Below are 115,343 nucleotides of genomic sequence, written 5' to 3'. Positions count from 1 at the left end.
CCCGGCGAGACGCCGCATGACCCGCTGTGCCAGGAGCAGCGTCTCCTCGGCCACCTCCGCGCGCCCGGCGTCGTCGAGGATCCGTGCCACCAGCGGCACGGCGGCCGCGTCCAGGGCGGTCTCCTGCTCGCGGGCCGTCTCGTCCTCGCGGGGCAGGAGCCGGCCGCGCAACTCGCCCAGCGTGCCGCGCACCTGAATACCCGCATAGGTGGCCGCCGCGGCCAGGACGGAGGTGCCCGGCAGCCCCATGGGGGTGCCTTCGGCCGGACAGCATGCCCGGTCGTCGCAGCAGTAGGACCAGAAGCGCCCGGCCGAGACGCAGAGCGCCTCCACCACCGGGACGTCGAGGGCGCCGCACTCGACGCGCAGCTTCTGCGCCAGCGGCCGCAACCGCTCCATCACCTGCCGGCCGGTCTCTCCCGGTGCCGGTTCCTGGCAGAGGTAGACGACCATCTGCTCGGGGCGGACGCCGCGGCGCTCGCTTCCGGTCACCAGACCGTGGGCCAGCTGCCCGGCCGCGCAGGCCCAGTCGTCCGGGTTCGCCGGGATGCCGAGCCGGGCACGGCCGCCGAAGCGGCCCTTGCCGTCACGGTCGCGCAGGGCGACCAGCACGATGCTGTCCTCGGGGCGGTATCCCAGCAGATACGGCAGGGCGTCGGCGAGTTCGGCCGGGGTGCGGAGCGTGACCTGCGGTTCCTCGCGGGGGCGGTCGTCAGGGACGCGAGCCGTGTCTCCCGGCCGCGCGAGGCCCGGGATGTCACCGTTCTCGGAGGGTCCAGTCGTTTCGCTGTGGTTCGTCATGGCCCGACGATCTCGCGGATCGCGAAGTTCCGCTTTGACCTGTGGATAACTCTGATCAGGGACGCGTCAGCCGGTCGTTCGGCGTTCCCGCCGTCTCCTCCCAAGCACCCGGCTGTCAGTCCCGTCCTGTTGTATGGAAGGCATGGAGCACACGAGCAACGCGGATCTCCGGACAGCCGCCGACACGGTCCTCGCCCGCCTCGTCGGGGACGCGTCCGGCACCGCCCGACTGCGGGACGACCAGTGGCGGGCGATCGAGGCGCTGGTCGCCGAGCGGCGCCGGGCCCTGGTCGTGCAGCGTACGGGGTGGGGCAAGTCCGCGGTCTACTTCGTGGCCACCGCCCTGCTGCGCGAACGCGGCGCCGGACCCACGGTGATCGTCTCCCCCCTGCTCGCGCTGATGCGCAACCAGGTCGAGGCCGCGGCGCGGGCCGGCATCCGCGCCCGGACCATCAACTCCTCCAACACCGAGGAGTGGGACACGGTCCAGGAGGAGATCGCCTCCGGTGACGTCGACGTGCTCCTGGTGAGTCCCGAGCGGCTCAACAACCCGGACTTCCGCGATCAGGTGCTGCCCAAGCTCTCCGCCGCCACCGGGCTGCTGGTGGTGGACGAGGCGCACTGCATCTCCGACTGGGGCCACGACTTCCGCCCGGACTACCGCCGGCTGCGCACCATGCTCACCGACCTCCCGGCCGGCGTGCCGGTCCTCGCCACCACGGCCACGGCCAACGCCCGGGTGACCGCCGACGTGGCGGAGCAGCTCGGTACCGGAGGCACCTCGGACGCGCTGGTGCTGCGCGGGCCGCTGGACCGGGAGAGCCTCAGCCTCGGCGTGCTGCGGCTGTCCGACGCCGCGCACCGGATGGCGTGGCTCGCCGACCACCTCGACCGGCTCCCCGGTTCCGGGATCATCTACACGCTCACCGTGGCGGCCGCCGAGGAGGTCACCGCCTTCCTGCGGCACCGCGGCCACACCGTCTCCTCCTACACCGGCAAGACCGAGAACGCGGACCGGCAGCAGGCCGAGGACGACCTGCTCGCCAACCGGGTCAAGGCTCTGGTCGCCACGTCCGCACTGGGCATGGGTTTCGACAAGCCCGACCTGGGTTTCGTGGTGCACCTGGGCTCGCCCTCGTCGCCCATCGCGTACTACCAGCAGGTCGGACGTGCGGGGCGCGGCGTGGAGCACGCCGAGGTGCTTCTCCTGCCGGGCAAGGAGGACGAGGCGATCTGGGAGTACTTCGCCTCCCTGGCCTTCCCGTCGGAGGAACTCGTGCGGCGCACCCTCGACATCCTCGCGACGGCGGAGCGCCCGCTCTCCCTGCCCGCCCTGGAGCCTCTGGTCGAGCTGCGGCGCTCCCGCCTGGAGACCATGCTCAAGGTCCTCGACGTGGACGGCGCGGTCAAGCGGGTCAAGGGCGGCTGGATCGCGACCGGACAGCCGTGGACGTACGACGCCGAGCGGTACGACTGGGTGGCGCGGCAGCGGAAGGCCGAACAGCAGGCGATGCGCGACTACGCCTCGACGGACGGGTGCCGGATGGAGTTCCTGCAACGCCAGTTGGACGACGAGGGGGCCAAGCCCTGCGGGCACTGTGACAACTGCGCGGGACCGCGCTTCACCGCGGACACCTCCCCCGGCAGTCTCGACGCCGCGCGGGCCGACCTGGGCCGGGCGGGCGTGGAGGTGGAGCCTCGCCGCATGTGGCCGACCGGTCTGCCGGCGATCGGCCTCGACCTGAAGGGCCGCATCCCGGCCGGCGAACTGGCTTCTACCGGGCGGGCGTTGGGGCGGCTGTCCGACATCGGCTGGGGCAACCGGCTGCGGCCGATGCTCTCGGCGCAGGCCCCGGACGGCCCGGTGCCCGACGATGTCGCCCAGGCCGTGGTGACCGTGCTGGCAGACTGGGCCAAGGGCCCCGGCGGCTGGGCCCCGGGCGCCCCCGAGGGCCGTCCCCGTCCCGTGGGGGTGGTGACGATCGCCTCGCGCACCCGCCCCCAGCTGATCCACTCCCTGGGCACGCACATCGCCCAGGTCGGCCGGCTCCCGTTGCTCGGTTCGGTCGAGTACACGGGCGAGGCGCCCACGGCGCCCCGCAGCAACAGCGCGCAGCGGCTCAAGGCGCTGGACGGCGCGCTGACGGTGCCGCCGTCCCTCGCCGCAGCACTCACCGACCTCGACGGACCGGTCCTCCTGGTGGACGACTGCACCGAGACCGGCTGGACCCTGGCCGTGGCGGCCCGGATGCTGCGGCGCTCGGGTGCCCGGGAGGTGTTGCCGCTGGTCCTGGCCGTGCAGGGCTGACCGCCGACCGCGCCGGCGGGGCACGGGCGGAGAGCCGCGCGTCGCCCGGGAATCGCCTTCCGTGCGTCACCCGACCGTGCTTTGGGTAGGGATATAGGACGCACACCACCTGATAACGGTCGCCGGTCTCAATTGCTCGTTGCCGCATCCAAGTTCGACAGGAAGAATTGAACTCCGCTCCCCGCACAGCTACTCCGCGCTCCGGCAGGGTTCCGCTGCGGTGCGCGCTCCTCGAATCCGACCCCGCCCGCAGTGTGGGCGCGTAGCCGAAGGGAGGAACGTGACCTTCGGATTCGCTCCGTCCTCGGCGGCATCCTTGTCCTCGTCCGCCGCAACCGCCACTCGCCTGCTCGAACCGGCGGAATGGGCCGCCGCCGGAATCCCCCTGCTGCGCAATCCGCGGGAGGTCGTCAGCGGGCTCCACGCGCGGCACCGCCCCGAGCCGGCGACCGCGATCGTGGCCGTACTCGATCCCGACGAACGGCTGTGTGCCAGCGCCTCGTTCAACAGTCGCCGCGCCGCGGCCGACGGATGGATGTTCCGCAACGCCCTGCTCGCCCAGTTGCGCCGTGTCATCCCGCACGATCTGCGGCGCCGCACCCCGGTGCGCACCGCCGTGCTGCTCTACTGCCGTGAGGGCGACGCGCGTTGGACGGAGGAGGACGGTGCGTGGATGTGGGGCCTGCGCGACGCGTGCACCTTGCACGGGCTGCGCTGCGGCGCGTACATCACGCTGACCCGGGACGGCTGGCAGGTCCTGGGCGAGGGCCGCGGCGGGCGACGGCCCAACACGGCCTCGCCACCCGAGCCGTTCGCCACGTCGGAGTCACCGCTCCCACAGCCGCGAACCGGCGGCGTCGCCTCGGACGTACTGCGCCGCGCGGCGGCCCGCTGAGTCTCCCCGGCAAGGCAGTCCGGGCATCCCGCCGTGGCATCCGGTGCGTCCCGGCACCGGAGCCCGTGGAGCGGCCGGTCCGACCCGTGCGCCGCACGGAGCGCGTCGGCCACGGGAGCGGGCCCGGAGCCGCCCGAGTCCAGGCGTCCGGGCGCCCGTGGAGCCCTCGTCCCCGCACAGCGGCGCGTGCCGTGCTCAGCCGGAGCGCCCGGGCGAACGGGCCCGGGCCGACGACTCAGACGCCCGCGCCCAGCACGGAGTTGATCCGCTGCGGGTCACCGCAGACGATCAGCAGGGCACCGGCCCGGCTGTGCGCGGCGGACAGCGCGGTGACAGCGGCGGCCTCGGGACCGCCGTTGACCGCCACCACGACGACCGGTCGCGACGCGGCACGGGCCGCCAGGGCGGCGTCCGCGTAGAAGACGTCATCGCCCGCGTCGTGCTGCGCCCAGTAGGCGGACTCGCCGAAGGACAGTTCGTGGGCGGCCCACGGGTGCGGTTCGCCGGTGGTGATCACCAGCACGTCACCAGGGGTGCGACCCGAGTCCAGCAGCAGGTCCACGGCCTCTTCGGCCGCGTCGAGCGCGCCCTCGGGCGAGGCTGGGATCAGCTGGATCTGCGGGGTGGCCGGGGCGGCGGCCGCAGCGGCCGGACCCGACGAGCCGGGTTTGGGCGCGGCCGACGCGGACGCGTCGCGTGACGCGCGCTGCGCCGGCGGAGCCGGCCGCGTGGGACCGGGACGGCCGGGGCGCGGCGGAGCCGCGGGTCGGGGGCCGGGTACGGGGCGAGGGGTCGGCGCGGTGCGGCCGCTGGCCGGAGTGGCGCGGGGACCCTGGGCCTTCTCGTGAATCTGAGGCTCCTCGGGAATGAGAGGCATGGGCTGATATTTATCAAACGTTGGTGCGGCTCGCGTCGGCGGGTGGCGCATGCCTGCGAGCGGAATCGTCAGAAATCGAAGCCGAGCTGACCCTCGATTTCCGGAACGCTTCCGTCCATCCAACTGCGGACCTTCTTGAGGTGCCGCCACTGGGGCAGCGCATCAAGATACGCCCACGACAACCGGTGGTGCGGGGTGGGTCCCCGCTCCGCCAGCGCCGCCTTGTGCACGGGCGACGGATACCCGGCGTTGTCCGCGAAACCGAAGTCTGCATGCTCGATACCCAGTTCGGCCATCATTTTGTCGCGCTGGACCTTGGCGAGCACCGAGGCCGCCGCGACAGCGACGCAGGACTGGTCACCCTTGATCACCGTACGGACCTTCCAGGGCGCCCCGAGGTAGTCGTGCTTGCCGTCGAGGATGACGGCGTCGGGGCGGACCGGCAGGGCCTCCAGGGCGCGCACCGCCGCAAGGCGGAGCGCCGCGGTCATCCCCATGGCGTCGATCTCCTCCGGCGAGGCGTGCCCCAGAGCGTGGGAAGTGACCCACGTCCGCAGTTCCTCGGCGAGTTCGGTACGTCGCTTGATGGTGAGCAGCTTGGAGTCGGTGAGGCCCACCGGGGGCCGCCGCAAGCCGGTGACCGCGGCGCAGACCGTGACCGGCCCGGCCCACGCGCCCCGTCCCACCTCGTCGACACCGGCAATGATCTTCGCCCCGGTCGTGGCGCGGAGGGAGCGCTCGACGGTGTGGGTAGGCGGTTCGTACGGCATGACGCCCTTAGCCTACGCCGCCCCGAACGCGCCGCGACACCCCGGTTCCCCCTTGACGGGCGAGGCCCTCGGCGGCGACGGTCAGCTGCCTTCGGGTCGCAGCAGCGGGACCATCATCTGGTCGATCATTTCCTCGATCTCCTGATCCGTCCATTCGCTTCCACAAATCTTCGAGCGGTACATCATCATGGCCGGGACGGCATCGAAGACGTACGAGTTCGCCGCGTCCCGTCGCACCTCACCCCGCTCGATTCCACGGGTGATGACCTCGCGAAGCATCTCCAGGGTCGGCTCGATCACACCCTTGTAGATCACCGCATGGAAGCGCTCCGCCTGCACGCTGTCGCATTCGTGAATAACCGATCGCAGGGCGAAGCCGGGGCGCGAGAACATCGCGTCCCGCGCCCTGCGGCAGAGCGCCAGAAGGTCGTCGCGGACGCTGCCCAGATCGGGGACGGTGTCGAAGCGCGGCAGCCCCGACCGCAGCGCGTCCGCCACGAGGTCTTCCTTGGAGGGCCAGCGGCGGTACACCGCCGCCTTGCCGGTCTGCGCGCCGGCGGCCACACCCTCCATCGTCAGACCGTTCCATCCGACGGTGCCGAGCTGCTCCAGGGCGGCGTCGAGGATCGCGCGTTCGAGGACCGCACCGCGCCGTCGGGACGGGGTCTGGGCGGAGGCGGCCGCCCAGTGCGAAGCAACCATGTCGAGGGTCTCCAAAGAGCGGGGATAGCGGGTTTTCGGGGACGACGGGCGTGCCGGGCGGCCACGGACGGGGACGGACCGCGCGACACCTCATTAAGTGAACGGTTGCGTTCACTGTCCGGGTGTCACTAACGTTGAAGCAACAGTGAACGCGAGCGTTCACTAAGTCATTCGTGGGGGACACATAGTGACAACCTCTCTGATACCTGACCAGAAGCCGGGAGCCGCCCGCCGGGAGGGGCACCCCGGCATCGCACTCACCGTCATCGCGGCCTGCCAACTCATGGTGGTACTCGACGCGACGATTGTGAACATCGCTCTCCCGCACATTCAAGAAGCGCTCAGCTTCAGCACCACCGACCTCACCTGGGTCGTCAGCGCGTACACGCTCACCTTCGGCGGTCTGCTGCTGCTCGGCGGGCGGGCCGGTGACATCCTCGGCCGGCGCCGGGTCTTCATGACCGGCATCCTGCTCTTCACCTTCGCCTCGCTGCTCGGCGGTTTCGCCCAGGAGCCCTGGCAGCTGCTGGCGGCGCGTGTCCTGCAGGGAGTAGGCGGTGCGATCGCGTCGCCGACCTCGCTGGCCCTGATCACCACCACCTTCCCGGAGGGGCCGGAACGCAACCGGGCCTTCGGCGTGTTCGCGGCCGTCTCGGCGGGCGGTGGCGCCATCGGCCTGCTGGCTGGCGGCATGCTCACCGAGTGGCTCGACTGGCGGTGGGTGCTCTTTGTCAACGTGCCGATCGGCGTGCTGATCGCCGTACTCACCCCGCTCTACATCAGCGAGTCCGAACGGCACTCCGGCCGCTTCGACATCGCCGGGGCGGTGACCTCGACGGCGGGTATGGCGTCCCTCGTCTACGGCTTCATCCGCGCCGCGGACGAGGGCTGGCGGGACAGCCTGACCATCGGTTCCTTCGCGGCCGCCGTGGTCCTGCTGCTGGCCTTCGTGCTCATCGAGCGGCGGGCCAAGGAGCCGATCACGCCGCTGAAGATGTTCGCCGACCGCAACCGCTCGGGCACGTACGTGATCATGCTGAGCCTGGCCGCGGCGATGTTCGGGATGTTCTTCTACATCGTGCTGTTCGTGCAGAACGTCCTGGGTTACACCCCCATCGAGGCCGGCCTGGCCTTCCTGCCCGTCACGGTCGTGATCGCGCTGGGCGCGGGCCTGTCGCAACGGTTCCTGCCGGTCTTCGGCCCCAAGCCGTTCATGATCGTGGGGTCGACGCTCGCCGCGATCGGTCTCGGCTGGCAGGCCCTCATCAGCTCCGACAGCTCCTACGTCGGCGGAGTGCTGGGCCCGATGCTGGTCTTCGGATTCGGCATGGGACTGAACTTCGTGACGCTGACGCTGACCGCGGTCTCCGGGGTCGCACAGCACGAGGCGGGCGCGGCGTCGGGACTGCTCAACGCCATGCAGCAGGTGGGCGGATCGATCGGCCTGGCGATCCTGACGACGGTCTTCGGCACGGCCAGCAAGAACGAGGCGGAGGAGCAGGTGGCGGACTTCATGGCCAACGGCTCGCCGGAGCAGAAGGCCGAGTTCGCCCAGACGCACCAGCTGCCGGCGCCATGGGCCCACGATGTGCTGGCGCAGGGCATCTCGGCGGCCTTCATCCCGGCCGCGGCCATGGCCGTGCTCGCGCTGGCCACGGCGGCGCTGGTGATCCGGGTGCGCAAGAGCGACCTGGAGGCCCTGTCCGGTACGGCCGGGCCGGGGGTCGGCTGACGGAGCGGGGCCGACGGCCGGGCGGGACCCACCGGCGGGTGCCACACCCACTCGCCGGTGCCCGGCCGGCCCGTACCCGACCGGCCCCCGGGCATCCCGACCGTGCCCGGCCGGCCGCTCACGTCCCCGTCCACGCCGCCTCGCCGAGGTGCCCGGCCGGGCGAGCCGGAGCGGCGACGGCAGCGCGCCGAGCAGCGTCCGCAGCTTCCCCATGGCCCCCGCCTCACCCCCGCGCCGTCCCCGCCCTCGTACGAGGCCCCCGCCTCGCACAGCGACTGTCGTGACAACGGGCGGCGGTCACGGAGAGTTCCCGTGGGACACGCAGCGTGCAGCGGCCGGGCGACCCGCGGCGTGCGCCGAGCGGGCGCCCCACGACACACGCCGATCGCACCTCACGCGGCCTGTGCCGATCGCGCCTCAAGCCCTCTGCGCCGATCGCACCTCACACAGCGCCCCTCGGACGGGCGTCACACACCGCGCGCTAGACGGACGCCGTCATCCAGTCCGGCAGAGCCTCGACCCGCGCAGCCCAGTCGGCCGGCGGGGCTCCCCCGGCGCCGGCGGCCACCACCCCGCCCACGATGGCGCACGTGGTGTCCACGTCCCCGCCGACCTGGGCGGTCGTCCAGAAGGCTTCCTCGTAGTCCCCGAGAGCACGGGCCGCCGACCAGAGGGCGAACGGGACGGTGTCGTGCGCGGTGGTACGCCGGCCGCAGCCCAGCACGGCCGCCACCGTCGCGGCGTCGCCGTAGTCGAGCATGTCCCGGGCACGCCGCAGCCCGGCCCCGACCGCGCTCTTGGGCACCAGCGCGATCACACCGTCCAGAAGCGCGTGGGCGGTGGGCGGTCCGCCGGGGTCCGCGGCCAGCGCGGCGGCGGCGGCGACCGCCATCGCACCGACCACCGCTTCACGGTGCTGGTGCGTGGGGTAGGCGGAGATCTCCGCCTGGTGCGTCGCCTGCTCCGGGTCGTCCGCGTACCAGGCCCCCAGCGGCGCGATGCGCATCGCCGCGCCGTTGCCCCAGGAGCCCTGGCCGTTGAAGAGCGCGGCGGCCAGCTCCCGCCAGTCGCCGCCCTCGCGGACCAGCCGCAGCAGCCGGTTGACCGCGGGGCCGTAGCCGCGGTCGAAGTCGTGGTGATGGGCGAAGGAGAGGGCCAGCGCGTCCTGGTCGATGCGGTGGTGGGTGGCCAGGACCGCGACCACGGAACACGCCATTTCCGTGTCGTCCGTCCACTGCCAGGTGCCGGGCGGCAGCGCACGGTCCTTGAGCAGCGGATAGTTCGCCGGCACGAAGAACTGGGATCCCAGCGCGTCCCCCACCGACAGGCCGCGCAGGCTGGACAGGGCCCGGTCCAGGCGCCCCTCGGGAGATGAATGAGCGGTCATCGCCCTGCCACTCTATCCGGTGATCCCGTACGGCTCCGGATCTCGCCAGCGTTCGAAGGGACGGTCGAGGCGGTACTTGCCGTCCTCACCGAGAACGAGCATCCGCATCTCGCCGTTCCCGGGGTTGGACAGCGACTCGAACTCCGCGACCGTCCAGTGGAACCACCTCATGCAGAACAGCCGCATGGCCAGACCGTGGGTGACCAGGAGGACGTTCGGCGGATGGCCGGGGTCCTCGAAGCTGCGGAACAGGCTCTCCAGGAAGCCGCCGACCCGGTCGTACACGTCGGCGCCCGACTCGCCCTGGGCGAAGCGGTAGAAGAAGTGACCGTAGGCGTCCCGGTACGCCTTCTGCAGGCGCACGTCGTCGCGGTCCTGCCAGTTGCCCCAGTCCTGCTCACGCAGCCGCGGCTCCTCCCGGACACGTATCAGCTCGGGGTCCAGGTGGAAGGCGCGCAGGGTCTCGTGCGTCCGGCGGTACGGGGAGACGTACACGCTGACCCGCTCGCGGCCGAAGACCTCGCGCAGCGCCTTCCCGGTCTCCTCCGCCTGCGCCAGGCCCCGCTCGGTGAGCGCGAGGGCGTGGTCGGGCTCGCGCTCGTACACGGTGTCATCGACGTTGCCGGTCGACTCGCCGTGCCGGACTAGAACGATGCGCCGTGGTCGTGCCATGCCAGAACCCTAGATCGGACCGGGCGGAACCAAGCACTCGGACGGGCCCCGTACGGCGTATGTCACACGGTCACCCCCTGACGTCCGGGCGCCGCCCGCCGTCCGGGCGCCGCCTGCCGTCCGGGCGCCCACGGCATCCGTGCCGGGTGCCGGTGCGGGGCCTCAGACGGTCCAGGAAGGCTCCAGTTGCACGATGTCCCCCGTCAGCGCCGCGATGTCGGCCTCGGTCTGCGCCCGCAGGGCGAGCCGCTCGACCCGTTCGGTGCGGTACTTGCCGTGTTCGGCGGCCGACCGCCACATGGACAGCACCAGGTACTCGTTCCCCGGGGCCTCGCCGAACAGCCCCCGGACCATGCCCGGGGAACCGGCCATCGCCGGGTTCCACACCTTCTCCTGCATGAGGACGTAGTGCTCTGCCCGCTCCTCGTGCACCCGGCAGAGCGCCACCCGCAGCAGGTCGGCGTCCGTGAAGCGCGGTTCGAATCCCGTCTTCACGTCGAAGCGGTAGTCGAAGAGTCTGACCTGCGCGTCCTTGAAGGTGCCCGCCTGGGCCGAGGCGAGCCGGTCGTGGGAGCGGGCCATGAAGGAGTCGTAGAAGGCGCGGCTCTCCCAGAAGGCGAACACGTGCGCCACATCGGGCCGGCCACGGCTCCAGCCGCCCCCCTGCCCCCGGAAACCCGGCTCCCCGGGAAGCCCCGCCCACTTTCGCTGCCCCCGCTCGAACCCGCGGCGGTCCACCACGGTGCAGCGAATCCACTTGACCAGCACCGCGCCATGGTAAGGCCAGGAACGTGGCGCCCGTCACCGTACGCGGGAGCGCTTGCCCGCACCGGCGTCGCTGTGCGTGGCAGGATGGACAACCGGCCGTCACCGCTCGGCAGTTGAGGTGGCCGGGCAGGGCGGGGACCTGGGAAGGGGAAGTCAGTGAACGGCCTCAGCAAGGGCAGGCGCAAGGTCGAGGTCGCGCTGCGGTGGGATCCGAGCCCGGCGGGGCAGCCACCCGCCGACCTGGACATCGTGGCCGCGACCTACACCGCGGACGATCCGCACGGCGAACCCGCCTACGTGGTGCACTTCGACAGCCGATCCCCCGACGGCACCATCTATCTCAACCGGGACAGCCGCGACGGCAAGGGCTTCGGCTTCGACGAGGTCATGACGCTGGAGCTGGAACGGCTCGCCGACCGCTACACGCGCGTGGTGGTCGGCGTGGCGATCCAGCAGCACGCCGAGGACCGGACCTTCGCCGACGTGGCCAACCCGGGCCTGCGCATCCGGGAGGAGTACACCGACCTGGCCACGGACGACTTCTCCGGGGTCCGGGGCGCGACCGCGGCGACGGTCGCGGAGTTCGTGCGGGACGAGACGGGGGCGTGGGAGTTCCGCGCCGGGGTGCACGGCTTCGAGGGCGACGCGGCCGCGTTCGCCGCCACGATGGGCGCCGCGCGCCCGCGCTGACGGCACCGGAGCATGAGGAAGGGGCGTCCGCCGTGACGGACGCCCCTCGCTCATGTGGCCCTACGGGTCAGCTGCAGCCGCTCGTCGAGCCGCAGCCCTCGCAGATGTAGCAGGAACCGGCGCGCTGCATCTTCGTGCCGCAGGAGAAGCACAGCGGGGCGTCGGCCTGGATGCCCAGCTGCATCTCCACCAGCTCGGCGCTGGTGTGCGCCTGCTGCGGAGCCGGCTTGGCGGCCTCGACCTCGGCCTTCGGCGTGGCGACGGCCTTCAGCTCCTGGGCGCGCGGCGCCGACTGGGCCAGGCCCTCGACGTCCAGCTCGTCGTCGGACGGCTCGTACGAACCGGTCTCCAGGTGGCGCTGACGCTCCTCGGCGGAGTGGATGCCGAGCGCGGAGCGCGTCTCGAAGGGCAGGAAGTCCAGCGCCAGGCGGCGGAAGATGTAGTCGACGATCGACTGCGCCATCCGCACGTCCGGGTCGTCCGTCATGCCGGCCGGCTCGAAGCGCATGTTGGTGAACTTCGAGACGTACGTCTCCAGCGGCACGCCGTACTGGAGGCCGACGGAGACCGCGATGGAGAAGGCGTCCATCATGCCCGCGAGGGTCGAGCCCTGCTTGGACATCTTCAGGAAGACCTCGCCGAGACCGTCGTCCGGGTAGGAGTTGGCGGTCATGTAGCCCTCGGCGCCGCCGACGGTGAAGGAGGTGGTGATGCCGGGACGGCCCTTCGGGAGGCGCTTGCGGACCGGGCGGTACTCGACGACCTTCTCGACCGTCTCGCGGATGGTCGCCTCGGCCTTCTCCGTGACCTCGGCCTTCTCCTTCTCCTTGGTCTTCGCGGAGAGGGGCTGGCCGACCTTGCAGTTGTCGCGGTAGATGGCGAGCGCCTTGACGCCCATCTTCCACGCCTCGAAGTAGACCTCCTCGACGTCCTCCACGGTCGCCGACTCCGGCAGGTTGACCGTCTTGGAGAGCGCGCCGGAGATCCACGGCTGGATGGCGGCCATCATGCGGACGTGGCCCATCGCGGAGATGGAGCGCTCGCCCATCGCGCAGTCGAACACCTCGTAGTGCTCGTGCTTGAGGCCGGGGGCGTCGATCACGTTGCCGTGCTCGGCGATGTGGGCGACGATCGCCTCGATCTGCTCCTCCTGGTAACCCAGGCGGCGCAGGGCCTGCGGGACGGTGCCGTTGACGATCTGCATCGAGCCGCCGCCGACCAGCTTCTTGAACTTGACCAGGGCGAGGTCGGGCTCGAGGCCGGTGGTGTCGCAGGACATCGCCAGACCGATGGTGCCGGTCGGGGCGATGACGGACGCCTGGGAGTTGCGGAAGCCGTTCTTCTCGCCGAGGCGCAGCACGTCCTGCCAGGCCTCGGTGGCGGCGGCCCAGATCGGCGTGTCCAGGTCGTCCATGCGGACGGCGGTGGCGTTCGCGTCGGAGTGCTGCTTCATGACCCTGAGGTGCGGCTGCGCGTTGCGGGCGTAGCCGTCGTACGGGCCGACGATCGCGGCGAGCTCGGCGGAGCGCTTGTACGACGTGCCGGTCATCAGGGAGGTGATGGCGCCGGCCAGGGCGCGGCCGCCGTCGGAGTCGTAGGCGTGGCCGGTCGCCATCAGCAGGGCGCCGAGGTTGGCGTAGCCGATGCCGAGCTGACGGAAGGCGCGGGTGTTCTCGCCGATCTTCTGCGTCGGGAAGTCCGCGAAGCAGATGGAGATGTCCATCGCGGTGATGACCAGCTCGACGACCTTCGAGAAGCGCTCGACGTCGAAGGACTGGTTGCCCTTGCCGTCGTCCTTCAGGAACTTCATCAGGTTCAGCGAGGCGAGGTTGCAGGACGTGTTGTCCAGGTGCATGTACTCGCTGCAGGGGTTCGAGCCGTTGATCCGGCCGGACTCCGGGCAGGTGTGCCAGTGGTTGATGGTGTCGTCGTACTGGATGCCCGGGTCGGCGCAGGCCCAGGCGGCCTCGGCCATCTTGCGGAAGAGCGCCTTGGCGTCGACCTCCTCGATGACCTCGCCGGTCATGCGGGACGTCAGGCCGAACTTGCCGCCGTCCTGCACGGCCTTCATGAACGTGTCGTTCACGCGGACCGAGTTGTTGGCGTTCTGGTACTGGACGGACGTGATGTCGTCGCCGCCCAGGTCCATGTCGAAGCCCGCGTCGCGCAGGGCGCGGATCTTCTCCTCCTCCTTGACCTTGGTCTCGATGAAGTCCTCGATGTCCGGGTGGTCGACGTCGAGGATGACCATCTTGGCGGCGCGGCGGGTGGCACCACCGGACTTGATGGTGCCGGCGGAGGCGTCGGCGCCGCGCATGAAGGAGACCGGGCCGGAGGCGTTGCCGCCGGAGGAGAGCAGCTCCTTGGAGGAGCGGATGCGGGACAGGTTCAGGCCCGCGCCCGAACCGCCCTTGAAGATCATGCCCTCTTCCTTGTACCAGTCGAGGATCGACTCCATGGAGTCGTCGACGGAGAGGATGAAGCAGGCGGAGACCTGCTGCGGCTGGGGCGTGCCGACGTTGAACCAGACCGGGCTGTTGAAGCTGAAGATCTGGTGCAGGAGGGCGTAGGCCAGCTCGTGCTCGAAGATCTCGGCGTCGGCGGGCGAGGCGAAGTACTTGTAGTCCTCACCGGCCTTCCGGTACGTCTTCACGATGCGGTCGATGAGCTGCTTCAGGCTCACCTCGCGCTGCGGGGTGCCGACGGCGCCCCGGAAGTACTTGCTGGTGACGATGTTGACCGCGTTCACCGACCAGAACTCGGGGAACTCGACGCCACGCTGCTCGAAGTTGACCGAGCCGTCGCGCCAGTTGGTCATGACGACGTCACGACGCTCCCAGGCCACCTCGTCGTAGGGGTGGACGCCGGGAGTGGTGTGGATGCGCTCGACGCGGAGTCCCTTGCTCGCCTTGGTGCCCTTGGCGCGGGAACTCCGTGCCGGACCGCTCGCCGTCTCTGTCATGCCGCCTCCCTGTACGGGCGAAAACGCCCTGAAGTGCCCCGTTTGTTCCCGTGGCACGGTGTTCTGTCTGGTGTTGCGGGAATCGCTCACGCCGCCCGCAACAGGTCTTCTTCTCTCGCCGCCGACCGGCCGGGCCCGGGCGCCGAAGTCCGGGTCCGGCCCGCCGGTCAGTCGGCGGCGCCGGCGGGCTCGGGGACCTGTGCCGCCCCCGTGGACCCGCGGTCGTTCTCCTGGCTCCCCGCGTCGGCCCCGTCGCCGTCCGCGCCCGGGCGCCCCGTCGCCTGCCTCAGTTCCGCGATCGCGGCCTCGAAGTCCTCGAGCGAGTCGAACGCCCGGTAGACGGAGGCGAATCGCAGGTAGGCGACCAGATCGAGTTCCTGCAGCGGGCCGAGGATCGCCAGCCCCACGTCGTGTGTGGTCAGCTCGGCGCTTCCGGTGGCCCGCACCGCCTCCTCGACCCGCTGGCCGAGCTGCGCGAGCGCGTCCTCGGTGACGGGCCGGCCCTGGCATGCCTTGCGCACGCCGTTGATGACCTTGGTGCGGCTGAACGGTTCGGTGACCCCGGACCGCTTCACCACCATGAGCGAGCACGTCTCCACGGTCGTGAAGCGACGGGAGCAGTCGGGACACTGGCGGCGCCTGCGGATCGACGTGCCGTCGTCGGTCGTACGACTGTCGACGACACGGCTGTCGGGGTGCCTGCAGAAGGGGCAGTGCATGTACTCCGAACCCTCCTCACAGCAGACTCAATAGCCACAAAGAGCCCTTCAGGCCCCTCGAAGCAGCCCCCAGCATAGGCGATCGCGGCGGGCCCGAAGACCCGGGGGACCACAACTTATGGGCTGCTGCCGCAATCCAACCACTAGATGTGGGGATTGGCTCATACATACACGCCCTGCACGCGTGTCGCGCCGGTCCGTACAGGTCCCGCGCGCGACACACCCACGCGCGCATGCCCCCGCGGGCATGCCCCCGCGGGCTCGCGCCACACGGGGGCATGCGGAGATACCGTGGGCGCCGCGGGGAGGGGGCGTGGGACTACCGCACAGATGCGAGGGCCCGCCCCGTCGAACGGAAAGTCGGATGGCAGACTGGGGCGACATCCCCGAGGTTGTCACCACGGCGGTGAAGAGTACAGCAATGAGCGCTTTTGTCCGTCGGGCACGGCGGTAGCCATACACCCAGACACGCAATCCAGGCGAGCGATTCGCCTTTTTTCACTCGAACGTGTGTTTGGCGCAACCTTTCGAAAGCTACTACCGTTGGGCAGCAGGGAGACCATCGAGAGGGGCCGACGTGACCACCACCGCCGACAGTGCCACCATCACTGCCCAGGACCGCCCCCAGGGCCGACCTGAGCCGATGCAGGCGATGAGCGACGCCACGAGTCCAGAGGGGCACAAGCGCTCCCTGCCGGGCCGACCTCCCGGCATCCGGGCGGACAGCTCGGGACTGACCGATCGCCAGCGCCGGGTGATCGAAGTCATCCGCGACTCGGTGCAGCGTCGCGGCTACCCGCCGTCGATGCGGGAGATCGGCCAGGCCGTCGGCCTCTCCAGCACCTCCTCCGTCGCGCACCAGCTGATGGCGCTGGAGCGCAAGGGCTTCCTGCGCCGCGACCCGCACCGCCCGCGCGCCTACGAGGTGCGCGGCTCCGACCAGGCCGCCTCGGTGCAGCCCACGGACACCGCCGGCAAGCCCGCCGCGTCGTACGTCCCCCTGGTCGGACGCATCGCCGCCGGTGGCCCGATCCTCGCCGAGGAGTCCGTCGAGGACGTCTTCCCGCTGCCCCGCCAGCTGGTCGGTGACGGCGAGCTGTTCGTCCTCAAGGTCGTCGGTGACTCGATGATCGAGGCCGCCATCTGTGACGGCGACTGGGTCACCGTGCGCCGCCAGCCGGTCGCCGAGAACGGCGACATCGTCGCCGCGATGCTCGACGGCGAGGCCACCGTCAAGCGCTTCAAGCGGGAGGACGGCCACGTGTGGCTGCTCCCGCACAACGCGGCCTACGAGCCCATCCCCGGTGACGACGCGACCATCCTCGGCAAGGTGGTGGCCGTACTGCGCCGCGTCTGAGCGCCGCGGCGAGCGGGTACGCGGCGACAGCCGCCCCACCCGCCATCCCGACCGGGCCCCGGAACCCCTGCGCCGGTTCCGGGGCCCAGCTCTGTGCCGTGCCTCTGCGCCCCCGGAGGGGAGCGCAGAGGCCCCCCGGACAGGCCGCACGACGCAAGGTCCCCGGACAGGCCGCACGACGCACGGCCCGTCCGGTGCGGTTGTCTGCTCAGTCCTCCTGCGACTCCGCCTGCCGGGCCACCGCGTCGATCGCGGCAAGCGACTTGCGGACCTGGTTGCGGTCCGTGGTGAACCAGAAGTCGGGCAGTGACGCCTTCAGATAGCTTCCGTACCTGGCCGTGGCCAGGCGCTGGTCCAGCACGGCGACGACGCCCCGGTCACCCGACGCCCGCACCAGACGACCCGCGCCCTGGGCCATGAGCAGCGCGGCGTGCGTGGCGGCGACCGCCATGAAGCCGTTGCCGCCGGCCTCCTCCACCGCCTTCTGCCGGGCGCTCATCAAAGGGTCGTCCGGACGGGGGAACGGAATCTTGTCCATGACGACGAGCTGACAGCTCGGCCCCGGGACGTCGACGCCCTGCCACAGGGACAGTGTGCCGAAGAGACAGGTCCGCGGGTCGGCGGCGAAGTTCTTGATCAGCTCGCCGAGTGTCTCCTCGCCCTGGAGCAGGATCGGGAACTCCGGGATGCGCGAGCGCAGCTCCTCGGCGGCCAGCTGGGCCGCCCGCATCGAGGAGAACAGCCCCAGGGTGCGACCGCCCGCCGCCTGGATCAGCTCGGTCAGCTCGTCGAGCATGTCGCCGCGGTCACCGTCCCTGGCGGGGCGTGCCAGGTGTTTGGCGACGTAGAGGATGCCCTGCTTGCGGTAGTCGAAGGGCGAGCCGACGTCGACGCCCTTCCACTGGGGCACGTCCTCGCCCTCGGTGCCCTCGGGGGCGAGGCCCAGGGAGGCGCCCACGCCGTTGAAGTCGCCGCCCAGCTTCAGGGTGGCGGAGGTCAGGATCACCGAGCGGTCCGCGAAGAGCTTCTCCCGCAGCAGGCCCGCCACGGACATGGGGGCGACGCGCAGGGAGGCGCCGAAGCGGTCGTGTCGCTCGTACCAGACGACGTCCCACTCGGAGCCGTTGGTGATGCGCTCCGCCACGTCGTGCACGGACTCCACGGAGGCGAGCGCCTGCTTGCGGACGGCGTCCTCGTCCTGCACGGACCTGTCGCGGGTCGCGCCGATCGCCGAGATCACCGTGCGGCAGGCGTCCCGCAAGGCCATCAGCGCGTAGCCGAGGTCCTCCGGGATCTCCTCCAGTCGGCCCGGCAGCGCCAGCTCCATCAGCCGCTCGAAGCCCTCCGCCGCCGTCTGGAGCTGGTCGGCGGCCTTCTCGTTGACCAGCTTCGCGGCCCGTCGGACCGCCCGGTTGACCTGGCCGGGGGTCAGCTCCCCGGTGGCCACCCCGGTGACCCGGGAGACCAGCTCGTGCGCCTCGTCGACGATCAGCACCTCGTGCTGCGGCAGGACCGGGGCGCCCTCGATGGCGTCGATGGCGAGGAGGGCGTGGTTGGTGACGACCACCTCGGCGAGCTTGGCGCGCTCCCGGGCCATCTCGGCGAAGCACTCCGCTCCGTACGCGCACTTCGAGGCGCCCAGGCACTCCCGGGAGGAGACCGACACCTGGGACCAGGCCCGGTCGGAGACGCCGGGCGTCAGGTCGTCGCGGTCGCCGGTCTCGGTCTCGTCCGCCCAGTCGCGCATCCGCAGCAGGTCCTGGCCCAGCCTGCTGGTGGGGGCCGCGGCCTCGAACTGGTCGAAGAGACCCTCCTCCTCGTCCTGCGGCACCCCCTCGTGAAGCCGGTGCAGGCACAGGTAGTTCGACCGGCCCTTGAGCATGGCGAACTCGGGGCGGCGGCGCAGCTGGGGGTGGAGCGCGTCGACCGTGCGGGGCAGGTCGCGCTCGACCAGCTGGCGCTGGAGGGCCAGGGTCGCGGTGGCCACGACGACTCGCTCTCCGTGTGCCAGCGCGGGCACCAGGTACCCCAGCGACTTTCCGGTGCCGGTGCCGGCCTGGACCAGGAGATGGGAACCGCCGTCGATGGCTTCCTCGACGGCTTGGGCCATGGCCACCTGGCCGGGACGCTCCGTGCCGCCGACGGCTGTGACGGCGGCGTGCAGGAGTTCGGGGAGTGAGGGCTTCGTCATAGCGCGACCACCCTACGGCCCGGCACTGACAAACGGGCGGGGCAGGCGGGGGCGAGTGACGGACGGAGCTGTGGAGACGGCGATGGCACGGGTGGGTGACTCCCTGGGCGGGTCGGAGTGTGGGCGGCCGGGCACGACGTCAAGGCGACCCGGACCCACCGGCCCCGGACCCACCGGACCCGGGTCCGCCGGCCCCGGACCCGGAGCATCTGGACCCGGAGCGCCCGGACCGGTCGCGGATCATGAAGGCCGCCCGCTTGGCGGGCAGGTCGACCTCGGCGACCGTCCGGAACCCCGCGCCGAGGAACGCGGCGACGGAGGGCCGGTTGCGGACGTCGGGTTCGGCGACCACCCGCGTGCAGGCGGGCCGCCGGGCGAGGACGAGATCGGCGACGGCCCGGATCAGGACCGTCCCGATGCCCCGGCCGCGGTCGGCCGCGTCGCCGATCAGCAGGTGGAGGCCGGTGTCGTGCGGTCGTACGGGACAGTACCGGGCCAGCGCGTCGAGGTCGGCCCGGTACAGCTCCCAGTAGCTCATCGGCACCCCCTCCAGCAGGCCGACGCACGGGACGCTGCGCCCGTCACCGGCCAGCTGGGCCCATAGGTGGTCCTCGGTCACGCTCCGCGGTCCGCTCAGCTCCCAGAACTCGGCGACGGCGGGGTCGTTCATCCAGCGGACGACCAGCGGCAGGTCCCGCTCGGCGTCGACGGGGACCAGGTGGAACTCGCCCGCCGCGGTGGTCACCGGGCCCCAGTCGGCGACCTGGTCGAGCAGGTCGGCGTCGTTCCGCCGCGTGCGCGTCCGGCCGGGCCCCTCCCCCTGCGGACCGTCCTTTCCGAACCGGGCGACGAACTCCGCGGGCAGGTGCAGGTCGAGGGTGTCGTCGGCGCTCGCGTCGGTGGAAGTCACGGTGTCGCTCCTTCGGGGTCGTCGGCGGGAGGGGGGAAGGAACTGGATCGGCGGGGAAGCGGCCCGCTCAGCAGCGCAGGGGATTGGTGATCGTGACGTAGACGGACTGGGTGTCCACGGGCCCGACGAGTTCGTCCAGACCGTGCAGCCGGGTCAGCAGGTTGGCCTTGCAGCGGAGCACCGGCGAGTCGAGGAGCAGCGCGGGCAGGGGGCCGTGCCGCAGGGCGGGGTCCGCGGCGGCGTCGGCGAGGAACCGGCGGAAGGCGGCGAGCAGCAGCCGCTCGTCGGCGAGCTGCTGGGAGCCGAGGGCGCCGATGACGCCGAACACGTTGTTGATCGCGAGGTAGTAGGCGAAGCGCTCGTCGGTGACCCGGTCGGCGACGAACGTGTCGCTGCGGGCGCCGATGCCGGGCAGCCGGGCGTCCAGTTCCGCGCGCCGTGACTCGCGGAAGTAGTAGCCCTGGTTGTCCCGGTAGCGCGCGCCGGCCGGCCAGCCGTCGGCGTCCAGCAGGAGCAGCGTGTTCTGCTGGTGCGCCTCCAGGGCGATCCCGGCGTGGGCGTCCAGCCACAGCACGGGCCGTACGACGTGCCGGAGGTAGCGCAGGAACCACTCCGCGGCCACCGCAGCGCGGGGGCGCCCGGTCCGCCCGGCGAGCCGGGTGACGATCCCCGCCAGCCGGGAGCGGGGAACCCGCGCGGCGGGCCGGTCGGTGTCCGGCGCGACGAGTCCGGCCACGCAGGTGACGTCGTCCGAGGGCCGGAAGGGGTTGTGCCGGACGACGACGTCGAGCCCCGGAACGGGCCCGCCGTCCGGTGCGTCGACGGCGAGCCAGGCGGGGTCGCGGACGATGTCGAAGTCCGGGTGGGCGGACCGCCACCGGCGGGACAGTCCCCGGCGCAGCAGGCGGTGCACCTCGACGCCGCGATGCAGTTCCTTACGCAGGTTCTCCCGGCGTGAGTTGGTGATGTGCAGGGCCAGGGAGAGCTTCAGCATGGCGGGGGCGCCGGTGCGGTGGACGGTCCGCAGGGAGGAGGTGGGGTGCCAGCGGGCGCCCCGGACACCGAGGTCCCTGATCAGTCCGGCGTCCAGCAGGGCCGCGATCGCCGGCCGGTCCAGTACGGCACGGAACTGCCAGGGGTGCAGGGGCAGGACCGCGTATCCGTCCGGTGGCGCCGGCCCGTCCCCGGCGAGGCGTGCGGTGAGCCGGGGCGCGGTGACCGGCCGGCCGCGCTCGGTCCAGGCCGAGTCGGTCGCGAGGACGGAGGGGGCGACGGCCAGCCAGTGCAGGGGGAAGGAGCCGCGCAGTTCGGGTGAGTACCGCAGCGCCTCCGCGTCGGTGAGGCCCTCCCGACTCTTGGGCGTGGGGTGCAGCGGGTGCCCGAGGACGAGGGCCTGCTCGGCGGTGAGGAAGAGGTCGGTACCGGTGGCACCGGCCTCGCGGGCGGGGGCCGGGGCGCCGTGAGCGCGCACCGGGCGCGCCGGCCGGTCGCGGAGGATCGCGGCGGTGCGCCGGACCGAGTCGGCGACGCGGGCCACGAGGTCGGCCCCGTGGTCCCCTCTGCCGCCGGCCGTCTCCCGTACGAGCAGCGCGGCGACGGTGACGGCGTCGACGGGCGGCGCCGACAACGGCGCGCCGGCCAGGCGCGGCGTGCCGAAGCGGTGCAGGCCCGTCGGCGACCAGTAGCGGACGGGCACGGTCAGGGCGGTGCCGCTGGCCGGCAGGGGTACCGCGAGGACGCCGTCGGCCGGGGCGGGCGCGTCGGTCTCACGGGCCCAGCAGCGCAGCAGGTTCTCCACGGCCGCGGCCTGCGCATCGGCGTACGGATCGGGGTGCGGGACGAACTCGCCGGGCGCGTCGGAGGGTGTGGCGGGAGCGGGTACGGCGACGGGGTCCGGCCCGGCGTGCGCGGTGGCCGCGGGGTCCGGTGAGGGGGTGGTGTGCAACGCGGTTCCTAGGGACGTGCCGATGCCTGGGCTGCGGGCCCGGCTTGTGGGGGGGTGGACCGGCGGGGCCGGGTCGCGGGGTGGGAGGGAGCGGGCCGGTGGAGCCGGGGCCGCGGTGAGGTGCGCGGGAGCGCGGACCGGACGCCTGAGCGGGGCGCGCGGGCCGGGCACCTGGCCAGGCGCGCGGACCGGGCTCCTGGGCCAGGCGCACGGGCCGGACGGCTGGGCCAAGCGCACAGGCCGGACGCGCGGACCGGGCACCTGGGAGTCAGGCGCACGGGCCGGGCCCCCGCGCGGCCGGGACCGTCAGACGCCCACGCCGGACGCGGCCCGCACCGCACCCGGCGGTCCATGGCCGTCCGGACTCCGCTCCACCGCCTGCAGCGCCTCGGCGAGGCGTTCCAGCACCGCCGACATCTGCTCCTCGGTGACCGTCAGCGGCGGCAGCAGGCGTACGACGTTCCCGGACGGGCCCACCCGGTCCACGATCAGACCGCGGCGCAGGCACTCCCGTTGGACGGCGACGGCGGTGGCGGAACGGACGCCCCGCCGGCGGGAGTCGGCCCGGCCGTCCGGCGCGGTCAGCTCGACGCCGATCATCAGTCCGCGCCCCCGGACGTCGACGACGCAGGAGAACTCCTCGGCCAGGCTTCGCAGTCGGGCCAGTGTCCGGCCTCCCAGGGCCGCGGCGTGGTCGGCGAGACGGTGTTCGCGTACGTGGGCGAGGGTGGCCGCGCCCGCGGCCAGGGCCAGTTGATTGCCGCGGAACGCGTGCGCTCCCCCCGGTTCCAGGTCGTCGCGGTAGACCACGGCGGCCAGGGGCAGGCCGCCGCCGATCGCCCCGGAGAGGACCATGACGTCGGGGGTGATCCCGCTGTGCTCGACCGCCCAGAAGGCACCGGTCCGACCGACACCCGTCTCGGTCTCGTCCACGATCAGGGGGACGGACCGCTCGGCGGTGGCGCGGCGCATCTCCCGCATCCGGGCGTCGGGCGCCGGAAGCACCCCGGCCTCGCCCCGGACCGGTTCGAGGACGGTCCCGGCGGGCCGTGCCGCTCCCGGCGCCCGGTCCTCGGTCGAGGGCCCGGACCCGTGGCCGGTGTCCGTGGAGGTGAGCACCCCGGTCCGGCCGGTGACGGCACCGGCCGGCGCGGCGGCGATGGCGAGGGCGGTGGCGACCGGGTCCTTCCCGGCCGGTTCGCAGAAGCGGACCCGGGCACGGCCGGCGAGGCCGGGCGGCAGCGTCCGCGTCAGTTCGGCGACGAAGGCGTCCTCGACGGGGGTGGTGAGGTCCATGACCTGGAGGGGGGCTCCCGCGTCCAGGACCTCACGGATCGCCCGCAGGACGACCGGGTGGTTGTGCCCCAGGGCCAGCGCGCCCGCACCGCAGACGCAGTCGAGGTAACGGCGGCCGTCCGCACCCTCGATGGTCAGTCCCCGGGCGCGGACCGGGACGACCGGCAGGACGCGCGCGCGTGCGTCGGCCGCGGCGTCGCGCACCGCCCCGCGCGCCGGGGCTCCCTCGCGCACGGTCCCCCTGCGCACTGCGCTCTTCGTCACGGCACCGACCTCCCGCTGTCCGGACGCGTCCGACCCGCGGGCGCCCTCGGCACGGTGGGCCGCAACCGGGCAGCGGGCCCCCACCGCTACAACCCGCGACGGCCCGCCCGGTTACGGGTTGCCCGATTCCTCTCCGCAACGGGCGTGCCTGGTCAGGCCGCTTGTATCCGAACCGTTGCCGTACCGTCGGAACTCCCCCACAGCGACCGCATAGTGTGTGGTGCCGTTCCAGTGCAGTTCACACCAGGGGGAGTCATCACCATGCGATCCATACGGCCGTCGTTCACCACGCGCGGGCACCGGCGCGGGCGGCGCAGGACCTCCCCCGTGCCGGTCACCGTGGCCCTCGTCTCCGCGCTCGCGCTCACCGCGACCGCCTGCGAGTCCGGCGACCCCGAGGCGGGCGGCGACGCGTCGGCCTCCGCGTCCGCGGACGCCGGCAACGGCGAGATCCGGATCCCGGACCACATCAAGGACAAGCTCAAGGAACACGGGATCGACGTCGACAAGTGGCGGAACGGCGCCTGGAAGGACTGGAACAAGGACGACTGGCTGCGCGAGGCCCAGGACTTCGTCAACCCGATCATCGAGGACCTGTGGGACCCGGACCGCATGCGGGAGGCCGAGGAACCGGACCAGGAGGTCGACGAGAGCGACATCTCGGGTGACCAGGGCGTCACCGACCCGGAGCCGGCGCCCGTGGACGCGCAGGCCGTGCCGCCCAAGTACCACGACAGCGCCGCGACGGCCGGCAAGCTGCTCTTCGACTCCCCCAAGGGTTCGATGGTCTGCTCGGCGACCGTCGTGAAGGACCCGGCCAACCCCGGCAAGTCCAACCTGGTCTGGACGGCGGGTCACTGCGTGCACGCCGGCAAGAACGGCGGCTGGTACCGCAACATCGCCTTCGTGCCGTCGTACAACGACGCGGGCATGTCGCTCGAGGAGCTGGCGAACGCCTCCAAGGAGGAGATGGCTCCCTACGGTGTCTGGTGGGGCGACTGGGCGCAGACCTCGGACCAGTGGATCGAGCAGGGCGGGTCGACCGGAGGTGACGGCGCCGCTTACGACTTCGCCGTGATCCATGTGACGCCGGAGAAGGGCAGCGGGGGCAAGTCCCTGGAGGAGACGGTCGGCGCGGCGCTCCCGGTCGACTTCAAGGCGCCCGCCGTACCGGAGATCGAGAGCATGAAGGCGATCGGCTATCCCGCCGCGCCGCCGTACGACGGTCAGAAGCTGTACCAGTGCCAGGACAAGCCCGGACGGCTGTCGATCAACGCCTCCGACCCGACGATGTACCGCATCGGCTGCACCATGACCGGTGGTTCGTCCGGCGGCGGCTGGATCGCGAACGGCTCCGACGGTGAGCCCGCGCTGGTGTCCAACACCTCGATCGGCCCGGTGACGGCCGGCTGGCTGGCCGGTCCGCGGCTGGGCGAGGAGGCCAAGGGCGTGTTCGACGCGGTGAGCGGCAAGTTCGCCGGCCGGTGAGCGCGCGCTGAGCCCAGCGCACGACGACATCTGTACGTTCCGTTCCACTTTCACACGTTCCAACGGGGGTCGATCCACCATGCGTTCCGCACCCATGCCCGCCGCACCACGTCGGCGGCGCACCGTCCTCGCCGCCGCCGGCCTGGTCGCCGCCCTGGCGCTGACCGCCACCGCGTGCGGCGGTTCGGAGAAGGACGAGGCCGACGCGAAGCCCGACGGCGGCGCTTCCCGGGCGGCCGACGCCGGTGACACCGGTGACGGCGGGGTCCAGGTCCCGGCCGACCTCGCGGACCGGCTCCAGGAGCACGGCATCGATGTCGACCGGTGGAAGGACGGCGGCTGGAAGGACTGGGACAAGGACAAGTGGCTCAGTGAGGCCAAGGACTTCGTCAATCCGGTGATCGAGGGTCTGTGGAAGCCGGACCGGATGCGGTCCGCGAAGGAGGCCGACAAGACGGTCACCACCAAGGACACCGCCGCCGACCAGGGCGTCAGCGATCCCGAGCCCGAGCCGGTCGAGGCCGTGGCCGAGAAGACGCCGTACCACGACAACGCGGCGCCGGTCGGCAAGGTCTTCTTCGACTCCCCCGAGGGGTCGATGGTCTGCTCCGGCACGGTGATCAAGGACGCGAACCACCCGGGCAAGTCCAACCTGGTGTGGACGGCGGGCCACTGCGTGCACGCGGGCGGCAGCGGCGGCTGGTACCGGAACATCGCGTTCGTGCCGTCGTACAACGACCTCGGCAAGTCCGAGACGGAGCTGGCCGGGGCGACGACCACCGAGATGGCGCCGTACGGCACGTGGTGGGCCGACTGGGCGTCCACCTCGAACCAGTGGATCCAGGGCGGTTCGGAGGAGGGCGGTGACGGCGCCGCGCACGACTACTCCGTGCTGCACGTGAAGCCGGAGCAGGGCGACAAGTCGCTGGAGGAGACGGTCGGCGCCGCGCTGGAGGTGGACTTCTCCGCGCCCTCCGCCACCGAGGTCTCCAGCATGGGCGCCTGGGGTTACCCGGCGGCCCCGCCGTACAACGGGCTGAAGATGTTCAAGTGCGTCGACCGGCCCGGCCGGCTGTCGCTGAGCCCGTCGCTGCCGACCATGTACCGCATCGGCTGCACCATGACCGGCGGTTCGTCGGGCGGCGGCTGGTTCCGGGTGGTGGACGGCGAGACCAAGCTGGTGTCGAACACCTCGATCGGCCCGCTCGACAACACCTGGCTGGCGGGACCGCAGCTGGGTCGGGAGGCCGAGGCGATGTACCAGAACATGAGCCGGACCTACGGCGGTCAGTGACCCCGCGTGTGCCATGACGGAGGGCCCGCCCCCAGCCAGGGGGCGGGCCCTTCGTCGTACGGCTGTGCCGGGCTCTCGGGCTCAGGCTCAGGCGAGCGGTGCCGGGGCGAACGGTGTGAGCTCCGCCGCCAGCTCCTCGTGCACCCGCACCTTGATGAGGGTGCCCTCCGGGGTGTGCTCCTCGGAGATCACCTCGCCCTCGTCGTGGGCACGGGCGACCAGCTTGCCGTGGGTGTACGGCACCAGCGCCTCGATCTCGACCGCCGGGCGGGGCAGCTCGCTGTCGATCAGGGCGAGCAGCTCGTCCATGCCCTGGCCGGTGCGGGCCGAGACCGCGATGGACCGCTTCTCGACGCGCAGCAGCCGCTGGAGGACCAGCGGGTCCGCCATGTCGGCCTTGTTGACCACGACGATCTCGGGCACGTCGGTGGCGCCGACGTCCCTGATCACCTCGCGCACGGCGGCCAGCTGCTCCTCCGGGGCCGGGTGCGAACCGTCCACCACGTGCAGGATCAGGTCGGAGTCGCCGACCTCCTCCATCGTGGAGCGGAACGCCTCGACCAGGTGGTGCGGCAGGTGCCGGACGAAGCCGACGGTGTCCGCCAGCGTGTACAGGCGGCCGCTCGGCGTCTCGGCCCGGCGCACGGTCGGGTCGAGGGTGGCGAACAGCGCGTTCTCCACCAGCACGCCCGCGCCGGTGAGGCGGTTGAGCAGCGAGGACTTGCCGGCGTTGGTGTAGCCCGCGATGGCCACGGACGGCACCTTGTGGCGTCGGCGCTCCTGGCGCTTGAGGTCGCGGCCGGTCTTCATCTCCGCGATCTCCCGGCGCATCTTCGCCATCTTCTCGCGGATCCGGCGCCGGTCCGTCTCGATCTTGGTCTCACCGGGGCCACGGGTGGCGAGGCCGCCGCCCTTGCCGCCGCCCATCTGCCGGGACAGCGACTGACCCCAGCCGCGGAGCCTCGGCAGCATGTACTGCATCTGCGCGAGCGCGACCTGCGCCTTGCCCTCTCGGGACTTGGCGTGCTGGGCGAAGATGTCCAGGATCAGGGCCGTGCGGTCGATGACCTTGACCTTGACGACGTCCTCGAGGTGGATCAGCTGGCCCGGGCTCAGCTCACCGTCGCAGATGACGGTGTCCGCGCCCGTTTCGACGACGACGTCCCGCAGCTCCTGGGCCTTGCCGGAGCCGATGTAGGTGGCCGCGTCGGGCTTGTCACGGCGCTGGACGACGCCGTCGAGCACCAGCGCTCCCGCGGTCTCGGCGAGGGCGGCCAGCTCGGCCAGCGAATTCTCCGCGTCCTGGACGGTGCCCGAGGTCCAGACGCCGACGAGGACGACCCGCTCCAGACGGAGCTGGCGGTACTCGACCTCGGTGACGTCCTCGAGCTCGGTGGACAGGCCCGCCACCCGGCGGAGAGCCGCGCGGTCGGAGCGGTCGAACTGCTCGCCGTCCCACTCCGAGTCGATCTCGTGGCTCCAGGCGACGTCCTCTTCCATCAGGGCATCGGCCCGGAGGCCCTCGGGGTAGGTCCGCTCGAGACGCTTGGTGGCCTGGGAAGGGGATGAAGAGGAGGTCATTGGATCCTTACGTAGCTGGGAAACGAATCGACGAGTCGCGCGGTGGTGCTGCTGCGACACTCTTCACAACGCACGAGCCGCCGGGGAGATTCCCGCGGTCCGTACCGCGCCGTCCGGAAGATGGTCGCACGGCACGGGTCGTCTCGTCACCGGCTTATCGGGCGGCCCGTCACCGGACGGCCGCCCGGCCCGTGCCCGGCTCATGCCCCGCCCGCCCGTGCGGGGGCCGGCGTCGGCTTCCAGTCGGGGTGTCCGGGCATCGGCGGTGTCTTCTCGCCGTAGAGCCAGCCCTGGAAGAAGTCGCCCAGGTCGCGGCCGGCGGTCTCGGAGGCGAGCCGGACGAAGTCGGCGGTCGTCGCCGTGCCGTCCCGGTGACGGGTGACCCAGGCGCGTTCCAGGCGCTCGAAGGCGGGGCGGCCGATCTCCTGGCGCAGGGCGTAGAGCACGAGGGCCGCACCGTCGTAGACGTTGGCGCGGAAGATGCCGGTCTTGCTGCCGGAAGTGGGCGGCTTCGGGGCGGCCGGCGGTCCGCCCTTGGCGCGCCAGCCGTCGGAGGCGCCGTAGGCGGCCTTCATCCGCGCCTCCAGGGGTTTGTCGGCGGTCTCCTGCGCGTACAGGGCCTCGTACCAGGTGGCGTGTCCCTCGTTGAGCCACAGGTCGGACCAGGTGGCCGGGCCGACGCTGTTGCCGAACCACTGGTGGGCCAGCTCGTGCACCATGATCGACTCGACGTACCACTTCGGGTAGCCGGGCTCGGTGAACAGCTCGCGTTCGAAGAGGGAGAGCGTCTGGGTCTCCAGCTCGAAGCCGGTGGTGGCGTCCGCCATGAGCAGCCCGTACGTCTCGAAGGGGTAGCGGCCGACCTTCTCCTCCATCCAGGCGATCTGGCCGGGGGTCTTCGCCAGCCACGGTTCGAGCGCCGCTCGGTGCTCGGTCGGCACCACGTCGCGGACGGGCAGCCCGTGCGGGCCGGTGCGGTGCAGCACCGTGGAGCGGCCGATGGACACCTGCGCCAGCTCGGTGGCCATGGGGTGCGCGGTCCGGTAGGTCCAGGTGGTCGTGCCGCCGGTGCGGTCCACGCCCGCCGGCAGGCCGTTCGCCACGGCGGTGAGCCCGTCCGGGGCGGTGACGCGGAAGGTGAAGCTCGCCTTGTCGGAGGGGTGGTCGTTGCAGGGGAAGACCAGGTGGGCCACGTCGGCCTGGTTGGCCATGGCGAGCCCGTCGGCGGTGCGCACCCAGCCGCCCTCGCGGTCCTCCGGGTACACCGGGTCGCTGGTGTGCCGCACGGTGATCCGCGTCCACTCCCCCTCGTCGAGCGCGTCCTCGGGGGTGATGACGAGGTCCTCGCCGGCGGTGGCGAAGCCGGCGGGCTCGCCGTCGACCTCCACGGAGTCGACCTTCCCGTGGGCGAAGTCCAGGTTGACCCGGTCCAGGTCGGCCGTGGTCCGGGCGTCGATGGTGGTGACGGCCCGCAGCGGCTCGGTGTTGCTGCCGGAGTAGGTGAAGGAGAGGTCGTACGCCGCCACGTCGTACCCGGGGTTGCCCAGGTGCGGGAAGAGGCGGTCGCCGACGCCGAGGGGGGTCGGCGGGGCGCTCGCGGCGACCAGGCAGACGGAGACGGCCGAGGCGAGCAGTGCGGCGGCCCTGAGCCGGCGGCGGCCTCGCGCGCGGGAACGGGGAGCCGGGGGGTGCGGGGTGTGCGGCATGCCCCACGGCTATCAGCGCGGGTGTGGGCCGCGGGGCCGACGCGCGACCGTGACACCCGAACGGGTGCCTCCCCCTCGGGCACGTACGCCTCGGGGGGTGGGCGCCACCGGAGACGGCGCGCGCCTGGCGCCCGGCTCAGACGCCCGTGGTCTGCGGCTGTGCCCTGCTCACGTCGTACACGCCCGGCACGTCGCGCATCGCCCGCATGAGGCCGGGCAGTAGCGCCGCGTCGGGCAGCAGGACCGTGTACGTGTGGCGGACCCGCTGCCGGTCGGGCGGCTCGACGGTCGCGGAGACGATCTCGGCGCCTTCGACGGCCATGGCCTCGGTGAGGTCGGCCAGCAGATGCGGGCGGCCGAACGATTCGGCGAGCAGGGTGACCCGGCACTGGGCGCTCTCGCCCCAGCGCACGCCGACCTCCGGGCGCCCGGCGCTCCGCATGCGGTCCACGGCGGCGCACTCCGCGCGGTGGACGGTCACCACTCCTCCGCGCACGGCGAAGCCGGTGATCTCGTCGGGCGGTACGGGGGTGCAGCAGCCGGCCAGCCGTACGGTCGCCCCCGGCCGGTCGGCGAGGACGTCGGCGGAGGCGGGGCGGGGTGCCGGTCCGTCGGTCGCCGGGCGGGCGGAGGGGGCGTCGGGGGCCGCCGAGCGCCGGGACGCCTCCTCGGCCTCGACGGGCGCCTGCGCGGGGCGGGCCGCGAGCCGACGCTGGATGGCGATCCGCGCGGCCGGCGTACGGGCGTGCTCCAGCCACTCCCGGGAAGGTTCGGAAGCGGGGTCCTGTCCCATCAGGAGCTGCACGGTGTCGCCGTCCCGCAGCACCGTGCTCATGGTCGCCAGGCGCCCGTTGACCCGCGCGCCCATGGCCGCGTGGGCGTCCTCGCCGTACTGGGCGTAGGCGGCGTCCACGCAGGTCGCCCCGTCGGGCAGGCCGAGGGTGCCGCCGTCGGGACGGAAGACGGTGATCTCGCGGTCCTGGGCGAGGTCCTCGCGGAGGGTGGACCAGAAGGTGTCGGGGTCGGGGGCGCCCCGCTGCCAGTCGAGCAGCCGGGAGAGCCAGCCGGGCCGGGTCGGGTCGACGCGCTCGCCGTCGCCGGTGCCCTGGTCCTCCGTGGGCTGGGCGTAGGGATTGCCGAGCGCGACGACTCCGGCCTCGGCGACCTTGTGCATCTGGTGGGTGCGGACGAGGACTTCGACGACCTGGCCGTCCTGCGGGCGGGCGACGGCGGTGTGCAGCGACTGGTAGAGGTTGAACTTGGGTACGGCGATGAAGTCCTTGAACTCCGAGACGACCGGCGTCATGCAGGTGTGCAGTTCGCCCAGGACGGCGTAGCAGTCGGCGTCCTCCTGGACGAGTACCAGGAGGCGGCCGAAGTCGGCGCCGCGCAGGGGGTCGCGTTTGCGGGAGACGCGGTGCAGGGAGACGAAGTGGCGGGGCCGGATGAGGACTTCGGCGTTGATGTCGGCCTCGCGCAGCACCTTGCGCACGTCCTCGGCGACCTCGGCCAGCGGGTCCTCGGCGCGGGCGGCGTTCTCGGCGACCAGCCGCTGGGTGTGCGCGTACTCCTCGGGGTGCAGCACCGCGAAGACCAGGTCCTCCAGCTCGGACTTGAGCGCCTGGACGCCGAGCCGTTCGGCGAGCGGGATGAGGACGTCCCGGGTGACCTTGGCGATGCGCTCCTGTTTCTCGCGGCGCATGACGCCGAGGGTGCGCATGTTGTGCAGCCGGTCGGCGAGTTTGATCGACATCACGCGGACGTCGTTGCCGGTGGCGAGGAGCATCTTGCGGAAGGTCTCGGGCTCGGCGGCGGCGCCGTAGTCGACCTTCTCCAGCTTGGTGACACCGTCGACGAGGTAGCGGACCTCGGCGCCGAACTGCTCGCCGACCTGGTCGAGGGTGACGTCGGTGTCCTCGACGGTGTCGTGGAGGAGGGACGCGGTCAGCGTGGTGGTCTCCGCGCCCAGCTCGGCGAGGATCAGGGTGACGGCGAGGGGGTGGGTGATGTACGGCTCGCCGCTCTTGCGCATCTGGCCGCGGTGCGAGGACTCGGCCAGGACGTAGGCCCGGCGCAGCGGGTCGAGGTCGGCGTCGGGGTGGTGGGCGCGGTGGGCCTCGACGACGTGGCCGATGGCGTCGGGCAGCTGGCGGCCGCGGGCGGTGGAGCCGAGCAGTGCGGCGCGGCCCAGGCGGCGCAGGTCGATCCGGGGGCGGGCCTTCCTGCGGGGCGCGGACGGCGCGCCGGCGCCGGTGGTCGCGGGCGGCACCGGGCCTGGGCTCGCTGGATTCACGGCCTCCGCGTTCATGGGCACCTCCGGCTGCGTGGACCGGCGGACGGGGCATCCCGGGGCGGACACGGCTCAGGGGATGGTGCGGTTCCCCCGTCCGGGCCGGTGCTTGATGCTATCGAGCCCATCACGTACGGCCGACCGCCTCTCGCCGAGCGTGAAACGGATCACCCATTCGAGCGATGGACCGAGGGTTTACGTTTTCGCACTGAGTGTCTTGGTCCGGGCTGTGGTTCAGCTGAGTACCCCTTCCAGCCATTCCGCGTCGAACTCACCCTCGGCGACGATCACCGCGGGACCGGTCATCTCGATCTCGCCGTCGGGGTGCTCGGTGATCACCAGGGTGCCGCCGGGCACGTCGACGGTGTACGTCACCGGGGTGCCCGTGACGGCCGGGTCGACTCCGTCCCGGCGGGCGGTGGCGACGGCCACGGCGCAGGCGCCGGTGCCGCAGGAACGGGTCTCCCCGGAGCCGCGCTCGTGCACGCGCATCGCGACGTGCCGGGGGCCCCGGTCGACGACGAACTCGACGTTCACCCCGTCCGGGTAGGCGGTCGCCGGCCGGAACGGCGGCGCGGTGTACAGGTCGCCGGCGTGGTCGAGGTCGGCGACGAAGGCCACCGCGTGGGGGTTGCCCATGTTCACGTTCCGCGCGGGCCAGCTGCGCTCGCCGACGCTCACCTCGACGTCGCCCTCGGGGAGCAGCGCGCGGCCCATGCCGACGGTGACGTCGCCGTTCTTGGCGAGGTGGACGGTCTTCACGCCGCCGCGCGTGGCGACGGCGAGGTCGCCCTCGACGGCGTGTCCGGCGCGCTGGAGGTAGCGGGCGAAGACGCGTACGCCGTTGCCGCACATCTCGGCGACCGAGCCGTCGCCGTTGCGGTAGTCCATGAACCACTCCGCCTCGGCCGCCATGTGCGCGGCCTCGGGGTGGGCCGCGGACCGCACGACGTGCAGCAGACCGTCGCCGCCGATGCCCGCGCGCCGGTCGCACAGGGCTGCGGCAGCGGCGGGCGGCAGGTCGAGGACGTTCTCCGGGTCCGGGACGATCACGAAGTCGTTCTCGGTGCCGTGGCCCTTGAGGAAGGCGATCCGCGTGCTCATTCCTCGATCGTACGGGGTGGGTGCGGCGGAGCGTCGTGGGGCGGCCGCGTGCGAGCTGGCCGGCCCCGCGTCGGCGGGCTCCGGTGAGCGGCGCCGGACGCGTGCCGGTGGCTGCGGGGACCGTGCCGGTCGTAGCGGGATCGGTGCCGGTCGTACCGGGATGGAGGCCGGTTGTACCGGGATCGGTGCCGGTGGCTCGGGCTTGCGGCGTGGGTCCGCGCCGGTCGTCGCGTGGGCCGGGGGCGGTGGGCCCGTGCGTCTCGGAGTCGGCGGGGGCGGTGGGGCCGACGGGCGCGCGCGGGGTGGCGCCGAGGGGTCGGTGCGCGGTGGTCCCGGTGAGTCCCGTACCCGGGCGCCGGGGCCCGTGACGGACCCGTCCGTCGGGGGCTTCGCGTCAGCCGCGCAGGCGGGCCACGCGCCACACGGCCAGGACGACGACGGCGGCGACCGCCAGGGCGTACACGAGGATCATCCGCCAGTCGGCACGGCGCCCGGAGCCGCGCTGGGGCAGCCCCGGCAGGGTGTAGCCGACCCGGCGGGCGGCCATCATGCCCCAGCCGGCCGCGCAGGAGCAGATCAGCAGTCCCAGCATCGCGATGACGGCGCCGCTGTCGCCGAAGTCGAAGGCGAGCGGGAAGGCGAACATCAGGGAGCCCACCGCGGCCAGGCCCACGATGGGCGCGAGCTGCCAGATGCGCAGCCGTCGCTGCGGGCGCAGCTCGACCTCGACCTCGTCGCCGTACATCTCGGCGGGCTCGGGGCCGTCCGCGCTGACGCCCTCCACGCCGTCCGGCCCCTCGTCGGGGCCGTCGGAGGTCAGGGCGGCTCCGTCCGGGTCCGGGCCGCCGCGGTCGGCGGCACCGTGCTCGGTGCTCGGTGCGGTGTCGCGAGGGCCGGCCTCCATCGCCACGCGCCCTCCCAACTAGGACTCACTCGGTCGATCGAAGCTCGATGATGGCACGCCGTCGAAGGCCCGGATGACGGCCGGGGCTTCCCGATGCCATCACGTGATCAGGCTGTAACCGGTCGTTCGACCAACGACAGCGCGAGCCGCGGAAGTTCCGTGCGATCCGCCACAGCCCCACTCAACCAGTGCACCCGCGGGTCGCGCCTGAACCATGAATCCTGACGGCGCGCGAAGCGTTTGGTGGCACGGACGGTCTCGGTGCGGGCCTCGTCCATCGTGCACTCGCCGGCGAGCGCCGCGAGGACCTGCTGGTAGCCGAGGGCGCGCGACGCCGTACGCCCCCCGCGCAGCCCCCGCGCCTCCAGTGAGCGCACCTCGTCCACCAGACCTTCCTCCCACATCCGGTCCACGCGGCGGGCGATGCGCTCGTCCAGCTCGGGGCGGCCCACGTCCACGCCGATCTGCACCGTGTCGTAGACGGAGTCGTGGCCGGGGAGGTTGGCGGTGAAGGGCCGGCCGGTGATCTCGATCACCTCGAGGGCGCGCACGATGCGGCGCCCGTTGCTGGGCAGGATGGCGCGGCCCGCATCCGGGTCGGCCGCGGCGAGCCGGGCGTGCAGGGCCCCGGAACCGTGCCGGGACAGCTCGTCCTCCAGCCGGGCCCTGACCTCGGGGTCGGTGCCGGGGAACTCCAGGTTGTCGACGGCACCGCGCACATAGAGGCCGGAGCCGCCGACGAGGATCGGCCAGCGCCCCTCGGCGAGCAGCGCGTCGATCCGCTCCCGGGCCAGCCGCTGGTACTCGGCGACGGACGCCGTGACGGTCACGTCCCAGACGTCGAGGAGGTGGTGCGGGACTCCGCCGCGCTCCTCGGGCGTCAGTTTCGCGGTGCCGATGTCCATCCCTCGGTAGAGCTGCATGGAGTCGGCGTTGACGACCTCGCCGCCGAGCCGCTGGGCCAGGAAGACGCCCAGATCGGACTTTCCGGCCGCGGTGGGTCCGACTACGGCGATGACGCGGGGGGCGGGGGGTGCGCTGCTCACGGCACCAGTCTCCCAAACCTCCGAACCGGCCCTCGAACGAGTTACGTGACGACGGCGGGCCGGGGTCGTTGCCCGTTGCGAGGTTCCCGCTCCCCCGGGCCACCGGGGCCATGGCCCGGCCACGCAGACGGACGCACCGGATGCCGCGGGGATTCGCCCGCACGAGTAACGTATGGAGTTGATATGGGCGTTTTTGCACGGCTTCTTCGGAGGTCGAAGACCACCGAGGACGCGTCGGCCGAAGAGACACGCGTCGACACCCCGGAAGCCGGGGGCGCGGCCGAGGAGAGGACGGCGGAGACCGTGGAGGCGGCCGACCCCGGTCCGCGGGACACGGCCGGGTCACCGGAGGCCGACCAGCCGGCCGAGGCCGCCGAGGCGGACGGCGTCGGCATCCCCAAGCAGCAGTCCGCCGGGGAGGCCGTCGACAACGAGGCCGACAAGGGCGCCCGCACCTGACGGCACCGTGAGGGAAGGCGAACCATGGGTCTGCTGGACAACTTGAAGGCCAGGCTGGGACCGGCGAAGGACAAGGTCTCCGACCTCGCGCAGCAGCACGAGGACAAGATCGATCGCGGTCTCGACAAGGTGGCGAGGACCGTCGACGAGAGGACCAAGGGCAAGTACAGCGACCGGATCCACACGGGCACCGGCAAGGCCAAGGACGCCATGGGCCGCCTCGCCCACAAGGACGACGGCACGCAGGGCGGCGGAGCGGCGCCGGGCACCACCCCGGGCGGTCCTCCGCCCGGCGGGCCGCCTCCGGCCTCCTGACGGTCGCACATCGGCCTGCCGTCCGCCCACGCCTCGGCACCGGCCGGTCGCACGCGCGCCGGCGGACGGTCACGAGCCCACGCGGCCGAGGACCGTCCGCCGGCGCGCGGGGGACCGGACGGCCATGGCCATCGCCATGGCTACGGCTACGGCTACGGCTACGGCTACGGCTACGGCTACGGCTACGACCAGGCGGCCGCGATGTATCCCACCCCGTACGGCGCGTCCTCGTACAGCAGTGTGCCGGCGAGGGCCGCGTCACCGGCGGCGCCGGCGAGGACCTGCCACGGGGCCCTGCCGGACGCCTTCAGCTCGCGCGCCAGCGTGACGTCCAGCGCGGCCAGGGCGGCGGAGTCCGCGGCTCCCAGGGCCCGCGCCGCCTCCGCGTCGAAGGGCGCCGCCCGCTCGTCGAGATACCCGGGAGCCTTCAGCGTCCGGCACGCGCTGGCGTCGCCCAGCACCAGGAGCGCGAGCCGTCCGGGCCGGGCGGCGATGTCCCGCCCCACGGCGGCGCAGCGCTCGGCGGGCAGTGCCTCCCCCACCCCGACGCCCTCGACGGGGGCGTCGGCCCATCCGCTCCGCGCCAGCAGCCAGGCGCCCACGGCGAGCGCGTACGGCAGCCCGCGTCCCGTTCCCTCCGTCTCCAGGTCGTGGTCGGCGCCCAGACGGACGTCGAGGTCGACCCCGAAGCCGCGGAACGTGCCCGGCGTGCCCTGCGGGTAGCTCTCGGGCCCGGGTTCGTCCGCGGGCCCGACGACGACCAGCCGGTCGGGCCGCGCGGCGGCGAGCACACCCAGCGCGTCCGTGCACGCGGCGCGCGCGGCGTCCAGCTCGGGTGCGGCGCCCGCGGCGACCTCGGGCACGAGGAGCGGCGGGCAGGGACAGACGGCGGCTGCGACAAGCATGATCGGCAGCGTAACCCCGGACGGGGGTCCGGGGCCGCACGCCCCGGGGTCAGTCGCAGCCGCAGCCGCTCGCCACGGCCGGCTGGGGCTCGGGGACGCCGATCTTGGGCAGGCCCAGCATCACGCCCGCGGGCTTGGCCTGCTCGGCCGCGTTGCGCTTCTCCCAGGCGTCGCCCGCCCGGGTGCGGCGCACGTCGAGCACCGCGCCCTCGGCGAGGAGGTGGTGCGGGGCGGCGTAGGTGACCTCGACCGTCACCACGTCGCCGGGGCGGACCTCCTGGTCGGGCTTGGTGAAGTGGACCAGTCGGTTGTCGGGGGCGCGGCCGGAGAGGCGGTGGGTCGTGCCGTCCTTGCGGCCCTCGCCCTCGGCGACCATCAGCTCCAGGGTGCGGCCGACCTGCTTCTTGTTCTCCTCCCAGGAGATCTCCTCCTGGAGGGCGACGAGACGCTCGTACCGCTCCTGGACGACCGCCTTCGGGATCTGGCCGTCCATCTCGGCGGCCGGGGTGCCGGGACGCTTGGAGTACTGGAAGGTGAACGCCTGGGCGAACCGGGCCTCGCGCACCACGTGCAGCGTCTGCTGGAAGTCCTCCTCGGTCTCGCCGGGGAAGCCCACGATGATGTCGGTGGTGATCGCCGCGTGCGGGATGGCGGCCCGCACCTTCTCGATGATGCCCAGGTAGCGCTCCTGCCGGTAGGAGCGGCGCATCGCCTTCAGGACCGGGTCGGAGCCGGACTGGAGGGGCATGTGCAGCTGCGGCATCACGTTGGGCGTCTCGGCCATGGCGGCGATGACGTCGTCGGTGAAGTCGCGCGGGTGCGGGGAGGTGAAGCGCACGCGCTCCAGGCCGTCGATCTTCCCGCAGGCCCGCAGCAGCTTGCTGAACGCCTCGCGGTCGCCGATGTCGGAGCCGTAGGCGTTGACGTTCTGCCCGAGCAGGGTGATCTCGGAGACGCCCTCCGCGACCAGGGCCTCGACCTCGGCGAGGATGTCTCCGGGACGGCGGTCCTTCTCCTTGCCGCGCAGCGCCGGGACGATGCAGAAGGTGCAGGTGTTGTTGCACCCGACGGAGATGGAGACCCAGGCCGCGTACGCGCTCTCGCGGCGGGTGGGCAGCGTGGACGGGAACGCCTCCAGCGACTCGGCGATCTCGACCTGCGCCTCCTCCTGGACGCGGGCGCGCTCCAGGAGGACCGGCAGCTTGCCGATGTTGTGCGTGCCGAAGACGACGTCCACCCAGGGCGCGCGCTTCACGATGGTGTCGCGGTCCTTCTGCGCCAGGCAGCCGCCGACCGCGATCTGCATGCCGGGCCGGCTCGCCTTCTTCGGGGCGAGGTGCCCGAGATTGCCGTACAGCTTGTTGTCGGCGTTCTCCCGGACGGCGCAGGTGTTGAAGACGACGACGTCCGCCTCGCCGTCGGCACCCTCGGGGGCGCGGACATAACCCGCGTCCTCCAGCAGACCGGACAATCGCTCGGAGTCGTGGACGTTCATCTGGCACCCGTAGGTGCGTACTTCATAGGTGCGTGGGCCGCCCACTGACTGGCTCCGGTCGATGCTGCTCATGGCACTAAGGGTAGGCGGTCGGCGGCACTGGCTCGGGCCCCCTGTGGACAACCCGGATCGGGCCCGGTCAAGGCCGGTCGGGGAGGGTCGGGGACGCTCAGGGCTCGATGAGGCCGGCGCGGATCGCGTACCGGGTGAGCTCCAGGCGGTCCCGGACACCCAGCTTCTGGAGGAGGTTCGCGCGGTGGCGCTCCACGGTCTTGGCGCTGATGAACAGCAGCTCGCCGATCTCCTTGGAGGTGTGGCCCTCCGCCACCAGCTTGAGGATCTCCTCCTCGCGTTCGGTGATGGGCCGGTCGGGCAGACCGCCTCCGCCGTGCAGACGGTCCAGGTAGGAACGGACCAGGGCGCGCTCGGCGCCGGGGTAGATGAACGGCTCGTCCCGCACGGCCGCCCGGCAGGCCTCCACCAGGTCGCGGTCCGCGACCGACTTGAGGACGTAGCCGCAGGCTCCGGCCTTGAGCGCCTCGAAGAAGTACTGCTCGTTGTCGTACATGGTCAGGATGAGGATGCGCAGCTCGGGCAGGCGGCGGGAGAGTTCGCGGGCCGCCTGGAGACCGGTCATGCGGGGCATGGCGACGTCCAGGACGGCCAGGTCGGCCTCGGTGGTCCGCGCCGCCGCGACCGCCTCGGCCCCGTCACCGGCCTCGGCGACGACCGTGAGGTCCGGTTCGCTGTCCAGGATGAGCCGGACTCCCCGGCGTACGAGGGTGTGGTCGTCGGCGAGCAGGACGCGGATCGGTGGCCGTGCGGACGTCAAGGGCGGTCTCCGGGGCGGTCTGTATGTCGGCGTGCGTGTCGGTCCGCGGACGGGTCCGCGGGGTGGTCGGGGAATCGGTTCGCGGAGTGGTCGGGGAACCGGTTCGCGGGGTGGTCGGGGAACCGGTCTGCGGAGCGGTCGGGGAATTGATCCGGGAGGCGGTCCTCTCGTGGGGCGTGGTCCGTCGCGCCGTCGGGCCGCGGGTCGGTCCGGCCGGCCGTGGGTGCCTCGTCCGCCGCGTGGGAGGCCCGGGCGTCGGCGACCGGGGCGTCGGACGCGGAGGTGGGCGGGTCCGCGCTGTGGCTCCTGAGCGGGGCCGGGACGCGCAGCCGGACGTCGGTGCCGCCCGCCGGGGCGGCCTCGAAGTGGATCTCGGCTCCCACCAGCAGGGCGCGCTCCCGCATCCCCCGGATACCGGCGCCCTCGGGGGCGTCGCCGAGACCGGTGCCGTTGTCGCGGACGAGCAGTTCGATGCCGTCGGGCAGCGGGCGGAGGCGGAGTTCCGCGCGGTCGGCGGCGGCGTGGCGGGCGGTGTTGGTCAGGCCCTCCTGGGCGACCCGGTAGATCACGAGTTCCGCTTCCGGGGCGAGCGGGGGCAGGTCGCCGGGGACGTGGGAGTGGACGGTCAGTCCGTGGTGCGTGAACTCGGCGGCGAGCGAGCGCAGGGCGCTGGCGAGACCGAGCTCCTCCAGCACTCCGGGGCGCAGTCGGCGGGCGATGCGCCGGATCTCGTCCAGCCCGGCCCGGGTGGCCTCCTGCGCCAGCGACACCTCTTCGCGCAGCTCCCCGGGGACCCGGTCGGCGACGCGCTTGAGCTGGAGGAGTACGGCGGTGAGGGTCTGGCCGACCTCGTCGTGCAGTTCGCGGGCGATGCGGTGGCGCTCCCGCTCCTGGGCGTGCAGCGCACGGCCGGCTCCGGCGGCGCGCTCCGCCTGGAGACGGTCCAGCATCGTGTTGTACGTGGCGATCAGCTCGGCCGCCTCGGCGGGACCGGCGACCGTCGGACGGGCGCCGGGGACCAGCAGGTCGGCGGTGGTCATCGCGCGGCCCAGTCGCTGCAGCGGGGTCAGTCCGATGCGCAGCACCGCCGCGTTCCCGGCCAGCAGCACCACGAGGCCACCGAGCAGGATCAGGGCCTCGTGCCGCAGCACCGGGGTCGAGACGGTGACCGGCCCGAGCAGCAGCGCGGTGGCGACGACCAGACCCGCGGCGTTGAGCGAGAAGATCCGCCAGAAAAGCGACACGGTCCTCTTCCCGCTCCTCCCGGCCTTCGCGCACGACACCGCCTCGACCAGCCTCGCCGACCGTGTGCGGCTGCGTATATCCGTCACGACACCCATATCGCCACGGTACGTGTGGATGACAGCATGGCGGGGCCGTGAGCACGTCACGCACGTGTGCGAAGAGCGGCAGGAGAAGAAAGACGAATGAGGGGAAAGCTCGTGTCAGCTCCACGCCTGAGGGCGACGCCGCTGCCGGGTATCGGGGTCCAGTACGACCTGGTGACCCGCGAACACCGCCATCTGTCGGTGGTGGCACACCGCGACGGCGCCCGCACGGTGAACGTGTACCGGGCCGACGACCCCGATTCCTGCGCCCACTCGCTGCGGCTGGCCGCGGCGGAGGCGGGTGCGCTGATCGACGCGCTCAAGCCGTCCCACCACAGCGCCAACCTGCTGTACACCACGGATCTGGGGCTGGTCGCCGAGCGGATCGAGGTGGGCGCCACCTCCCGCTGGAACGGACGGCTGCTGGGCGAGACGTGCATGCGGACGGAGACCGGTGCCTCGATCGTCGCCGTGCTGCGCCGGGCCGAGGCGATTCCGTCGCCGGCACCGGACTTCCGGCTGGTGGGTGGTGACACGTTGATCGTCATCGGCACCCGTGAGGGCGTCGACGCCGCCGCGGCGATACTCGGGCAGGAGTGAGCCGGTGCACTCCGCGGTTCTGCTGATCGAGTTCGGTTCCATCATCCTGGGGCTCGGGCTGCTGGGCCGGTTCGCCGGTCGGTACCGCCTCTCCCCCATCCCCCTGTATCTGCTGGCCGGTCTGGCCTTCGGCGAGGGCGGGCTGCTGCCGCTGGGCGCGAGCGAGGAGTTCGTCGCCACCGGCGCCGAGATCGGCGTCATCCTGCTGCTGCTGATGCTCGGCCTCGAGTACACGGCCGGCGACCTGGTCACCAACCTCAAGTCCCACTATCCGGCCGGCCTCGTGGACTGCGCGTTCAACGCGGTGCCGGGCGCGGTGGCCGCGCTGCTGCTGGGCTGGGGTCCGGTGGCCGCCGTGGTCCTGGCGGGCGTGACGTGGATCTCCTCGTCCGGTGTCATCGCCAAGGTGCTCGGCGATCTCGGCCGGGTCGGCAACCGCGAGACCCCGGTGATCCTGAGCGTGCTGGTCCTGGAGGACCTGGCGATGGCGGTGTACCTGCCGATCGTCACGGCTCTGGTGGCCGGTGCCGGTCTGATGACCGGGAGCATCACGCTGGCGGTCGCGCTGGCGGCGGCCGGTCTGGTGCTGTTCGTGGCGGTCCGCTACGGCCGTCTGATCTCGCGGTTCGTGTCGAGCGACGACCCGGAGAAGCTGCTCCTCGTGGTGCTGGGCCTGACGATCCTGGTCGCGGGTGTCGCACAGCAGCTCCAGGTGTCGGCGGCGGTGGGTGCCTTCCTCGTGGGCATCGCGTTGTCCGGGGAGGTCGCGGAGGGCGCGCACACGCTGCTGAGTCCGCTGCGAGACCTGTTCGCCGCGGTCTTCTTCGTCTTCTTCGGGCTGCACACCGACCCGGCGAGCATTCCGCCGGTGCTGCTGCCCGCGCTGGCGCTGGCCCTGCTCACCGCCGTGACGAAGATCGCCACCGGGTACTGGGCGGCGCGGCGCGCGGGCATCTCCGTGAAGGGGCGCTGGCGCACGGGCGGCGCGCTGGTGGCGCGCGGCGAGTTCTCGATCGTCATCGCGGGGCTCGCGGTGTCGGCCGGCATCGAGCCGTCCCTGGGCCCGCTGGCCACGGCCTATGTGCTCATCCTGGTCGTGCTGGGCCCGCTCACCGCCCGCTTCACGGAGCCGCTGGCGATGCGCCTGTTCCGCGGTCGTGGCAACCCCGACCGCCCCGGTGACTCCGCCGGCCTGCCCGGCGGGGCCGACGGGACGCCCCGTCCGGCCGGAGCGGAGGCGTCGGTGGGCGACTGACCCACCGCCCTCGCGCACGCGGTGGCCCCGTGCGCGACGCGACCCGACTGCGCGCGGTGACCCCGGTACCCAGGTGCCGGGGTCACCGCGCTCCACGGCGCCGCCCCTCAGGCGTCCGGTGTCCCCCCGGCCACCGGCGTCCGTGGCGTCCAGCCCTGCCCGCGCAGGACGCCCGCGACGTCGGGTGCCTCGTAGTGGTCGCCCTTGAGGACCTTGCCGTCGGCCCTGCGGCTGACGCGGCCGTCGGGGCCCCGCTTGGTCATGTTGGAGCGGTGGATCTCGGCGATCACCTCGTCGAGGTCGATGCCGTGGACGAGGGCCGTGCCGTAGGCGACGTAGACCACGTCGGCCAGCTCGTGCGCGAGCCGGTCCAGCGGCCCCGTCACGGACACCTCGGCGACCTCGGCGGCCTCCTCCGCGAGCAGCTCGCCTCTGTGCGCGGCCAGCTCGGGCGACACCTCCGTCGGGACGCTGCGGGCGTCCAGTCCAAAGGCGTGATGGAAGGCGCGGACCAGGTCGGCGGGCGAAGAACTCATGCCGCCGACTGTAGCGAGCACCACCGACAACGGGTCCCGGGTGTCCCGACGCCCCGGCCGTGTGACCTCGGCCCTGGTCAGCCGGGGTGCGGGCTGGCAGGATCGCGCACATGTCCTCGCTGTTCTCCCGCATCGGCGGGCGCCGGGCCGTCCGGGGCGCGGTCGCCGGCGCCGTCGCCCTCGGGCTGCTGCTGTGGTGGCTGCTGCCGCTGGGCGAGGAACCGCCGGGCGGGACGGTCACGTTCAGCACGGGCACCCGGGCGGGGGTCTACCAGGAGTACGGCGAGCTGCTCCGCACCGAGCTGCGCAAGGACATGCCGGACCTGAAGGTGCGGCTGATGACGAGCGCGGGGTCCCAGGAGAACGTCGAGCGGGTGGCGTCCGGGGAGGCCGACTTCACCATCGCCGCGGCCGACGCGGTGGAGACGTACAAGCTCGCCGACCGGCCCGGTGCCGAGGCACTGCGCGGTGTCACCCGCCTCTACGACGACTACGTGCAGCTCGTGGTGCCGAGCGACTCGGACATCCAGTCCGTCGCCGACCTGCGGGGCAAGCGGGTGGCCATCGGGCTGCCGAACTCGGGCGTCCGGCTCATCGCGACCCGGCTGCTCCAGGCCGTGGGCATCGATCCGGAGACGGACATCACGCCCCGCGCGGACGGCATCGACACCGGTCCCGGGCGGCTGGGCGAGGAACTGGACGCGTTCTTCTGGTCGGGCGGCGTGCCGACGGACGGGCTACGGCAGATAGCGGAGACCTCGGCCTTCCGGTTCGTGCCCATCCCGGAGGACCTGGTCACCGAGCTGCACGAGTCCGGCGGCGCGACCCGCTACTACCGCACCACCAACATGCCGGAGTCGGCCTACCCGACCGTGCAGAACGGCGCCGTGGTGCCCACCATGGCGGTGTCCAACCTGCTGGTGACCCGCGCGGACATGGACCCGCGGCTCACCGAGTGGCTGACCAGGACGGTCCTGGACAGCCGCGACGGCATCGGGGCGCACGTCCACTCCGCGCAGCTGGTGGATCTGCGCACGGCGATCTACACCGACCCGCTGGAGCTGCACGAGGGCGCCCGGCGCTATTACCGGTCGGTCAAACCGTAGGACTCCGCCGCTTCCCCCGTATGGCCCGACCGTGGCACCGTGACCGTCACCTCCAGGCCGTGGGGGACGTGGTGGGCGAAGGTGATCGAGCCGTCGCCCGCCGCCAGCAGCGCGCGGCAGATGGACAGGCCGAGGCCGGAGCCCTTGATGTTCTGGTGCCGGCCGCTGCGCCAGAAGCGGTCCCCGACCCGTGCGAGTTCGTCGTCGGTCAGCCCGGGACCGCCGTCGGTGACGACGACGGTCGCCGAGTCCCCGGTGGAGGCCACCGCGACCTCTACGGTCTCGTCGGCGGGCGTGAACTTCACCGCGTTGTCGATGACCGCGTCCAGGGCGCTGGAGAGCGCCACCGGGTCCGCCCAGGCCGTGGTCGGCGGGCAGTCCCCCACCAGCCGTACGCCCTTGGCCTCGGCCGTCGGCGCCCAGGCGGCCACCCGCTCGGCGGCCAGCGCGCCGATGTCGGTGACCTTGAGGTCGGCCTCGGCGTGCTCGGCCAGCGCCAGGTCGAGCAGGTCGTCCAGGACCCGGGCGAGGCGCTTGCCCTCGGTCTGGACGGAGGCGATCTCCTCGTTGCCCTCGGGCAGCTCCAGGGCGAGCAGTTCGATGCGCAGCAGCAGTGCCGCGAGGGGGTTGCGCAGCTGGTGCGAGGCGTCGGCGACGAAGGCGCGCTGCTGCTCCAGCACGTCCTCCACGTGGTCCGCCATCTCGTTGAACGACCGGGCGAGCCGCCTCAGCTCCGGCGGCCCGCCGGCCGGCGCGACCCGGGACTTGAGGCGTCCCGTGGCGATGTCGTGCGTCGTGGCGTCCAGGACGCGCACCGGCCTGAGCACCCAGCCGGTCAGCCGCAGCGCGGCGCCCACGGCGAGCAGCATCGCCGCCGTCTCCCCGGCACCGATGATCAGCCAGCCGCGCAGGATGCGCGACGCCATCGAGTCGGTGGGCGACTCGGTGACCACGACCGCGACGACGTCCCCGTCCCGGATGACCGGCGAGGCCACCACCAGGGTGCCGTCCTGCCACGGCCAGACCTGCGGGGGGTCGTGGCTGCGGCGGCTGAGCAGCGCCTCGTCGAACGCCTCGCGCACCTCGCCCGTCTGCGGCAGGAACCAGGTCGTCGGCGCGTTGGCCATCGGGATGTGGTTGCGGTAGTAGACGCCGGCCTTGATGCCGTAGACCTCGTGGTAGCTGGTCAGCTCGGTCTGCAAGGTCGCCAGGCGCTCGTCGGTGGTGGTGGGGCGCGACCCGCCCGGCACCTCCTCGGTGACGAACTGGGCGAGCGCCGCGAAGCGTGCCGTGTCGTCTATCCGGTCGATGACCACCTTCTGCTGCTCCGCGCGGGCGACGCTCACGCCCAGGGGCACGCCCAGCGCGAGCAGTACGGCCGCCATCAGGACGATGAGCAGCGGGAGCAGGCGTGTGCTCACCCGGCCCCGCTACGCGCCGGGGGCGACGAGGCGGTAGCCGACGCCGCGGACGGTCTCGATGAGCGCCGGCATGCGCAGTTTGGAGCGCAGCGAGGCGACGTGCACCTCCAGTGTGCGCCCGGTGCCCTCCCAGCTGGTGCGCCACACCTCGCTGATGATCTGCTCCCGGCGGAACACCACGCCGGGGCGCTGCGCGAGCAGGGCCAGCAGGTCGAACTCCTTGCGGGTCAGCTGGACGGCCGCACCGTCCACGCTGACCTGCCGGGTCGGCAGCTCGATGCGCACGGCTCCCAGGCGCACCACGGTCTCGGTGCTCCCGGTGGGGTCCTCGTGGACGGTGCGCCGGCTGACGGCGTGGATGCGGGCGAGCAGTTCGCCCGTGTCGTACGGCTTGACCACGTAGTCGTCCGCGCCCAGGTTCAGGCCGTGGATGCGGGAGCGGACGTCGGAGCGGGCGGTGACCATGATGACGGGGGTGCCGGTGAGCTTGCGGATCTTGCCGCAGACCTCGTAGCCGTCCTGGTCGGGCAGTCCGAGGTCGAGCAGGACGACGCCGAAGCAGTCGCCGTCGGGGACGAGCGCCTGGAGAGCCTCTTCGCCGTTGCGCGCGTGGGTGACGTCGAAGCCGTGCCGGGCCAGGATCGCGGACAGGGCGGCTGCCACGTGGTTGTCGTCCTCGACGAGCAGCAGTCTCATCCGGGCTCCCTTCGGTTCATCGGCCGTACGCTCGCGGCGGGTATCTCTGTGGTCGGGCGGTCATCGGGGCGGGTGCGGAACCGCGCGCACGCGCGCGGACGTCCTGTGCAGTGACGCCGATGGAGGGGGACGGCGTCAAGAGGGTTCCGGTTGCGGCCGCTCGAAGTTATCCGGCCGATATGCGCCCTGCTCACAAGTGCTACGACTCGTGTCCGATTGCTATCGGATCGTGATGCTCAGATTCCCCTCAGATGTAGAGACGCAGGTCGTTCGGCGTTACTACTGTCCTCCGAAACCGAGGAGGACGGAGCCCGAGAGCGATGACCGAAGTATCGGTGGCCAAGGAAGACAAGGCCTCGACCGGCGAACTGGTCGTCCTGAAGAGTGTCAACAAGCACTTCGGCGCGTTGCACGTGCTCCAGGACATCGACCTGACGATCACCCGCGGCGAGGTCGTCGTGGTCATCGGGCCCTCCGGGTCCGGCAAGTCCACCCTGTGCCGCACCATCAACCGCCTGGAGACCATCGACTCCGGATCGATCGCGATCGACGGCAAGCCGCTGCCCGCCGAGGGCAAGGAGCTCGCCAGGCTGCGGGCCGACGTCGGCATGGTCTTCCAGTCCTTCAACCTCTTCGCGCACAAGACCGTGCTCGAGAACGTCACCCTGGGCCAGATCAAGGTCCGCAAGATCGACGCCAAGAAGGCCGAGGAGAAGGCGCGCGCCCTCCTCGACCGGGTCGGCGTGGGTGCCCAGGCCGACAAGTACCCCGCGCAGCTCTCCGGTGGCCAGCAGCAGCGCGTCGCCATCGCGCGGGCGCTGGCCATGGACCCGAAGGTCATGCTCTTCGACGAGCCCACGTCGGCTCTCGACCCCGAGATGATCAACGAGGTCCTGGAGGTCATGAAGCAGCTCGCCGAGGACGGCATGACCATGATCGTGGTCACGCACGAGATGGGCTTCGCCCGCTCCGCCGCCAACCGGGTGGTCTTCATGGCGGACGGCCGCATCGTCGAAGAGGCCACGCCGGACCAGTTCTTCAGCAATCCGCGCAGTGACCGTGCCAAGGACTTCCTGTCGAAGATCCTGCATCACTGAACCGGTGCGCGGCTCCGACGCCGCGTCGTCCGATCGTCGTTCGATCACAGCCAAAGGATGTTCACCATGAAGCTCCGCAAGGTCACCGCCGCCTCGGCCACCGTGCTCGCCCTCGCCCTGACCGCCACCGCGTGCGGCGGTGACGACAAGGACAGCGGCTCCTCCGACGGTGGTGGCAAGAAGATCACCATCGGCATCAAGTTCGACCAGCCGGGCCTCGGCCAGAAGACCCCGGCCGGCTACGAGGGCTTCGACGTCGACGTCGCCACGTACGTCGCCAAGAAGCTCGGCTACTCCGAGGACCAGATCGAGTGGAAGGAGTCGAAGAGCGCCGACCGCGAGACCATGCTGCAGCGCGGCGACGTCGACTTCATCGCCGCGACGTACTCGATCACGCCGGAGCGCCAGGAGAAGGTCGACTTCGCCGGCCCGTACCTGCTCGCCCACCAGGACGTGCTGATCCGCGCCGACGACGACAAGATCAAGTCGCCGGAGGACCTGAACGACGCGAAGCTCTGCTCGGTCACGGGCTCCACCTCGGCGCAGAACGTCAAGGAGAAGCTGGCCCCCAAGGCGCAGCTGCAGCCGTACCCGACGTACTCGGCCTGCCTGCCCGGCCTGCAGAACGGCGCCATCGACGCGCTCACCACCGACGACTCGATCCTCGCCGGTTACGCCGCCCAGGACCAGTTCAAGGGCAAGTTCAAGCTCGGCGGCTTCAAGCTGACGAACGAGAACTACGGCATCGGCGTCAAGAAGGGCAGCGACCTCAAGGACAAGATCAACAAGGCCCTCGAAGAGATGGTCGCCGACAAGTCCTGGGACAAGGCCGTCAAGGACAACTTCGGCCCGGCCAACTACAAGAACGAGCCGGCGCCGAAGATCGGCGACATCAAGAGCTGAGGCCGAGCCTGACAGGGTGCGCCGCCCTCCGGAAGGGGCGGCGCACCGGGGCGGGCATCCCTACACGCGGAAGCGCGGGAGATCGTGTTCGACTTTCTTCAGGATTACGACCTGCTGGGAGCCTTCTGGACGACAGTGCAGCTCGCTGTGCTCTCGGCCGTCGGCTCCCTGATCTGGGGCACCGTACTGGCCGCCATGCGGGTCGGCCCGGTGCCGTTGATGCGCGGCTTCGGGACCGCGTACGTGAACATCGTGCGGAACATTCCGCTGACGGTGATCATCCTGTTCACGTCGCTGGGCCTCAACCAGACGCTGGGGGTGTCCCTCGGCGCGGACGACGTCGAGACGATCAACTTCCGCCTCGCAGTCCTCGGCCTGATTCTTTACACCTCGTCCTTCGTGTGCGAGGCGCTGCGCTCCGGCATCAACACGGTGCCCGTCGGACAGGCGGAGGCGGCCCGGGCCATCGGGCTCAGCTTCGGTCAGGTGCTGGGGAACGTCGTGCTGCCCCAGGCGTTCCGTTCCTCTGTCGTTCCCCTGGCGAACGTGCTGATCGCGCTGATCAAGAACACGACGGTGGCCGCGGCCATCGGCGTCGCCGAGGCGGCGCTCCTGATGAAGGAGATGATCGAGAACGAGGCACAGCTGCTGTTGATCTCCGCGGTCATCGCCTTCGGTTTCGTGGTTCTGACGCTGCCGACCGGCCTGATTCTCGGCTGGGTGGGCAAGAAGGTGGCGGTGAAGCGATGAGTTCCGTTCTCTACGACGCCCCGGGCCCCCGCGCCAAGCGGCGCAACGTCGTCCTCACGGTCGTCTTCCTCGTGGCCCTCGCGGCCCTGCTGTGGTGGGTGTTCGGCACACTCAAGGACAAGGGCCAACTGGAGTGGGCCCTGTGGAAGCCGTTCTTCTCCGGTTCCGAGGCGTGGTCCACGTACATCTGGCCGGGCCTGGAGAACACCCTGAAGGCGGCCGCCCTCGCGATGATCATCGCGTTGCCCCTCGGCGCCGTGCTCGGCATCGCGCGGCTGTCGGACCACGTATGGGTACGGGTTCCGGCCGCCGTCGTGGTCGAGTTCTTCCGGTCCATCCCCGTGCTGGTCCTGATGATCTTCGGCCTCGCGCTCTTCGCCGAATACACCAACGTCAGCTCGGACGACCGTCCGCTGTACGCGGTGGTCACGGGCCTGGTCCTCTACAACGCCTCCGTGCTCGCGGAGATCGTCCGGGCGGGCATCCTCGCCCTGCCCAAGGGCCAGTCAGAGGCCGCCATGGCGATCGGCCTGCGCAAGGGCCAGCTGATGCGCACCATCCTGCTGCCGCAGGCGGTCACCACGATGCTGCCGGCCATCGTCAGCCAGCTCGTCGTCATCCTGAAGGACACCGCCCTCGGCGGCGCGGTCCTGACCTTCCCGGAACTGCTCGCGTCGGCCAACACGATGAGCGGCTACTACGGCGCCAACGTCATCGCCAGCTTCACCGTCGTCGCGGTCATCTACATCGCCCTCAACTTCCTCCTGACCACCTTCGCGAGCTGGCTGGAGCGTCGACTGCGGCGGGCCAAGAAGTCGACCGGTGCGGTGCTCAAGGCCGACGACGCGGGTGTCGCCGGGTCCAACGCGACCGGCGCCGGGGGCAACGCCTGACACTCGGTCACCTCGCATGACACCAACGGAGGCAGTGGCATGATCGCCACTGCCTCCGTCGCTTGACGCGGGCAGCGCCAGTAGGTTGCATACGTTCTGTGACCGTGCACCCTGCTCCAATGTCCTGTTCACCCACGTCCCCCGGGACACCGCCACGGGCAGGGGGCACCGCACCGTGGACCCGGTGATCGTCGCCGGAGCGGGGCCCGTCGGGCTCACGCTCGCCCTGGCGCTGGCGCGGCAGGAGGTGCCCTGCGTCGTCCTCGACGAAGGGCCGGGCAAGGACGAACCACGCGCCGCGCGCACCGTCGTCCTGCGCGAGGACACCGTCGCCCTCGTCGAGCGGCTGACCGGCGTCCGCCTGGCGGGGCTGGGGTGCCGTTGGGCCGGATGGCGGTCCATGCGGCGCAAGCAGGTGACGCGCGAGGTCGAATTCGATGACGCCGATCCGGCGCCGCTGCACCTCGCCCAGCACGAACTGACCGGCGTCCTGCGCACGGCGCTCGCCCGCGAGTCACTGGTGAAGGTCGCGGTCGACAGCCGTCTGGACGGTATCGAGCAGGAGCGTTCCGGCGTCACCGCCCACACCCGCGGGCCGGGCGGCACCTGGTGGCGCGGCAGTTATCTGGTCGGCTGCGACGGGCCCCGCTCCACCGTGCGCAAGCTCCAGGACATCCGTTTCCCCGGCCGCACTGCGGTGGAACGATACGCCGTCGCCACGCTGCGCACGGAACTCCCGTGGACCGACGAGGCGCTGCTCCACCGGATGCCGCCCTGGCGTACGTCCGGTCCCTCGGCGGGAGAGGTCGTCGGCCGCCCGCTGCCGGACGGTGTGTGGCGCCTGGACTGGCTGCTGCCGCCCGGGAAGGACCTGGTCACTCCGGAACTGCTGGTGAACCGCGTCCGTGAGACCCTCACCGGCTGGGCCGAGGGGGTGACTCCGTCGTACGAACTCCTCGACACCGGCGTCCACACCGTCCACCACCGGCTGGCCCGCCGCTGGCGGGTGGGCCGTGTGTTCCTCGCCGGGGACGCGGCCCATCTCCTGGGCGCGCTGGGCACGCAGGGTCTGGAGGAGGGGCTGCGGGACGCCGACAACCTCGCCTGGAAGCTGGCCCTGGCCTGGCACCACGGGCCGCGCGAGGCGCTGCTCGACAGTTACCAGGAGGAGCGGCGTTCGGTGATCGCCGCACGGCTGCGCGCCGCCGACCAGGTGCTTCCGCTGCTGCGCGGCGGCGGGGGCCTGCGTTCCTACGTCCCCGGCTCGTCGCGCGGCCATGACGCGTTGCTCGCCGACGGTCACCTGGGGCGCGGAGCCCTGGGCGCGCCGGGGGCGTACGCCGACTCGCCGCTCACGCCCGGGCCCCTCGCGGGGGAGACGGCCGTCGGGACGCCGCCGGGATCGCCGGTCTCCGACGTACGGGTCACGGCCGAGGACGGCACGTTCGTGCGGCTGCGGGACCGGCTCGGGCGCGGGTCGCTGCTGGTGGTGCTGATCGCGCCGGGTACGGGGGTGTGGGACCGGAAGCACTGGGTGACCGCCGGGATCATGCCCCGGCTGGCGGCGGCGGTGACGGCGCTGCCGCACCGCGCCGAACTGCTCGTCGCCGAGGCGTACCCGGGTGCCGCCGCCCATACCGTGCTGCTGGTGCGGCCCGACGGCCACCTGGTCTCGGCGTTCAGCGGCGTGCGGCCGGCCGACCTGTACGCGGCGGCTGAGGCGGCCCTCGGCGGGGCGGCGACGGACACGACCGACACACCCAGCGACGAGGACGCGGAGGCGCGAGCGGCGGCCGGATCCCGCTGACCGGCCGTCCGCCGGTCCGCCTCCGCGGCCCCTGGACGACGGCCGCGTCGGTGGCGATCCGTCGCGGCCGGCCCCGCCGTCCGCATGGTGACGGTGAGTTGACCGACCCACACCGCCGTGGTGTACTCCGGAACGTGACCGACACCTTTGCGCGCCTGTGGCGGAGGGTCCATATGGACCTCGTCCGCTATGCGGGCTGCGTGTGTCGTCTGTCCTGCTGACTTCGCATCACTTCCCCCCGCGCGTGCCGCTCGACGTGCCGCCGCGCGCCTTCGCGAACCCTCAGGACGGTATCCGTGTCTGTCTCCTCCTCCCCTGCCTTCTCCTCCCGCGTCTCCGCGTCCTCCTCCGTCTTCGCGGCCTCGTCCCCGGCGACCGCCGCGCCCACGCAGGCCGAACTCCTCGACTTCGCGCGGCGCACGGCCGCCGACACCGAGCTGATCGCCGGGCTCCCGCTCGACCCGCAGGGCCGCACCTGGGTGCGGCTGGCCGGTCCCGGCGGCAGCGAGGCGTGGCTGATCGGCTGGCCGCCCGGTACCGGCACCGGCTGGCACGACCACGCGGAGTCGGTCGGTGCCTTCGTCACCGCGGCGGGCGAGCTCAGGGAGAACGCGCTCGCCGCCCGGCTGCCCACCGACGGATGGAAGACCCTGGAACTCACCGACGACGTGGACCGGGAACGCCTGCTGCCCGCCGGAAGCGGGCGCGCCTTCGGCCGGCACCATGTGCACGAGGTGCTCAACGAGTCGCGCGAGGTGCACGCTGTCTCCGTGCACGCCTACTATCCGCCCCTGCCCCGGATCCGGCGTTACAGCCGCAGCGGCCATGTCCTGCGCCTGGAGCAGGTCGAGCGCCCGGAGGACTGGCAGTGAGCGAGCCGATCGGAATCGACGCGCTGCTGGAGCGGGTGCGCGGCGGCTATCAGCGGATCGGGCCGCGCGACGCCCACGACGCCGCCGAGGCCGGCACGGCCGTGCTGGTCGACATCCGGTACGCCGCCCTGCGGGAACGGGACGGTGTGATCCCCGGCGCCCTGGTGGTCGAGCGCAACGAGCTGGAGTGGCGCCTGGATCCGCAGGGCAGCCACCGTCTGCCCGAGGCCACGGGTCATGACCTGCGTGTCGTGGTCGTCTGCGACGAGGGGTACGCCTCCAGCCTGGCGGCGGAGTCCCTGCACCGTCTCGGGCTGCGCCGGGCCACCGATCTGATCGGCGGGTTCCAGGCGTGGCGGGCGGCGGGGCTGCCGGTCGAGGGCCCGTAGCGCCTCCGGCCGGGCGGGCGCTTCCGCCCGAGCGGGGGGGGGCGACGGGCTCCGGAGTCGGTGACGGGGCAGTACAGCGGGGCGGTGTCGTCACACGCTGATGCGCCTCCCCGTCCCCAGGAGCGGGCGCGCCGCTCAGTACGGCTCGTCGTCCAGGAACTCGGTGTCCTCGCCCTCCTCCTCCAGCGCCTGGCGGACCACGCGCAGGGCCATGCCCTCGGGATAGCCCTTGCGGGCGAGCATCCCGGCGAGACGGCGCAGTCTCTTGTCGCGGTCGAGGCCCCGGGTGGCGCGCAGCTTCCGGGCGACCAGCTCGCGCGCGGTCTCCTCCTCCTGCTCGGAGTCCAGCTGGGAGACCGCCGTGTCGATGACCGTGGCGTCGACGCCCTTGGTCCGCAGCTCCCGGGCGAGGGCACGCCGGGCCAGCCCCCGGCCGTGGTGCCGGGACTCCACCCAGGCGTCCGCGAAGGCGCTGTCGTCGATCAGTCCGACCTCCTCGAACCTGGACAGCACCTCCTCGGCGGCCTCCTCGGGAATCTCGCGCTTGCGCAGCGCGTCGGCGAGCTGCTTGCGGGTGCGCGGGGTCCCGGTGAGCAGGCGCAGGCAGATCGCCCGTGCCTGCTCGACCGGGTCCCGCGGAGGCTCCCCCTTCTCGGCCCTCGACGAGGAAGTGGTACCTCCGTCCTCGGCGGACGGCTCCGCGTGCCCGCGCCGCCGTCGGCCTCGCCCGCCGCCCGGTCCACGGCCCCGTCCGCCCACGCGGCGCGCCTCGCCGTCACCGTGGCGCGCCTCGCCCGCTTCGTGGGCACCGAGGGCGAGCGGGTCCGTCCCGTCCACGGCCACCTCGTACGGACCTGTCTCGTACGGGGCGCCGCTCGCCCCGTACGCGCCGTCGTGCCTCCCGGCGGAGCCGTCCGCGTACGCGTCGTACTCGGCCCAGTCGGTTCGCCGTGTCACGGATCAGCTCTTGGCCGCCGCGGCCTTGGTCTTGGTGGCCTTGGCGGTCGCGGGGGCGGGCACCGCCGGCGCGGGGTCGGACGGGGCGGCGTCGGCTCCCGGCTCGGTGGCCGCGGGCTCCTGGGGACGCACCCCGACGCCCAGCTTCTCCTTGATCTTCTTCTCGATCTCGTTGGCGAGGTCGGGGTTGTCCTTCAGGAAGTTGCGCGCGTTCTCCTTGCCCTGACCGAGCTGGTCGCCCTCGTACGTGTACCAGGCGCCGGCCTTGCGGACGAAGCCGTGCTCGACGCCCATGTCGATCAGGCCGCCCTCGCGGCTGATGCCCTGGCCGTAGAGGATGTCGAACTCGGCCTGCTTGAAGGGCGGCGCGACCTTGTTCTTGACGACCTTGCAGCGGGTGCGGTTGCCGACCGCCTCCGTGCCGTCCTTCAGGGTCTCGATGCGGCGGATGTCGATGCGCACCGAGGCGTAGAACTTCAGCGCCCGGCCACCGGTCGTGGTCTCCGGGGAGCCGAACATGACGCCGATCTTCTCGCGGAGCTGGTTGATGAAGATCGCGGTGGTCTTGGACTGGTTGAGCGCGCTGGTGATTTTCCGGAGGGCCTGGCTCATCAGCCGGGCCTGGAGACCGACGTGGCTGTCGCCCATCTCGCCCTCGATCTCCGCGCGCGGCACGAGGGCGGCGACGGAGTCGATGACGATGAGGTCGAGGGCGCCGGAGCGGACCAGCATGTCCACGATCTCCAGGGCCTGCTCGCCGTTGTCCGGCTGGGACAGGATCAGGTTGTCGATGTCGACGCCGAGCTTCTGCGCGTACTCGGGGTCGAGGGCGTGCTCGGCGTCCACGAACGCGACCTGGCCGCCGGCCTTCTGCGCGTTCGCCACGGCGTGCAGGGTCAGGGTCGTCTTGCCCGAGGACTCGGGGCCGTAGATCTCCACGACCCGGCCGCGCGGGATGCCGCCGACACCGAGGGCCACGTCGAGCGCGGTCGACCCGGTCGAGATGACCTCGATGGGCTCCTTCGACCGCTCGCCCATGCGCATGACCGCGCCCTTGCCGAATTGCCGTTCAATCTGTGCGAGCGCGGCGTCCAGGGCCTTCTCGCGGTCGGTTCCTGCCATGGGTTCCACCCGGTTTGCTTGATTCGATCGCTTCACGTCAAAGACGCTAATGCCTGCCACTGACAATGCGCCCCGATGCGGGTCCGGCCTGTGGATAACTCGGGCACTTCTCCGTACAAACCCAGTCGAATCACCCGTCACGAGCCTCGCCGGAGCCTCCATAAGAATGGATGTTCGATTTTTGTGTCAAGCGCACCACGCGGCACTCCCGAGCGTACGACCACCGGGCCGGCCGCCGGGTGGCTAGAGTGCGGATGCGACGCGACGAGGGGGGGCACCGTGGCCAAGGTCAACGTCAGTCTTGACGCCGAACTGGTGGTGGAGGTGATGGTCCTGGCCGGCATCGGCTCGCCCCAGGACGCGGTCGAGGCGGTGGTGCGGGACTACATCGCCCGCGGCCACCGCACGGAGACGCGCACGGACCACACGGACCGCGGCCTGCGGGAGGTCGACGTCAAGCCGCAGGAGCCGCAGGGCTGATCGTCCGCCCCCTGCTCTCCCCTGCTCTCCGCGCCGCGTCCGGCCACGCCGAGGGCGACCGCTCCCTGCCCGGCCGTCCCGAACCCGGCCGTCCCGAGCCCGGCCGTCCCGAGCCCGGCCGTCCCGTGCCCGGCCGCAGCAGTCTGTCCGGCCGCCTCGTGCCCCGTCGGCTAGGAGCCGTCCCCGCCCGGTCCGGCGCCACCGGGACCGGAGGTCCCCCCGGCCTCCGGTCGCCGGGCCCACAGCCTGCGCAGGCGCGAGGGCCCACCGGTCCCGACCGGCCCGCGCGCGCGGCGTCCATGGACGCGCGGGTCGTCCGTGACGTCGTAGCGCTTGACGTACGCCCCCAGGAACGCCTGGAGGGTCGCGATCGCCGGAATGGCGATCAGCGCGCCGACCGCGCCCAGCAGGGCGGTGCCCGCGATGACCGAGCCGAAGGCGACCGCGGGGTGGATGTCCACGGTCTTGGACGTCAGCTTGGGCTGCAGCACGTAGTTCTCGAACTGCTGGTAGATCACGACGAAGATCAGCACCCACAGCGCGTACCAGGGGTTGACCGTGAAGGCGATCAGCATGGGCAGGGCACCCGCGAGATAGGTGCCGATGGTGGGGATGAACTGCGACACCAGGCCCACCCACACGGCGAGCGCGGGGGCGTAGGGCACCTCCAGGAACTCCAGCAGGATGTAGTGCGCTATGCCGGACACGAGGGCCATCAGACCGCGTGAGTACAGATAGCCGCCGGTCTTGTCCACGGCGATCTCCCACGCGCGCAGCACCTCGGCCTGTCGCGCGGGCGGCAGCACGGAGCAGAGGGCGCGCCGCAGCCGGGGGCCGTCGGCGGCGAAGTAGAAGGAGAAGAGGAAGATCGTCAGCATCTGGAAGAGGCCGCCGAGAACCTGGGCCGACACGTCCAGGACGCCGGTGGCGCTGTTCTGCACGTAGTTGCGCAGCCAGTCGGAGCGGAGCAGGCCCTCCTGGATGTCGACCCGTCTCAGCTCGGTGTGGAAGTGGCTGTTGACCCAGTTGATGACCGAGTCGAGGTAGTCCGGGAAGTCCTCGACCATCTTGACGATCTGGCCCGCGAGCATGGAGCCGAGGAGGGTGACGAACCCTGCGGCGGCGACCAGCACGGCGAGGAACACCAGGAAGGTGGCGAGCCCGCGGCGCAGGCCGCGACCGGCCATCCAGCTCACCGCCGGTTCGATGGCGAGGGCCAGGAAGAACGCGATGAGGATGTTGATCAGCAGGCCGGTGAGCTGGTGGAAGGCCCAGCTGCCCAGCTGGAACACGGCGACGAGCGAGAGGGCGAGCACCATGGCGCGCGGCAGCCAGCGCGGCATGCGCGCGCCACGCCCCGGGGTGTCCCGGGGCGGGGGCGGGGCGGGCGGCGTCGTGCCGGTCGTGGATGCGTGCCGGGTCGCCTGCCCGGTCTCCTCAGTCGGTGCCACGGACCAAGTCTCGCCCACGCCACGGACAGCGGAGTGCCGTTCGGTGGCCCTCGTGCCCGGTCAGCGCTGCTCCTGCGGCACGTTCATGACCGTGCAGACCACCCGCCACACGTCCTTGGCGTCCCAGCCGGCGTCCAGCGCACCGTGCACCGTGCGCCCGCCCAGCTCCGACATCACGTGATCGCGCGCGAAGGTGTCGGCGTAACCCGGACCGAAGTGATCCGTCATCCGCTCCCAGAAGACCGTCAACCGCATGACTCCAGTATCCCGCCCCTGAGAGTGGGCCCCGTGCCGGGACCGCGTACCGGGACCGCTTTCCGTCCTACGGTCTGACCATGGCCGAAAATGGAGCATCCCCACTCCCCACGTCGCCCCTGATCCCCACCCCCGCCGCGCCCACGCCTCCCACGACACCCGCGCCTCCCACGCCCCCCACTGCTCACGCCTCGCGCTCACCGCTCGCGCGCGCGGAGCACTTCGTGTGGCTGACCGCGCGCGTACTGGAGCAGCGCCTGTTCGCGTACCACTTCCGGGACGGCGACGCCGGTCCGGTGGAGACCGCGCTGGACGCCCACCGCAACGAGGACGGCGGGTACGGCCACGCGCTGGAGCCCGATCTGCGCGGCCCGGACAGCCAGCCGCTGCACACCGCGCGCGCCCTGCGCGTCCTGGACGCCGTCGGTCGCTGCGGCGGGCAGCGCGTGGAGCGGATGTGCCGCTACCTGACCTCCGTGTCCACGCGGGACGGCGCCCTGCCCCTGGTCCGTCCCGGCGGGCGCGGGTATCCGGCGGCCCCGTTGCCGCCGGTCGTGGACGACCCGCCCGGTGAACTCCTCGCCACGGCTCCGGTGGTCGGTCTGCTGCACCGCAACGACGTCTGGCACGCCTGGCTGTTCAGGGCGACCGACTTCTGCTGGCAGGCGGCGGAGTCGCTGGAGACCCCGCACCCCGACGAGGTCGAGGCGGCCGTGGCCTTCCTGGACAACGCTCCCGACCGCCCGCGCGCGCGGGCGGCGGCCGACCGGCTGGGCCGTCTGGTGCGCGAGCGGCGGCTCGCGGTACTGGACCCGGACGACCGGGACGCGTATCCGGTCTCCCCCGGCCGCGACCCGGGCGAGCACCGCTTCCCCCACGACTACGCGGGCCATCCGGGCTCCCTCGCGCGCGCGTGGTTCACGGACGACGAGATGGCCCGCTCCCTCGACTTCCTCGCCCGCGAGCAGGAGGAGGACGGTGGCTGGCCCCTGCGCCGGCCCCGCTGGGCCCCCGCCCCCTCCCCCGGCCCCGCCCTGGAGGCCCGCGCCGCCGTGACGATCGAGGCCCTGCGCACCCTTAGGGCGTACGGCCGCCCGATCGGCTGACCGGGGCGGGACCCTCAGCCGCCCAGGGCCCGTACGCCCGCGGTCACCACCACGGCCGCGGCGACGACGAGCAGGAACGGTGCGCGCAGCACCAGCGCCACGGCGGCCGCGCCGACCCCCGCCGCCCGCGCGTCCATCACGAGCGCCTGTCCGTCGGCGAAGGTCTGCTGGGCGGTGAGCGCGGCGAGCAGGGCCACCGGCAGCAGCGCCGCGAGGCGCCGGACCAGGGGCCGCTCCAGCGCGCCCGCGGGCACCAGCAGGCCCAGGAGCTTGACGGCGTAGCAGCCCACCGCCGTCACACCGATCGCCACCCAGACGCTCATCGCTCCTCCTCCGGCGCGGTGGTCCGCCCGTCCCCGCTCTCCCGGCGGCCCCGCGCCCAGAGGACGGCCGGGGCCGCCAGGGCCGCCACCAGCACGGGCACACCGGCGGGGAGCACGGGCAGGAGGCCCAGCCCGAGGAGTACCGCCAGGGCGGCGGTGGCCCGCTCGGTGACGGTCCTCAGCATCGGTGCGAGCAGCGCCAGGAAGACCGCCGGACCGGCGGCGTCCAGTCCCCAGGCAGCCGTGTCCCCGATGGCCTCCGCACCCAGCGCGCCGAGCAGGGTGGTGAGGTTCCACAGCACGTACAGGGTGAGTCCCGTGACGGTGAACCCGATCCGGACACCGCGGCGCGTGGGCTGGGCGAGGGCGACGGCCGTCGTCTCGTCGATGACCCACTGCGCGGCGAAGGGCCGCACCGCGCGCGGCAGGGCCAGCAACTGGGAGAGCCGCAGCCCGTAGAAGGCGTTGCGCACGCCCAGGAAGAAGGCCCCGGCGGCGGCGGTGAGCGGATTGCCGCCGGCCGCGAGCGCCCCCACCAGCGCGAACTGGGAGGCGCCGGTGAACACCAGGAGGCTGAGGGCGCAGGTCTGGGCCAGGGTGAGTCCGCTGCCCGCCGAGGTCACCCCGAAGGCGAACCCGGACAGTCCGACGGCTATGCCCACCCCGAGGGCGTCCCGCACGACCGCGGCGTCGGGCTTGCCCTCGGCGCCGGTGTCCGAGACCACTGTCTGTTCTGTCACGCCTCGGACGGTAGGAGAAGCCGTCGCCGCGCGTCTTGTACGTTCTTGCGCTCGCGCTGGTAGGCCCCCGGCGGCACCCCCACGATCCGCGCGAAGTGCCGGTTCAGGTGCGGCTGGTCGGTGAAGCCCACGGCGACGGCCGCCTCGGCCGGTGTCGTCCCGGCGTCCAGCAGCCGCCGCGCCCGGCGCACCCGGGCGTCCGTCAGCCAGCTGTGGGGCGGCATTCCGTAGGCGTCCCGGAAGGCGCGCAGCAGCGCGAAAGGACTGCCGCCCAGCTCGGCGGCGAGCCGCTCCAGACTCGGCGGGTCGGCCATCCGCTCCTCGAGCACGGCACGTGCCCGTGCCGCGATCCGCGCCCCGGCCGTCCGCACCTCCCGGCGCGGCAGCGGGCCGCCGTTCAGCCGCAGGAGCCGGGTGACGGCCACGCGCAGCAGGGTGTCGGCGGCCAGCGCGTTCCCCTCGTCGGTGGCCCGCAGCACGCGGTGCACCAGCTCGACCGAGTACGGGTCGTCGAGCACCGGCCGGACGAACCCGGGCGTCCCGCGCAGGGTGGTGGTCTCCGCCGCGATGCCCGCCACCAGCTCGGGCGCCGGGTAGACGGCCCCGTACCGCCAGCCCTCCGGCACTCCGGCCCGGCCCGTGTGCGGGGTGTCCGGGTTGACCAGGGCGAGCGAACCCGCGCCGGCGTACTGGTCGCCTCCGCCGTGGTGGAAGACCTCGGCCCCGTCGGCTATGGCGGCGATGACGAAGTGCTCGTGCGTATGGCGTACGAACGTCTTCCGCACGTACCGGGCGCGCAGCAGGTCGACGCCGGGCAGCTCCGGATACCGCCAGTGCCGTGCCCGCTCGCTCGATCCCGCCATGCGCTCCATTCTCCGTCACCGCCTCCGCGCCGCCCGGCCCCTGTCCGCCCGGCTCAGGGCGATTGTCAGTGCCGGGGTGCACGATGGATCCATGGTCAGCTCCGCACATCGGGCCCTGGACGGCTTCTCCCCCGCGACCCGCGGTTGGTTCACGGGGGCCTTCTCCGCGCCCACCGCCGCCCAGGCGGGTGCGTGGCAGGCCATCTCGGAGGGCTCCGACGTGCTGGTGGTCGCCCCCACCGGCTCCGGCAAGACGCTGGCCGCCTTCCTCGCCGCTCTGGACCAGCTGGCCTCGACGCCGCCGCCCGCCGACCCCAAGAAGCGCTGCCGGGTCCTGTACGTGTCTCCGCTCAAGGCCCTGGCCGTCGACGTCGAGCGCAACCTCCGCAGCCCGCTGACCGGCATCCGCCAGGAAGCCGTGCGCCTCGGTCTGCCCGAGCCCGAGGTCAAGGTCGGCATCCGCTCCGGCGACACCCCGGCCGCCGAGCGCCGCGCCCTGTCCACCCGTCCGCCGGACATCCTGATCACCACCCCCGAGTCCCTGTTCCTGATGCTGACGTCGGCCACACGCGAGGCGCTGACCGGCGTGGAGACGGTGATCCTGGACGAGGTGCACGCGGTGGCGGGCACCAAGCGCGGCGCCCATCTCGCGCTCACCCTGGAGCGGCTGGACGAGCTGCTGCCGAAGCCGGCCCGCCGCATCGGGCTGTCGGCGACGGTCCGCCCGGTGGACGAGGTCGCCCGCTTCCTGGCCCCGCGCGGCAGGGTGGAGATCGTCCAGCCGGAGTCGGGCAAGGAGTTCGACCTGTCCGTCGTCGTCCCGGTCGAGGACCTGGGCGAGCTGGGCGGTTCCCCGGTCGCGGACGGCAACGAGGGCGCGGAGCGCCCGTCGATCTGGCCGCACGTCGAGGAGCGCATCGCCGACCTCGTCCAGTCGCACCGCTCCACGATCGTCTTCGCCAATTCCCGGCGCCTGGCGGAGCGCCTGTGCAACAGGCTCAACGAGATCGCGTACGAGCGGGCGACCGGCGAGCCGCTGGACGAGCACCATTCCCCCGCCGAACTCATGGGCGGCTCGGGCGCCGCGCAGGGCGCGCCGCCGGTGATCGCCCGGGCCCACCACGGCTCGGTCTCCAAGGAGCAGCGCGCCCTGGTCGAGGAGGACCTCAAGGCGGGCCGCCTGCCCGCGGTGGTGGCGACCTCCAGCCTGGAGCTGGGCATCGACATGGGCGCCGTCGACCTGGTCGTCCAGGTCGAGTCGCCGCCCTCCGTCGCCTCCGGCCTGCAGCGCGTCGGCCGCGCCGGACACCAGGTCGGCGCCGTCTCCACGGGCGTGGTCTTCCCCAAGTACCGGGGCGACCTGGTGCAGGCGGCGGTGGTCACCGAGCGGATGCGCGTCGGCGCCATCGAGGCCCTGCGGATTCCCGCCAATCCGCTGGACGTCCTGGCGCAGCAGATCGTGGCCATGACCGCCCTGGACACCTGGCAGGTCGACGACCTGCTCGCCACCGTCCGCCGCGCCGCCCCCTTCGCCTCGCTGCCGGAGTCGGCCTTCACGGCCGTCCTCGACATGCTCGCCGGCCGCTATCCGTCCGACGCCTTCGCCGAGCTGCGCCCGCGCGTGGTCTGGGACCGGGTCGCCGGCACGGTCACCGGCCGGCCGGGCGCGCAGCGCCTCGCGGTCACGTCGGGCGGCACGATTCCCGACCGCGGGCTCTTCGGGGTCTTCCTCGCGGGTGCGGACCCGAAGAAGGGCGGCGGCCGGGTCGGCGAGCTGGACGAGGAGATGGTGTACGAGTCCCGGGTGGGGGACGTCTTCACGCTCGGCACCAGCTCGTGGCGGATCGAGGACATCACCCGCGACCGGGTCCTGGTCTCCCCCGCTCCGGGCGTGCCGGGGAGGCTGCCGTTCTGGAAGGGCGACCAGTTGGGCCGCCCCCTGGAGCTGGGCCGCGCGCTGGGCGCATTCCTGCGCGAGGTCGGCTCGCTCGGCAAGGAGGACGCCCGGCTGCGCCTGGTCACCGCCGGGCTGGACGCCTGGGCCGCGGACAATGTGCTGGCGTACCTCGACGAGCAGCGCGAGGCGTGCGGCCATGTGCCCGACGACCGCACCATCGTGGTCGAACGGTTCCGGGACGAGCTGGGCGACTGGCGGGTCGTGGTCCACTCCCCCTTCGGTGCCCAGGTCCACGCCCCCTGGGCGCTCGCCCTCGGTGCCCGGCTGACCGAGCGATACGGCATGGACGCCCAGGTGATGCACGCCGACGACGGCATCGTGCTGCGGCTGCCGGACGCCGATCTCATGGGCCTGGACTTCCTCGACCAGGACCCCGCGAAGCCGGGCCTCGAGTACGACGCCGAGAAGGCACCCGTAGGCGCCGCCGACGTGGTCTTCGACAAGGGGGAGGTCGACCGGGTCGTCACCGACCAGGTGGGCGGCTCCGCCCTGTTCGCGTCCCGGTTCCGCGAGTGCGCCGCCCGTGCGCTGCTGCTGCCGCGCCGCAGCCCCGGCAAGCGCACCCCGCTGTGGCAGCAGCGCCAGCGCGCCGCGCAGCTACTGGAGGTGGCGAGCGAGTACGGATCGTTCCCGATCGTCCTGGAGGCGATCCGCGAATGCCTCCAGGACGTCTTCGACGTGCCCGGCCTGGTCGAGCTGATGGGCGACCTGGAGTCCCGCAAGGTGCGCCTGGTCGAGGTCACCACCCCGGAGCCGTCCCCGTTCGCCCGCTCCCTGCTCTTCGGCTACGTGGCGCAGTTCCTGTACGAGGGCGACTCGCCGCTCGCCGAGCGCCGGGCCGCCGCGCTGTCGCTGGACTCGCGGCTGCTGGCCGAGCTGCTCGGCCAGGCGGAGCTGCGCGAGCTGCTCGACGCCGAGGTGCTCACCGAGCTGGAGCGGGAGCTGCAGTGGCGCACCGAGGACCGCCGGGTGAAGGACCCGGAGGGCGTGGCGGACCTGCTGCGGCTCCTCGGTCCGCTCACGGACGCCGAGCTGGCCGAGCGGGGCGCCGAGCCCCAGTGGGCGCCGGAGCTGGCCGCCGCCCGGCGCGCGATCAGGGTGCGGATCGCCGGCGGCGACCACTGGGCGGCGATCGAGGACGCGGGCCGGCTGCGCGACGCGCTGGGCACGGCGTTGCCCGTCGGGGTGCCCGAGGCGTTCACCGAGCCGGTCAAGGACCCCCTCGGCGACCTCCTGGCCCGCTATGCCCGCACCCACGGCCCGTTCACCTCGGTGACCGCCGCGGCCCGCTTCGGGCTCGGCGTCGCGGTCACCGAGGGCGCCCTGCAACGGCTGGCCGCGGCGGGCCGGGTGGTGCAGGGCGAGTTCCATCCGGCCGGCATCGGCCAGGAGTGGTGCGACGCGACCGTCCTGCGCCGGCTGCGGCGCCGCTCCCTGGCCGCGCTCCGGCACGAGCTGGAGCCGGTGCCGCCCGCCGCGCTCGGGCAGTTCCTCCCTCAGTGGCAGCACATCGGCAAGGGACACGCGTTGCGCGGCGTCGACGGGCTGGTCCGCGCCGTCGAGCAGTTGCAGGGCGCCTCGGTGCCCGCTTCCGCCCTGGAGAAGCTGGTCCTGCCGTCCCGCGTGGCGCACTACAGCCCGGCCATGCTGGACGAGCTGACGGCCGCCGGCGAGGTGGTGTGGGCCGGAGCCGGCTCGCTCCCCGGCAAGGACGGCTGGGTCTCCCTCTACCTCGCGGACGCGGCCCCCCTGCTCCTGCCGCCCGCGCACCCCCTGGAGACGACCGCTCTGCACGAGTCCGTCCTGAACGCCCTCTCGGGCGGGTACGGCCTCTTCTTCCGGCAGATCGCCGACCAGGTCCGTGCGACCACCCACCCGGACGTCACCGATCCGCAGCTGGCCGACGCCCTGTGGGAGCTGGCCTGGTCCGGGCGGCTGACCAACGACACGCTCGCCCCTCTGCGCTCCCTGCTGGGCTCCGGCCGCACCGCCGGCTCGACCGCCCACCGCGCCAAGCGGTCCGTCCCCCGCGGACGCTACGGTTCGCTGACGGCCGCCGCCCGGCCCGCCTCGCGCGGCGGTCCGCCGACCGTCGCCGGCCGGTGGTCGCTGCTCCCGGCCCGCGAGCCCGACACCACGGTGCGCGCCCACGCGCTGGCCCGCACGCTCCTCGATCGGCACGGCGTGGTGACCAGGGGCGCCGTCGCCGCCGAGGGCGTCGAGGGCGGCTTCTCGGCGGTGTACCGCATTCTGGCCGCCTTCGAGGAGAGCGGGCAGGCCCGGCGGGGGTATGTCGTGGAGGGACTCGGAGCGGCGCAGTTCGCCATGGAGGGGGCCGTGGACCGGTTGCGCGCGGTCGCGAACGCCAGGGAGCGCGGCGAGGGTCCGCCCGCGCGGGTGGCTGTCGGCGGCCCCGAGACCCCGGCCGCACCCGACGGCTTCCCCGGCGCGGCCTCCGGCGCTCCCTCGGAGGCCCCTCTCGACGACCCGTTCTCCGACTTCCCGTCCGGCAGCCACGCCTCGCCCGCCCCGCCCGGCGCTCCCGGCTCACCGGCCCCCTGGGACGACGTCTTCGCGGACCCGGACGGGCTGGGCCGGTCACCGTCCCGGGGCGACTACATCTCGCCCCGCGACTACGCCGAACCGGGCGCCGGCGGCCCCCGCGGCGGCGGCGCGCACGGCGCCTCCGGAGGCTTCGGGGGCCCGCGCGGGAGCGCGAACAGCGGCTTCGGCGGGCCACGCGGCGGCACCGGCAGCGGCTTCGGCGGGCCACGCGGTGCGTACGACCCCGGCTTCGCCGGCCACCGCGGCCGTGCTCCCGCCGGTCCACCGGCCGTCGTCCTGGCCGCCGCCGACCCGGCGAACGCGTACGGCGCGGCCCTCCCCTGGCCGGAGCCCCCGGCCGGTGCCACGCACAAACCGGGCCGCAAGGCGGGCTCCCTGGTGGTACTGGTCGAGGGCGAGCCCGCGCTCTACATGGAGCGTGGCGGCAAGACGCTCCTGCTGTGGCCGTCCGATACCGACGCCCTGCCCACCGAGGACCCGCGGCTGCGGGCCGCCGCCCAGGCGCTCGCCGAGTCGGCCCTGGCCGGTTCCCTCGGCACGGTCACGGTGGAGCGGGTCAACGGCGCCGCGGCCCTGACCTCGCCGTTCGGGCCCCTGCTGGAGGACGCGGGTTTCGTGGCCACCCCGCGGGGCCTGCGCATCCGCGCCTGAGCCTGTCACCCTTGACCCATGCCCGAAGGAGACACTGTCTGGCAGGCCGCGCGACGGCTGCACGACGCCCTGGCGGGCCGGGTGCTGACCGTCAGCGACTTCCGCGTCCCCCGGTACGCCACCGTCGACCTCACGGGCCGCGCGGTCCTGGACGTCACCCCGCGCGGCAAGCATCTGCTCGCCCGCGTGGAGGGTGGTCTGACGGTCCACTCGCACCTGCGGATGGACGGCTCCTGGAAGGTGTTCGACGCCGGACGACGCTGGAGCGGCGGCCCGGCGTACCAGATCCGGGCCGTTCTCGGCACCGCGGACCGCACGGCCGTCGGATACCGCCTCCCGGTGCTGGAAGTCCTCCGCACGGCCGACGAGGAGCGCGTCGTCGGCCATCTCGGTCCCGACCTGCTGGGCCCTGACTGGGACCCCGACCAGGCCCTGGCCAACCTGCGCGGCGACCCCGCCCGCCCCCTGGGCGAGGCACTGCTGGACCAGCGCAATCTCGCCGGGGTCGGCAATGTCTACAAGTGCGAACTCTGTTTCCTCCTCGGCGTCACCCCGTGGCTGCCCGTCGGGGATCTGCCCGCCGCGCACGCCGCGAAGGTGCCCGCTCTCGCCCAACGGCTCCTGGAGGCCAACCGCGACCGCCCGGTGCGCCGCACCACGGGCCTGCGCGGCCAGGACCTGTTCGTGTACGGCCGCGCACCCCGGCCCTGTCTGCGCTGCGGCACCTCGATCCGGGTGGCGAACCAGGGCGACGGCTCACGCGACCGCCCCACCTACTGGTGCCCGGTCTGCCAGCACGGCCCCACCCCGGCCGGGCGGGGCCGCGAGTCCGGGCGGGAGCGCGGACGGCGCTGAGTCAGCCGGCGAGCAGACCGTCCATCTGGCCGGCCGCCTCGCGCAGCCCGTCCTCCATGCCCATCTTCATCAGTTGCTCCATCTGGTCCCGGGTGTCGAAGACCGACAGCATCTCCATGCGGGTGCCCCCGTCCCGCTCGGTGAGCGTCACCCTGGTCGCGGTCGTCGGCATGTCGGCGTTCGGAACGCCGTCCTGGTCGGCGAACCCGTCGGTGAACTCCAGGGACGTCGGCGCGTCCACCGTGGCCACCCGCCACCAGCCGCGGTACTTGTCGCCCTCCGGGCCCGTCATGAAGTACGTGACGTCCCCGCCCGGGGTCAGGTCGTGCTGCTCCACCGTCGCCGGGTAGGACGGCGGCCCCCACCAGCGCTCCAGCTGCCTGGGGTCGGCCCACAGCTGCCACACCCGTTCGACGGGGGCGGAGAAGTCGGCGACCAGGGTCAGGGTCAGGTTCTCGAGGTCCTTGTTCAGACTGGTGACGCTCATCGTTCCGGTCCTTCCGTCGGGTTGTGCACACCCGGATCCGCGTCTTCGGCGAGCAGACGGGACATCCGCTCCACCCGGCCGCGCCAGGCCGTCTCGAGTTCGTCCAGGGCCTGACGGGCCCGCTCGACGGCGCCGGGGTCGGTCCGCACCAGCTGCTCCCTTCCTCGGCGCTCCTTGACCACCAGCCCGGCCCGCTCCAGTACCGCCACGTGTTTCTGCACGGCGGCGAAGCTCATCGGATAGGCATCGGCCAGTCGCGACACCGACAGATCGCCTCGCACGCAGCGACGCAGGATGTCACGACGCGTCGTGTCGGCCAGGGCCTGGAACAGGCGGTCCACGCCCTCGTCGGCCCCTGCCGTTTCTCCGGGAATCCCATCTACAACCATTTGGTTGTACGTTATCCCGCTCCCGAGTCCCTGTAAAGCGCTGCTCGACCGACACTCCACGCCGGCTCGAACCCCGCCGGGCCGAGCCCGCCGGTTCAAGGGAGCCCGCCCCGGCCGGTCCGTCCCTCGCCGGGACCCGCGTCCGCACGGGTCGCCCTCGACGCCGCTCGGCCGCCCAGAGCCGTGAACAGGGCCCGCCGCCAGCGCTCCCGCCCCACGGCCCCCGCCGCCTGCCGCCGGGGCACACAGTGCACCGGCAGCACGCTCAGGCCCCAGCCGCCGACCGCGACGGCCCCTTCGAGGACGCCGGCGCCGGGTTCCAGCGCCAGGCGCAGCACGGCCCACCACCACAGCGCGCCCAGCCCCAGCGCGGCCGCCCGGCGCGCCGCCCGCGCCGACACCACGGCCGGGTCAGCCGTTCCCCGCCTGGAACATCCAGTGCTGCTTCTCCAGATCGGCCGTGATCTGGATGAAAATGTCCTGGCTCACCGGGTCGGGGTCGCCGGTCGCCGCGATCCGCTCCCGCATCCGAGTGATCACCGCGCCCAGCGCGTCCACGATCGTCTGTACCGCCGTGGTGTCGTCGACCCACCCCTCCGGCGTCACGTCGATGCCGCTGCCGACGGCCACGGTCGCGGCGCGCCCGTCGGGCGAGACACCCAGCGCCGAGGCACGCTCGGCCACCGTGTCCGAGTGCGCGCGCGCCGTGTCGACGAGTTCGTCGAGCTGGAGGTGGACGGAGCGGAACCGCGGGCCGACCACGTTCCAGTGGATCTGCTTGGCCACCAGGGCCAGGTCCACCAGATCGACGAGGCCGCCCTGCAGCGCCTCGGAGACGGTCTTCAGGTTCGCGTCGGACAACGGGCTCTTCACGACGTACATCCACACCTCCGTCGGTCGGCCCCCGGGCCGCTCCCGCCGCGGCCAGTAGTCCCTCCACGATGACCGCACCGCCGAAGACCGGCAAACCGGGCATACTTCCGTGTCCACCGCCGTTCCGTGTCCGCGCACGCAAAAACCCCGACCGCACCTCCCCGGTCTCCCGGAGAAGCCCCGGCCGGGGCCTCACACGCACACGTTCGCAGCGCTCAGGCGGCGACGACGTCCACCGCTTCGGCGGGCGCCTTGATGGTCACCCGTTCCGGTGGCACACCGGTCACCGACACGGAACCAAGCATCGGGCGAACCGGCGCGGGCACGGTCTCGCTGGGCGTGGCCGCAGCGGACTGGGCCAGCTCGGCGAGCGCGAGCTCGTCGCTCACTTCCCGCATGAGTTCGGACATCCGTACGTCCAGCGCGTCGCAGATGGCGGAGAGCAGTTCGGAAGAGGCCTCCTTCTGCCCCCGCTCCACCTCGGAGAGATAGCCGAGTGAGACTCGGGCGGACGAGGAGACTTCGCGCAGAGTACGGCCCTGGCGTTGGCGCTGCCGACGCAGCACGTCACCCAGCAGGCGACGGAGCAGAATCATCGGTGGCTCCCTCCTCGGACCGCGTAACCGCATCCTTCACGCCCCACCGTACCGCCTCGCGCCGCGGCCGTGCGGGGAGCGATGTCGTGTTCACTCAGGGCTGCAAACATCAAAACCCCCCGTTCCGTTCCGTATCCTGTGCCCGCTCATTCCCGGTCTGTTCGCCCGCAAGCCCCCTCATGAGGAGTGCGAGTACGCTCCGTACACTCTCCATACGAATTTCCGCGCGATCGCCGTTCAACCGCAGCGCCTCCACTTTTCCGCCACGGGCGGAACCGTCGTCCCCCGTGAACGGCCCGTCGACGGCCACGAAAACCGTGCCGACGGGCTGTCCGTCCTGAGGGTCCGGGCCGGCCACACCCGTCGTCGCGATACCCCAGTCGGCGCCCAGCGCCTTCCGCACTCCCGCCGCCATCTGGGCGGCGACCTGCGGATCCACCGCTCCGCGCGCCGTGAGAAGCTCACCGTCCACACCGAGCAGGTCCCGCTTCAGCTCCGTCGCATAGGCGGTGACCGATCCCCGGAATGCCTTGGAGGCCCCCGGGACCGAAGTGATCCCGGCCGCCACCAGCCCACCGGTCAGCGACTCGGCGACCGCCAGGGTCTCGCCCCTGACCGTGAGTAGCCGCACCACGTCGGCGGCTGTGGAACTCAAACTTCCGTCTCCTTCAACGCCGCTCTGCGCTCGGCGATTCCCCGGCGGCGCAGCACAATGGCCTGTTTCACGTAGTCCAGCCCGGTCGCCACGGTCAGCACCACCGCCGCCGCCATCACCCAGAACCTCAGGGTCGCCAGCGGCCCCGTCAGCGCCAGGACGTACATGCCGACGGCGACACCCTGAGTGAGCGTCTTGAGCTTGCCGCCCCGGCTGGCCGGGATGACGCCGTACCGGATGACCACGAAACGCAGCACGGTGATCCCGAGTTCCCGGCCGAGGATGACGGCCGTCACCCACCAGGGCAGATCACCGAGGGAGGACAGACAGATGAGCGCCGCCCCCATGATCGCCTTGTCGGCGATGGGGTCGGCGATCTTCCCGAAGTCGGTGACGAGGTTGTAGGTGCGCGCCAGATGGCCGTCGAACAGGTCGGTGATCATGGCGATGGCGAAGGCGGCCCAGGCGAACGAGCGCCAGGCGGGGTCGTACCCGCCGTTGCCCAGCATCAGCGCGACGAAGGCCGGCACCAGGAGCAGTCGGAGCATCGTCAGCAGATTGGCGACGTTCCACACGCTCGCCTGGTTGACGGCGGCCGCGGCGATCTTGCCGCCGCGCCCGGCGGCACCGCCCTCGGTCGAACCCCCGGTCCTGCGCGCACCGGAGGAACCGCCGGCCGCGGACGCCGGGACACCCGTCATCTGCCGGCCTCCTCACTCCACGCGGGCGACACCGGCAGCGGCTCGGCCACCAGATCGACACCCTCCGTACCGACCACCTTCGCCTCGACCATACTTCCGACCCGCAGACCTTCGCCGCTCGTGAGCAGCACCTGGCCGTCGGTCTCGGGTGCCTGGTGCTCGGCGCGGCCCCGGACGCCGTCCCCCTCGTCGGCGGAGTCGTCGGACTCCACGGACTCCACGAGGACCCGCACGGTGGCGCCCACCCGCTCCTCGGCGCGCTGCGAGACCAGTTCCTCGGCGAGGCGGGAGACCCGTGCCAGCCGCTCGGCGACGACGTCCTCGTCCAGCTTGTCGTCGTAGGTCGCCGCCTCGGTGCCCTCCTCGTCGGAGTAGCCGAAGACGCCGATGGCGTCCAGCCGCGCGTGGTTCAGGAACCGCTCCAGCTCGGCGAGGTCGGAGTCGCTCTCGCCGGGGAAGCCGACGATGAAGTTGGAGCGCACGCCGGCCTCGGGCGCCTTGCTCCGGATGGTGTCCAGCAGCTCCAGGAAGCGGTCGGTGTCGCCGAAGCGGCGCATCGCGCGCAGCACGTTCGGCGCGGAGTGCTGGAAGGAGAGGTCGAAGTAGGGCACGACCTTGGGCGTGGAGGTCAGGACGTCGATCAGACCGGGGCGCATCTCGGCCGGCTGGAGGTAGCTGACCCGCACCCGCTCGATGCCCTCGACCTCGGCCAGGTTCGGCAGCAGGGACTCCAGCAGACGGATGTCGCCGAGGTCCTTGCCGTAGGAGGTGTTGTTCTCGGAGACCAGCATGATCTCCTTGACGCCCTGCTCGGCCAGCCACCGCGTCTCGTTCAGCACGTCGCTGGGGCGGCGCGAGATGAAGGAGCCGCGGAAGGACGGGATGGCGCAGAAGGAGCAGCGCCGGTCGCAGCCGGAGGCCAGCTTCACGGAGGCGACCGGCGCACCGTCCAGGCGGCGACGGAGCGGAGCGCGGGGGCCGGAGGCGGGCGCGACGCCCTCGGGGAGGTCGGCCGGCGCGTGCCCGGGCAGGGCGACGGAGGCACCGGCCTCCTGGCGCTCGGCGGGGCTGATCGGCAGCAGCTTGCGCCGGTCGCGCGGGGTGTGGGCGGCGTGGATGCCGCCGCTGAGGATGGTCTGCAGGCGGTCGGAGATGTCGGCGTAGTCGTCGAAGCCGAGGACGCCGTCGGCCTCGGGCAGGGCCTCGGCCAGCTCCTTGCCGTACCGCTCGGCCATGCAGCCCACCGCCACGACGGCCTGCGTTCTTCCGTGGCCCTTGAGGTCGTTGGCCTCCAGGAGGGCGTCCACGGAGTCCTTCTTGGCGGCCTCGACGAAGCCGCACGTGTTCACGACGGCGACGTCCGCTTCCTCGGCGTCGTCGACGAGCTTCCAGCCGTCCGCCTCCAGACGGCCTGCGAGCTCCTCCGAGTCCACCTCGTTACGGGCGCAGCCAAGGGTGACGAGTGCGACGGTGCGGCTTTCAGGCATGGGCTCAAGACTACTTCGTCCCGCGGACACCCCACGTCGACGGGGTTGGCCGATCCTGGCCAACCCCGTGGTGACTCGTCCCCTCGGTCCCTTATCCGACCTGCGGGTCGCCCTTCGTGTAGGTCAGGCGCTCCACGGCGCCCGGCTGGAAGTCGTCCTCGATCTTCTTGCCGTTGACGTAGAGCTCGATGGCACCGGCGTCGCCGAGGACGAGCTTGACCTTCTCGCTGTCCTGGAAGGTCTTCGAGTCGCCCTGTTCGAGGATGTCGTCGAAGAGCAGCCGGCCGTTGTGGTCCTGGGCGGAGATCCAGCTGCGCCCGTCGGCGGCGGTGACCTTGACGGTCACCTTGTCCCGGGGCGCGGCGGCGATGGCGCTGTCGCTCGGCTCCGGCTTGGGGTCGGCGGGCTTCTTCGGCTTGGCGCTCGCCGAGGCGGACTCGCCCGCCGACGGCTGGGCGCCCTCGGCGACGCTCGCCTCGTTGCCGCCGTCGTCGCCGCCCTTGACGAAGGAGAAGCCGACGAAGCCGATCACCGCGACGATCGCGGCGACCATGGCGGCGGTCCAGTTGGGTCCGCGCCGCTCCGGACGGATGCGTTCCGCCTCGAACAGGGGCGCGGCCGGGGTCGGTGCCGGGCGCCCGCCGTGGTCGGCGTCGAACTGTGCGACCAGTTCGGCCGGGTCGAGACCGACGGCCTTGGCGAGGGTCCTGATGTGACCGCGCGCGTAGACGTCTCCGCCGCAGGGGGCGAAGTCGTCCGCCTCGATGGCGTGCACGATGGCGATCCGGACACGGGTGGCGGTGGAGATGTCGTCGACGGTCAGCCCGGCGGCGATCCGGGCCTGCTGCAGGGCACGGCCGACGGAGGGGCCCGGTTCCCGGGGGGCGTCGTCGGCCTCGTCAGGAACGGCTGGGGACACGTCTGCGATCGGACGCTCGTCTTCAGGGGAGTTGCCGATGGACACGGGGGCGCCTTTCGAGCGTTTAGCCGCCTGTGCTGGACGTTCAGTCTAGGGGGGGTGCGAACGGGTGGGGCAACCGGGCGGTACGACTTTGTACGCCATCGGTATGGCCCGGCATCCCGATGGTGGACTATCCGTTTGTCGCTTCCCTCAACTTGACGTTGGCCATGGGGAAACGGTTGCTCAATGATCCCTAACGGGTGAGTCACGATCGGCCGGCCGGCCGCCCTGACCCTCCGCCGGGAAAACCCTTCGCCTACCGTTCCCTACCCCTCAGACTCCCCCCGGATCACGGCGAGCACTCCGTCCAGCTCGTCAGGCTTCACAAGAACGTCACGAGCCTTCGAACCCTCGCTGGGCCCGACGATGTTGCGCGACTCCATCAGGTCCATCAGACGCCCGGCCTTGGCGAAGCCGACGCGCAGCTTGCGCTGGAGCATGGAGGTCGACCCGAACTGGGTGGAGACGACCAGCTCGGCCGCCTGGCACAGCAGGTCGAGGTCGTCGCCGATGTCCTCGTCGATCTCCTTCTTCTGCTTGGTGCCGACGGTGACGTCGTCCCGGAAGACGGGCGCCATCTGCTCCTTGCAGTGCCGGACGACCGCCTGGACCTCCTCCTCGGTCACGAAGGCGCCCTGCATACGGGTCGGCTTGTTGGCGCCCATCGGCAGGAAGAGGCCGTCGCCCTTGCCGATCAGCTTCTCGGCGCCGGGCTGGTCGAGGATGACCCGCGAGTCGGCGAGCGAGGACGTGGCGAAGGCCAGCCGCGAGGGCACGTTGGCCTTGATCAGACCGGTGACGACGTCCACGGAGGGCCGCTGCGTGGCCAGCACCAGGTGGATGCCGGCCGCGCGCGCGAGCTGCGTGATCCGCACGATGGCGTCCTCGACGTCGCGCGGCGCCACCATCATCAGGTCGGCCAGCTCGTCCACGATCACCAGCAGGTACGGGTACGGCTGCAGCTCCCGCTCGCTGCCCTCGGGCGGCTTGACCTTGCCCTCGCGCACCGCGCGGTTGAAGTCGTCGATGTGCCGGTAGCCGTACGCCGCCAGGTCGTCGTACCGGAGGTCCATCTCGCGCACGACCCACTGGAGCGCCTCGGCGGCCCGCTTCGGGTTGGTGATGATCGGCGTGATCAGGTGCGGGATGCCCTCGTACGCGGTCAGCTCGACGCGCTTGGGGTCGACCAGGATCATCCGGACGTCCTCCGGGGTCGCCCGCATCATGATCGAGGTGATCAGGCAGTTGATGCAGGACGACTTGCCGGAGCCGGTGGCGCCCGCGACCAGCATGTGCGGCATCTTCGCCAGCGAGTGCATGACGTAGCCGCCCTCGACGTCCTTGCCGAAGGCGACCAGCATCGGGTCGTCGTCCTCGGCGGACTCGGCCAGCCTCAGCACGTCGCCGAGGTTGACCATCTCCCGGTCGGTGTTGGGGATCTCGATGCCGACCGCGGACTTGCCGGGGATCGGGCTGATGATCCGCACGTCGGGGCTGGCGACCGCGTAGGCGATGTTCTTGGCCAGCGCGGTGATCCGCTCGACCTTCACGGCGGGGCCGAGCTCCACCTCGTAGCGGGTGACCGTCGGCCCGCGGGTGAAGCCGGTGACGGCGGCGTCGACCTTGAACTCGGTGAAGACGGTGGTCAGCGAGGCGACTATGGCGTCGTTGGCGGCGCTGCGCGCCTTGCCGGGGCCGCCCCGCGTGAGCAGGTCAAGGGCCGGCAGCGAGTAGGTGATGTCTCCGGAGAGCTGGAGCTGCTCGGCACGCGGCGGAAGCTCCCGCTCCTGCGGGGGCGGCGTCTTGGTGAGGTCCGGGACGCCCGACTTCTCCTCGGTGACGTCCTTCTTGAGCTTCCCCGGCTGCGGACGCGCCGCCGGGACCGGTGTCGGGGTCGGCGCCGACGACTCCCGCTCCCCCGTGCCCACGCCCTGGGTGAGGTCGGCGACCAGCGGGGACGGCGGCATGCCGTGCAGTACGGCGCCGTCGAGGGCGGCGGCCGCGGCGGCGGCGACGTCCACGGCGTCCGGCTGCCGGTCCATGTCGGGCTGCGGCACGGCGGACCGCCGGGGCCTGGTGCGGCGCCGGGCGAGCGCCTCCTGCTCCGCCCCCTCGGGGTCGTACGGCTCGGCGGCCGGTGCCGCGCGCCTGCGGGACCGGGCGGGCAGCGCCTCGCGCCACTGTTCGTCGTACCGGTCGTCGTCGCCCGGGAACTCCTCGGCCTCCGCGTCGCGGAGGAGGCCCAGCCGTACGCCGAGCTGCCGCAGCCGCTGCGGGACGGCGTTGACCGGCGTGGCCGTGACGACCAGCAGCCCGAAGACGGTGAGCAGCACGAGCAGCGGCACGGCGAGGACGTCCGTCATGGTGTACGACAGCGGAGTCGCCGCGCCCCAGCCGATGAGGCCGCCGGCGTCCCTTATCGCGTGCATGCCGTCGCCCCGCGCCGGTGAGCCGCAGGCGATGTGCACCTGCCCCAGGACGCCCACCACGAGCGCGGACAGGCCGATCACGATCCGGCCGTTGGCCTCGGGTTTCTCCGGGTGCCGGATCAGACGTACGGCGATGGCGCCGAGCAGGATCGGGACCAGCAGGTCGAGCCGGCCGAAGGCGCCGGTGACCAGGATCTCGACGAGGTCGCCGACGGGGCCCTTGAGGTCGGCCCAGGTGCCCGCGGCGACGATGAGGCAGATGCCGAGCAGCAGCAGGGCGACACCGTCCTTGCGGTGTGCCGGGTCGAGGTTCTTCGCGCCCTGCCCTATGCCGCGGAAGACGGCGCCGACGGCGTGCGCGACGCCCAGCCAGAGGGCGCGCACGACCCGGTAGACGCCTCCGGTCGGGCTGGGCGCCGCCTTGGGCCCGGGCTTCTTCGCCGGGGCCTTCTTGGCGACTGCCTTCTTCGCGGGCGCTTTCTTGGCGGGTGCCTTTTTCGCCGGACCCTTCGCGGGAGCGGCCGCCTTCTTCGCGGGCTGCTTCTTGGCTGCGGAGGGACGTGAGGCCATGGGTGTGAGGTTACCGGGGGAGACGGCGGTCGACACGTGTGCCCACCGCTTCACCCGTTCGTGTCGTCCTCGAACGAGAGCGGAACTGACGCGTCCGGGGCCGCGCCTGATGCGGATTCACCCCACGCGCCGCGCGGACGGCCGCGCCGACCGCGGTCAGTTGACCGCGGCCTGGCCTCCGGACGTGCCCGGCTCCAAGGCGTCCAGCGCCCGCCGCAGCCCCGTGAGCTTGCGCTCCAGATGCGCCGCGGTCGCCACCGCCGCCGCGTCCGTCGACTCGTCCCCCAGCTGCTTGGAGAGCGCCTCGGCCTGTTCCTCGACGGCCGCCAGCCGCGCCGACAGCTCGGCGAGCAGCCCCGCCGGCTCCTTGGCCTCGCCGGCCGCCTCCTTGCCGCCGCCCTCCAACTGGAGCCGCAGCAGCGCCGCCTGCTCACGCAGCTGGCAGTTCTTCATGTACAGCTCGACGAAGACGGAGACCTTCGCGCGCAGCACCCACGGGTCGAACGGCTTGGAGATGTAGTCCACCGCGCCCGCCGCGTACCCGCGGAAGGTGTGGTGCGGGCCGTGGTTGATCGCGGTGAGGAAGATGATCGGGATGTCCCGCGTCCGCTCCCGTCGCTTGATGTGGGCGGCGGTCTCGAAACCGTCCATGCCCGGCATCTGGACGTCCAGCAGAATGACCGCGAAGTCGTCCGTGAGCAGTGCTTTGAGCGCTTCCTCCCCGGACGATGCCCGCACCAGCGTCTGATCGAGCGCCGAGAGGATCGCCTCCAGCGCCAGCAGATTCTCCGGCCGGTCATCGACCAGGAGGATCTTGGCCTTCTGCACCATGGCCCGCCCTCCTCGCCCCGGCGTGGGGCCTCCCCTGTCCGCAGGACTTGGGACGGCACCGGCGGGCGCCGCCCCAGGGGACGACTCCCTTGCGCCGCCCGTCCTTGTGCCGGTCATCGTAGCCGCACCCCGCCTGTCGACACACCCTGTCACCGCGATGTCACTGTGCACGTAGCAGAAACGCGGCAGGAGACCAGAAGGTTCCCCGAATCCCGCGTCTCTACACGGCTCCGGGCACACTGAGTCAGCGACTCGCGCACCCCGGGTCCGCTCCACGTGCGTACCCCCACGTTCGCACACGGGCCGGGTCCGCCGTGCGGACGGTACCCGTTCACGCCTCCGGGAGCGGGCCGCGACACGCCGCCGAGGGGCCGCGACCCGGCCCTGCCCGGCAACGCTGCCCGCAGGTACCGCGGTCACGCTGCCCGAGCGGGCCGCCCCCTCGCCCGCGAGGACCGGACCGCCGGCCGGACCGCCGCCCGGGCCGTACTCCCGCCGGGCGAGCCGCACCCGCCGGGCGGGCCGGCGAGCGGCCCGCACCGCGAGCACCCGGCCTCACTCCTCCCGCATCCACTGCTGCATCACCGTCAGCAGGTGGTCGGGGTCGACGGGCTTGGTCACATAGTCGGAGGCGCCCGACTCGATGGCCTTCTCCCGGTCGCCCTTCATCGCCTTCGCGGTCAGCGCGATGATCGGCAGCCCGGCGAACTGCGGCATCCGGCGGATCGCCGTCGTCGTCGCGTACCCGTCCATCTCCGGCATCATGATGTCCATCAGGACGACCGCCACGTCCTCGTGCTGCTCCAGCACCTCGATGCCCTCGCGCCCGTTCTCGGCGTAGAGCACCGACAGGCCGTGCTGCTCCAGCACGCTGGTGAGCGCGAACACGTTGCGGATGTCGTCGTCCACGATGAGCACCTTCTGCCCGCCGAACCGGATACCGCGGCTCGACTGCGGCGCGGACTCGTCCCGCTCGGCGGCCGACTGCTGCTCCGGCTGGGCGGCGGACCGCTCCTCGGCCTCCGCCACGGCGCGGCGCCGGCGCCGGAAGAGCGACGGGACACCGTTGCGGTAGTCGTCGTACGACTTGGCCTCGGCGGGCGGTTCGGCCGACGCGCCGGGCAGCGCCAGGTCGGCGCCCGGCGTGGCGAGCGACCCTCCGGACTCCGGCGCCGGAAGCGCCTGCTGGTAACCGTGCGCGGGCAGCTCGCTCGGGTGCAGCGGCAGGTACAGCGTGAACGTCGACCCGCGGCCCGGCTCGCTCTGGGCGTGGATCTCACCGCCCAGCAACTGCGCGATCTCCCGCGAGATGGACAGCCCCAGCCCCGTACCGCCGTACTTGCGGCTGGTGGTGCCATCGGCCTGCTTGAACGCCTCGAAGATCACCCGCATCTTGCTGGCCGCGATCCCGATGCCCGTGTCGCTCACCGAGAACGCGATGAGTTCCGCGTCCGGGTCGGACATCGAACCGGCCTCCAGCAACTGCTCCCGGATGGCCTGGGGCACGTCGTCCCGGGCCGGGCGGATGACCAGCTCCACCGCTCCCGAGTCGGTGAACTTCACCGCGTTGGACAGCAGGTTGCGCAGCACCTGGAGGAGTCGCTGCTCGTCGGTGTGCAGCGTGGCGGGCAGTTCCGGCGACACCCGCACCGACAGGTCCAGCCCCTTCTCCGCGGTCAGCGGCCGGAAGGTGGCCTCCACGTAGTCCACGAGCTGGACGAGTGCGATGCGCGTCGGGGAGACGTCCATCTTGCCCGCCTCGACCTTCGACAGGTCGAGGATGTCGTTGATGAGCTGGAGCAGGTCGGAACCGGCGCCGTGGATGGTCTCGGCGAACTCGACCTGCTTCGGGGACAGGTTGGCGTCCGCGTTGTCGGCGAGCAGCTTGGCGAGGATCAGCAGCGAGTTGAGCGGCGTACGCAGCTCGTGCGACATGTTGGCCAGGAACTCGCTCTTGTACCGCATGGAGACCGCGAGTTGCTCGGCGCGCTCCTCCAGGACCTGCCGCGCCTCCTCGATCTCGGTGTTCTTGACCTCGATGTCGCGGTTCTGCTGCGCCAGCAGCTCGGCCTTCTCCTCCAGTTCGGCGTTGGACGACTGGAGTGCCTTCTGCCGCTGCTCCAACTCCTCGGACCGCTCGCGCAGTTGCTCGGTCAGCTCCTGCGACTGCTTCAGCAGCAGCTCCGTCTTGGTGTTGACGGAGATGGTGTTGACGCTGGTCGCGATCATCTCGGCGATCTGGTTGAGGAAGTCCTTCTGGATCTGCGTGAACGGGGTGAACGACGCCAGCTCGATGACGCCGAGCACCTGCCCCTCGAACAGCACCGGCAGGACGATCACCTGGGCGGGCGGCGCCTCGCCGAGCCCGGAGGAGATCTTCAGGTAGCCGCTCGGCGCGTTCTCCACCAGGATCGTGCGCTTCTCCTGCGCGGCCGTTCCGACCAGCGCCTCCCCCGGCCGGAACGAGGTCGGCATCGAGCCCATCGAGTAGCCGTACGACCCGAGCATGCGCAGCTCGTACTGATCGCCTTCGGCGCCGGCCTGCTCCTGCCCCTCGGCCGGCGGCATGGCGAGGAAGAAGGCGCCGTGCTGCGCGGAGACCACCGGGGTCAGCTCGCTCATGATCAGCGAGGCCACGTCCTGGAGGTCCCGGCGGCCCTGCATCAGGCCGGAGATCCGGGCCAGATTGCCCTTGAGCCAGTCCTGCTCCTTGTTGGCGATCGTGGTGTCGCGCAGGTTGGCGATCATCTTGTTGATGTAGTCCTGGAGTTCCTGGATCTCCCCGGAGGCATCCACGTCGATCTTCAGGTTCAGGTCGCCGCGGGTCACCGCGGTCGCCACGCGCGCGATGGCCCGCACCTGCCGGGTGAGGTTCCCGGCCATCTCGTTCACGGACTCCGTCAGGTCCCGCCAGGTGCCGTCGACGTCCCGCACGCGTGCCTGACCGCCGAGCTGCCCCTCGGTGCCCACCTCGCGGGCCACCCGGGTGACCTCCTCGGCGAAGGACGACAGCTGGTCCACCATCGTGTTGATGGTCGTCTTCAGCTCCAGGATCTCGCCGCGCGCGTCGATGTCGATCTTCTTGGTGAGGTCGCCCTTGGCGATGGCCGTGGTCACCATGGCGATGTTGCGCACCTGACCGGTCAGGTTGGACGCCATCTGGTTCACCGACTCGGTGAGGTCCTTCCAGGTGCCCGCCACACCGGGCACGTGCGCCTGGCCGCCCAGGATGCCGTCCGTGCCCACCTCCCGGGCCACCTTGGTGACCTGGTCGGCGAAGGAGCTGAGCGTCTTCACCATGGTGTTGAAGGTGTCGGCGAGCTGCGCGACCTCGCCGCGCGCCTCGATCGTCACCGTCCGCGTCAGGTCGCCGTTGGCGACGGCGGCGGCCACCTGGGAGATGTTCCGCACCTGCACGGTGAGGTTCTTCGCCATCAGGTTGACGTTGTCGCTGAGGTCCTTCCAGATGCCCACCACGCCGGGCACGTGCGCCTGACCGCCCAAGATGCCCTCCGTGCCCACCTCCCGGGCCACCCGGGTCACCTGCTCGGCGAAGGACGACAGCTGGTCGACCATGGTGTTGACGGTGGTGACCAGCTCGAGGATCTCGCCCTTGGCGTCGACGGTGATCTTCTTCGACAGGTCGCCCTTGGCGACGGCCGTCGTGACCTCGGCGATGTTGCGGACCTGCATGGTCAGGTTGTTGGCCATGCCGTTCACGGACTGCGTGAGGTCCTTCCAGGTGCCGGAGACGCCCTGCACCTCCGCCTGGCCGCCGAGGATGCCCTCGGTGCCCACCTCGCGCGCGACGCGCGTGACCTCCTGGGCGAAGGACGACAGCTGGTCCACCATCGTGTTCAGCGTGTTCTTCAGCTCCAGGATCTCCCCGCGCGCGTCCACGGTGATCTTCTGGGAGAGGTCACCGCGCGCCACCGCCGTCGCGACCTGCGCGATGTTGCGCACCTGCGCGGTGAGGTTCCCGGCCATGCCGTTCACCGAGTCGGTCAGGTCGCGCCACACGCCGGCGACGCCGGGCACCTGCGCCTGACCGCCGAGCCGGCCCTCCGTACCCACCTCGCGGGCCACCCGCGTGACCTGCTCCGCGAAGCTCGACAGCTGGTCCACCATCGTGTTGATGGTGTTCTTCAGCTCCAGGATCTCGCCGCGCGCGTCGACGTCGATCTTCTGGGACAGGTCACCGCGCGCCACCGCCGTCGTCACCTGCGCGATGTTCCTCACCTGACCGGTCAGGTTGGACGCCATCGAGTTGACGGAGTCCGTCAGCTCCTTCCACGTGCCCGACACCCCGTCGACCCGCGCCTGACCGCCCAGGCGGCCCTCCGTGCCCACGTCCCGGGCCATCCGCGTCACCTGGTCGGCGAAGGACGACAGCTGGTCCACCATCGTGTTCACGGTGTTCTTCAGCTGGAGCATCTCGCCGGAGACGTCCACGGTGACCTTCTGCGACAGGTCGCCGTTGGCCACCGCCGTCGTCACCTGGGCGATGTTCCTCACCTGACCGGTGAGGTTCCGGAAGGCGGTGTTGACGGAGTCCGTCAGGTCCTTCCAGGTACCCGCCGCCCCTGGCACCTGCGCCTGACCGCCCAGCTCACCCTCGACACCGACCTCGCGGGCCACTCGCGTGACCTCGGCGCCGAAGGCGGACAGCTGGTCGACCATCGTGTTGACGGTGTTCTTCAGCTCCAGCATCTCGCCGGCCACGTCCACGGTGACCTTCTGCGACAGGTCACCGCTGGCCACCGCCGTCGTCACCGCGGCGATGTCCCGCACCTGGGTGGTCAGGTTCCGGAAGACGGTGTTGACGGAGTCCGTCAGGTCCTTCCAGATGCCGGCCGCGCCCGGCACGTTCGCCTGACCGCCGAGCTGCCCCTCGCCACCGGTCTCGTTGGCGACGCGCGTCACCTCGTCCGCGAAGATCCGCAGCGTCTCGGTCATCTGGTTGATCGTCTCGGCGAGCTGCGCGACCTCGCCGCGGGCCGGCACCGTCACCTTCTTCGACAGGTCACCGTTGGCGACCGCCGTCGTCACGTGGGAGATCTCCCGCACCTGGGCCGTCAGGTTCCCGGCCATGGTGTTGACGGAGTCGGTCAGCTCCTTCCACACCCCGGCCACGCCCGGCACCTGGGCCTGCCCGCCCAGGGCTCCCTCGGTGCCGACCTCCCGGGCGACGCGCGTCACCTCGGAGGAGAACGCGGAGAGCTGGTCCACCATCGTGTTGACGGTGTTCTTCAGCTCCAGCATCTCGCCGGCCACGTGCACCGTGACCTTCCGGGACAGGTCACCCTTGGCCACCGCCGTCGTCACCAGGGCGATGTCCCGCACCTGAGCGGTGAGCCGGTACGCCATCGTGTTGACGGAGTCCGTCAGGTCCTTCCACGACCCGGACATACCGCGCACCCGGGCCTGCCCGCCGAGCTTGCCCTCGGTACCGACCTCGCTGGCGACCCGCGTGACCTCGTCCGTGAACGTCGACAACTGGTCGACCAGGTTGTTCACGGTCCGCCCGACCTTCAGGAACTCCCCGCGCAGCGGCTGCCCGGCGCCCTCCGCCGTCTGCGTGCGCAGCTCCATGCGCGGCGACAGATCACCTTCCGCCACCGCCGACAGCACCCGGCTGACCTCGGAGACCGGTCGTACGAGGTCGTCGACGAGCGCGTTCGAGTTGTCGATCGCGGCCGCCCAGGACCCCTCGCAGGCCCCCGTCTCCAGCCGTTCCGTGAGCTTCCCCTCACGTCCGACCACCCGCCGCACTCGGGCCAGCTCGCCCGTGAGGTGCAGATTGCGGTCGGCGACCTCGTTGAAGACCGCCGCGATCTCCGACATCACGCCGTCGCCGGACACCGTCAGCCGCTTGCGGAAGTTCCCCTCCCGCATCGCCACCAGGGCCGCCAGCAGCCGGTTCAGCGCGGCCGTGTCCACCGTCGTACTGCCGCCCCGCGTCCTGCCCTGGTTACTCAGGGACTGTCCGCCTTTCGCGCGCGCCTTAGTGCCCCGCGTCGCTGCGCCAGACTCCACTGTGTCCCTCCCGCAGGGGTCGACCTTTACTGCTGTGCCCGGCCGCCACCGCTCGGCGGACCGGTTGCTGCCGCGTACTTCCTGTGCCGCGCGCGGTCCGCCGGCTTCGCCGGACCGCCTTCCGGGGCTGCTGCCCGCCGCACGAGGTGCGCATTCGGACTGCCCGGACCTTCACAGGAAGCCTGCCCAGTGTTTCACCCCGGCCGAACCAGGCCATAACAGTTCGGCAGCTTCGCACATCGTCCGCACACCCTCTGGGCGGAAACACTGCAGACCGGCATCCGCATGGACGGCGAAGGTAAGTAACCTTGCATGCGGCTGTCCAGCCGTGCCGGTCCGTCCGGCCTGGGCGGTGGCACGGAGACGAGCGGGCATCGGAGGGGCGGCCGGAATGACCACCGGACTGATCCCGGGGGAGCAGCCCCCGGATCCCGGGCCGACGGATGGACTGCCGCAGCAGCGGAGCGAGCCGGTCGGCCATGAGGCCGTGCACGGGGAGAGAGGGTCGAGGAGTTCTGTGATCACCGCGCGGGCGGCCGCCAGCTTCGAGCCCGTCGGACGATCGGTGGCGAGCGCCCGGTCCTTCGTCCGCGACACGCTCCAGGGCTGGGGCCATGCCGACATCGTCGACGACGCCGTGGTGCTCACCAGCGAGCTGGTGACCAATGCCGTGGTGCACGCCGGTACCACCGCCGACGTGGTCTGCCTGCGCAGCGACGACGGCGTACGGATCGAGGTCGCCGACCACTACCCCGAGCGCGAGGTCCCGCTCCAGGGCTCCCCCGCCTCCATGGGCAGTCTCGACCGCGAGGGCGGACGCGGCCTCCAGCTCTGCGCGGCCCTGGCCGACCGCTGGGGCGTCGAGTACACGCCCACGCTCAAGAACGTCTGGTTCCACCTCCATCTGCCCGAGCGCCCGGTCGGCACCCGCGCCGCCGGCCCCTCCCTCCCCGCCGACCTGCTGCCGCTCGCCGACGGGCGCGTCCGCGTCGCCGTCGTCCAGATCGACCGCACCGGCGCCGTCACCTCCTGGAACGAGGACGCCGGGGAGCTGTTCGGCTACACAGCCGAGCAGGTCGTCGGCAAGCCGCTGACCGACCTCGCGGCCTGGCCGCACACGCCGGGCACCAGCACCGGCATCGCCGAGGCGCTCCGGCTCTCCCGCTGGGAGGGCAGCTACGGCATAAGGGACGCCAACGGCCGCGTCACCCCGGTGTACGCCTCCCACCTGCGCGTCCGCGACGCCGGCGGCGAGCCCTCCACGGTCTGCCTCCTCGTGCGCGATCACGAACGCGCCGTCCTGCAGACGCCGTTGCGCGTACCGTCGTCCGACGGCGGCGCCTCCTCCGAGGGGCAGAGCGCCGACCCCTTCGAGGTGTTCATCGGCTCCCCCGCCCCGGACGACCTCGACGGCCTCCTCCAGCGCACCGTCGAACGGGCCCGCGACATGCTCGACGCGGACGCCGCCTTCCTGCTCCTGGCGACCGACGACGAGACGGAGTTGGAGGTCCGCGCCTCCACCGGACTGCCCTCCGCCCGCCAGCGCTTCGCCCGCGTCCCCGTCGAGGCCGGCCCCGGCCGTTACGGCTCCGCGCGGATGCCCGCCGTCCACGACGACCTGGCCGCGGTGCCGGGCGCCGTCCCGCTGCTCAACGGCACCGGCATGCGCTCGGTCGTCACCGTCCCGCTCAAGGTCGAGGGCCGCCTCACCGGCTCCCTCGGCGTCGCGGCCGAGGCCGCCGGCCGGTACTCCAACGAGGAGGCGCTGCGCCTCCAGTTCGCCGCCGACCGCATCGCGCTGGCCGTCGAGTCCGCCCGTCTGGGCGAGCTGGAGCGTCTGCGCCGCGGCTCCCTCAGCTTCCTCGTCGAGGCGTCCGACCTCCTCGCCGGCACCCTGGACCGCGACCAGACCCTGGCCCTGATGGCCCAGATGACGGTCCCCACCCTGGCCACCTGGTGCGCCGTCTACACCATCGCCGACCAGGCTTCGGAGCCGTACCTCTCCTACGTCCTGCACGAGGACGAGGAACTCATCGACGGCATCAAGTCCCTGCTCTCGAAGATCGCCCCGCCCGACCCGGTACCGACCCCGGGCGCCCGCGTCTGGTCGGCACCCGGCGAGCTGGCCCACCAGGCCGCCCTGCGCACGTCCATGCGCGACCTGGGCCTCAACAGCGGTACGACGCCCCAGCTGAACACCGGCATCGGCCCGACGCTCGCCACGGCGGCCGCGGTCGGCGGCGAGACCGTGGTCCTCCCCCTGGTCGCCCGCAACCGCGTCATCGGCATGCTGACGCTCGGCAAGCCGACCGACGAGCACTTCCGCCAGGAGATCCTGGAACTCGCCGAGGACCTCTCCCGCAGGGCCGCCCTGGCACTCGACAACGCCCGCCTCTACTCCGAGCGCACGGCCATCAGCCAGTCCCTCCAGCGCAGCCTCCTGCCCCCGGAGCTGCCCGTCATCGACGGCGTCGAGGTAGAGGTCATCTACCGCGCGGCCGGCGAGGGCAACGAGGTCGGCGGCGACTTCTACGATCTCTTCCCGATCAGCGACGACGCGTACGGCTTCGCCATCGGCGACGTCTGCGGCACGGGACCCAACGCGGCGGCCGTCACGGGCCTGGCCCGGCACGCCCTGCGCCTGCTGGCCCGCGAGGGCCTGAGCGGGCCGGCGGTCCTGGAGCGCCTCAACTCCGCCATCCTCGACGAGGGCGCCCGCAGTCGCTTCCTCACCCTGCTGTACGGCGAGATGCGGCCCCAGGAGGACGGCAGTGCCGAGCTGAAGGTGGTCTGCGCCGGCCACCCGCTCCCGCTCCGCCTGCGCCAGGACGGCACGGTCGAACCGGCCGCCGAGCCCCAGCCCCTCCTCGGCGTCATCGAGGACCTGGAGCTGTACGAGCAGACGGTCACCCTCGACCCAGGCGACGTCCTGCTCTGCGTCACGGACGGGGTCACCGAACGGCGGGAGGGCACGCGCATGCTGGGCGACGACGGCCTCGCCGACGTCCTCACCACGTGCACGGGGCTGACGGCGGGCGCGGTGGCGGCGCGCATCATGCGGGCCGTCGAGCGGTTCGCGTCGGACGCCCCGTCCGACGACATGGCGATCCTGGCCATGCGCGTCCCGGAGCCGCACGCGGACTGACCGGCCGCGTCAGGGCATGAGAAAGGCCCCGCCCGATGGGCGGGGCCTTTCTCTGTGGAGCCCCCAAACGGAATCGAACCGTTGACCTTCTCCTTACCATGGAGACGCTCTGCCGACTGAGCTATAGGGGCCTGTCGCTTTTCGAGGTTTCCCTCGCGGCAACGGAATAGATCATACCCCGAACAGAGCGGTGCTCCCAACCACGCCTTTCAGAAGGCCGGCTGCAGCAACCCGCCCAAGGCGTTGCACGCCGAGACGATCCGCTGCATGTCCCGCTTGGTCAACGACGCGTCGACCGGCAGCGCCAGCGTCTCGTCGGCCGCGCGCTCGGTCTCCGGCAAAGAAACGCACCGACGGAAGCCGGGCATGCGGTGCACGGGCGTCTTGACCGGCACTCTGCACTCGACCCCGCGCCCTCGCACGGCCCGGGCGAAGGCATCGCGATCGGGCCGCCCGTTGCCCGGCACCCGCACCACGTACTGCTGATAGGTGTGCCCGTCCCCCCAGCCCGGAGTGCGCACTCCCCTCAACTTCCCGTCCAGATAGGCCGCCCGCTGCCGACGCTGCGCTATCTCGTCGTACGGCGCCTCCGACTCCCCCTGCTCCAGCACCAGCAGTCCGTGCCGCCGGCCGACCTCGTGCAGCGCCCCCATGTCCGCCGGCCGCCCGAACCGGTGCACGGCGACCAGGGCCGCGGTCCGGGACGTCAGCGCGGTCTCCACCGCCGAGGCGTCCAAGCAGTACGTGTCCGGATCTATGTCGGCGAACACCGGCGACGCCCCTACCAGGGCCACGGCCTCGGCGACTTCCACGTTCCCGAAGGCAGGTACGACGACCTCGTCGCCGACGCCCACGCCGGCGGACCTGAGCATTGCAGCGGTACCCATGCCGCCGATGCTCGTAGCGCAACGTGAACTTCAAGTGACGGTAAACAAAAAAGGGTTGGACCCTGAACCGAAGTTCGGGGTCCAACCCTTTCAATAATTGTTCGGCGGCGTCCTACTCTCCCACAGGGTCCCCCCTGCAGTACCATCGGCGCTGTAAGGCTTAGCTTCCGGGTTCGGAATGTAACCGGGCGTTTCCCCTACGCTATGACCACCGAAACACTATGAAACTGACAACCGCACCGTCCGTGACCATGGACGGGGTTGTTCGTGGTTTCAGAACCAACACAGTGGACGCGAGCAACTGAGGACAAGCCCTCGGCCTATTAGTACCAGTCAACTCCACCGGTTACCCGGCTTCCATATCTGGCCTATCAACCCAGTCGTCTACTGGGAGCCTTACCCTCTCTAGGAGGTGGGAGTCCTCATCTCGAAGCAGGCTTCCCGCTTAGATGCTTTCAGCGGTTATCCCTCCCGAACGTAGCCAACCAGCCATGCCCTTGGCAGAACAACTGGCACACCAGAGGTTCGTCCGTCCCGGTCCTCTCGTACTAGGGACAGCCCTTCTCAAGACTCCTACGCGCACAGCGGATAGGGACCGAACTGTCTCACGACGTTCTAAACCCAGCTCGCGTACCGCTTTAATGGGCGAACAGCCCAACCCTTGGGACCGACTCCAGCCCCAGGATGCGACGAGCCGACATCGAGGTGCCAAACCATCCCGTCGATATGGACTCTTGGGGAAGATCAGCCTGTTATCCCCGGGGTACCTTTTATCCGTTGAGCGACGGCGCTTCCACAAGCCACCGCCGGATCACTAGTCCCGACTTTCGTCCCTGCTCGACCCGTCGGTCTCACAGTCAAGCTCCCTTGTGCACTTACACTCAACACCTGATTGCCAACCAGGCTGAGGGAACCTTTGGGCGCCTCCGTTACCCTTTAGGAGGCAACCGCCCCAGTTAAACTACCCATCAGACACTGTCCCTGATCCGGATCACGGACCCAGGTTAGACATCCAGCACGACCAGACTGGTATTTCAACGACGACTCCACCCACACTGGCGTGCGAGCTTCAAAGTCTCCCAGCTATCCTACACAAGCCGAACCGAACACCAATATCAAACTGTAGTAAAGGTCCCGGGGTCTTTCCGTCCTGCTGCGCGAAACGAGCATCTTTACTCGTAGTGCAATTTCACCGGGCCTATGGTTGAGACAGTCGAGAAGTCGTTACGCCATTCGTGCAGGTCGGAACTTACCCGACAAGGAATTTCGCTACCTTAGGATGGTTATAGTTACCACCGCCGTTTACTGGCGCTTAAGTTCTCAGCTTCGCCCCACCGAAATGGAGCTAACCGGTCCCCTTAACGTTCCAGCACCGGGCAGGCGTCAGTCCGTATACATCGCCTTACGGCTTCGCACGGACCTGTGTTTTTAGTAAACAGTCGCTTCTCGCTGGTCTCTGCGGCCACCCCCAGCTCACGGAGTAAATCCGATCACCAAGAATGGCCCCCCTTCTCCCGAAGTTACGGGGGCATTTTGCCGAGTTCCTTAACCATAGTTCACCCGAACGCCTCGGTATTCTCTACCTGACCACCTGAGTCGGTTTAGGGTACGGGCCGCCATGAAACTCGCTAGAGGCTTTTCTCGACAGCATAGGATCATCCACTTCACCACAATCGGCTCGGCATCAGGTCTCAGCCTTGTGTGCGACGGATTTACCTACCGCACGGCCTACACCCTTACCCCGGGACAACCACCGCCCGGGATGGACTACCTTCCTGCGTCACCCCATCACTCACCTACTAACCGCTTGGTTCAGCGGCTCCACCACTCCCCTCAACTCCGAAGAGATCAGGGCGGCTTCACGGCCTTAGCATCACGATGCTCGATGTTTGACGCTTCACAGCGGGTACCGGAATATCAACCGGTTATCCATCGACTACGCCTGTCGGCCTCGCCTTAGGTCCCGACTTACCCTGGGCAGATCAGCTTGACCCAGGAACCCTTAGTCAATCGGCGCAAACGTTTCTCACGTTTGTATCGCTACTCATGCCTGCATTCTCACTCGTGAACCGTCCACAACTCGCTTCCGCGGCTGCTTCACCCGGCACACGACGCTCCCCTACCCATCCATACAGGCGTTGGCCCTGTTGTATGAATGACACGACTTCGGCGGTACGCTTGAGCCCCGCTACATTGTCGGCGCGGAATCACTAGACCAGTGAGCTATTACGCACTCTTTCAAGGGTGGCTGCTTCTAAGCCAACCTCCTGGTTGTCTGTGCGACTCCACATCCTTTCCCACTTAGCGTACGCTTAGGGGCCTTAGTCGATGCTCTGGGCTGTTTCCCTCTCGACCATGGAGCTTATCCCCCACAGTCTCACTGCCGCGCTCTCACTTACCGGCATTCGGAGTTTGGCTAAGGTCAGTAACCCGGTAGGGCCCATCGCCTATCCAGTGCTCTACCTCCGGCAAGAAACACACGACGCTGCACCTAAATGCATTTCGGGGAGAACCAGCTATCACGGAGTTTGATTGGCCTTTCACCCCTAACCACAGGTCATCCCCCAGGTTTTCAACCCTGGTGGGTTCGGTCCTCCACGAAGTCTTACCTCCGCTTCAACCTGCCCATGGCTAGATCACTCCGCTTCGGGTCTTGAGCGTGCTACTGAAACGCCCTGTTCGGACTCGCTTTCGCTACGGCTACCCCACCCGGGTTAACCTCGCAACACACCGCAAACTCGCAGGCTCATTCTTCAAAAGGCACGCAGTCACGAGACACCAGCAAGCTGATGTCCGACGCTCCCACGGCTTGTAGGCACACGGTTTCAGGTACTATTTCACTCCGCTCCCGCGGTACTTTTCACCATTCCCTCACGGTACTATCCGCTATCGGTCACCAGGGAATATTTAGGCTTAGCGGGTGGTCCCGCCAGATTCACACGGGATTTCTCGGGCCCCGTGCTACTTGGGTGTCTCTCAAGCAAGCCGCTGACGTTTCGACTACGGGGGTCTTACCCTCTACGCCGGACCTTTCGCATGTCCTTCGCCTACATCAACGGTTTCTGACTCGCCCCACGGCCGGCAGACCGTGGAAGAGAGATCCCACAACCCCGCACACGCAACCCCTGCCGGGTCTCACACGTATACGGTTTGGCCTCATCCAGTTTCGCTCGCCACTACTCCCGGAATCACGGTTGTTTTCTCTTCCTGCGGGTACTGAGATGTTTCACTTCCCCGCGTTCCCTCCACACTGCCTATGTGTTCAGCAGCGGGTGACAGCCCATGACGACTGCCGGGTTTCCCCATTCGGACACCCCCGGATCAAAGCCTGGTTGACGACTCCCCGGGGCCTATCGTGGCCTCCCACGTCCTTCATCGGTTCCTGGTGCCAAGGCATCCACCGTGCGCCCTTAAAAACTTGGCCACAGATGCTCGCGTCCACTGTGCAGTTCTCAAACAACGACCAACCACCCATCACCCCGGGACAACATCCCGAGTGCACTGGGGCCGGCACTGAAGGAAGTTCATTCCCTCAGACACCCAACAGCGTGCCCGACACCCTCGCCACTCACTCTCCCGTTCCACGCCGAAGCAGTACTAGGAAGACAAGCTGGTCAAGTGTGCCGAGTAGTCAACGTTCCACCCATGAGCAACCAGCATCAGACGTTCGCTGATGTACTGGCCTCTGAACCAAGCAAGCTTGGCTTAGAAGTGCTCCTTAGAAAGGAGGTGATCCAGCCGCACCTTCCGGTACGGCTACCTTGTTACGACTTCGTCCCAATCGCCAGTCCCACCTTCGACAGCTCCCTCCCACAAGGGGTTGGGCCACCGGCTTCGGGTGTTACCGACTTTCGTGACGTGACGGGCGGTGTGTACAAGGCCCGGGAACGTATTCACCGCAGCAATGCTGATCTGCGATTACTAGCGACTCCGACTTCATGGGGTCGAGTTGCAGACCCCAATCCGAACTGAGACCGGCTTTTTGAGATTCGCTCCACCTCGCGGTATCGCAGCTCATTGTACCGGCCATTGTAGCACGTGTGCAGCCCAAGACATAAGGGGCATGATGACTTGACGTCGTCCCCACCTTCCTCCGAGTTGACCCCGGCGGTCTCCCGTGAGTCCCCAGCACCACAAGGGCCTGCTGGCAACACGGGACAAGGGTTGCGCTCGTTGCGGGACTTAACCCAACATCTCACGACACGAGCTGACGACAGCCATGCACCACCTGTACACCGACCACAAGGGGGACCCTGTCTCCAGGGTTTTCCGGTGTATGTCAAGCCTTGGTAAGGTTCTTCGCGTTGCGTCGAATTAAGCCACATGCTCCGCCGCTTGTGCGGGCCCCCGTCAATTCCTTTGAGTTTTAGCCTTGCGGCCGTACTCCCCAGGCGGGGCACTTAATGCGTTAGCTGCGGCACGGACAACGTGGAATGTTGCCCACACCTAGTGCCCACCGTTTACGGCGTGGACTACCAGGGTATCTAATCCTGTTCGCTCCCCACGCTTTCGCTCCTCAGCGTCAGTATCGGCCCAGAGATCCGCCTTCGCCACCGGTGTTCCTCCTGATATCTGCGCATTTCACCGCTACACCAGGAATTCCGATCTCCCCTACCGAACTCTAGCCTGCCCGTATCGACTGCAGACCCGGGGTTAAGCCCCGGGCTTTCACAACCGACGTGACAAGCCGCCTACGAGCTCTTTACGCCCAATAATTCCGGACAACGCTTGCGCCCTACGTATTACCGCGGCTGCTGGCACGTAGTTAGCCGGCGCTTCTTCTGCAGGTACCGTCACTTTCGCTTCTTCCCTGCTGAAAGAGGTTTACAACCCGAAGGCCGTCATCCCTCACGCGGCGTCGCTGCATCAGGCTTTCGCCCATTGTGCAATATTCCCCACTGCTGCCTCCCGTAGGAGTCTGGGCCGTGTCTCAGTCCCAGTGTGGCCGGTCGCCCTCTCAGGCCGGCTACCCGTCGTCGCCTTGGTGAGCCGTTACCTCACCAACTAGCTGATAGGCCGCGGGCTCATCCTGCACCGCCGGAGCTTTCGAACCTCGCAGATGCCTGCGAGGATCAGTATCCGGTATTAGACCCCGTTTCCAGGGCTTGTCCCAGAGTGCAGGGCAGATTGCCCACGTGTTACTCACCCGTTCGCCACTAATCCCCACCGAAGTGGTTCATCGTTCGACTTGCATGTGTTAAGCACGCCGCCAGCGTTCGTCCTGAGCCAGGATCAAACTCTCCGTGAATGTTTACCGGTAATCCGGTTGACACCACGAGAGCGGAACGCCGGGAGGAATAGTCCCGACGTTCACAGCGTCCTCGCTGTGTTTTTCCAAAGGAACCTCAACCCGATCGAACCGATCAGGTCGGGGTATCAACATATCTGGCGTTGACTTTTGGCACGCTGTTGAGTTCTCAAGGAACGGACGCTTCCTTTGTACTCACCCTCTGGGGCTTTCCTCCGGGCGCTTCCCTTCGGTCTTGCGTTTCCGACTCTATCAGATCTTTCCGATCCGATTTCCTCGGTGCTTTCTAGGTTCCCGCTTTCGCGTTTCCCTTTCCGGCGGTTCCGACTTTATCAGAGATTCTGAGTCGGGATTTCCACCCCCGGGATCCCCTCCACGAAGTGGTCGGGTGCCCGTCCGAGCGGAGATGTAAACGTACTGGAGCGGGGCGCCTCGATGCAAATCGAGGCGCCCCGCTCCTGGTTGACGCTGCCGGCGAGCCGACGGTCCGTCAGACCTCCACCACCACGGGCAGGATCATCGGACGGCGCCGGTACGTGTCCGAGACCCACTTGCCGATGGTCCTGCGCACCAGCTGCTGGAGCTGGTGGGGTTCGACGACCCCGTCCTGGGCCGAGCGCTCCAGTGCTTCGACGACCTTCGGGAGCACCGCGGCGAAGGCCGAGTCCTCGATACCGGAGCCCCGCGCCTGGACGTGCGGCCCGCCCGTGATCTTGCCGGTGGACGAATCCATGACCACGAAGACCGAGATGATGCCCTCGTCACCGAGGATCTTGCGGTCCTTGAGGGCCGGCTCGCCCACGTCGCCGACCGACAGGCCGTCGACGTAGACGTATCCCGCCTGGACCTTGCCGGAGATCTTCGCCTTGCCCTCGACGAGGTCGACGACGACGCCGTCCTCGGCGATGACGATGCGGTCGTGCGGGACGCCGGTCAGGGCGCCCAGTTCGGCGTTGGCGCGCAGGTGGCGCCATTCGCCGTGGACCGGCATCAGGTTCTTGGGGCGGCAGATGTTGTAGAAGTACAGCAGCTCGCCGGCCGAGGCGTGGCCCGAGACGTGGACCTTGGCGTTGCCCTTGTGGACGACGTTGGCGCCCCAGCGGGTCAGGCCGTTGATCACGCGGTAGACCGCGTTCTCGTTGCCCGGGATGAGGGAGGACGCCAGGATCACCGTGTCGCCCTGGACGATGCGGATCTGGTGGTCCCGGTTGGCCATGCGGGAGAGGGCGGCCATCGGCTCGCCCTGGGAGCCGGTGCAGACCAGGACGACTTCGCTGTCCGGGAGGTCGTCCAGCGTCTTGACGTCCACGACCAGACCCGGCGGGACCCTCAGGTAGCCGAGGTCACGGGCGATGCCCATGTTGCGGACCATGGAACGGCCGACGAAGGCGACCCGGCGGCCGTACTCGTGGGCCGCGTCCAGGATCTGCTGGATGCGGTGGACGTGGCTGGCGAAGCTCGCCACGATGATCCGCTTGCGGGCGCCCGCGAAGACCGTGCGCAGCACGTTCGAGATGTCGCGCTCGGGCGGGACGAAGCCCGGGACCTCGGCGTTCGTCGAGTCCGAGAGGAGAAGGTCGATGCCCTCCTCGCTCAGGCGCGCGAAGGCGTGCAGGTCCGTGAGGCGGCCGTCCAGCGGGAGCTGGTCCATCTTGAAGTCGCCGGTGTGGACCACCATGCCCGCGGGAGTGCGGATGGCGACGGCCAGCGCGTCCGGGATGGAGTGGTTGACCGCGACGAACTCGCAGTCGAAGGGACCGACGCGTTCGCGGTGCCCCTCCGCCACCTCGAGGGTGTACGGGCGGATGCGGTGTTCCTGGAGCTTGGCCTCGATCAGGGCCAGGGTCAGCTTGGAGCCGATCAGCGGGATGTCCGGCTTCTCCCGCAGGAGGAAGGGGACGCCGCCGATGTGGTCCTCGTGGCCGTGGGTGAGGACGATGCCCTCGATGTCGTCGAGGCGGTCCCGGATGGACGAGAAGTCCGGCAGGATCAGGTCGATTCCGGGCTGCTCCTCCTCGGGGAAGAGCACTCCGCAGTCGACGATCAGCAGACGGCCGCCGTACTCGAAGACCGTCATGTTGCGGCCGATCTCGCCGAGGCCGCCGAGGGGCGTGACCCGCAGGCCGCCCTTCGGGAGCGCGGGGGGACGGCCCAGTTCAGGGTGCGGATGACTCAAAAGACTCTCCTCACCACACGCGCCACGTACCGGTGGGCACGTGGCGCGCGTGACGTTCGTGCAGAAGCAGTTGTCGTAGTGGGTGCGGGCACCGGTGGCCCGCCTATTCAGTTGTGAAGTCCGTGCGGTCGTGCGGTGGTGCGAAGTCTGGTGTCAGAGCTGTACCCCGCCGGCGGCAAGATCGATCTTGAGCTGGTCGGTCTCCTCGGGCGTGAGGCCGACCATGGGGGCGCGCAGCGGTCCGGCGGGCAGTCCCTGCAGGGCCAGCGCCGCCTTGGTGGTCATGACGCCCTGGGTGCGGAACATGCCGGTGAAGACCGGGAGCAGCTTCTGGTGGATCTCCAGGGCCTTCTGCACGTCACCCGCGACGTGCGCGTCCACCATGGCGCGCAGCTCGGGGGTGACGACGTGGCCGACGACCGAGACGAAGCCGACGGCACCCACCGAGAGCAGCGGCAGGTTCAGCATGTCGTCGCCGGAGTACCAGGCGAGGCCGGAGCGGGCGATGGCCCAGCTGGCGCGGCCGAGGTCGCCCTTGGCGTCCTTGTTGGCGACGATGCGCGGGTGCTCGGCGAGGCGGACCAGCGTCTCGGTGTTGATCGGGACGCCGCTGCGGCCGGGGATGTCGTAGAGCATGACCGGCAGCGTCGAAGCGTCGGCGATGGCCGTGAAGTGCTGGTACAGGCCCTCCTGCGGGGGCTTGTTGTAGTACGGCGTGACGAGCAGGAGGCCGTGTGCGCCGGTGCGCTCGGCGGCGCGGGCCAGCTCGATGCTGTGCTGGGTGTTGTTGGTGCCCACGCCCGCGACCACGTGGGCGCGGTCGCCGACGGCCTCCAGGACGGCTCGTACGAGATCCGCTTTCTCCGCGTCGCTGGTGGTGGGGGACTCGCCGGTGGTGCCGTTGACGATCAGGCCGTCGTTGCCTGCGTCCACCAGGTGGGCGGCGAGCCGCTGCGCGCCGTCGAGGTCGAGTGCGCCGTCCGCCGTGAAGGGCGTGACCATGGCGGTGAGGACCCGCCCGAAGGGGGTCTGCGGAGTGGAGGTCGGAGCCATGGGTTACACGCTACTCGTTGCTCAGGGCGGGGTCTGCCCTCGGGGGAGGCGGCGGACCGGGAGAGAGGTGGAGCCCGGCACTGCCTGCTCGGGGGTTCAAGCAGTGCCGGGTCCCTTTGATCAGGCTAGATGAACTTCTCAGAACGCCGCAATACGGACACTTCGGGTGGCTGATGCGTACATGTGTGCTCGCGGCGCGTCCAGGGCCCTGCGGCGGCCGGATTCCCGGGGGCTACGGCGCCACGCGGCCGTTGGCGTTGAAGGCGGCGTAGGTGAGCGGCATCAGCCGGGCCCACTCCTGCTCCATCTTCTCGCCGACCATCTCGATCTCGCGCTGCGGGAAGGAGGGGACCTTGGCCAGCTCGTGCTGGGTGCGCAGGCCGAGGAAGTGCATCAGCGAGCGGGCGTTGCAGGTGGCGTACATCGACGAGTAGAGGCCGACCGGGAGGACGGCGCGGGCCACCTCGCGGGCGACGCCGGCGGCGAGCATCTCCTGGTACGTCCGGTACGCCTGGAGATAGGAGTCCTCCATCGACCGGCTGACCAGCTCGTGCTGCTCGGGGGTGCCCTCGACGAAGACGTACTTGCCCGGACGGCCCTGCTGGACCAGCTTGCGGTCCCGGGCCGGCACGTAGAAGACCGGCTGGAGCTCCCGGTAGCGGCCCGACTCCTCGTTGTAGGACCAGCCGACGCGGTGCCGCATGAACTCGCGGAAGACGAAGATCGGGGCACTGATGAAGAAGGTCATCGAGTTGTGCTCGAACGGGCTGCCGTGCCGGTCCCGCATCAGGTAGTTGATCAGGCCCTTGGAGCGCTCCGGGTCCTTCCGCAGCTCGTCCAGGGACTGCTCCCCGGCGGTGGAGACACGGGCCGCGAACAGCACGTCGGAGTCGGTCGCGCTGCTCTTGACCAGCTCGACGGTGACGTCGCTGCGGAAGTCGATCTTGAAATCGTCGGCGGGGGTTTCGGTCACGGGTGGAGGGCCTTCCCATCTCGTCGCTTGGCGACGCCACTCTACGGCGGTCGGCCCCCCGCCCGCCGAATGGGGCGTTCGGTGCCGTGCCGCGATGAATTCGGTGAAACAGGGCACCCGCCGGGGCGTTCGTTCGTCTGTATGAGTAACAGCACCGGACACAGTGGTGCCCTCAGTCCCCGAAGGGAGACGCAGTTTCCATGATCCGCCGGCGTGAACCCGTGCCGTTCGCCTTCGTCGCCGAAGCCGACAGGTTCCGCAGCAATGTCACACCCCCGCCCCGGGAGCGGGCGTCCTTCGGCCAGCTCGCCGGACGCTGGCTGCTCGGCCTCACCGTCGTCGCCGGAATCGTCGGGTCCCTCGTGATCGGGATGCCCGCCCTGTCGGCCGACCAGCCGTCCTCCCACAAGCAGCCCTCACAGGCGTCGGAAGGACGTTAGCCGCGGCAGCGGACCGGCCGGCCTGACTCCATCCGGGGACCCGAAGGTGGTGACCGGAGACACAGGTCGGTAGCCTCACCGGGCACAGCACCTGCCATGGAACGAGTGAGGACCAGCCGTGCCCCTGCCCTTCCTGACGGCCGACCGCGCCTTCGACGCCACCGACGACGTCGCGCTGCCGCACGACGACCGCGACCTCTGGCGCCGGCCCTACCGGCCGGGGCCGTGGCGCGTGGGGGTGGCGGCACTGATGCTGCTGCTCGCCTCGTTCGTCCTGTTCGCGGCGGTCATCATCGCGGCGACGGACTCGCCGTCCGCGGCCGGCGTGGTCTTCGCGGTCGCGGCGGTCGTCATCGCCTGCGCGCTGCGGCTGCTGCGCATGGGCGCGTGGGTGAGCGCGCACGGGGTGCGGCACGTGAGCTTCTTCAGCACCCGCACGGTGGCCTGGCAGCAGGTCGCCAGCGTGCGGACGGTCCAGCAGCCGGTGCGCTGGCTGGGGCTGCCGCGCACCGTGCAGGGGCAGGCGCTGCTCCTGGTCCGCCAGGGGCGCTCCGGGGAGACCTTCCCTCCGCTGCTGACCACGCACAACGCCGATTTCCTCGCCCGGGAGGAAGCCTTCGACCGGGCGGCCGACACCGTGGAGGCCTGGGCCGACGAGTACGGGCGGGGCTGACCCCGGCGACGACGAAGGGCCTGGGGCCGGACCGCGGTGCGGTCCGGCCCCAGGCCCTTCGGTCTCTTCCCCGTCGGTCCGCTCAGGCCGTCTCGACGGGTTTGCCGTCGTGCAGGGCGATCGCCCGCTGCATCGCCTTGCGGGCGCGCGGGGTGTCGCGGGCGTCGTGGTAGGCGACGGCCAGCCGGAACCAGGTGCGCCAGTCTCCGGGGGCGTCCTCCGTCTCGGCCTTGCGCAGGGCGAAGACCGCGTCGGCCGAGTCACGGTCGACACGGCCGCTGGGGGTGCGCTTCAGCTCGTCGACGGGCAGGCCGCCCTCGGCGTCGAGTTCGGCGGCCAGGGCGTTGGCCTTGCGGACGAACTGGGTGTTCTTCCAGAGGAACCACACGCCGATCACCGGCAGGATCAGCACCGCGATGCCGAAGGTGACGGTGAGGGGCGTGCCGGTGCCGATGAGCAGGACACCGCGGCTGCCGACCAGGGCGAAGTAGAAGACCAGGACGGCGGCCGTGACGACGTAGGAGATTTTCGCGCGCATGAGGGGCTGTGGCTCGGTCCGGGTCTCAGTTCAGGTCCAGGAAGTGTTCCAGGCCGAAGGTGAGGCCCGGAGTGGTCACCACCCGGCGGGCGCCCAGCAGGATGCCCGGCATGAAGCTGCTGTGGTGCAGGGAGTCGTGCCGGACGGTGAGGGTCTCGCCCTCCGCGCCGAGCAGCACCTCCTGGTGGGCGAGCAGGCCGCGCAGGCGGACCGCGTGGACCGGGACGCCGTCCACGTTCGCACCGCGGGCGCCGTCCAGGGCGGTGGCAGTGGCGTCGGGCGCCGGGGCGGCGCCTGCCTTCTGCCGGGCCTGGGCGATGAGCTGCGCGGTGCGGGTGGCGGTGCCGCTGGGGGCGTCCACCTTGTTCGGGTGGTGCAGCTCGACGACCTCGACGGACTCGAAGTACGGGGCGGCGATCTGCGCGAACTTCATGGTGAGCACGGCGCCGATGGAGAAGTTGGGCGCGATGAGCACGCCCGTCTCCGGGGAGGCGTCGAGCCACGAGTTCAGCCGCGCGAGGCGCTCGTCGGTCCAGCCGGTGGTGCCGACGACGGCGTGGATGCCGTGGCGCAGGCAGAAGTCGAGGTTGTCCATCACCGAGTCGGGGGTGGTCAGCTCGACGGCGACCTGGGCGCCGGCCTCGGTCAGCGTGTCCAGGCTGTCGCCGCGGCCGAGGGCGGCGACCAGCTCCATGTCCTCGGCGGCCTCGACCGCCCGTACCGCCTCGGAGCCGATCCGGCCCTTGGCACCGAGGACGGCCACGCGCAGCTTGCTCATGATTTCGTTCGCTTCCTTACCGGGAGGGGTCAGGCGACGGCGTCGTGCAGCCGGGACGCCTGCTTGTCCTTCAGCGGGCCGATGACCGACAGGGACGGTCGGCGGCCCAGGACGTCGCGGGCGACGGCGCGGACGTCGTCCGGCGTGACCGAGGCTATCCGGGCCAGCATGTCGTCGACGGACATCTGCTCGCCCCAGCACAGCTCGCTCTTGCCGATACGGTTCATCAGCGCGCCGGTGTCCTCCAGACCGAGGACCGTGGAGCCCCTCAGCTGGCCGATCGCGCGGGCGATCTCGTCGTCGGTGAGGCCGTGCTCGGCGACGTGGTCGAGTTCGTCGCGGCAGATCTTCAGTACGTCGTGCACCTGGGAGGGCCGGCAGCCCGCGTACACGCCGAACAGGCCGCAGTCGGCGAAGCCCGAGGTGTACGAGTACACGCTGTAGGCCATGCCGCGCTTCTCGCGGACCTCCTGGAACAGGCGCGAGGACATGCCGCCGCCGAGGGCGGTGTTGAGGACGCCCATGGCCCAGCGGCGGTCGTCGGTGCGGGCCAGGCCCGGCATGCCGAGGATGACGTGGGCCTGCTCGGTCTTGCGGCCGATCAGCTCGACGCGGCCCGCGGTGCGGATGGTGCGCCGTCCGTCGCGCGGGGCGATGGGCGCGGCCACCGGGTCGCGGAAGGCGCCGGCCTTCTCGAAGGCGGCGCGGACCTGGCGTACGACCTTGTTGTGGTCGACGTTGCCGGCCGCGGCGACCACCAGGTGGGTGGGGTCGTAGTGCTTCTTGTAGAAGCGGCGGATGCGGTCGGCGGTGAGGGCGTTGACCGTGTCGACGGTGCCGAGGACGGGGCGGCCCAGCGCGTTGTCGCCGAACATGGTGTGCGCGAACAGGTCGTGCACGCAGTCGCCGGCGTCGTCCTCGGTCATCGCGATCTCTTCGAGGATCGCGCCGCGCTCGACGTCCACGTCCTCCTCGCGGATGAGCGAGCCGGTCAGCATGTCGCAGACCACGTCGATGGCGAGCGGCAGGTCGGTGTCGAGCACGCGCGCGTAGTAGCACGTGTACTCCTTGGCCGTGAACGCGTTCATCTCGCCGCCGACCGCGTCGATCGCGGAGGAGATGTCCAGGGCGCTGCGCTTGCGGGTGCCCTTGAAGAGCAGGTGCTCCAGGTAGTGGGTGGCGCCGTTCAGGGCCGGGGTCTCGTCGCGGGAGCCGACGTGGGCCCAGATACCGAAGGTCGCGGAGCGGACCGAGGGCAGGGTCTCGGTGACGATGCGCAGGCCGCCCGGGAGGGTGGTCTTGCGGACCGTGCCGATGCCGTGTTCGCCCTTGATCAGGGTTTGGGTACGGGCGACGGCCCGCGCCTCCGAGGAGGTGCGGGCCGTCGCCTTGGAGCCACGGGACGTCACTGGTCGGCGTCGTCCTTCTTCTCTTCGTCGCCCTCTTCGCCCTCGATCACGGGGATCAGGGAGAGCTTGCCGCGGGAGTCGATCTCGGCGATCTCGACCTGGACCTTCTGGCCCACGCCGAGGACGTCCTCGACGTTCTCCACGCGCTTGCCGCCGGCGAGCTTGCGGATCTGCGAGATGTGCAGCAGACCGTCCTTGCCGGGCAGCAGGGAGACGAACGCGCCGAAGGTGGTCGTCTTCACGACCGTGCCCAGGTAGCGCTCGCCGACCTCGGGCATGGTCGGGTTGGCGATGCCGTTGATCGTGGCGCGGGCGGCCTCGGCGGCCGGTCCGTCGGCGGCACCGATGTAGATGGTGCCGTCGTCCTCGATCGTGATGTCGGCGCCCGTGTCCTCCTGGATCTGGTTGATCATCTTGCCCTTGGGGCCGATGACCTCACCGATCTTGTCGACGGGGATCTTCACGGTGATGATCCGCGGCGCGTTCGGGGACATCTCGTCCGGCGTGTCGATCGCTTCCATCATCACGTCGAGGATGTGGAGGCGGGCGTCACGGGCCTGCTTGAGGGCGGCGGCCAGGACGGAGGCGGGGATGCCGTCCAGCTTGGTGTCGAGCTGGAGGGCGGTCACGAACTCCTTGGTGCCGGCGACCTTGAAGTCCATGTCGCCGAAGGCGTCCTCCGCACCGAGGATGTCGGTGAGGGTGACGTAGTGCGTCTCGCCCTCGATCTCCTGGGAGATCAGGCCCATGGCGATACCGGCGACGGGGGCCTTGAGCGGCACACCGGCGTTCAGCAGCGACATGGTGGAGGCGCAGACCGAGCCCATGGACGTCGAGCCGTTGGAGCCGAGAGCCTCGGACACCTGACGGATCGCGTACGGGAACTCCTCGCGCGTCGGCAGCACCGGCACGAGCGCGCGCTCGGCGAGGGCGCCGTGGCCGATCTCGCGGCGCTTCGGGGAGCCGACGCGGCCGGTCTCACCGGTGGAGTACGGCGGGAAGTTGTAGTTGTGCATGTAGCGCTTGCGGGTCACCGGGGAGAGGGTGTCCAGCTGCTGCTCCATGCGGAGCATGTTCAGGGTGGTGACGCCCAGGATCTGGGTCTCGCCACGCTCGAACAGCGCCGAGCCGTGCACGCGCGGGATGGCCTCGACCTCGGCGGCCAGGGTGCGGATGTCGGTGACACCGCGGCCGTCGATGCGCTTCTTCTCCTTGATGACGCGCTCACGGACCAGGGACTTGGTCAGCGAGCGGTACGCGGCGGAGATCTCCTTCTCGCGGCCCTCGAACTGCGGGAGCAGCTTCTCGGCGGCGAGCGCCTTGACGCGGTCCAGCTCGGCCTCGCGCTCCTGCTTGCCGGCGATGGTGAGCGCCTGGGCCAGCTCGGGCTTGACGGCGGCGGTGAGTGCCTCGAGGACGTCGTCCTGGTAGTCCAGGAAGATCGGGAACTCACCGGTCGGCTTCGCGGCCTTGGCGGCGAGGTCGGCCTGGGCCCGGCACAGCACCTTGATGAAGGGCTTCGCGGCGTCCAGACCGGCGGCGACGACCTCCTCGGTGGGGGCCTCGGCGCCGCCCTCGACCAGCTTGATGGTCTTCTCGGTGGCCTCGGCCTCGACCATCATGATCGCGACGTCGCCGTCCTCCAGGGTGCGGCCCGCGACGACCATGTCGAAGACGGCGTCCTCGAGCTCGGTGTGCGTCGGGAACGCCACCCACTGGCCGCGGATCAGCGCGACGCGGACGCCGCCGATCGGGCCGGAGAAGGGCAGGCCGGCCAGCTGCGTGGACGCGGAGGCGGCGTTGATCGCCACGACGTCGTACAGGTGGTCGGGGTTGAGGGCCATGATCGTCGCGACGACCTGGATCTCGTTGCGCAGGCCCTTCTTGAAGGACGGGCGCAGCGGGCGGTCGATCAGGCGGCAGGTGAGGATCGCGTCCTCGGAGGGCCGGCCCTCGCGGCGGAAGAAGCTGCCGGGGATCTTGCCGGCGGCGTACATCCGCTCCTCGACGTCCACCGTGAGGGGGAAGAAGTCGAGCTGGTCCTTGGGGTTCTTCGAGGCGGTGGTCGCCGACAGCACCATGGTGTCGTCGTCCAGGTAGGCCACGGCGCTGCCGGCGGCCTGACGGGCCAGACGGCCGGTCTCGAAGCGGATGGTGCGGGTGCCGAAGGCGCCGTTGTCGATGACGGCCTCGGCGTAGTGGGTCTCGTTCTCCACCAGCGGTTTCTCCATTACGTGTCGTCTTTTGTCCCGCGCGCCCGTGTGGCGGGGGGACGGGGCGGAGAAGCGCGCGTCCGGTGCGGGCCGGTCTTCGATCGAAGCACCCGGGGTGCAGTCCCCGGGGGCCACTACCGAGGACCGGCGGCGGCGAGGTGCGCTTCTCCTCGTTCGGTGCGCGCGTTCCGCGCGCGTTTTCGTTCGTTGTCGTGCGTCGTGCGTCTCGTGTTCTGTTACCACATTACAAAGCAGCGGCGACAGTGCGCACGTACAGCAAAGGGAGCGGCCCCCGAACGATGGGAACCGCTCCCTTCACGGCGTCTTACTTGGCGCCCGCCGCACCGCGGCGGATGCCGAGGCGCTCGACCAGCGCACGGAAGCGCTGGATGTCCTTCTTGGCGAGGTACTGCAGCAGCCGGCGGCGCTGGCCGACCAGGATCAGCAGACCACGACGGGAGTGGTGGTCGTGCTTGTGGGTCTTGAGGTGCTCGGTCAGGTCGGAGATCCGACGGGACAGCAGAGCGACCTGGACCTCGGGGGAGCCGGTGTCGCCCTCCTTGGTACCGAACTCGGTGATGATCTGCTTCTTCACTGCGGCGTCGAGCGACACGCGTACTCCTCTGGTCTGTGAGTGGCCACCGAGTGCCCCCGGTCTACGTCTCGGGGGATCTTCCGTGACTCGGAAGGCGGGGATCCGCTGGGCGCGACCTCCAGGGCTCGGGGGCTCCGGGGGCGCGTACACAAACGGCCGTCACCCAGCGTACCAGCCTGGGCGCTCGCCTCCGCGCGGGGCTCCGGCGGCGGGGCCCTCACCCCCACGGGCACGGACATGCACAAACCGCTGACCAGGCCAATCGCGGCCACTAGGGTAGCCGCACAGCCGACCGCAGGACAGGAAGGACCGAGCCGCGATGGCCGATGCCGAGGACCTCGAACTCAAGGCGCGCAAGGACCGGGAGCGGGACGAGCTCTACTCCCTCGACATCTCCGGCGTCGAATGGCACAGCGCGCCCGGCACCGAGGAGCACGAGGAGCGCGTCGAGATCGCGTACCTGCCCGCCGGTGCCGTGGCGATGCGGTCGTCGCTCGACCCGGACACCGTGCTGCGGTACACGGAGGCGGAGTGGCGGGCTTTCGTGCTGGGCGCGCGCGACGGGGAGTTCGATCTGGAGCCGGCGCCGCGGGACGGGGACGCCGGGCCGCGGTGAACCGGGGCGGAGGGGTACCGACAGGTCTCAGGGCTTCTCCGCCGCGCCGCTCCCGATGCCCAGGACCAGATAGAGCCACTCCTTCTTCTGCCCGCCCGAGGGACCGTTCGCGGACTTGCGGCCGAAGAAGATCCGGCCGTTCTGGACGACGATGTCGTTCTCGTTCATCACCGTCATCGTCTGGGCCTCGGCCGGGAGGCCGAAGTAGAGGTACGGGATCTCCTCGTCCGTGTCCGGGTCGAGCGCGACCAGCGCGTTCGGTGCGATGTGGTCCTCGCTCAGGCGCAGGGCCAGCAGCCGGTCGCCGCTCATCCGCACCGGCTGGAGCAGGGAGCCCGGGCCGGAGTCGAACTTCTTCGTCGTACGGCCCGTCTTCAGGTCGAAGCCGATGATCCAGTTGGAGACCTGCTTCTCGAGCTGGTCCTTGCTGCGGATGAAGACCTGGTCCGTGCCGACGGCGATGGTCGGGCACTCGTCGATGACCAGGTAGTCCGTGTAGGAGCAGTCGGCCACGTACGCGCCGTTGCGCAGGCTGATCGTGGCGCGGTCGCGGCCCTTGTCGTCGAGGGAGAGCAGGTCGGTGATCTCGATGTCGCCGCCCGAGACGGCGAGAACGGCCGGCTCGGTGGAGGGCACCTTGAGGTCGCGGATGCCCTCGGCGGCGGAGTAGGTCCACACGGTCCGTCCCGTGGCGGGGTCGACCTTGCGCACCTTGTAGCCGGTGTACTGGTAGGAGGTGTCCGGCACGCTCTTGTCACCGCTCCGGCACATCTGGCGGACGATCAACGCGCGTCCGCCCGCGGCGCCCATGTCCTGGCACGGGCCGGTGGCCGTGGTGGACCAGCGGCGCTCGCCCTTCTCCATGCCGTACCCGGTGGTGCCGCCGCCCCAGGTCACGACGACCGTGCCGTGCGTCAGGGTCACGCTCGGCCGGTCCTGGCCGGTGTTCGCGGCCGGTTCGGGGCCGGACGAGGAGGTGGGGAAGCGGGCCTCCCACACCATGCGTCCGTCGTCGAGGTCGACGAAGGCGACCTGGTTGCAGTAGGCGTCCTGGGCCCAGTCGTTGGCCCGGAAGAGGACGGCGGTGCGGTTGTCGCCGGTCACGTGGGGGGTGTAGCCGCAGATGGGGCCGTCCAGCCCGAGCTTCCACTCTTCCTTGCCGGGCTCGATGTCGGTGCCGACGCGCATGCCGACGAGGGTCTTGTTGATGCCCTTGGCGAGGATGCGGTCGGTGGCCCACATGCCCGGCATCTCCACGCGCTCGCCGGGGTTCATGTCGTCCACGGAGAACCGGAAGGCCATCTCCCCCACGGTGCTCGCGGGTTGCTTCTCGACCGTCTCCCGTACGTCGAGGGGGCCGGGTGCTCGCGCGGCCCCCTTCGCGTCCGGGGACGCGCCCTTGCCGCCCTCGCCGCCCCACAGGAGCCAGCCTCCGGTGCCCAACGCCGCGACGAGAACGACCGCGAGCAGTGCGGTCAGTGCCTTGCGCGCCTTCCGCCCGGGCTTCCGTTCGTGGGTCTGCGCGGCCGGCGGGGACGGGGGCATCGAGGGGGGCGGGCCGAAGCTCACGCGTGGGTCCTCTTCCTGGTCATGGGATTTTCCCGCGAAGGGATGACGACGAGCGCCCCTACTATGCCGGTGCCTTGATCACTCGTGGGTACCGGAGAGCCCCTTCCGACCGCTTTCTGTCCGACTTGTTCACTGATGTGATGTGGCGGATGCACGGATTCGGAAACGAGATACGGCACTTCAGGGCAGGCTGTGACGCAATGGGCGGATGCTGAGGTGAGGACGGGGCTGCCGGGGCGGGGCGTGTGGTGATTAGGCTGGTGTCCGGCGCGACGCCGGAACCCGTGGCCGGGGCGTCGGCGTCGTACGGGGAGGGCCGACGATCGGACGACCTCGTTTCACTTCGGACAACGTCGGACGACAAACACGGTCGCCCCAGCACGGCTTGAGGGGATCGACCACACCAGGAGGAACTGTGAGCAGCGATCGGGACGGGATCCGCGGGGGCTGGGCGACACCCGGCGATGACCAACCCGACGCGGAGTCCGCGGTCGAGACGACGGGCGAGTTCACCATCGACTACGCCCCGCCCGCCTGGTACACGCAGAACGCTTCGAGCGACTCGGGTCAGGGACCGGGGCAGAGCCAGGGGCAGGGGGCAGGGGCGACGGGGAGTTCCGACTCCGGTTCCGGTTCCGGTTCCGCTTCTGGCAGCGCCGCTCCTTCCGTACCGCCCGCTCCTCGTGGGCCGGTTCCTCCACTTCCGGGACTGACGCCCCCGCCCCACGCGGCTGGGGCCCACGGCTCCACCTCCTATCCGGCCCCCTCGCCCGGGGCACCCTTCACCCCGCCGCCCCCGGCCCCGGGCACCGCGTTCACGCCGCCTCCGCCGCCCGCTCCGGGCACCGCCTTCACTCCGCCTCCGCCGCCGGGCCCGGGGGCGCCTTTCACTCCGCCCGCGCCGTCGGCCGGGGGTCCGACCGGAGTTCCCAAGCTGCCGGTCGGGAGCGGCTTCGAGCCCCAGCAGCCGCAGCAGCGCGAGGACTCCGAGCCCGAGGCGGAGGCGGACGCGCGGGTGAGGTCCGAGCCGGAGGGCGGGGCGGCCCCGGCATCCGTCGGGGACCCGGCCTCCCCGACGGCCGTACCGGCGTTTCCGGGCGGTGGATTCCAGCTCCAGGCGCCCGCTCCCCCGCCGGTCGGGGAGCCGGAGCCCGAGGAGGAACCCGGCAACGGTGACCTGGAGAGCGGCGCCACCATGCGTTTCTCCGCCGCCGCCCTGAAGCGGGAGATCGCCGAGCGCGACGCGGCGGCGGACAACGCCGGGGAGGACGACGAGCGACCGCGGTCGGAGGCCGAGGCGGAAGCGGGCGACGAGGTCGAAGCGGGTGTGGGCGTCGGGGACGACGCACCGGCGCTCCTCGATGAGACCGGTGAGACCGGGGAGGCCGGTGAGACCGGTGATGACTCGCCGGACGAGGCCGACGAGGCTCGCTCGGTGGCGGACGAGGACGTGGCGCCCGAGCACGCGGACGGTCCCCGACTCGGCGACGCGCAGGGCGAGGACGACGTCCGGGGCGCGGACGGCGCGGACGGCACGGTCACGGAGGACGAGGGCGGCACGGCCGATACCGCCGACGCGTCCGACCCGGTTGACGCCTCCGACCCTCTTGACGCGTTCAGCACGGCTGCCGCGTCCGACAGGGCCGATGCGGCCGACGACGATGCCGAGTCGCAGGCTCCGGCTCCGGCTCCGGCTCCGGCTCCGGCTCCGGCTCCGGCTCCGGCTCCGGGCAGCGTGCCCGAGGGCGGTGTCCTGGCGGAGGACGAGCCCGAGGACGCGGTGCCCGAGCCCGAGGACAGCCGGGTGTCCGCGCCGGACGTCGTGACGCCGGCCGCCGCCGAGCCCGCCGACGCCGTTCCGGCCGGCAGCGCGGCCGCGGATGCCGCACCCCGGGACGCCGCTCCCGAGGACGCCGTCCCGGCCGACGCACCGCCCGCAGCGCAGGGTGCTGTGCCGCCGCTGCCTCCGTCGTACCCTCCCGCCGCCCCGGCCCCGGCGAACCAGTGGCCCGCCGAGCCGCAGCCCGCCCCCGCCGCGCCGGCGCAGCAGCAGCCCCCGTTCCAGCCGCAGGCGCCCCAGCCCGCGCCCGCCGCGTGGAACCCGCCGGCCACCGCACCGACGCCACCGAACCAGGCGTTCCCGAACCAGGCGCCCCAGCCGCCCGCGCCGCAGCAGGGCTACGGCTTCCCGCAGCCGGGCGCCACGGCTCCCGCGGCACCGCAGCCGCCGGTCCAGCAAGCGGGCGGTGCTCCCGCCCCGGCGGCCGGCCCCGCCGGTTACGGGTTCCCGCACCCCGGCGCGGCGACCCCCCAGGCCCCGGCGCAGCCGGGTGCCTACGGCTTCCCGCAGGCACCCGCACCGCAGGAGGCGCACGGGCAGGCCCAGCAGCCCCCGGCCCACCCCGGCATGCCGCAGCCCGGCGTACCGCAGCAGGGGCAGCCGGAGGGTGCGGGCCAGGCGCCCCAGGCCGCACAGCAGGGCTTCGCTCCGCAGGGTTCCCCGGCCCCGCCCGCGGGTCAGCCGACGGCCCAGCCGGAGCAGGCCGCACCGACCCCGCCGGTCCCGCCCGCCCAGCAGGCGCACCAGGCGGCTCCGCTCCCCCAGCAGGCACACCCGGAGCAGAACCCCCAGCCCCAGGCCCCCCATCAGCCGCACCAGCCACAGCCGCAGCCGCAGCCCGTCGACCCCCGTCTCGGTGCCGCCTGGCCGCAGCCCATGCAGCACGACCAGCGTCAGCCCACCAACCCGGGTGCCGCGCCGCTCGGTTACACCGCGGCCGTCGAGCTGTCCTCGGACCGGCTGCTCAACAACAAGAAGCAGAAGGCGAAGAGCAGCCGTCCCGCGGCCGGCGGCTCGCGCTTCAAGCTGGGCGGCAAGAAGGAGGAGGCCGAGCGGCAGCGGAAGCTGGAGCTGATCCGCACCCCGGTGCTCTCCTGCTACCGCATCGCGGTCATCAGCCTCAAGGGCGGTGTCGGCAAGACGACGACCACCACCGCCCTCGGCTCCACGCTCGCCACCGAGCGGCAGGACAAGATCCTCGCGATCGACGCCAACCCGGACGCCGGTACGCTCGGCCGCCGCGTGCGGCGTGAGACCGGGGCGACCATCCGCGACCTCGTCCAGGCGATCCCGTACCTCAACTCGTACATGGACATCCGGCGGTTCACCTCCCAGGCCGCCTCCGGGCTGGAGATCATCGCCAACGACGTCGACCCGGCCGTGTCCACGACCTTCAACGACGAGGACTACCGCCGCGCCATCGACGTGCTCGGCAAGCAGTACCCGATCATCCTCACCGACTCCGGTACCGGTCTGCTCTACAGCGCCATGCGCGGTGTGCTCGACCTCGCCGACCAGCTCATCATCATCTCCACGCCGTCCGTGGACGGTGCGAGCAGCGCCAGTACGACGCTGGACTGGCTCTCCGCGCACGGGTACGCGGACCTGGTGTCCCGTTCCCTCACCGTCATCTCCGGGGTGCGCGAGACCGGCAAGATGATCAAGGTCGACGACATCGTCGCGCACTTCCAGACGCGCTGCCGGGGTGTGGTCGTGGTGCCGTTCGACGAGCACCTGGCCGCCGGTGCCGAGGTCGACCTCGACATGATGCGGCCCAAGGTGCGGGAGGCGTACTTCAACCTCGCGGCGATGGTCGCGGAGGACTTCGTCCGCCACCAGCAGTCGCACGGGCTGTGGACGTCCGACGGCAACCCGCCGCCGGTCGCGGCCCCGCCCATGCCGGGACAGTCCGTGCCCGGTCAGCCGATGCCGGGTCAGCCCATGCCGGGACAGCCGCTGCCGGGCCAGCCCGGACAGTACGCCCAGCCGGGCCAGGCACAGCCTCAGCCGGGGCAGCCGTATCCCCAGCAGCCCGGACAGCCGTACCCCCAGCCGCAGCCGGGGCAGCCCTACCCGCAGCCCGGCCAGCCCTATGCCCAGCCGGGACAGCCGCCGGCGCAGCCCGGGTACGGATATCCGCAGCAGCCGGGGCAGACGCCTCCCCCGCCGCAGCAGTAGCCCCGCCGGGGCCGACGACGAAGGGCGGCCGGTGCTGGTGAGCACCGGCCGCCCTTCGTCATCCTGACGCCCCTGGCGTCACGACGCCGCCGCGACCAACTGCCGGCAGCGCTCGACGTCCTCGCCCATCTGCTCCAGCAGCGCGTCCAGCGTGTCGAACTTCGCCTGCCCGCGGACGAAGGCCAGGAAGTCCACGGCGACGTGCAGCCCGTACAGGTCGAGGCCCACACGGTCGATCGCGTACGCCTCCACGGTGCGCTCGGTGCCCTCGAACTGCGGGTTGGTGCCGACGGAGATCGCGGCCGGCATCACCTCGCCCTGGGCGTGCAGCCAGCCGGCGTAGACGCCGTCGGCCGGGACGGCGGTGTGCGGGAGGGTCTCGACGTTGGCCGTGGGGAAGCCCAGTTCGCGGCCGCGCTGCGCGCCCCGGACGACGACGCCCTCGACGCGGTGCGGACGGCCCAGGATCTCGGCGGCGCCCGCCACGTCGCCCTCGGCGACCAGCCGGCGCGTCAGGGTGGAGGAGAACGGCTCGCCGCCGCCCGCCTCTCCGGTGACGTACAGGTCGACGACCTCGACCTCGAAGTCGTAGACCTTGCCCTGCTCGGTGAGGAAGTCGACGTTCCCGGCGGCCTTGTGGCCGAAGCGGAAGTTGGGGCCCTCGACGACTGCCTTGGCGCGGAGCCTGTCGACCAGGACCTTGACCACGAAGTCGGCCGCGGACAGCTTCGAGAACTCGGTGGTGAAGGGGAGGATCAGCACCGCGTCCACGCCCAGGTCCGCCATGAGTTCGGCGCGGCGGTGGTGCGGGGCGAGCAGCGGCGGGTGGCTGCCGGGGCGGACGACCTCGCTGGGGTGCGGGTCGAAGGTGACGACGACGGCCGGGACGCCCAGCTCGCGGGCGCGGTCGACGGCGTGCTTGATGATCAGCTGGTGCCCTCGGTGGACACCGTCGTAGGAGCCGATGGTGACGACGCTGCGTCCCCAGTCCTCGGGGATGTCCTCCAAGCCACGCCAGCGCTGCACTGTGTCTGCTCCTTGTCGCAAACTCGTCGGAGTCGATGCCTCTTACGCAGCTCTAAGAGTGCCATGCCGCCCGCCTGGCGCCCGCATCGGCATGGGGGCTGTGACGGGGTGCACGCCGGGCTCGCCCGGTGGCCCGTGGTTCAGGCGGGGACCCGTGCGCCCGCCAGGCCCTCGATGGTGCGGCGTGCGCTGGGTCCCACCAGCGCGGCCCAGTCCCCGGGTGCGTCGGCCAGCCAGTCGGTCAGCTGGCCGGCGAAGTCGGGAAGGTGGCGGGCCAGCTCGACCAGGCCCCGGTCGAAACGGGTGGCCCCGTCGGGGGTGCGCACCAGGAGCCGGCCGGTGCGCAGGACCAGATTCCGCCGGGCCTCACCCTGGCACCGGGCCGCCGCGTGCAGCAGCGCGTCGAGCACGGCGGGGTCGTGCTCGTGGGTCAGGAGGTGCTCGCGCAGCTCGTGGCGGAGCAGGCCGTGACCGGTGGTGCCGTCACCGGCGAGGACACCGGCGAGCGCGGCCCGCACCGGCTCGGGTCCCGCGTCCAGCAGCCCGGTGACCAGCGGGTGGAGCACGGCGCGGGCCGTCGGATCATGGTCGAGGCGCCGGTCGACGTAGGCGGCCACGTGCCCGGCGGTCTCGGGACGCTCCACCACGGTCTCACCGACGAGCACGGCCACCCGGTGGGCCAGCGCGGGCGGGGTGGCGTCGGCGAGTCTGCGCAGCGCCTCCCCGGCGTCCGGACCGAGCAGCCTGGCCCGGAAGGCGGCCAGGACGGGCTCCGGGTGGGTCGGCAGGGCGGTGGCCATCGCGCTCGGCGGAAGGTACGGGTCGCCCGACGCGAAGCGGGAGAGGGCTCGGGGGAGGTGGCGGTCGCGGCTGCTGGGGTCCATGACGAGGAGGGCGAGGGCTCCGCCGTGCAGCCGCTCGTCGGCGGGTCCGGCGAGCAGGAGCAGGGCGGCGTGGCGGAGCAGGGTGCGGTCGGCGCCGGTGCGGGCGTGCGGGGCGGTGCGCAGGCCGTGGGTCACCGCGGCCGCCCGCCGGTCCGCCCGCTCGTCGCGTGCCCAGCGCTCCACGGCCCGGCAGAGGGCGGAGGGTTCCTCCTCGGCCAGGACGGCGAGCAGTTCGTCGGCCCGGCGGTGGGAGCTGTCGGCGAGCGCCTCGGTGAGGGCGTCCAGGCCGCGGTGGCGATGGGTGTGCAGCAACGCCTGGGCGGCCGTGGCGACGGTGGCGTGGGGGGTTGCGGGGAGCGGTCGTTCGTCGTCGAACCAGCGGACCAGGAGCGGTTGCACGGTGGTGGGGTCGGCGGCGAGCAGCCGGGCGACGGTGTCGAGGTGCCGGGGGCCCGGTTCGTGCGGGGGCCCGTCGGCGAGGACGAGGCGGCGCAGCAGGTCCAGGCGCGTGGCTTCGGGCAGTCGCAGGGTGGTCCAGAACGCCGGTCCGAACTCGCCCCGGCCGCGGGGCTCTTCGCCGCCGCGCTCCGCGATGCCGTCGGCGAGCAGGCGCAGCACGTCCGTGTAGGGAGTGGCGTCGGGCACGCGGGTGAGCACCTCGGTGAGCAGCCGGGCGGCCCACCACGCGTACGGGTCGGCGTCGAGGGCGGTCACCAGCTCTTCGAGGGTCAGGGCGAGTTGGGGGACGCCGTGCTGGCGGGCGAGGAGCAGCAGGGCCTCCGCGACGGGGCCGATGCGGTGGTGGGGCACGGGGAGGGTGTGCGGGTGGTGAGGGGCTCCGCGCTGGTGCACGAGGGCGCGCAGGGCTTCGTGCAGGTCGAGGTGGGTGCCCTGGATCCAGTCGGCCAGTTCCTCGTGGGCGAAGCGGTAGCCGTCGCCCGCCGGGACGAGGAGTCCTTCGGCGAGTACGGCCGTCGCCCAGCCGGTGCCGCCGCCGAGCCGTGCGGGGGCCGGCCCCCACGGGAAGACCGCCTCGAACGACTCCCGGTCCAGCTGGCCCTGGCCGGGGGCGAGGCTGCGCCGGGCCGCCTCGTGCACCTGCCCGGAGACCTTCGCCGCGAGCCGGCGTACGGCGGTGCCGCGCAGGCCGTTCTCCTCGGCCAGTCGGGTGGCGATGCGCAGGCACATCAGGTCGAGGTGGGCCGCGAAGACCGCGTCCCGGTCGACTCTGACGGGTGGCGGGACGCCGGGCAGCGCCTCGTGGACCTCGGCGAGCAGGCGGAGGGTGAGGGGGTGCCGGGCGTCCGGGTCGGCGAGGGCGCCTTCCGGCAGCCGGTAGCGGGCCCGTGCCTGTCGGGCCTCGTCGTCGGTCAGGTCGCCGAGGCGGACGCAGGGCGGGTGTCCGCCACCGGGGGCCGCCGACGGGCCGCCTGCGGGCACGGGTCCGGACGGTGCGGCGGCGGGCACCGGCTCGGACAGGCCATCGGCGGGCACGGGTGCGGAGGGGCCGGCGGCGGGCACGGGTCCGGAAGGGCCGGTGGCGGGCACGGGTCCGGATGGATCACCGGCAGGCGCAGGTCCGGAGGGGCCGGTGGCAGGCGCAGCTCCGAATGGATCACCGGCGCGCACAGGTCCGGACGGGACGGCGGCGGGCACAGGCCCGGACGGCGGCTTCGCGGCTGCCGGGGAGGGCAGGGGCTCGGCGGCCGTCCGTCCGCTCAGGGAGTCGGCAGGCCCCGGAGTGGACGGGATGCCTGCGGCCCCTGACCCGGAGGAGAAACCGGCGTGCCCCGGCCCGGAGGGGGCGTCGACGAGGGCCGCCCCAGACGGGAAGCCGACGGGGGCCTCCCCGGACGGGAGACCGACGGCCCCCGCCCCGGACCGGACACCGACGGGGCCCGGCTCGATGGCCCGTCCGTCGATGGCCCGTCCGTCGACGGACGCCCGCGGCCCGGCACGGTGACCGTCGTCGGAGTGCGGCCCCGCCCACGCCTCCCGTGCCACGGTCGGCCACGAACGGCCGGTGGGGAGGGCCGACCCGGCCCACGGCTCGGACGGTGCGCCCGCCCCGTACAGCATCTCGCGCGGGAACTCCGCCCCCGCCCGCTCCCAGTACTCGGCCCGACAGGCCACCACGAGCCGGGCACCCGTCTCGGCCAGCCAGGCAGCCGTGCCCTCGGTCCACTCGGGGAGACGGTGGGCCAGGACGGGCGGCATTTCCTCGGGGCCGTCGAGGAGAAGCAGGAGCGGGCGTCCGGCGTGGTGCGCGAGCCGGGAGAGGCGTTCCGGCGTGATGTCGCCGAGGCCGGAAGGGCGGGAACGGTCGGAGGCGGCGACGATGCGGGCGGCCCGGCCCAGCGCCCGGCGCGCCGCGTCCGCCACCGACATGTCGTCGTCGTGCAGATCGGCGCCGCGCAGCCACAGGGTGGGCGCGGGCTCCGCGCCCCGGGACCGGCGGGCGGCGAGGGCCGCCAGCTCGGTGGTACGGCCGCTGCCGGGGGCGCCGACCAGGCCCAGGACGCGGGCGCGGGCGTGGAGGTCCGTGAAGGCGGCGAACTCCCTCACCACCTCCGCGCGTTCCACGGGCGGGACGGGCTCGCCGCAGACCCCCGGCCACCCCGCCGGGCCCGGACCACCACCGGCGCCGAGCCCGCCACCACCGAAACCGAGGCTGCCCTCACCGACACCGAGCCTGTCGTCACCGACACCGACACCGAGCCCGCCGCCCTCGTGCGCACCGACGTCGCCCCGCAGGCCACCGCCGTCCCCCATGCCCAGGCCGGCGCCCATGCCCAGGCCGGCGTCCAGACCACCGCCACCGGCACCGCCCCGGCCGACCCCGGCTTGCGCGACCGCCGCCCCTCCCCGGACCGGCACCCCCGCCGGGCCGTCCTGCCCCACCTGGGTCGCGGTGAGGGCGAGCACTCCGGCCAGGTTGAGGTCGGCGCCGTAGGCCGGGACGGTCGCGGCGTTCTCGGCGAGCAGGTCGGCGAGGGGGCCGGGGGCGGCCGGCAGCGGGACGGCGAAGCCGACGTCGCTGTGTCCGGAGCTGAGCGCGGTGCCGAGGACGGCGAGGACCGCGCCGGTCGTCAGGTCGAGGACCGGCCCGCCGGCCGCGCCCCCGCCCAGCCGCAGGGCGTCCCGTCCCGCCGTGCCGACGGCGAGTTCCAGCGCGTCGGCGAGGCGGTGGAAGCGGTCGGTGGCCGCGTAGTGGACGTCGGTGGTGCCCAGCACCCGGGCCTCCCGCCAGCCGGCGGCGGCGATCCGGACATAGGTCCCGGCCTCGACCCTCTCCCTCGTGGTGACGGGCAGCGGGGGCACGCCGAGGCCCCCTTCGGCACGCACCAGGGCCAGACCGAGGGCGGGCAGCGAGGTCACGTCGGCGGCGGCCACGACGCGGCGGCGACCGCCGGCGGTGCTCAGCACGAGCCGGGACAGGCCGTCGACCGCCTCGTGACTGGTGACGACGGTGCCGCGGTGGTCGGCGACGAATCCGGTGCCGCGCGGGCGGCCGGCGAGGTCGTGGAGGCGGATCAGGGCGTCGTCGGGCGCGGGACGCGGCGCCTCGCCCTCCCCGGCCCCCGGTCCGGCGCACCCTTCCCGTGCACCGGGCCCGGATCGCCGTGCCATCCTGCCGCTCCCCGCCTCCCGGGACCGGTTCCGCGACGCCATCGCCGCACCTCCCCGCCGTACACCCGTGCTGTGCGTTCGACGGTAGGCGCGTGATGATCAGCGGGACAGCCGACCTGAGGAACGCGCCCCCTTCCACTCCCCCGGTTCACTCCGAGCGCCTGCCCGGACGGGTGAACAGTCGCGGAGAGTTGGATACACCTAGGGAGTGGGGGAACCGAGGGGGGTCGTGGAGCGGCGGCAAGGGAGGTCCCCGTGGTCGCCGCTCCACGGACAGGGCCCGCCGACGGGCCGGTCAGGCGAAGACGGCCAGGCTCTTGGCCTTGCCCTTCTGCTCCTCCACGAGGGCGAGGAAGCGGCCTTCCTGGTCGAAGACGGCGACGGCACCGACACCGGAGTATTCGTCCGGCATCTCCAGCCGCACACCGTTGAGCAGGAGCCGGGCGCGCCGGGCGTCCACCGTCCAGCCGGGGAAGGCGGCACGCGCCGCGTCCGCGACCGGCATGACGGTCAGCTCCTGCTGGAGCTGGTCCAGCGTCCTCGCGGCGTCCAGCTTGTAGGGGCCCACCCGGGTGCGGCGCAGCGCGGTGAGGTGGCCGCCGACCCCGAGGTCGGTGCCGAGGTCCCGTGCCAGGGCCCGGATGTAGGTCCCGGAGGAGCAGACCACCGAGACGACCAGGTCCAGCACCGGAGTGCCGTCCTCGGCGACGGCCTCCCGGATGTCGTACACGGCGAAGGAGGAGACCGTGACGGGCCGGGCGGGGATCTCGAACTCCTCGCCCTCGCGCGCCCGCTTGTAGGAGCGCACGCCGTTGATCTTGATGGCGCTGACCTTGGACGGCACCTGCATGATGTCGCCGGTCAGCTTGGCGACGGCCTTGTCGACGGCGTCCCGGGTGACCTTCGAGGCGTCCCGCGACTGGGTGATCTCGCCCTCGGCGTCGTCGGTGAGCGTCGTCTGCCCGAGCCTGATGGTGCCCAGGTACTCCTTCTCGGTGAGGGCGAGGTGCCCGAGGAGCTTGGTCGCCCGCTCCACGCCGAGGACCAGGACGCCCGTCGCCATCGGGTCGAGCGTGCCGGCGTGGCCGACCCGTCGCGTCCGGGCGATGCCCCGCATCTTGGCGACGACGTCGTGCGACGTGAAGCCCGACGGCTTGTCGACGATGACGAGGCCGTCGGGCGTGGTGTGCTTCTCGGTCATTTAGCGGTGTCGTCCGTCTCGTCGGCCCCGGCGTCCTCGTCGTCCTCGCCCGGCTTGCGGTACGGGTCCGCGTCACCGGCGTACGCGGCGCCCGCAGAGGCTTCGCGCACCTTGGCGTCGGACTGGCGTGCCTTGTCGAGGAGGTCCTCGATGTTCCGGGCGGTGTCCGGGAGGGCGTCCATGACGAAGGCCAGGGTCGGCGTGAACTTCACGCCCGCCGCCTTGCCGACCTCGGAGCGCAGGATGCCCTTGGCGCTCTCCAGACCGGCGGCCGCTGCCGCCCGCTCCTCGTCGTCCCCGTACACCGTGTAGAAGACGGTCGCCTCCCGCAGGTCACCCGTGACCCGGGTGTCCGTGATGGTGACGTGCGAGCCGAGCCGCGGGTCCTTGATCCCGCGCTGCAGCTTCTGGGCCACCACCTCTCGGATGAGGTCCGCCAGCCTTTTCGCCCGCGCGTTGTCGGCCACTGGTCCGTCTCCCGTTCTTTCTTCTCTGTGTTTCGTGGGTCTGTCGTGTTCGCGGTCAGTCGTCCTCGCCGTGGAAGCGCCGCCTGACGGACAGCAGTTCCACCTCGGGCCGGCCGGCCACCAGCCGTTCGCACCGGTCGAGTACG

The 115,343-nt window shown here is 71.6% G+C and carries 88 protein-coding genes, 1 tRNA gene, 3 rRNA genes and 1 pseudogene (2 of these 93 only partly in view); 29 read left to right on the top strand and 64 right to left on the bottom strand.

What is annotated here, in order from left to right:
- Positions 1–801, bottom strand: partial view of a DUF4192 domain-containing protein gene (locus ACFZP7_RS25825; protein ID WP_385635976.1) — the 5' portion only. It extends 756 nt beyond the left edge of the window; 801 of the gene's 1,557 nt are visible here — the first part of the coding sequence; the start codon lies at positions 799–801; its stop codon lies off the left edge, out of view.
- A gap of 142 nt (positions 802–943) precedes the next feature.
- On the opposite strand from ACFZP7_RS25825, the gene ACFZP7_RS25820 reads away from it, so the two are divergent.
- Positions 944–3,109, top strand: coding sequence for a RecQ family ATP-dependent DNA helicase (locus tag ACFZP7_RS25820; RefSeq protein ID WP_355101497.1), 2,166 nt, complete (start codon positions 944–946; stop codon positions 3,107–3,109).
- A gap of 280 nt (positions 3,110–3,389) precedes the next feature.
- Positions 3,390–4,004, top strand: coding sequence for a hypothetical protein (locus ACFZP7_RS25815; RefSeq protein ID WP_385635973.1), 615 nt, complete (start codon positions 3,390–3,392; stop codon positions 4,002–4,004).
- 235 nt (positions 4,005–4,239) lie between these two features.
- Here the strand turns inward: ACFZP7_RS25815 and ACFZP7_RS25810 are convergent, their stop codons facing one another.
- From ACFZP7_RS25810 to ACFZP7_RS25800, 3 genes are all read right to left on the bottom strand, one after another.
- On the bottom strand, positions 4,240–4,881 hold the full coding sequence (locus ACFZP7_RS25810) for a hypothetical protein (RefSeq protein ID WP_109204371.1): 642 nt from the start codon (positions 4,879–4,881) through the stop codon (positions 4,240–4,242).
- Between the two features lie 68 nt (positions 4,882–4,949).
- The gene (locus tag ACFZP7_RS25805) at positions 4,950–5,651 is read right to left on the bottom strand and encodes a ribonuclease HII (protein WP_030969233.1); all 702 of its coding nucleotides are present in this window, start codon (positions 5,649–5,651) and stop codon (positions 4,950–4,952) included.
- An 81-nt stretch (positions 5,652–5,732) separates the two neighbouring features.
- Complete coding sequence (locus ACFZP7_RS25800) at positions 5,733–6,353, bottom strand: TetR/AcrR family transcriptional regulator (RefSeq protein ID WP_019325810.1); 621 nt, start codon at positions 6,351–6,353, stop codon at positions 5,733–5,735.
- Between the two features lie 184 nt (positions 6,354–6,537).
- Here ACFZP7_RS25800 and ACFZP7_RS25795 point away from each other — a divergent pair, with 184 nt between their 5' ends.
- Positions 6,538–8,085, top strand: a complete 1,548-nt coding sequence (locus ACFZP7_RS25795) for an MFS transporter (RefSeq protein ID WP_031015424.1) — start codon at positions 6,538–6,540, stop codon at positions 8,083–8,085.
- Positions 8,086–8,566: 481 nt separating this feature from the next.
- Here ACFZP7_RS25795 and ACFZP7_RS25790 read toward each other — a convergent pair whose 3' ends face one another.
- The 3 genes from ACFZP7_RS25790 to ACFZP7_RS25780 all read right to left on the bottom strand — a co-directional run bounded on the left by ACFZP7_RS25790 (position 8,567) and on the right by ACFZP7_RS25780 (position 10,912).
- The gene (locus ACFZP7_RS25790) at positions 8,567–9,472 is read right to left on the bottom strand and encodes an ADP-ribosylglycohydrolase family protein (protein WP_385635970.1); all 906 of its coding nucleotides are present in this window, start codon (positions 9,470–9,472) and stop codon (positions 8,567–8,569) included.
- Positions 9,473–9,484: 12 nt separating this feature from the next.
- On the bottom strand, positions 9,485–10,144 hold the full coding sequence (locus ACFZP7_RS25785; protein WP_029393377.1) for a histidine phosphatase family protein: 660 nt from the start codon (positions 10,142–10,144) through the stop codon (positions 9,485–9,487).
- A gap of 162 nt (positions 10,145–10,306) precedes the next feature.
- Positions 10,307–10,912: a YdbC family protein gene (locus ACFZP7_RS25780; protein WP_037821600.1), complete on the bottom strand. Its 606-nt coding sequence runs from the start codon at positions 10,910–10,912 to the stop codon at positions 10,307–10,309.
- A 156-nt stretch (positions 10,913–11,068) separates the two neighbouring features.
- On the opposite strand from ACFZP7_RS25780, the gene ACFZP7_RS25775 reads away from it, so the two are divergent.
- Positions 11,069–11,602 (top strand): TerD family protein, encoded by a 534-nt coding sequence (locus ACFZP7_RS25775; RefSeq protein ID WP_030969245.1) that lies wholly within the window; start codon positions 11,069–11,071, stop codon positions 11,600–11,602.
- Between the two features lie 67 nt (positions 11,603–11,669).
- On the opposite strand, the gene ACFZP7_RS25770 is transcribed toward ACFZP7_RS25775, so the two are convergent.
- Together ACFZP7_RS25770 and nrdR are read right to left on the bottom strand one after the other, a co-directional pair.
- Positions 11,670–14,564 (bottom strand): vitamin B12-dependent ribonucleotide reductase, encoded by a 2,895-nt coding sequence (locus ACFZP7_RS25770; RefSeq protein ID WP_031015415.1) that lies wholly within the window; start codon positions 14,562–14,564, stop codon positions 11,670–11,672.
- Between the two features lie 167 nt (positions 14,565–14,731).
- The gene (gene nrdR / locus ACFZP7_RS25765; RefSeq protein WP_029393374.1) at positions 14,732–15,283 is read right to left on the bottom strand and encodes a transcriptional regulator NrdR; all 552 of its coding nucleotides are present in this window, start codon (positions 15,281–15,283) and stop codon (positions 14,732–14,734) included.
- Between the two features lie 577 nt (positions 15,284–15,860).
- Between nrdR and lexA the strand changes: the two genes are divergently transcribed.
- Positions 15,861–16,640 carry a transcriptional repressor LexA gene (gene lexA / locus ACFZP7_RS25760; protein ID WP_029393373.1) on the top strand — a complete coding sequence of 260 codons (780 nt, stop codon included), beginning with the start codon at positions 15,861–15,863 and terminating at the stop codon, positions 16,638–16,640.
- Between the two features lie 208 nt (positions 16,641–16,848).
- Here the strand turns inward: lexA and ACFZP7_RS25755 are convergent, their stop codons facing one another.
- The 4 genes from ACFZP7_RS25755 to ACFZP7_RS25740 all read right to left on the bottom strand — a co-directional run bounded on the left by ACFZP7_RS25755 (position 16,849) and on the right by ACFZP7_RS25740 (position 23,246).
- On the bottom strand, positions 16,849–18,831 hold the full coding sequence (locus ACFZP7_RS25755) for an ATP-dependent DNA helicase (protein WP_019325801.1): 1,983 nt from the start codon (positions 18,829–18,831) through the stop codon (positions 16,849–16,851).
- Between the two features lie 139 nt (positions 18,832–18,970).
- The gene (locus ACFZP7_RS25750; RefSeq protein ID WP_385635967.1) at positions 18,971–19,741 is read right to left on the bottom strand and encodes a GNAT family N-acetyltransferase; all 771 of its coding nucleotides are present in this window, start codon (positions 19,739–19,741) and stop codon (positions 18,971–18,973) included.
- A gap of 67 nt (positions 19,742–19,808) precedes the next feature.
- Complete coding sequence (locus ACFZP7_RS25745) at positions 19,809–21,686, bottom strand: IucA/IucC family protein (RefSeq protein WP_385635964.1); 1,878 nt, start codon at positions 21,684–21,686, stop codon at positions 19,809–19,811.
- 306 nt (positions 21,687–21,992) lie between these two features.
- Positions 21,993–23,246, bottom strand: coding sequence for an aminotransferase class III-fold pyridoxal phosphate-dependent enzyme (locus tag ACFZP7_RS25740; RefSeq protein ID WP_385635961.1), 1,254 nt, complete (start codon positions 23,244–23,246; stop codon positions 21,993–21,995).
- Between the two features lie 261 nt (positions 23,247–23,507).
- On the opposite strand from ACFZP7_RS25740, the gene ACFZP7_RS25735 reads away from it, so the two are divergent.
- Positions 23,508–24,734: a serine protease gene (locus tag ACFZP7_RS25735; protein ID WP_029393370.1), complete on the top strand. Its 1,227-nt coding sequence runs from the start codon at positions 23,508–23,510 to the stop codon at positions 24,732–24,734.
- A gap of 79 nt (positions 24,735–24,813) precedes the next feature.
- On the top strand, positions 24,814–26,028 hold the full coding sequence (locus ACFZP7_RS25730; RefSeq protein ID WP_127441334.1) for a serine protease: 1,215 nt from the start codon (positions 24,814–24,816) through the stop codon (positions 26,026–26,028).
- Between the two features lie 87 nt (positions 26,029–26,115).
- On the opposite strand, the gene hflX is transcribed toward ACFZP7_RS25730, so the two are convergent.
- From hflX to miaA, 6 genes are all read right to left on the bottom strand, one after another.
- A complete protein-coding gene (gene hflX, locus ACFZP7_RS25725; protein ID WP_031015406.1) occupies positions 26,116–27,609 on the bottom strand; it encodes a GTPase HflX in 1,494 nt (497 codons plus the stop codon).
- A 200-nt stretch (positions 27,610–27,809) separates the two neighbouring features.
- Entirely contained in the window at positions 27,810–29,315 is a 1,506-nt protein-coding gene (locus ACFZP7_RS25720; protein WP_223780600.1) for a M1 family metallopeptidase, read from the bottom strand.
- Positions 29,316–29,451: 136 nt separating this feature from the next.
- The gene (locus ACFZP7_RS25715; RefSeq protein WP_031015402.1) at positions 29,452–31,623 is read right to left on the bottom strand and encodes a bifunctional (p)ppGpp synthetase/guanosine-3',5'-bis(diphosphate) 3'-pyrophosphohydrolase; all 2,172 of its coding nucleotides are present in this window, start codon (positions 31,621–31,623) and stop codon (positions 29,452–29,454) included.
- 216 nt (positions 31,624–31,839) lie between these two features.
- Positions 31,840–32,709, bottom strand: a complete 870-nt coding sequence (gene dapF, locus ACFZP7_RS25710) for a diaminopimelate epimerase (RefSeq protein ID WP_385635956.1) — start codon at positions 32,707–32,709, stop codon at positions 31,840–31,842.
- Between the two features lie 394 nt (positions 32,710–33,103).
- Positions 33,104–33,613: a hypothetical protein gene (locus ACFZP7_RS25705; protein ID WP_019325791.1), complete on the bottom strand. Its 510-nt coding sequence runs from the start codon at positions 33,611–33,613 to the stop codon at positions 33,104–33,106.
- 107 nt (positions 33,614–33,720) lie between these two features.
- Entirely contained in the window at positions 33,721–34,659 is a 939-nt protein-coding gene (gene miaA, locus ACFZP7_RS25700; protein WP_385635954.1) for a tRNA (adenosine(37)-N6)-dimethylallyltransferase MiaA, read from the bottom strand.
- 183 nt (positions 34,660–34,842) lie between these two features.
- Between miaA and ACFZP7_RS25695 the strand changes: the two genes are divergently transcribed.
- Positions 34,843–35,118: a hypothetical protein gene (locus tag ACFZP7_RS25695; protein ID WP_109204381.1), complete on the top strand. Its 276-nt coding sequence runs from the start codon at positions 34,843–34,845 to the stop codon at positions 35,116–35,118.
- A 24-nt stretch (positions 35,119–35,142) separates the two neighbouring features.
- Complete coding sequence (locus tag ACFZP7_RS25690) at positions 35,143–35,433, top strand: antitoxin (protein WP_385635951.1); 291 nt, start codon at positions 35,143–35,145, stop codon at positions 35,431–35,433.
- Positions 35,434–35,615: 182 nt separating this feature from the next.
- On the opposite strand, the gene ACFZP7_RS25685 is transcribed toward ACFZP7_RS25690, so the two are convergent.
- The 4 genes and pseudogenes from ACFZP7_RS25685 to ACFZP7_RS25670 all read right to left on the bottom strand — a co-directional run.
- The gene (locus ACFZP7_RS25685; RefSeq protein ID WP_385635948.1) at positions 35,616–36,338 is read right to left on the bottom strand and encodes a class III extradiol dioxygenase subunit B-like domain-containing protein; all 723 of its coding nucleotides are present in this window, start codon (positions 36,336–36,338) and stop codon (positions 35,616–35,618) included.
- Positions 36,339–36,387: 49 nt separating this feature from the next.
- Positions 36,388–37,905: a tRNA (N6-isopentenyl adenosine(37)-C2)-methylthiotransferase MiaB gene (gene miaB, locus ACFZP7_RS25680; RefSeq protein ID WP_046251170.1), complete on the bottom strand. Its 1,518-nt coding sequence runs from the start codon at positions 37,903–37,905 to the stop codon at positions 36,388–36,390.
- A gap of 97 nt (positions 37,906–38,002) precedes the next feature.
- Positions 38,003–38,665 carry a response regulator transcription factor gene (locus ACFZP7_RS25675; protein WP_019325785.1) on the bottom strand — a complete coding sequence of 221 codons (663 nt, stop codon included), beginning with the start codon at positions 38,663–38,665 and terminating at the stop codon, positions 38,003–38,005.
- A gap of 290 nt (positions 38,666–38,955) precedes the next feature.
- Positions 38,956–40,005: pseudogene (locus ACFZP7_RS25670) on the bottom strand (sensor histidine kinase); the annotation flags it as partial.
- A gap of 102 nt (positions 40,006–40,107) precedes the next feature.
- On the opposite strand from ACFZP7_RS25670, the gene ACFZP7_RS25665 reads away from it, so the two are divergent.
- Together ACFZP7_RS25665 and ACFZP7_RS25660 are read left to right on the top strand one after the other, a co-directional pair.
- Positions 40,108–40,593: a cation:proton antiporter regulatory subunit gene (locus tag ACFZP7_RS25665; protein ID WP_019325783.1), complete on the top strand. Its 486-nt coding sequence runs from the start codon at positions 40,108–40,110 to the stop codon at positions 40,591–40,593.
- Between the two features lie 4 nt (positions 40,594–40,597).
- The gene (locus ACFZP7_RS25660; protein ID WP_019325782.1) at positions 40,598–41,848 is read left to right on the top strand and encodes a cation:proton antiporter; all 1,251 of its coding nucleotides are present in this window, start codon (positions 40,598–40,600) and stop codon (positions 41,846–41,848) included.
- Positions 41,849–41,955: 107 nt separating this feature from the next.
- On the opposite strand, the gene ACFZP7_RS25655 is transcribed toward ACFZP7_RS25660, so the two are convergent.
- Entirely contained in the window at positions 41,956–42,384 is a 429-nt protein-coding gene (locus tag ACFZP7_RS25655) for a MazG nucleotide pyrophosphohydrolase domain-containing protein (RefSeq protein WP_385635945.1), read from the bottom strand.
- Positions 42,385–42,494: 110 nt separating this feature from the next.
- Here ACFZP7_RS25655 and ACFZP7_RS25650 point away from each other — a divergent pair, with 110 nt between their 5' ends.
- Positions 42,495–43,490 (top strand): TAXI family TRAP transporter solute-binding subunit, encoded by a 996-nt coding sequence (locus ACFZP7_RS25650; RefSeq protein WP_019325780.1) that lies wholly within the window; start codon positions 42,495–42,497, stop codon positions 43,488–43,490.
- Here the strand turns inward: ACFZP7_RS25650 and ACFZP7_RS25645 are convergent.
- On the bottom strand, positions 43,469–44,911 hold the full coding sequence (locus ACFZP7_RS25645; protein WP_109204385.1) for a HAMP domain-containing sensor histidine kinase: 1,443 nt from the start codon (positions 44,909–44,911) through the stop codon (positions 43,469–43,471). The two genes, ACFZP7_RS25650 and ACFZP7_RS25645, sit on opposite strands and share 22 nt — an antisense overlap.
- Before the next feature lie 9 nt (positions 44,912–44,920).
- The gene (locus ACFZP7_RS25640) at positions 44,921–45,607 is read right to left on the bottom strand and encodes a response regulator transcription factor (RefSeq protein ID WP_385635941.1); all 687 of its coding nucleotides are present in this window, start codon (positions 45,605–45,607) and stop codon (positions 44,921–44,923) included.
- A 320-nt stretch (positions 45,608–45,927) separates the two neighbouring features.
- Here ACFZP7_RS25640 and ACFZP7_RS25635 point away from each other — a divergent pair, with 320 nt between their 5' ends.
- From ACFZP7_RS25635 to ACFZP7_RS25600, 8 genes are all read left to right on the top strand, one after another.
- Entirely contained in the window at positions 45,928–46,704 is a 777-nt protein-coding gene (locus tag ACFZP7_RS25635; RefSeq protein ID WP_029393359.1) for an amino acid ABC transporter ATP-binding protein, read from the top strand.
- 66 nt (positions 46,705–46,770) lie between these two features.
- Complete coding sequence (locus ACFZP7_RS25630; RefSeq protein WP_385635939.1) at positions 46,771–47,607, top strand: glutamate ABC transporter substrate-binding protein; 837 nt, start codon at positions 46,771–46,773, stop codon at positions 47,605–47,607.
- A gap of 84 nt (positions 47,608–47,691) precedes the next feature.
- On the top strand, positions 47,692–48,357 hold the full coding sequence (locus ACFZP7_RS25625) for an amino acid ABC transporter permease (RefSeq protein WP_125537634.1): 666 nt from the start codon (positions 47,692–47,694) through the stop codon (positions 48,355–48,357).
- Complete coding sequence (locus tag ACFZP7_RS25620; protein ID WP_019325774.1) at positions 48,354–49,250, top strand: amino acid ABC transporter permease; 897 nt, start codon at positions 48,354–48,356, stop codon at positions 49,248–49,250. The genes ACFZP7_RS25625 and ACFZP7_RS25620 overlap by 4 nt, the downstream gene beginning before the upstream one ends.
- A gap of 175 nt (positions 49,251–49,425) precedes the next feature.
- On the top strand, positions 49,426–51,057 hold the full coding sequence (locus ACFZP7_RS25615) for an FAD-dependent monooxygenase (protein WP_385635936.1): 1,632 nt from the start codon (positions 49,426–49,428) through the stop codon (positions 51,055–51,057).
- Between the two features lie 50 nt (positions 51,058–51,107).
- Positions 51,108–51,278: a putative leader peptide gene (locus ACFZP7_RS25610; protein ID WP_385635933.1), complete on the top strand. Its 171-nt coding sequence runs from the start codon at positions 51,108–51,110 to the stop codon at positions 51,276–51,278.
- Positions 51,279–51,353: 75 nt separating this feature from the next.
- Positions 51,354–51,929: a cysteine dioxygenase gene (locus tag ACFZP7_RS25605; protein WP_385635931.1), complete on the top strand. Its 576-nt coding sequence runs from the start codon at positions 51,354–51,356 to the stop codon at positions 51,927–51,929.
- Positions 51,926–52,318, top strand: coding sequence for a rhodanese-like domain-containing protein (locus ACFZP7_RS25600; protein WP_125772833.1), 393 nt, complete (start codon positions 51,926–51,928; stop codon positions 52,316–52,318). The genes ACFZP7_RS25605 and ACFZP7_RS25600 overlap by 4 nt, the downstream gene beginning before the upstream one ends.
- Before the next feature lie 135 nt (positions 52,319–52,453).
- On the opposite strand, the gene recX is transcribed toward ACFZP7_RS25600, so the two are convergent.
- Positions 52,454–53,275: a recombination regulator RecX gene (recX, locus tag ACFZP7_RS25595; protein ID WP_385635928.1), complete on the bottom strand. Its 822-nt coding sequence runs from the start codon at positions 53,273–53,275 to the stop codon at positions 52,454–52,456.
- A gap of 3 nt (positions 53,276–53,278) precedes the next feature.
- A complete protein-coding gene (gene recA / locus ACFZP7_RS25590; RefSeq protein WP_385635926.1) occupies positions 53,279–54,397 on the bottom strand; it encodes a recombinase RecA in 1,119 nt (372 codons plus the stop codon).
- Positions 54,398–54,676: 279 nt separating this feature from the next.
- On the opposite strand from recA, the gene ACFZP7_RS25585 reads away from it, so the two are divergent.
- A complete protein-coding gene (locus ACFZP7_RS25585) occupies positions 54,677–54,877 on the top strand; it encodes a hypothetical protein (RefSeq protein WP_029393357.1) in 201 nt (66 codons plus the stop codon).
- Between the two features lie 170 nt (positions 54,878–55,047).
- Here ACFZP7_RS25585 and ACFZP7_RS25580 read toward each other — a convergent pair whose 3' ends face one another.
- Together ACFZP7_RS25580 and ACFZP7_RS25575 are read right to left on the bottom strand one after the other, a co-directional pair.
- On the bottom strand, positions 55,048–56,328 hold the full coding sequence (locus ACFZP7_RS25580; protein ID WP_385635924.1) for an AI-2E family transporter: 1,281 nt from the start codon (positions 56,326–56,328) through the stop codon (positions 55,048–55,050).
- Positions 56,329–56,388: 60 nt separating this feature from the next.
- Entirely contained in the window at positions 56,389–56,583 is a 195-nt protein-coding gene (locus ACFZP7_RS25575) for a DUF3046 domain-containing protein (RefSeq protein ID WP_019325765.1), read from the bottom strand.
- 80 nt (positions 56,584–56,663) lie between these two features.
- Between ACFZP7_RS25575 and ACFZP7_RS25570 the strand changes: the two genes are divergently transcribed.
- Positions 56,664–57,689 carry a hypothetical protein gene (locus ACFZP7_RS25570; protein ID WP_385635921.1) on the top strand — a complete coding sequence of 342 codons (1,026 nt, stop codon included), beginning with the start codon at positions 56,664–56,666 and terminating at the stop codon, positions 57,687–57,689.
- 14 nt (positions 57,690–57,703) lie between these two features.
- Here the strand turns inward: ACFZP7_RS25570 and ACFZP7_RS25565 are convergent, their stop codons facing one another.
- The 3 genes from ACFZP7_RS25565 to ACFZP7_RS25555 are packed head-to-tail and all read right to left on the bottom strand — an operon-like array spanning position 57,704 to position 59,615.
- Positions 57,704–58,012: an AzlD domain-containing protein gene (locus ACFZP7_RS25565; protein WP_220670716.1), complete on the bottom strand. Its 309-nt coding sequence runs from the start codon at positions 58,010–58,012 to the stop codon at positions 57,704–57,706.
- Positions 58,009–58,752, bottom strand: coding sequence for an AzlC family ABC transporter permease (locus tag ACFZP7_RS25560; RefSeq protein WP_385635918.1), 744 nt, complete (start codon positions 58,750–58,752; stop codon positions 58,009–58,011). Before ACFZP7_RS25560 ends, ACFZP7_RS25565 begins: the two co-directional genes overlap by 4 nt.
- Entirely contained in the window at positions 58,749–59,615 is an 867-nt protein-coding gene (locus tag ACFZP7_RS25555; protein ID WP_031015365.1) for an AraC family transcriptional regulator, read from the bottom strand. Before ACFZP7_RS25555 ends, ACFZP7_RS25560 begins: the two co-directional genes overlap by 4 nt.
- 91 nt (positions 59,616–59,706) lie before the next feature.
- Here ACFZP7_RS25555 and ACFZP7_RS25550 point away from each other — a divergent pair, with 91 nt between their 5' ends.
- Positions 59,707–64,788 carry an ATP-dependent helicase gene (locus ACFZP7_RS25550; RefSeq protein ID WP_385635915.1) on the top strand — a complete coding sequence of 1,694 codons (5,082 nt, stop codon included), beginning with the start codon at positions 59,707–59,709 and terminating at the stop codon, positions 64,786–64,788.
- 18 nt (positions 64,789–64,806) lie between these two features.
- The gene (locus tag ACFZP7_RS25545; RefSeq protein ID WP_031015361.1) at positions 64,807–65,643 is read left to right on the top strand and encodes an Fpg/Nei family DNA glycosylase; all 837 of its coding nucleotides are present in this window, start codon (positions 64,807–64,809) and stop codon (positions 65,641–65,643) included.
- Between the two features lies 1 nt (position 65,644).
- Here the strand turns inward: ACFZP7_RS25545 and ACFZP7_RS25540 are convergent, their stop codons facing one another.
- From ACFZP7_RS25540 to ACFZP7_RS25485, 12 genes are all read right to left on the bottom strand, one after another.
- Complete coding sequence (locus ACFZP7_RS25540; RefSeq protein ID WP_030969321.1) at positions 65,645–66,130, bottom strand: SRPBCC domain-containing protein; 486 nt, start codon at positions 66,128–66,130, stop codon at positions 65,645–65,647.
- Positions 66,127–66,519 (bottom strand): helix-turn-helix transcriptional regulator, encoded by a 393-nt coding sequence (locus tag ACFZP7_RS25535; protein WP_220672487.1) that lies wholly within the window; start codon positions 66,517–66,519, stop codon positions 66,127–66,129. The genes ACFZP7_RS25540 and ACFZP7_RS25535 overlap by 4 nt, the downstream gene beginning before the upstream one ends.
- Before the next feature lie 95 nt (positions 66,520–66,614).
- Positions 66,615–66,923 (bottom strand): hypothetical protein, encoded by a 309-nt coding sequence (locus tag ACFZP7_RS25530; protein ID WP_019325757.1) that lies wholly within the window; start codon positions 66,921–66,923, stop codon positions 66,615–66,617.
- A gap of 7 nt (positions 66,924–66,930) precedes the next feature.
- Positions 66,931–67,401 carry a Dps family protein gene (locus ACFZP7_RS25525; protein ID WP_019325756.1) on the bottom strand — a complete coding sequence of 157 codons (471 nt, stop codon included), beginning with the start codon at positions 67,399–67,401 and terminating at the stop codon, positions 66,931–66,933.
- 206 nt (positions 67,402–67,607) lie between these two features.
- On the bottom strand, positions 67,608–67,988 hold the full coding sequence (locus ACFZP7_RS25520; protein ID WP_007387871.1) for a helix-turn-helix domain-containing protein: 381 nt from the start codon (positions 67,986–67,988) through the stop codon (positions 67,608–67,610).
- Between the two features lie 109 nt (positions 67,989–68,097).
- Positions 68,098–68,643 carry a CinA family protein gene (locus ACFZP7_RS25515; RefSeq protein ID WP_031015351.1) on the bottom strand — a complete coding sequence of 182 codons (546 nt, stop codon included), beginning with the start codon at positions 68,641–68,643 and terminating at the stop codon, positions 68,098–68,100.
- A complete protein-coding gene (gene pgsA, locus ACFZP7_RS25510; RefSeq protein ID WP_019325754.1) occupies positions 68,640–69,344 on the bottom strand; it encodes a CDP-diacylglycerol--glycerol-3-phosphate 3-phosphatidyltransferase in 705 nt (234 codons plus the stop codon). The genes ACFZP7_RS25515 and pgsA overlap by 4 nt, the downstream gene beginning before the upstream one ends.
- Positions 69,341–70,831 carry a 30S ribosomal protein S12 methylthiotransferase RimO gene (gene rimO / locus ACFZP7_RS25505; protein ID WP_385635910.1) on the bottom strand — a complete coding sequence of 497 codons (1,491 nt, stop codon included), beginning with the start codon at positions 70,829–70,831 and terminating at the stop codon, positions 69,341–69,343. Before rimO ends, pgsA begins: the two co-directional genes overlap by 4 nt.
- A gap of 91 nt (positions 70,832–70,922) precedes the next feature.
- The gene (locus ACFZP7_RS25500; RefSeq protein WP_220672256.1) at positions 70,923–71,795 is read right to left on the bottom strand and encodes a helix-turn-helix domain-containing protein; all 873 of its coding nucleotides are present in this window, start codon (positions 71,793–71,795) and stop codon (positions 70,923–70,925) included.
- A 263-nt stretch (positions 71,796–72,058) separates the two neighbouring features.
- Complete coding sequence (locus ACFZP7_RS25495) at positions 72,059–74,791, bottom strand: DNA translocase FtsK (protein WP_385635907.1); 2,733 nt, start codon at positions 74,789–74,791, stop codon at positions 72,059–72,061.
- Between the two features lie 156 nt (positions 74,792–74,947).
- Positions 74,948–75,622, bottom strand: coding sequence for a two-component system response regulator (locus ACFZP7_RS25490; RefSeq protein ID WP_019325750.1), 675 nt, complete (start codon positions 75,620–75,622; stop codon positions 74,948–74,950).
- A gap of 555 nt (positions 75,623–76,177) precedes the next feature.
- Positions 76,178–81,658, bottom strand: coding sequence for a HAMP domain-containing protein (locus ACFZP7_RS25485; RefSeq protein ID WP_125772849.1), 5,481 nt, complete (start codon positions 81,656–81,658; stop codon positions 76,178–76,180).
- A gap of 391 nt (positions 81,659–82,049) precedes the next feature.
- Between ACFZP7_RS25485 and ACFZP7_RS25480 the strand changes: the two genes are divergently transcribed.
- A complete protein-coding gene (locus ACFZP7_RS25480; protein ID WP_031015342.1) occupies positions 82,050–84,803 on the top strand; it encodes a SpoIIE family protein phosphatase in 2,754 nt (917 codons plus the stop codon).
- Between the two features lie 55 nt (positions 84,804–84,858).
- On the opposite strand, the gene ACFZP7_RS25475 is transcribed toward ACFZP7_RS25480, so the two are convergent.
- The 8 genes from ACFZP7_RS25475 to thyX form a co-directional block, all read right to left on the bottom strand.
- A tRNA-Thr gene (locus ACFZP7_RS25475) sits at positions 84,859–84,934 on the bottom strand.
- A gap of 78 nt (positions 84,935–85,012) precedes the next feature.
- Positions 85,013–85,675: a DegT/DnrJ/EryC1/StrS family aminotransferase gene (locus ACFZP7_RS25470; RefSeq protein ID WP_019325747.1), complete on the bottom strand. Its 663-nt coding sequence runs from the start codon at positions 85,673–85,675 to the stop codon at positions 85,013–85,015.
- 114 nt (positions 85,676–85,789) lie between these two features.
- Positions 85,790–85,906: ribosomal RNA gene (rrf, locus tag ACFZP7_RS25465) — 5S ribosomal RNA — on the bottom strand.
- Between the two features lie 87 nt (positions 85,907–85,993).
- Positions 85,994–89,114 (bottom strand): 23S ribosomal RNA (locus ACFZP7_RS25460).
- Between the two features lie 298 nt (positions 89,115–89,412).
- Positions 89,413–90,938: ribosomal RNA gene (locus tag ACFZP7_RS25455) — 16S ribosomal RNA — on the bottom strand.
- Together the 16S, 23S and 5S rRNA genes form the textbook arrangement of a ribosomal RNA operon.
- Positions 90,939–91,428: 490 nt before the next feature.
- On the bottom strand, positions 91,429–93,114 hold the full coding sequence (locus ACFZP7_RS25450) for a ribonuclease J (RefSeq protein WP_030977408.1): 1,686 nt from the start codon (positions 93,112–93,114) through the stop codon (positions 91,429–91,431).
- A gap of 153 nt (positions 93,115–93,267) precedes the next feature.
- Positions 93,268–94,167: a 4-hydroxy-tetrahydrodipicolinate synthase gene (gene dapA, locus ACFZP7_RS25445; RefSeq protein ID WP_385635904.1), complete on the bottom strand. Its 900-nt coding sequence runs from the start codon at positions 94,165–94,167 to the stop codon at positions 93,268–93,270.
- 232 nt (positions 94,168–94,399) lie between these two features.
- Entirely contained in the window at positions 94,400–95,140 is a 741-nt protein-coding gene (gene thyX / locus ACFZP7_RS25440) for an FAD-dependent thymidylate synthase (protein ID WP_031022161.1), read from the bottom strand.
- Positions 95,141–95,340: 200 nt separating this feature from the next.
- Here thyX and ACFZP7_RS25435 point away from each other — a divergent pair, with 200 nt between their 5' ends.
- Both ACFZP7_RS25435 and ACFZP7_RS25430 read left to right on the top strand, forming a co-directional pair.
- Complete coding sequence (locus ACFZP7_RS25435; protein ID WP_019330988.1) at positions 95,341–95,580, top strand: hypothetical protein; 240 nt, start codon at positions 95,341–95,343, stop codon at positions 95,578–95,580.
- A gap of 118 nt (positions 95,581–95,698) precedes the next feature.
- On the top strand, positions 95,699–96,253 hold the full coding sequence (locus ACFZP7_RS25430) for a PH domain-containing protein (RefSeq protein ID WP_109202846.1): 555 nt from the start codon (positions 95,699–95,701) through the stop codon (positions 96,251–96,253).
- Positions 96,254–96,335: 82 nt separating this feature from the next.
- Here the strand turns inward: ACFZP7_RS25430 and ACFZP7_RS25425 are convergent, their stop codons facing one another.
- The 5 genes from ACFZP7_RS25425 to rpsO all read right to left on the bottom strand — a co-directional run bounded on the left by ACFZP7_RS25425 (position 96,336) and on the right by rpsO (position 101,804).
- Complete coding sequence (locus tag ACFZP7_RS25425; protein ID WP_031022166.1) at positions 96,336–96,791, bottom strand: tetratricopeptide repeat protein; 456 nt, start codon at positions 96,789–96,791, stop codon at positions 96,336–96,338.
- 25 nt (positions 96,792–96,816) lie between these two features.
- Positions 96,817–97,569 carry a 4-hydroxy-tetrahydrodipicolinate reductase gene (gene dapB / locus ACFZP7_RS25420; RefSeq protein ID WP_019330985.1) on the bottom strand — a complete coding sequence of 251 codons (753 nt, stop codon included), beginning with the start codon at positions 97,567–97,569 and terminating at the stop codon, positions 96,817–96,819.
- A 29-nt stretch (positions 97,570–97,598) separates the two neighbouring features.
- On the bottom strand, positions 97,599–98,978 hold the full coding sequence (locus tag ACFZP7_RS25415) for a pitrilysin family protein (RefSeq protein WP_019330984.1): 1,380 nt from the start codon (positions 98,976–98,978) through the stop codon (positions 97,599–97,601).
- Positions 98,975–101,194, bottom strand: coding sequence for a polyribonucleotide nucleotidyltransferase (locus tag ACFZP7_RS25410; RefSeq protein WP_031022169.1), 2,220 nt, complete (start codon positions 101,192–101,194; stop codon positions 98,975–98,977). The genes ACFZP7_RS25415 and ACFZP7_RS25410 overlap by 4 nt, the downstream gene beginning before the upstream one ends.
- Before the next feature lie 322 nt (positions 101,195–101,516).
- Positions 101,517–101,804, bottom strand: a complete 288-nt coding sequence (gene rpsO / locus ACFZP7_RS25405) for a 30S ribosomal protein S15 (protein ID WP_019330982.1) — start codon at positions 101,802–101,804, stop codon at positions 101,517–101,519.
- 301 nt (positions 101,805–102,105) lie between these two features.
- Between rpsO and ACFZP7_RS25400 the strand changes: the two genes are divergently transcribed.
- Positions 102,106–102,402: a DUF397 domain-containing protein gene (locus ACFZP7_RS25400; protein ID WP_019330981.1), complete on the top strand. Its 297-nt coding sequence runs from the start codon at positions 102,106–102,108 to the stop codon at positions 102,400–102,402.
- A gap of 27 nt (positions 102,403–102,429) precedes the next feature.
- On the opposite strand, the gene ACFZP7_RS25395 is transcribed toward ACFZP7_RS25400, so the two are convergent.
- The gene (locus ACFZP7_RS25395) at positions 102,430–103,971 is read right to left on the bottom strand and encodes a PQQ-binding-like beta-propeller repeat protein (RefSeq protein ID WP_385635901.1); all 1,542 of its coding nucleotides are present in this window, start codon (positions 103,969–103,971) and stop codon (positions 102,430–102,432) included.
- Positions 103,972–104,386: 415 nt separating this feature from the next.
- On the opposite strand from ACFZP7_RS25395, the gene ACFZP7_RS25390 reads away from it, so the two are divergent.
- Positions 104,387–107,989, top strand: coding sequence for an SCO5717 family growth-regulating ATPase (locus ACFZP7_RS25390; protein ID WP_385635898.1), 3,603 nt, complete (start codon positions 104,387–104,389; stop codon positions 107,987–107,989).
- Positions 107,990–108,067: 78 nt separating this feature from the next.
- On the opposite strand, the gene ACFZP7_RS25385 is transcribed toward ACFZP7_RS25390, so the two are convergent.
- From ACFZP7_RS25385 to ACFZP7_RS25365, 5 genes are all read right to left on the bottom strand, one after another.
- Positions 108,068–109,015 carry a bifunctional riboflavin kinase/FAD synthetase gene (locus tag ACFZP7_RS25385; protein ID WP_031022179.1) on the bottom strand — a complete coding sequence of 316 codons (948 nt, stop codon included), beginning with the start codon at positions 109,013–109,015 and terminating at the stop codon, positions 108,068–108,070.
- Between the two features lie 140 nt (positions 109,016–109,155).
- Entirely contained in the window at positions 109,156–113,529 is a 4,374-nt protein-coding gene (locus ACFZP7_RS25380; RefSeq protein ID WP_385635896.1) for a hypothetical protein, read from the bottom strand.
- Between the two features lie 295 nt (positions 113,530–113,824).
- Positions 113,825–114,730 carry a tRNA pseudouridine(55) synthase TruB gene (gene truB, locus ACFZP7_RS25375; protein ID WP_385635893.1) on the bottom strand — a complete coding sequence of 302 codons (906 nt, stop codon included), beginning with the start codon at positions 114,728–114,730 and terminating at the stop codon, positions 113,825–113,827.
- Positions 114,727–115,197, bottom strand: coding sequence for a 30S ribosome-binding factor RbfA (rbfA, locus tag ACFZP7_RS25370; RefSeq protein WP_019330974.1), 471 nt, complete (start codon positions 115,195–115,197; stop codon positions 114,727–114,729). Before rbfA ends, truB begins: the two co-directional genes overlap by 4 nt.
- Positions 115,198–115,252: 55 nt before the next feature.
- A protein-coding gene (locus tag ACFZP7_RS25365; RefSeq protein ID WP_019330973.1) for a DUF503 domain-containing protein crosses the window boundary here: on the bottom strand, positions 115,253–115,343 show its end. Its footprint extends 203 nt past the window's final position; 91 of the gene's 294 nt are visible here — the last part of the coding sequence; its start codon lies off the right edge, out of view; its stop codon occupies positions 115,253–115,255.

It is taken from the genome of Streptomyces sp. SudanB5_2050 (genome assembly GCF_964272335.1).
Lineage (GTDB): Bacteria > Actinomycetota > Actinomycetes > Streptomycetales > Streptomycetaceae > Streptomyces > Streptomyces rochei.
Note: the sequence above shows the minus strand (reverse complement) of the source record. Positions and strands in the feature narration are given on the sequence as shown.

Coding starts and splice junctions, on each gene's coding strand:
- ACFZP7_RS25820 (WP_355101497.1), top strand. CDS start 944: ATGGAGCACACGAGCAACGCGGATCTCCGGACAGCCGCCGACACGGTC.
- ACFZP7_RS25810 (WP_109204371.1), bottom strand. CDS start 4,881: ATGCCTCTCATTCCCGAGGAGCCTCAGATTCACGAGAAGGCCCAGGGT.
- ACFZP7_RS25805 (WP_030969233.1), bottom strand. CDS start 5,651: ATGCCGTACGAACCGCCTACCCACACCGTCGAGCGCTCCCTCCGCGCC.
- ACFZP7_RS25800 (WP_019325810.1), bottom strand. CDS start 6,353: ATGGTTGCTTCGCACTGGGCGGCCGCCTCCGCCCAGACCCCGTCCCGA.
- ACFZP7_RS25790 (WP_385635970.1), bottom strand. CDS start 9,472: ATGACCGCTCATTCATCTCCCGAGGGGCGCCTGGACCGGGCCCTGTCC.
- ACFZP7_RS25785 (WP_029393377.1), bottom strand. CDS start 10,144: ATGGCACGACCACGGCGCATCGTTCTAGTCCGGCACGGCGAGTCGACC.
- ACFZP7_RS25770 (WP_031015415.1), bottom strand. CDS start 14,564: ATGACAGAGACGGCGAGCGGTCCGGCACGGAGTTCCCGCGCCAAGGGC.
- nrdR (WP_029393374.1), bottom strand. CDS start 15,283: ATGCACTGCCCCTTCTGCAGGCACCCCGACAGCCGTGTCGTCGACAGT.
- ACFZP7_RS25755 (WP_019325801.1), bottom strand. CDS start 18,831: ATGACGAAGCCCTCACTCCCCGAACTCCTGCACGCCGCCGTCACAGCC.
- ACFZP7_RS25735 (WP_029393370.1), top strand. CDS start 23,508: ATGCGATCCATACGGCCGTCGTTCACCACGCGCGGGCACCGGCGCGGG.
- ACFZP7_RS25730 (WP_127441334.1), top strand. CDS start 24,814: ATGCGTTCCGCACCCATGCCCGCCGCACCACGTCGGCGGCGCACCGTC.
- hflX (WP_031015406.1), bottom strand. CDS start 27,609: ATGACCTCCTCTTCATCCCCTTCCCAGGCCACCAAGCGTCTCGAGCGG.
- ACFZP7_RS25720 (WP_223780600.1), bottom strand. CDS start 29,315: ATGCCGCACACCCCGCACCCCCCGGCTCCCCGTTCCCGCGCGCGAGGC.
- ACFZP7_RS25715 (WP_031015402.1), bottom strand. CDS start 31,623: ATGAACGCGGAGGCCGTGAATCCAGCGAGCCCAGGCCCGGTGCCGCCC.
- dapF (WP_385635956.1), bottom strand. CDS start 32,709: ATGAGCACGCGGATCGCCTTCCTCAAGGGCCACGGCACCGAGAACGAC.
- ACFZP7_RS25705 (WP_019325791.1), bottom strand. CDS start 33,613: ATGGAGGCCGGCCCTCGCGACACCGCACCGAGCACCGAGCACGGTGCC.
- ACFZP7_RS25695 (WP_109204381.1), top strand. CDS start 34,843: ATGGGCGTTTTTGCACGGCTTCTTCGGAGGTCGAAGACCACCGAGGAC.
- ACFZP7_RS25690 (WP_385635951.1), top strand. CDS start 35,143: ATGGGTCTGCTGGACAACTTGAAGGCCAGGCTGGGACCGGCGAAGGAC.
- ACFZP7_RS25685 (WP_385635948.1), bottom strand. CDS start 36,338: ATGCTTGTCGCAGCCGCCGTCTGTCCCTGCCCGCCGCTCCTCGTGCCC.
- miaB (WP_046251170.1), bottom strand. CDS start 37,905: ATGAGCAGCATCGACCGGAGCCAGTCAGTGGGCGGCCCACGCACCTAT.
- ACFZP7_RS25655 (WP_385635945.1), bottom strand. CDS start 42,384: ATGAGTTCTTCGCCCGCCGACCTGGTCCGCGCCTTCCATCACGCCTTT.
- ACFZP7_RS25650 (WP_019325780.1), top strand. CDS start 42,495: ATGTCCTCGCTGTTCTCCCGCATCGGCGGGCGCCGGGCCGTCCGGGGC.
- ACFZP7_RS25640 (WP_385635941.1), bottom strand. CDS start 45,607: ATGAGACTGCTGCTCGTCGAGGACGACAACCACGTGGCAGCCGCCCTG.
- ACFZP7_RS25635 (WP_029393359.1), top strand. CDS start 45,928: ATGACCGAAGTATCGGTGGCCAAGGAAGACAAGGCCTCGACCGGCGAA.
- ACFZP7_RS25630 (WP_385635939.1), top strand. CDS start 46,771: ATGAAGCTCCGCAAGGTCACCGCCGCCTCGGCCACCGTGCTCGCCCTC.
- ACFZP7_RS25620 (WP_019325774.1), top strand. CDS start 48,354: ATGAGTTCCGTTCTCTACGACGCCCCGGGCCCCCGCGCCAAGCGGCGC.
- recA (WP_385635926.1), bottom strand. CDS start 54,397: ATGGCAGGAACCGACCGCGAGAAGGCCCTGGACGCCGCGCTCGCACAG.
- ACFZP7_RS25575 (WP_019325765.1), bottom strand. CDS start 56,583: ATGCGGTTGACGGTCTTCTGGGAGCGGATGACGGATCACTTCGGTCCG.
- ACFZP7_RS25570 (WP_385635921.1), top strand. CDS start 56,664: ATGGCCGAAAATGGAGCATCCCCACTCCCCACGTCGCCCCTGATCCCC.
- ACFZP7_RS25565 (WP_220670716.1), bottom strand. CDS start 58,012: ATGAGCGTCTGGGTGGCGATCGGTGTGACGGCGGTGGGCTGCTACGCC.
- ACFZP7_RS25555 (WP_031015365.1), bottom strand. CDS start 59,615: ATGGCGGGATCGAGCGAGCGGGCACGGCACTGGCGGTATCCGGAGCTG.
- ACFZP7_RS25550 (WP_385635915.1), top strand. CDS start 59,707: ATGGTCAGCTCCGCACATCGGGCCCTGGACGGCTTCTCCCCCGCGACC.
- ACFZP7_RS25545 (WP_031015361.1), top strand. CDS start 64,807: ATGCCCGAAGGAGACACTGTCTGGCAGGCCGCGCGACGGCTGCACGAC.
- ACFZP7_RS25540 (WP_030969321.1), bottom strand. CDS start 66,130: ATGAGCGTCACCAGTCTGAACAAGGACCTCGAGAACCTGACCCTGACC.
- ACFZP7_RS25535 (WP_220672487.1), bottom strand. CDS start 66,519: ATGGTTGTAGATGGGATTCCCGGAGAAACGGCAGGGGCCGACGAGGGC.
- ACFZP7_RS25525 (WP_019325756.1), bottom strand. CDS start 67,401: ATGTACGTCGTGAAGAGCCCGTTGTCCGACGCGAACCTGAAGACCGTC.
- ACFZP7_RS25520 (WP_007387871.1), bottom strand. CDS start 67,988: ATGATTCTGCTCCGTCGCCTGCTGGGTGACGTGCTGCGTCGGCAGCGC.
- pgsA (WP_019325754.1), bottom strand. CDS start 69,344: ATGACGGGTGTCCCGGCGTCCGCGGCCGGCGGTTCCTCCGGTGCGCGC.
- rimO (WP_385635910.1), bottom strand. CDS start 70,831: ATGCCTGAAAGCCGCACCGTCGCACTCGTCACCCTTGGCTGCGCCCGT.
- ACFZP7_RS25495 (WP_385635907.1), bottom strand. CDS start 74,791: ATGGCCTCACGTCCCTCCGCAGCCAAGAAGCAGCCCGCGAAGAAGGCG.
- ACFZP7_RS25490 (WP_019325750.1), bottom strand. CDS start 75,622: ATGGTGCAGAAGGCCAAGATCCTCCTGGTCGATGACCGGCCGGAGAAT.
- ACFZP7_RS25480 (WP_031015342.1), top strand. CDS start 82,050: ATGACCACCGGACTGATCCCGGGGGAGCAGCCCCCGGATCCCGGGCCG.
- ACFZP7_RS25470 (WP_019325747.1), bottom strand. CDS start 85,675: ATGCTCAGGTCCGCCGGCGTGGGCGTCGGCGACGAGGTCGTCGTACCT.
- dapA (WP_385635904.1), bottom strand. CDS start 94,167: ATGGCTCCGACCTCCACTCCGCAGACCCCCTTCGGGCGGGTCCTCACC.
- ACFZP7_RS25435 (WP_019330988.1), top strand. CDS start 95,341: ATGATCCGCCGGCGTGAACCCGTGCCGTTCGCCTTCGTCGCCGAAGCC.
- ACFZP7_RS25425 (WP_031022166.1), bottom strand. CDS start 96,791: ATGCGCGCGAAAATCTCCTACGTCGTCACGGCCGCCGTCCTGGTCTTC.
- dapB (WP_019330985.1), bottom strand. CDS start 97,569: ATGAGCAAGCTGCGCGTGGCCGTCCTCGGTGCCAAGGGCCGGATCGGC.
- ACFZP7_RS25400 (WP_019330981.1), top strand. CDS start 102,106: ATGGCCGATGCCGAGGACCTCGAACTCAAGGCGCGCAAGGACCGGGAG.
- ACFZP7_RS25380 (WP_385635896.1), bottom strand. CDS start 113,529: ATGGCACGGCGATCCGGGCCCGGTGCACGGGAAGGGTGCGCCGGACCG.
- truB (WP_385635893.1), bottom strand. CDS start 114,730: ATGACCGAGAAGCACACCACGCCCGACGGCCTCGTCATCGTCGACAAG.